Origin of the sequence: Streptomyces sp. 11x1 (assembly GCF_032598905.1) — a bacterium.
Taxonomy (GTDB): Bacteria; Actinomycetota; Actinomycetes; order Streptomycetales; family Streptomycetaceae; genus Streptomyces.
In genome coordinates this window covers 9121592-9236934 of the sequence record NZ_CP122458.1, presented here as the reverse complement: position 1 = coordinate 9236934, position 115343 = coordinate 9121592, and the positions used below count along the sequence as shown (strand labels likewise).

The 115343-nt window shown below is 71.1% G+C and carries 96 protein-coding genes and 10 pseudogenes (2 of these 106 running past the window's edge); 48 read left to right on the top strand and 58 right to left on the bottom strand.

Features of this window, described 5'->3' with window-relative positions:
* Nucleotides 1-1013: the 5' portion of a PLP-dependent transferase gene (locus P8T65_RS40660; protein ID WP_184896786.1), read on the bottom strand. It extends 214 nt beyond the left edge of the window; 1013 of the gene's 1227 nt are visible here — the first part of the coding sequence; its start codon is at nt 1011-1013; its stop codon lies beyond the left edge, outside the window.
* Nucleotides 1014-1073: 60 nt separating this feature from the next.
* Between P8T65_RS40660 and P8T65_RS40655 the strand changes: the two genes are divergently transcribed.
* Nucleotides 1074-1565, top strand: a complete 492-nt coding sequence (locus P8T65_RS40655) for an Lrp/AsnC family transcriptional regulator (protein WP_184896784.1) — start codon at nt 1074-1076, stop codon at nt 1563-1565.
* 141 nt (nt 1566-1706) lie between these two features.
* Complete coding sequence (locus P8T65_RS40650; RefSeq protein WP_316730406.1) at nt 1707-3398, top strand: DUF885 domain-containing protein; 1692 nt, start codon at nt 1707-1709, stop codon at nt 3396-3398.
* A gap of 62 nt (nt 3399-3460) precedes the next feature.
* On the opposite strand, the gene P8T65_RS40645 is transcribed toward P8T65_RS40650, so the two are convergent.
* Both P8T65_RS40645 and P8T65_RS40640 read right to left on the bottom strand, forming a co-directional pair.
* On the bottom strand, nt 3461-3991 hold the full coding sequence (locus P8T65_RS40645; RefSeq protein WP_316730404.1) for an immunity 21 family protein: 531 nt from the start codon (nt 3989-3991) through the stop codon (nt 3461-3463).
* Nucleotides 3992-4140: 149 nt separating this feature from the next.
* Nucleotides 4141-4626 carry a rhodanese-like domain-containing protein gene (locus P8T65_RS40640; protein ID WP_316730403.1) on the bottom strand — a complete coding sequence of 162 codons (486 nt, stop codon included), beginning with the start codon at nt 4624-4626 and terminating at the stop codon, nt 4141-4143.
* 131 nt (nt 4627-4757) lie between these two features.
* On the opposite strand from P8T65_RS40640, the gene P8T65_RS40635 reads away from it, so the two are divergent.
* Nucleotides 4758-5213 carry an Lrp/AsnC family transcriptional regulator gene (locus tag P8T65_RS40635; protein WP_316730401.1) on the top strand — a complete coding sequence of 152 codons (456 nt, stop codon included), beginning with the start codon at nt 4758-4760 and terminating at the stop codon, nt 5211-5213.
* 135 nt (nt 5214-5348) lie between these two features.
* On the opposite strand, the gene P8T65_RS40630 is transcribed toward P8T65_RS40635, so the two are convergent.
* The 6 genes from P8T65_RS40630 to P8T65_RS40605 all read right to left on the bottom strand — a co-directional run bounded on the left by P8T65_RS40630 (nt 5349) and on the right by P8T65_RS40605 (nt 13848).
* Nucleotides 5349-8339, bottom strand: coding sequence for an SMC family ATPase (locus tag P8T65_RS40630; RefSeq protein WP_316730400.1), 2991 nt, complete (start codon nt 8337-8339; stop codon nt 5349-5351).
* Nucleotides 8336-9499 (bottom strand): exonuclease SbcCD subunit D, encoded by a 1164-nt coding sequence (locus P8T65_RS40625; RefSeq protein WP_316730399.1) that lies wholly within the window; start codon nt 9497-9499, stop codon nt 8336-8338. The genes P8T65_RS40630 and P8T65_RS40625 overlap by 4 nt, the downstream gene beginning before the upstream one ends.
* 225 nt (nt 9500-9724) lie before the next feature.
* Nucleotides 9725-11590: an ABC transporter ATP-binding protein gene (locus tag P8T65_RS40620; RefSeq protein WP_316730398.1), complete on the bottom strand. Its 1866-nt coding sequence runs from the start codon at nt 11588-11590 to the stop codon at nt 9725-9727.
* A gap of 245 nt (nt 11591-11835) precedes the next feature.
* Nucleotides 11836-12462: a YigZ family protein gene (locus P8T65_RS40615; RefSeq protein WP_184896768.1), complete on the bottom strand. Its 627-nt coding sequence runs from the start codon at nt 12460-12462 to the stop codon at nt 11836-11838.
* Between the two features lie 73 nt (nt 12463-12535).
* On the bottom strand, nt 12536-13096 hold the full coding sequence (locus P8T65_RS40610) for a histidine phosphatase family protein (protein ID WP_316730396.1): 561 nt from the start codon (nt 13094-13096) through the stop codon (nt 12536-12538).
* Complete coding sequence (locus tag P8T65_RS40605; RefSeq protein WP_316730395.1) at nt 13093-13848, bottom strand: hypothetical protein; 756 nt, start codon at nt 13846-13848, stop codon at nt 13093-13095. Before P8T65_RS40605 ends, P8T65_RS40610 begins: the two co-directional genes overlap by 4 nt.
* 209 nt (nt 13849-14057) lie before the next feature.
* On the opposite strand from P8T65_RS40605, the gene P8T65_RS40600 reads away from it, so the two are divergent.
* Entirely contained in the window at nt 14058-14465 is a 408-nt protein-coding gene (locus tag P8T65_RS40600) for a CoA-binding protein (protein WP_184896752.1), read from the top strand.
* Between the two features lie 127 nt (nt 14466-14592).
* Nucleotides 14593-15285: an ABC transporter ATP-binding protein gene (locus P8T65_RS40595; RefSeq protein WP_316730391.1), complete on the top strand. Its 693-nt coding sequence runs from the start codon at nt 14593-14595 to the stop codon at nt 15283-15285.
* 12 nt (nt 15286-15297) lie between these two features.
* Here the strand turns inward: P8T65_RS40595 and P8T65_RS40590 are convergent, their stop codons facing one another.
* From P8T65_RS40590 to P8T65_RS40575, 4 genes and pseudogenes are all read right to left on the bottom strand, one after another.
* A complete protein-coding gene (locus P8T65_RS40590; protein WP_316730390.1) occupies nt 15298-16293 on the bottom strand; it encodes an ABC transporter ATP-binding protein in 996 nt (331 codons plus the stop codon).
* An 83-nt stretch (nt 16294-16376) separates the two neighbouring features.
* A complete protein-coding gene (locus P8T65_RS40585) occupies nt 16377-19106 on the bottom strand; it encodes an ABC transporter permease (RefSeq protein WP_316730389.1) in 2730 nt (909 codons plus the stop codon).
* A gap of 221 nt (nt 19107-19327) precedes the next feature.
* Nucleotides 19328-22504: an ABC transporter permease gene (locus tag P8T65_RS40580; RefSeq protein WP_316731874.1), complete on the bottom strand. Its 3177-nt coding sequence runs from the start codon at nt 22502-22504 to the stop codon at nt 19328-19330.
* A gap of 241 nt (nt 22505-22745) precedes the next feature.
* Nucleotides 22746-23695, bottom strand: a pseudogene (locus P8T65_RS40575) (universal stress protein).
* 77 nt (nt 23696-23772) lie between these two features.
* Between P8T65_RS40575 and P8T65_RS40570 the strand changes: the two are divergent.
* Nucleotides 23773-24141 carry a VOC family protein gene (locus P8T65_RS40570; protein WP_316730387.1) on the top strand — a complete coding sequence of 123 codons (369 nt, stop codon included), beginning with the start codon at nt 23773-23775 and terminating at the stop codon, nt 24139-24141.
* Between the two features lie 4 nt (nt 24142-24145).
* On the opposite strand, the gene P8T65_RS40565 is transcribed toward P8T65_RS40570, so the two are convergent.
* From P8T65_RS40565 to P8T65_RS40555, 3 genes are all read right to left on the bottom strand, one after another.
* Nucleotides 24146-25666, bottom strand: coding sequence for a VWA domain-containing protein (locus P8T65_RS40565; RefSeq protein ID WP_316730386.1), 1521 nt, complete (start codon nt 25664-25666; stop codon nt 24146-24148).
* Nucleotides 25663-26619 carry a MoxR family ATPase gene (locus tag P8T65_RS40560; RefSeq protein ID WP_316730384.1) on the bottom strand — a complete coding sequence of 319 codons (957 nt, stop codon included), beginning with the start codon at nt 26617-26619 and terminating at the stop codon, nt 25663-25665. The genes P8T65_RS40565 and P8T65_RS40560 overlap by 4 nt, the downstream gene beginning before the upstream one ends.
* Before the next feature lie 82 nt (nt 26620-26701).
* Entirely contained in the window at nt 26702-27358 is a 657-nt protein-coding gene (locus P8T65_RS40555; protein WP_316730383.1) for a TetR/AcrR family transcriptional regulator, read from the bottom strand.
* A 160-nt stretch (nt 27359-27518) separates the two neighbouring features.
* On the opposite strand from P8T65_RS40555, the gene P8T65_RS40550 reads away from it, so the two are divergent.
* Nucleotides 27519-28079 (top strand): NAD(P)H-dependent oxidoreductase, encoded by a 561-nt coding sequence (locus P8T65_RS40550; protein WP_316730382.1) that lies wholly within the window; start codon nt 27519-27521, stop codon nt 28077-28079.
* A gap of 79 nt (nt 28080-28158) precedes the next feature.
* On the opposite strand, the gene P8T65_RS40545 is transcribed toward P8T65_RS40550, so the two are convergent.
* From P8T65_RS40545 to P8T65_RS40535, 3 genes are all read right to left on the bottom strand, one after another.
* Entirely contained in the window at nt 28159-28719 is a 561-nt protein-coding gene (locus P8T65_RS40545; protein WP_316730380.1) for a YbaK/EbsC family protein, read from the bottom strand.
* 43 nt (nt 28720-28762) lie between these two features.
* Entirely contained in the window at nt 28763-29335 is a 573-nt protein-coding gene (locus tag P8T65_RS40540; protein ID WP_184896732.1) for a helix-turn-helix domain-containing protein, read from the bottom strand.
* A 165-nt stretch (nt 29336-29500) separates the two neighbouring features.
* Nucleotides 29501-30244 (bottom strand): acyltransferase, encoded by a 744-nt coding sequence (locus P8T65_RS40535; protein ID WP_316730378.1) that lies wholly within the window; start codon nt 30242-30244, stop codon nt 29501-29503.
* Between the two features lie 130 nt (nt 30245-30374).
* Between P8T65_RS40535 and P8T65_RS40530 the strand changes: the two genes are divergently transcribed.
* A complete protein-coding gene (locus P8T65_RS40530; protein WP_316730377.1) occupies nt 30375-30917 on the top strand; it encodes a gamma carbonic anhydrase family protein in 543 nt (180 codons plus the stop codon).
* A 102-nt stretch (nt 30918-31019) separates the two neighbouring features.
* Here the strand turns inward: P8T65_RS40530 and P8T65_RS40525 are convergent, their stop codons facing one another.
* A complete protein-coding gene (locus P8T65_RS40525) occupies nt 31020-31679 on the bottom strand; it encodes a DedA family protein (RefSeq protein WP_316730376.1) in 660 nt (219 codons plus the stop codon).
* Between the two features lie 261 nt (nt 31680-31940).
* A complete protein-coding gene (locus P8T65_RS40520; protein ID WP_184898743.1) occupies nt 31941-32378 on the bottom strand; it encodes a DUF4442 domain-containing protein in 438 nt (145 codons plus the stop codon).
* A gap of 250 nt (nt 32379-32628) precedes the next feature.
* Between P8T65_RS40520 and P8T65_RS40515 the strand changes: the two genes are divergently transcribed.
* On the top strand, nt 32629-33684 hold the full coding sequence (locus P8T65_RS40515; RefSeq protein ID WP_316730375.1) for a hypothetical protein: 1056 nt from the start codon (nt 32629-32631) through the stop codon (nt 33682-33684).
* Nucleotides 33685-33840: 156 nt separating this feature from the next.
* A complete protein-coding gene (locus P8T65_RS40510) occupies nt 33841-35220 on the top strand; it encodes an MFS transporter (protein WP_316730373.1) in 1380 nt (459 codons plus the stop codon).
* Here the strand turns inward: P8T65_RS40510 and P8T65_RS40505 are convergent.
* Together P8T65_RS40505 and tuf are read right to left on the bottom strand one after the other, a co-directional pair.
* Nucleotides 35182-36027 carry a fused MFS/spermidine synthase gene (locus P8T65_RS40505; RefSeq protein WP_316730371.1) on the bottom strand — a complete coding sequence of 282 codons (846 nt, stop codon included), beginning with the start codon at nt 36025-36027 and terminating at the stop codon, nt 35182-35184. The two genes, P8T65_RS40510 and P8T65_RS40505, sit on opposite strands and share 39 nt — an antisense overlap.
* 98 nt (nt 36028-36125) lie before the next feature.
* Nucleotides 36126-37295 (bottom strand): elongation factor Tu, encoded by a 1170-nt coding sequence (tuf, locus tag P8T65_RS40500; RefSeq protein WP_184896718.1) that lies wholly within the window; start codon nt 37293-37295, stop codon nt 36126-36128.
* 512 nt (nt 37296-37807) lie between these two features.
* Here tuf and P8T65_RS40495 point away from each other — a divergent pair.
* Nucleotides 37808-38590 (top strand): VTT domain-containing protein, encoded by a 783-nt coding sequence (locus P8T65_RS40495; RefSeq protein ID WP_316730370.1) that lies wholly within the window; start codon nt 37808-37810, stop codon nt 38588-38590.
* 81 nt (nt 38591-38671) lie between these two features.
* Here P8T65_RS40495 and P8T65_RS40490 read toward each other — a convergent pair whose 3' ends face one another.
* Nucleotides 38672-39841, bottom strand: coding sequence for a thiolase family protein (locus tag P8T65_RS40490; protein WP_316730369.1), 1170 nt, complete (start codon nt 39839-39841; stop codon nt 38672-38674).
* A gap of 106 nt (nt 39842-39947) precedes the next feature.
* On the opposite strand from P8T65_RS40490, the gene P8T65_RS40485 reads away from it, so the two are divergent.
* Complete coding sequence (locus tag P8T65_RS40485; protein ID WP_316730367.1) at nt 39948-40418, top strand: helix-turn-helix domain-containing protein; 471 nt, start codon at nt 39948-39950, stop codon at nt 40416-40418.
* 108 nt (nt 40419-40526) lie between these two features.
* Here P8T65_RS40485 and P8T65_RS40480 read toward each other — a convergent pair whose 3' ends face one another.
* From P8T65_RS40480 to P8T65_RS40470, 3 genes are read right to left on the bottom strand one after another with little or no spacing between them, the layout of a single operon-like run.
* Nucleotides 40527-41240, bottom strand: coding sequence for a cupin (locus P8T65_RS40480; RefSeq protein ID WP_316730366.1), 714 nt, complete (start codon nt 41238-41240; stop codon nt 40527-40529).
* Nucleotides 41234-42169, bottom strand: coding sequence for a PmoA family protein (locus P8T65_RS40475; RefSeq protein ID WP_316730365.1), 936 nt, complete (start codon nt 42167-42169; stop codon nt 41234-41236). Before P8T65_RS40475 ends, P8T65_RS40480 begins: the two co-directional genes overlap by 7 nt.
* Complete coding sequence (locus P8T65_RS40470) at nt 42166-43458, bottom strand: Gfo/Idh/MocA family oxidoreductase (RefSeq protein WP_316730364.1); 1293 nt, start codon at nt 43456-43458, stop codon at nt 42166-42168. Before P8T65_RS40470 ends, P8T65_RS40475 begins: the two co-directional genes overlap by 4 nt.
* 357 nt (nt 43459-43815) lie before the next feature.
* On the opposite strand from P8T65_RS40470, the gene P8T65_RS40465 reads away from it, so the two are divergent.
* A complete protein-coding gene (locus P8T65_RS40465; protein ID WP_316730363.1) occupies nt 43816-44691 on the top strand; it encodes an undecaprenyl-diphosphate phosphatase in 876 nt (291 codons plus the stop codon).
* Nucleotides 44692-44741: 50 nt separating this feature from the next.
* Here P8T65_RS40465 and P8T65_RS40460 read toward each other — a convergent pair whose 3' ends face one another.
* The 5 genes and pseudogenes from P8T65_RS40460 to P8T65_RS40440 all read right to left on the bottom strand — a co-directional run bounded on the left by P8T65_RS40460 (nt 44742) and on the right by P8T65_RS40440 (nt 47275).
* Nucleotides 44742-45056, bottom strand: a complete 315-nt coding sequence (locus tag P8T65_RS40460) for a hypothetical protein (RefSeq protein ID WP_316730362.1) — start codon at nt 45054-45056, stop codon at nt 44742-44744.
* Between the two features lie 51 nt (nt 45057-45107).
* Nucleotides 45108-45368 carry a Na+/H+ antiporter NhaA gene (locus P8T65_RS40455; protein ID WP_316730361.1) on the bottom strand — a complete coding sequence of 87 codons (261 nt, stop codon included), beginning with the start codon at nt 45366-45368 and terminating at the stop codon, nt 45108-45110.
* A gap of 123 nt (nt 45369-45491) precedes the next feature.
* Entirely contained in the window at nt 45492-45827 is a 336-nt protein-coding gene (locus P8T65_RS40450) for a DUF3040 domain-containing protein (protein ID WP_230224334.1), read from the bottom strand.
* Between the two features lie 200 nt (nt 45828-46027).
* Nucleotides 46028-46917 (bottom strand): annotated as a pseudogene (locus tag P8T65_RS40445) (slipin family protein).
* 115 nt (nt 46918-47032) lie between these two features.
* Complete coding sequence (locus tag P8T65_RS40440) at nt 47033-47275, bottom strand: hypothetical protein (protein ID WP_316730358.1); 243 nt, start codon at nt 47273-47275, stop codon at nt 47033-47035.
* Nucleotides 47276-47485: 210 nt separating this feature from the next.
* Between P8T65_RS40440 and P8T65_RS40435 the strand changes: the two genes are divergently transcribed.
* The 3 genes from P8T65_RS40435 to P8T65_RS47510 are packed head-to-tail and all read left to right on the top strand — an operon-like array spanning nt 47486 to nt 48629.
* Nucleotides 47486-47635, top strand: coding sequence for a hypothetical protein (locus tag P8T65_RS40435; RefSeq protein ID WP_316730357.1), 150 nt, complete (start codon nt 47486-47488; stop codon nt 47633-47635).
* Entirely contained in the window at nt 47632-48195 is a 564-nt protein-coding gene (locus P8T65_RS40430) for a PRC-barrel domain-containing protein (protein ID WP_230224331.1), read from the top strand. Before P8T65_RS40435 ends, P8T65_RS40430 begins: the two co-directional genes overlap by 4 nt.
* A 2-nt stretch (nt 48196-48197) precedes the next feature.
* Nucleotides 48198-48629, top strand: coding sequence for a PRC-barrel domain-containing protein (locus P8T65_RS47510; protein WP_230224329.1), 432 nt, complete (start codon nt 48198-48200; stop codon nt 48627-48629).
* A 48-nt stretch (nt 48630-48677) separates the two neighbouring features.
* Here P8T65_RS47510 and P8T65_RS40425 read toward each other — a convergent pair.
* Nucleotides 48678-49121, bottom strand: a pseudogene (locus P8T65_RS40425) (transposase); the annotation flags it as partial.
* Nucleotides 49122-49844: 723 nt separating this feature from the next.
* Here P8T65_RS40425 and P8T65_RS40420 point away from each other — a divergent pair.
* The 6 genes and pseudogenes from P8T65_RS40420 to P8T65_RS40395 all read left to right on the top strand — a co-directional run bounded on the left by P8T65_RS40420 (nt 49845) and on the right by P8T65_RS40395 (nt 57438).
* Nucleotides 49845-51719, top strand: coding sequence for an AMP-binding protein (locus P8T65_RS40420; protein ID WP_316730353.1), 1875 nt, complete (start codon nt 49845-49847; stop codon nt 51717-51719).
* Between the two features lie 209 nt (nt 51720-51928).
* Nucleotides 51929-52381, top strand: a complete 453-nt coding sequence (locus P8T65_RS40415) for a hypothetical protein (RefSeq protein ID WP_316730351.1) — start codon at nt 51929-51931, stop codon at nt 52379-52381.
* 65 nt (nt 52382-52446) lie between these two features.
* Nucleotides 52447-53013: a transposase family protein gene (locus P8T65_RS40410; RefSeq protein WP_399102194.1), complete on the top strand. Its 567-nt coding sequence runs from the start codon at nt 52447-52449 to the stop codon at nt 53011-53013.
* Between the two features lie 265 nt (nt 53014-53278).
* A complete protein-coding gene (locus P8T65_RS40405) occupies nt 53279-54280 on the top strand; it encodes a TIGR00341 family protein (RefSeq protein ID WP_316730350.1) in 1002 nt (333 codons plus the stop codon).
* 379 nt (nt 54281-54659) lie between these two features.
* The gene (locus P8T65_RS40400) at nt 54660-56669 is read left to right on the top strand and encodes a hypothetical protein (RefSeq protein ID WP_316730348.1); all 2010 of its coding nucleotides are present in this window, start codon (nt 54660-54662) and stop codon (nt 56667-56669) included.
* A 280-nt stretch (nt 56670-56949) separates the two neighbouring features.
* Nucleotides 56950-57438: pseudogene (locus P8T65_RS40395) on the top strand (lamin tail domain-containing protein).
* Nucleotides 57439-58242: 804 nt separating this feature from the next.
* On the opposite strand, the gene P8T65_RS40390 reads toward P8T65_RS40395, so the two are convergent.
* A complete protein-coding gene (locus P8T65_RS40390; RefSeq protein WP_316730347.1) occupies nt 58243-58809 on the bottom strand; it encodes a Uma2 family endonuclease in 567 nt (188 codons plus the stop codon).
* A gap of 206 nt (nt 58810-59015) precedes the next feature.
* Between P8T65_RS40390 and P8T65_RS40385 the strand changes: the two genes are divergently transcribed.
* The 4 genes and pseudogenes from P8T65_RS40385 to P8T65_RS40370 all read left to right on the top strand — a co-directional run bounded on the left by P8T65_RS40385 (nt 59016) and on the right by P8T65_RS40370 (nt 60456).
* Entirely contained in the window at nt 59016-59213 is a 198-nt protein-coding gene (locus tag P8T65_RS40385; protein WP_316730346.1) for a hypothetical protein, read from the top strand.
* A 208-nt stretch (nt 59214-59421) separates the two neighbouring features.
* Nucleotides 59422-59571: pseudogene (locus P8T65_RS40380) on the top strand (undecaprenyl-diphosphatase); the annotation flags it as partial.
* 115 nt (nt 59572-59686) lie between these two features.
* Nucleotides 59687-59866 carry a hypothetical protein gene (locus P8T65_RS40375; RefSeq protein ID WP_184896702.1) on the top strand — a complete coding sequence of 60 codons (180 nt, stop codon included), beginning with the start codon at nt 59687-59689 and terminating at the stop codon, nt 59864-59866.
* A complete protein-coding gene (locus P8T65_RS40370) occupies nt 59863-60456 on the top strand; it encodes a phosphotransferase-like protein (RefSeq protein ID WP_316730344.1) in 594 nt (197 codons plus the stop codon). Before P8T65_RS40375 ends, P8T65_RS40370 begins: the two co-directional genes overlap by 4 nt.
* A gap of 81 nt (nt 60457-60537) precedes the next feature.
* On the opposite strand, the gene P8T65_RS40365 is transcribed toward P8T65_RS40370, so the two are convergent.
* On the bottom strand, nt 60538-61278 hold the full coding sequence (locus P8T65_RS40365; protein ID WP_316730343.1) for a glucose 1-dehydrogenase: 741 nt from the start codon (nt 61276-61278) through the stop codon (nt 60538-60540).
* Nucleotides 61279-61471: 193 nt separating this feature from the next.
* Between P8T65_RS40365 and P8T65_RS40360 the strand changes: the two genes are divergently transcribed.
* Together P8T65_RS40360 and P8T65_RS40355 are read left to right on the top strand one after the other, a co-directional pair.
* Complete coding sequence (locus P8T65_RS40360) at nt 61472-62440, top strand: expansin EXLX1 family cellulose-binding protein (RefSeq protein WP_316730342.1); 969 nt, start codon at nt 61472-61474, stop codon at nt 62438-62440.
* 212 nt (nt 62441-62652) lie between these two features.
* Nucleotides 62653-63933, top strand: a complete 1281-nt coding sequence (locus tag P8T65_RS40355; RefSeq protein ID WP_316730341.1) for a serine hydrolase domain-containing protein — start codon at nt 62653-62655, stop codon at nt 63931-63933.
* Nucleotides 63934-63937: 4 nt separating this feature from the next.
* Here the strand turns inward: P8T65_RS40355 and P8T65_RS40350 are convergent, their stop codons facing one another.
* The 3 genes from P8T65_RS40350 to P8T65_RS40340 form a co-directional block, all read right to left on the bottom strand.
* A complete protein-coding gene (locus P8T65_RS40350; RefSeq protein ID WP_399103360.1) occupies nt 63938-64516 on the bottom strand; it encodes a DUF4291 domain-containing protein in 579 nt (192 codons plus the stop codon).
* Nucleotides 64517-66083: 1567 nt separating this feature from the next.
* A complete protein-coding gene (locus tag P8T65_RS40345; protein WP_316730339.1) occupies nt 66084-67805 on the bottom strand; it encodes an IS1634 family transposase in 1722 nt (573 codons plus the stop codon).
* A 383-nt stretch (nt 67806-68188) separates the two neighbouring features.
* Nucleotides 68189-69424 (bottom strand): NADH:flavin oxidoreductase/NADH oxidase family protein, encoded by a 1236-nt coding sequence (locus tag P8T65_RS40340; RefSeq protein WP_316730338.1) that lies wholly within the window; start codon nt 69422-69424, stop codon nt 68189-68191.
* A gap of 140 nt (nt 69425-69564) precedes the next feature.
* On the opposite strand from P8T65_RS40340, the gene P8T65_RS40335 reads away from it, so the two are divergent.
* Together P8T65_RS40335 and P8T65_RS40330 are read left to right on the top strand one after the other, a co-directional pair.
* Entirely contained in the window at nt 69565-69996 is a 432-nt protein-coding gene (locus P8T65_RS40335) for a winged helix DNA-binding protein (RefSeq protein WP_316730337.1), read from the top strand.
* 599 nt (nt 69997-70595) lie between these two features.
* A complete protein-coding gene (locus tag P8T65_RS40330) occupies nt 70596-71396 on the top strand; it encodes an IS630 family transposase (RefSeq protein ID WP_316730336.1) in 801 nt (266 codons plus the stop codon).
* A gap of 38 nt (nt 71397-71434) precedes the next feature.
* Here the strand turns inward: P8T65_RS40330 and P8T65_RS40325 are convergent.
* A protein-coding gene (locus P8T65_RS40325) for an IS5 family transposase (RefSeq protein WP_316725904.1) occupies nt 71435-72309 on the bottom strand; the annotation gives its coding sequence in 2 pieces (ribosomal slippage) (nt 71435-71956 and nt 71959-72309; 873 coding nt in all).
* Nucleotides 72310-72426: 117 nt separating this feature from the next.
* Here P8T65_RS40325 and P8T65_RS40320 point away from each other — a divergent pair.
* Nucleotides 72427-73689 carry an IS701 family transposase gene (locus tag P8T65_RS40320; protein WP_198655123.1) on the top strand — a complete coding sequence of 421 codons (1263 nt, stop codon included), beginning with the start codon at nt 72427-72429 and terminating at the stop codon, nt 73687-73689.
* A gap of 178 nt (nt 73690-73867) precedes the next feature.
* A complete protein-coding gene (locus P8T65_RS40315; RefSeq protein WP_316730335.1) occupies nt 73868-74461 on the top strand; it encodes a DUF4291 domain-containing protein in 594 nt (197 codons plus the stop codon).
* A gap of 82 nt (nt 74462-74543) precedes the next feature.
* Here the strand turns inward: P8T65_RS40315 and P8T65_RS40310 are convergent, their stop codons facing one another.
* The gene (locus P8T65_RS40310) at nt 74544-75476 is read right to left on the bottom strand and encodes an alpha/beta hydrolase (RefSeq protein ID WP_316730334.1); all 933 of its coding nucleotides are present in this window, start codon (nt 75474-75476) and stop codon (nt 74544-74546) included.
* A gap of 394 nt (nt 75477-75870) precedes the next feature.
* Here P8T65_RS40310 and P8T65_RS40305 point away from each other — a divergent pair.
* Nucleotides 75871-76685 (top strand): annotated as a pseudogene (locus P8T65_RS40305) (IS5 family transposase).
* Nucleotides 76682-77104 carry a hypothetical protein gene (locus tag P8T65_RS40300; protein WP_316730333.1) on the top strand — a complete coding sequence of 141 codons (423 nt, stop codon included), beginning with the start codon at nt 76682-76684 and terminating at the stop codon, nt 77102-77104. The pseudogene P8T65_RS40305 and the gene P8T65_RS40300 overlap by 4 nt, the downstream one beginning before the upstream one ends.
* A gap of 142 nt (nt 77105-77246) precedes the next feature.
* Here P8T65_RS40300 and P8T65_RS40295 read toward each other — a convergent pair whose 3' ends face one another.
* Nucleotides 77247-77762: a DUF1772 domain-containing protein gene (locus tag P8T65_RS40295; protein WP_316730332.1), complete on the bottom strand. Its 516-nt coding sequence runs from the start codon at nt 77760-77762 to the stop codon at nt 77247-77249.
* A gap of 5 nt (nt 77763-77767) precedes the next feature.
* Nucleotides 77768-78178 (bottom strand): nuclear transport factor 2 family protein, encoded by a 411-nt coding sequence (locus P8T65_RS40290; protein WP_283301943.1) that lies wholly within the window; start codon nt 78176-78178, stop codon nt 77768-77770.
* 96 nt (nt 78179-78274) lie between these two features.
* On the opposite strand from P8T65_RS40290, the gene P8T65_RS40285 reads away from it, so the two are divergent.
* The 3 genes from P8T65_RS40285 (at nt 78275) to P8T65_RS40275 (ending at nt 81370) form a co-directional block, all read left to right on the top strand.
* A complete protein-coding gene (locus P8T65_RS40285; RefSeq protein ID WP_283301941.1) occupies nt 78275-78901 on the top strand; it encodes a TetR/AcrR family transcriptional regulator in 627 nt (208 codons plus the stop codon).
* A gap of 375 nt (nt 78902-79276) precedes the next feature.
* Complete coding sequence (locus P8T65_RS40280) at nt 79277-80116, top strand: IS5 family transposase (RefSeq protein ID WP_316725715.1); 840 nt, start codon at nt 79277-79279, stop codon at nt 80114-80116.
* Between the two features lie 276 nt (nt 80117-80392).
* Entirely contained in the window at nt 80393-81370 is a 978-nt protein-coding gene (locus P8T65_RS40275; protein ID WP_316730331.1) for a hypothetical protein, read from the top strand.
* A 201-nt stretch (nt 81371-81571) separates the two neighbouring features.
* Here P8T65_RS40275 and P8T65_RS40270 read toward each other — a convergent pair.
* Nucleotides 81572-81760 (bottom strand): annotated as a pseudogene (locus P8T65_RS40270) (DUF4291 family protein); the annotation flags it as partial.
* Nucleotides 81761-81902: 142 nt separating this feature from the next.
* Here P8T65_RS40270 and P8T65_RS40265 point away from each other — a divergent pair.
* Entirely contained in the window at nt 81903-82397 is a 495-nt protein-coding gene (locus P8T65_RS40265; protein WP_316730330.1) for a nuclear transport factor 2 family protein, read from the top strand.
* 200 nt (nt 82398-82597) lie between these two features.
* Complete coding sequence (lnt, locus tag P8T65_RS40260) at nt 82598-84166, top strand: apolipoprotein N-acyltransferase (protein WP_316730329.1); 1569 nt, start codon at nt 82598-82600, stop codon at nt 84164-84166.
* Here lnt and P8T65_RS40255 read toward each other — a convergent pair.
* On the bottom strand, nt 84087-84995 hold the full coding sequence (locus tag P8T65_RS40255; RefSeq protein ID WP_316730328.1) for a Gfo/Idh/MocA family oxidoreductase: 909 nt from the start codon (nt 84993-84995) through the stop codon (nt 84087-84089). The two genes, lnt and P8T65_RS40255, sit on opposite strands and share 80 nt — an antisense overlap.
* A 73-nt stretch (nt 84996-85068) precedes the next feature.
* On the opposite strand from P8T65_RS40255, the gene P8T65_RS40250 reads away from it, so the two are divergent.
* The gene (locus P8T65_RS40250) at nt 85069-85581 is read left to right on the top strand and encodes a DinB family protein (protein ID WP_316730327.1); all 513 of its coding nucleotides are present in this window, start codon (nt 85069-85071) and stop codon (nt 85579-85581) included.
* Between the two features lie 233 nt (nt 85582-85814).
* Complete coding sequence (locus tag P8T65_RS40245) at nt 85815-86324, top strand: hypothetical protein (RefSeq protein WP_316730325.1); 510 nt, start codon at nt 85815-85817, stop codon at nt 86322-86324.
* A gap of 72 nt (nt 86325-86396) precedes the next feature.
* Here P8T65_RS40245 and P8T65_RS40240 read toward each other — a convergent pair whose 3' ends face one another.
* The 7 genes from P8T65_RS40240 to P8T65_RS40210 form a co-directional block, all read right to left on the bottom strand.
* Entirely contained in the window at nt 86397-86918 is a 522-nt protein-coding gene (locus P8T65_RS40240) for a hypothetical protein (RefSeq protein WP_316730324.1), read from the bottom strand.
* Nucleotides 86919-87147: 229 nt separating this feature from the next.
* Entirely contained in the window at nt 87148-87831 is a 684-nt protein-coding gene (locus tag P8T65_RS40235) for a uracil-DNA glycosylase (RefSeq protein WP_316730323.1), read from the bottom strand.
* A gap of 132 nt (nt 87832-87963) precedes the next feature.
* A complete protein-coding gene (locus tag P8T65_RS40230; protein ID WP_316730322.1) occupies nt 87964-89544 on the bottom strand; it encodes an ABC transporter substrate-binding protein in 1581 nt (526 codons plus the stop codon).
* A gap of 185 nt (nt 89545-89729) precedes the next feature.
* Entirely contained in the window at nt 89730-90497 is a 768-nt protein-coding gene (locus tag P8T65_RS40225; RefSeq protein ID WP_215451096.1) for an SDR family oxidoreductase, read from the bottom strand.
* 12 nt (nt 90498-90509) lie between these two features.
* Entirely contained in the window at nt 90510-91271 is a 762-nt protein-coding gene (gene fabG / locus P8T65_RS40220; RefSeq protein WP_215451095.1) for a 3-oxoacyl-ACP reductase FabG, read from the bottom strand.
* 147 nt (nt 91272-91418) lie between these two features.
* On the bottom strand, nt 91419-91829 hold the full coding sequence (locus P8T65_RS40215; RefSeq protein WP_184896663.1) for a DUF3037 domain-containing protein: 411 nt from the start codon (nt 91827-91829) through the stop codon (nt 91419-91421).
* Nucleotides 91826-92581, bottom strand: a complete 756-nt coding sequence (locus P8T65_RS40210; RefSeq protein ID WP_316730321.1) for a HipA family kinase — start codon at nt 92579-92581, stop codon at nt 91826-91828. The genes P8T65_RS40215 and P8T65_RS40210 overlap by 4 nt, the downstream gene beginning before the upstream one ends.
* Nucleotides 92582-93222: 641 nt before the next feature.
* Between P8T65_RS40210 and P8T65_RS40205 the strand changes: the two genes are divergently transcribed.
* A complete protein-coding gene (locus tag P8T65_RS40205) occupies nt 93223-93462 on the top strand; it encodes a hypothetical protein (protein WP_316730320.1) in 240 nt (79 codons plus the stop codon).
* A gap of 13 nt (nt 93463-93475) precedes the next feature.
* On the opposite strand, the gene P8T65_RS40200 is transcribed toward P8T65_RS40205, so the two are convergent.
* Complete coding sequence (locus P8T65_RS40200; RefSeq protein WP_316730319.1) at nt 93476-94897, bottom strand: MBL fold metallo-hydrolase; 1422 nt, start codon at nt 94895-94897, stop codon at nt 93476-93478.
* Nucleotides 94898-95684: 787 nt separating this feature from the next.
* On the opposite strand from P8T65_RS40200, the gene P8T65_RS40195 reads away from it, so the two are divergent.
* Nucleotides 95685-96785, top strand: a complete 1101-nt coding sequence (locus P8T65_RS40195; protein WP_316730318.1) for a sn-glycerol-3-phosphate ABC transporter ATP-binding protein UgpC — start codon at nt 95685-95687, stop codon at nt 96783-96785.
* Between the two features lie 520 nt (nt 96786-97305).
* Here the strand turns inward: P8T65_RS40195 and P8T65_RS40190 are convergent.
* Together P8T65_RS40190 and P8T65_RS40185 are read right to left on the bottom strand one after the other, a co-directional pair.
* Entirely contained in the window at nt 97306-98316 is a 1011-nt protein-coding gene (locus P8T65_RS40190) for a GerMN domain-containing protein (RefSeq protein ID WP_316730317.1), read from the bottom strand.
* 239 nt (nt 98317-98555) lie between these two features.
* Nucleotides 98556-100139: pseudogene (locus P8T65_RS40185) on the bottom strand (oleate hydratase); the annotation flags it as partial.
* Nucleotides 100140-100502: 363 nt separating this feature from the next.
* Here P8T65_RS40185 and P8T65_RS40180 point away from each other — a divergent pair.
* Genes P8T65_RS40180 through cydD form a run of 3 tightly spaced genes read left to right on the top strand, consistent with a single transcriptional unit; the run spans nt 100503 to nt 106627 of the window.
* Nucleotides 100503-102047 (top strand): cytochrome ubiquinol oxidase subunit I, encoded by a 1545-nt coding sequence (locus P8T65_RS40180; RefSeq protein WP_316730316.1) that lies wholly within the window; start codon nt 100503-100505, stop codon nt 102045-102047.
* A 35-nt stretch (nt 102048-102082) separates the two neighbouring features.
* Nucleotides 102083-103078, top strand: coding sequence for a cytochrome d ubiquinol oxidase subunit II (cydB, locus tag P8T65_RS40175; protein ID WP_316730314.1), 996 nt, complete (start codon nt 102083-102085; stop codon nt 103076-103078).
* 42 nt (nt 103079-103120) lie between these two features.
* Entirely contained in the window at nt 103121-106627 is a 3507-nt protein-coding gene (gene cydD / locus P8T65_RS40170; RefSeq protein WP_316730312.1) for a thiol reductant ABC exporter subunit CydD, read from the top strand.
* Nucleotides 106628-107321: 694 nt separating this feature from the next.
* Here the strand turns inward: cydD and P8T65_RS40165 are convergent.
* Nucleotides 107322-109046, bottom strand: coding sequence for a GAF domain-containing sensor histidine kinase (locus P8T65_RS40165; protein ID WP_316730311.1), 1725 nt, complete (start codon nt 109044-109046; stop codon nt 107322-107324).
* Nucleotides 109047-109219: 173 nt separating this feature from the next.
* Nucleotides 109220-109573 (bottom strand): annotated as a pseudogene (locus P8T65_RS40160) (universal stress protein); the annotation flags it as partial.
* Nucleotides 109574-109702: 129 nt separating this feature from the next.
* On the opposite strand from P8T65_RS40160, the gene P8T65_RS40155 reads away from it, so the two are divergent.
* Nucleotides 109703-110287, top strand: coding sequence for a hypothetical protein (locus P8T65_RS40155; RefSeq protein ID WP_316730309.1), 585 nt, complete (start codon nt 109703-109705; stop codon nt 110285-110287).
* A 782-nt stretch (nt 110288-111069) separates the two neighbouring features.
* Nucleotides 111070-113757, top strand: coding sequence for a pyruvate, phosphate dikinase (ppdK, locus tag P8T65_RS40145; RefSeq protein ID WP_316730308.1), 2688 nt, complete (start codon nt 111070-111072; stop codon nt 113755-113757).
* Between the two features lie 470 nt (nt 113758-114227).
* On the opposite strand, the pseudogene P8T65_RS40140 reads toward ppdK, so the two are convergent.
* Nucleotides 114228-114665: pseudogene (locus P8T65_RS40140) on the bottom strand (pyridoxamine 5'-phosphate oxidase family protein).
* A gap of 145 nt (nt 114666-114810) precedes the next feature.
* Nucleotides 114811-115343, bottom strand: partial view of a carbamate kinase gene (locus P8T65_RS40135; protein WP_316730306.1) — the 3' portion only. 391 nt of this gene lie beyond the right edge of the window; 533 of the gene's 924 nt are visible here — the last part of the coding sequence; the start codon falls outside the window, past its right edge; it ends in the stop codon at nt 114811-114813.

Below are 115343 nucleotides of genomic sequence, written 5' to 3'. Positions count from 1 at the left end.
ATGAGCGTGTCCACACTGCCGAGGCTCACCGCCGGGGTGATGAGGCGGACGGCGGCGATGACCTCGTGCGGGTCGCCATGGACCTCGAAGGCGATCATGGCGCCGCCGATGCTCGGGTAGTGGACCCGGGCGACGCGCGGGTCGGCGGCGAGGCGGCGGACGAGTTCGGCGGCGGTCGCGGACGCCGCACGGACGCGGACCGGGAGCGTGGACAGGCCCCGCAGCAGGAGGTAGCCGGCGAGCGGGTGCAGGACGCCGCCGGTGGCGAAGCGGACCTGACGGAGCCGTCCGGCGAACTCCTCGTCGCAGGCCACGACCCCGGCCATCACGTCCCCGTGCCCGCCGAGGTACTTGGTCGCGCTGTGCAGGACGAGCCGGGCGCCCTGTTCGACGGGGCGTTGCAGGACGGGCGTGGCGAAGGTGTTGTCCGCGAGGAGCGGGACCGAGCCGCAGGCGTGCGCGAGGGCCCGCAGGTCGATCTCGGCGAGCGTCGGGTTGGCCGGGGACTCGACCATGACCAGGCCCGTGTCGGGGCGCAGCGCGTCCGCGACGCCGGCCGGGTCGACCCAGGTGACCTCGGTGCCCAGCAGCCCGGCGGTGAGGAGATGGTCGCTGCAGCCGTACAGGGGGCGTACGGCGACGACGTGGCGCAGGCCCATTGACGCGCGGACGAGGAGGACGGCGCTGAGGGCGGCCATGCCGCTGGCGAAGGCGACCGCACTCTCGGTGCCTTCGAGGCGGGCGAGGGCGGTCTCGAAGCGGGCGACCGTCGGGTTGCCGAGCCGTCCGTAGATCGGCGGGCCCTCCGGCTGGGCGCCGTCACCGGCGAAGGCGTCGATGCGGGCGGCCTCACCGCGGCTGTCGTACGAGGGGTAGGTGGTCGACAGGTCGATCGGCGGGGCGTGCAGGCCCTGGCGCGCGAGGTCGTCGCGGCCGGCGTGCACGGCCTCGGTGGCCAGTGCTCTCGGCGTGGTGCGTGCGGGGTCGTACGCGTGCGTGCTCGCAGAGTTCATGGAGGTCAGAGTGAACATCGGCCGGGTCCCGGGGTGCGAGCACCGTGCTACGTTCGAACAATGGCCGATTCCGTCGTACTCGATCCGGTGGACCTCCATCTGCTGCGGCTGTTGCAGAACGACGCCCGGACGACGTACCGGGACCTCGCGGCGCAGGTCGGGGTGGCGCCGTCCACCTGTCTGGACCGGGTGACACGGCTGCGCCGTGCGGGCGTGATCCTCGGCCATCAGCTGCGACTGGATCCGGCCAAGCTGGGGCGGGGGCTGGAGGCATTGCTGTCGGTGCAGGTCAGGCCGCACCGGCGGGAGTTGGTGGGACCGTTCGTGGAGCGGATCCGGGCGTTGCCGGAGTCTCGGACCGTGTATCACCTCACCGGGCCGGACGACTATCTCGTGCACGTCGCGGTCGCGGACATGGCGGATCTGCAGCGCCTGGTCCTCGACGAGTTCACGTCGCAGCGCGAGGTGGCGCGGGTGGAGACCCGGTTGATCTTCCAGCAGTGGGAGTGCGGACCCCTGCTGCCTCCGGACACGGACCGGCCCACACCCTGAACCGGCGAACACCGTCCGCCCCCGGAGCACCTCACACACGCGTCACCCGCATCACGCCCTGAGCGGAATCCAGCCGACGTAAGGCTCAAGCGCGGGTTAAGCAGCTGACGCCGGTCCCGTGGCCATACCAAGATTGTCGGCATGTCTGACACCAAGAGCCCCCTGCCCCGTGAGGTCGCCGACGTGTACGTCGACGACCTCATCGCCCTCGACCCCGTGACCGGTACGTATCTGGGTGTGAAGGAGAGTTCCGGCAAGTTGCCGGACACCTCGCCGGCCGGTCAGGAGGCCCGCGCGGAGCTGATCCGGACGACGCTCGCGCGCCTCGACGAGGCGGAGCGGCGACCGGGCGCGGACAGTGACGTCGAGCGCCGGTGCGCGCGCCTGCTGCGCGAGCGGCTGACGGCGGAGCTGGCCGTGCACGAGGCCGAGGAGGGGCTGCGCGCCGTCGGCAACATGGTCACGCCGCCGCACGAGGTGCGTGAGGTGTTCACGATCACCCCGGCGGAGACCGAGGAGGACTGGGCGGCGATCGCGGAGCGGCTGCGCGCGGTGCCGACGGCCTACGCCGGTTACCGCCAGTCCCTGGCGCTCGGCCTGGAGCGGAAGCTGTACGCGGGTCCCCGCCCGACCGCGACCTTCATCGGCCAGCTCACCGAGTGGGCGGACACGGACGGTTCGGGGCGCGGCTGGTTCGGGGACTTCGCGGCGGCCGGGCCCGAGTCGCTGCGTGCCGAGCTGGACGAGGCCGCGCGCGGGGCGACCCGGGCCGTGGTGGAGCTGCGCGACTGGATGCGCGACGTGTACGCCCCTGCGGTGGAGGGGGCGCCGGACACGGTCGGCCGGGAGCGCTACGGCAGGCTGGTCCGCTACTTCACGGGTTCGGACCTGGACCTCGACGAGGCGTACGCGTACGGCTGGGCCGAGTTCCACCGTCTCCTCGGCGAGATGAAGGAGGAGGCCGCGAAGATCCTGCCCGGCGCCGAGACGCCCTGGGTGGCGCTCGCGCACCTGGACGAGCACGGGCGGCACATCGAGGGCGTCGACGAGGTGCGCACCTGGCTGCAGTCGTTGATGGACGAGGCGATCGAGGCGCTGGACGGCACCCACTTCGACCTCGCCGAGCCGGTGCGCAAGGTCGAGTCCTGCATCGCCCCGCCCGGTGGCGCCGCGGCCCCCTACTACTCGGCCCCGACCGAGGACTTCTCCCGCCCGGGCCGCACCTGGCTGCCGACGATGGGGGCGACCCGCTTCCCGGTGTACGACCTGGTCTCCACCTGGTACCACGAGGGCGTTCCCGGTCACCACCTCCAGCTCGCGCAGTGGGTGTACGTCAAGGACGACCTGTCCCGCTACCAGGCCACGATCGGTGGGGTGAGCGCCAACGCCGAGGGCTGGGCCCTGTACGCGGAGCGGCTCATGGACGAACTGGGGTTCCTCAAGGACGCGGAGGAGCGGCTCGGCTATCTGGACGCGCAGATGATGCGCGCGGCCCGGGTGATCGTCGACATCGGTATGCACCTGGAGCTGGAGATCCCGGCGGACTCACCCTTCCACCCGGGCGAGCGCTGGACCGTGGATCTGGCCCAGGAGTTCTTCGGCGCCCACAGCAGCCGGCCGGCGGACTTCGTGGAGAGCGAGCTGACGCGCTATCTGACGATGCCGGGGCAGGCCATCGGCTACAAGCTCGGCGAGCGGGCCTGGCTGCTGGGCCGGGAGAACGCCAGGCGGCGCCACGGCGAGGCCTTCGACGCCAAGTCCTGGCACATGGCCGCGCTGTCCCAGGGTTCGCTGGGCCTGGACGACCTGGTGGACGAGCTGTCCCGGCTGTGATCCGGTCCGGCCGGGCCCACCGCCGCCCACCACGGCGGGGCCCGGCCGTCACGCCGGTTCCCTCAGATGTCGGACTGGGATCTCACCCTGACCAGGCCCAGCCAGGTCTCCGGGCCCGTCGAGACCCGGGCGGCGCTGACCCCGTAGTGGCCAGGAGCCAGTTCCACCCGTGCGTGGTCGGTCTCCGGCAGCGACCTGCCGGGCCAGACGGCGTCCAGGAGGACGACCGGACCCGGCACCCGCCAGCTCAGCTCCGGCCCCCAGACCGCGTTGTCGAGGGCCGCCGGAACGCCCGAGAGGAGTTCGGTCTCGGAGTCGGCCGCGTACCAGCGGACGAAGACGCCGTGCTCGGGCAGATACGCGGTGGACGCGGGTTCGTCGCCGAGGACCAGGACGCGGGTGTCGCCGACGGGGAGCAGGCCGACGTCTCCGTCGACCTCGCAGGCCCGGTCGTAGTCCGAGGACGTCTCGTCACCGTCGGCGCCCGCCCAGAACGGCAGCACCGCCTCAGGTATCGCGATGAGCGGTCCTCCGCTCGACTCCACCCACCGCACCACATCGGGTACCACCGCCGCGTCCGCGTATCCAGCCATGCCCAGAAGCTACACGGCGGCCGTCGATGCGAGATCCCCACCCCTGACCGCTTCTTGACAAACTGTCAGCAACGGGTCGCGGTCACGGTCGGCGAGGGCGTGCCGGTGAGCGTGAAGAACCTGTCGACCGACCGGACGGCAGCCCCGGGTCAGCAGCCGCAGTCCTCGGCGTCCACGGGCGCGGTGAGCGGGTCCGCCGTGCGTCGCCCCTCGCCCTCCCAGGTCTCGAACGCGAAGCCCTCGCGCGCCCAGTACTCGAACCCGCCGAGCATCTCCTTGACCTGGAAGCCGAGTTCGGCGAGGGCGAGGGCGGCGCGGGTCGCGCCGTTGCAGCCGGGGCCCCAGCAGTAGGTGACGACGGGCACGGACTTGTCGAGCAGTCGCTCGGCCTGTTCGGGGATGAGAGCGGTGGGGAGGTGGACCGCGCCCGGGACGTGGCCCTGGTCCCAGGACGCGGTGGAGCGGGAGTCGAGGACCACGAAGCCGGGGTCGCCGTCGGCGGCGAGCGCGGCGGCCACATCGGAGACGTCGGCGTGGAAGACGAGACTGGCCCGGAAGTACGCGGCGGCCTCGGCCGGGGCGGCGGGGGCGACCCGCAGGACGGCGTTGGCGGCGGACGCGGTGGCGATGGTCATGAGCTGGCCTTCCCTCGGGGAAGCCCTTGTTCCCCGCACCGGAAATCTACGGCGGACGATCACTGTCCCTGAAGGGGCGATCCACGGCTCTGACCTTGTTCGGCCGGGGATTCCCCTGCTATTCATCGGGGATGCCCGCGAATTCCCCGTATCTGCCCGATGCCACCGACTGGCGCATCCTGGAGGTCCTCCAGCGCGAGGGCCGGGCCAGCTTCGCCGAGCTCGCCCGTGCCGTGTCGATGTCGGCGAGCGCCGTGACCGAGCGGGTGCGACGCCTGGAGGAGGCGGGCGTGATCCAGGGCTACGCGGCCGTCGTGGACCCGGAGCGGCTGGGGCTGCCGATCCTGGCGTTCGTCCGCCTGCGCTACCCGACGGGGAACTACAAGCCGTTCCACGATCTGGTGGCCGTCACGCCCGAGATCCTGGAGGCGCACCACGTCACGGGCGACGACTGCTTCGTGATCAAGGTCGCGGCCCGTTCGATGCGACACCTGGAGGAGGTGTCGGGCAAGATCGGCGCACTCGGGTCGGTGACGACGAGCGTCGTCTACTCCTCACCGCTGCCCCGCCGCCCGCTGGGTCGGTGACCTCGCTTCGCGGCGCCACCGGCCTCGCTGCCGCACGGCCCGTCGCGCCCGCCGGTCACTGACCCCGCTGCCGCACGGCTCGTCCCGGCCGCCGGTCACCGACCTCGCTGCCGCACGGCTCGTCCCGGCCGCCGGTCACCGACCTCGCTGCCGCACGACCGATCCCGTCCGTTCCTTCACGACCTCCAGCTGGGCATGGATCCGCCTGCGCAGATCGGCGACGTGGCTGACGATGCCGACACTGCGGTCGCGTTCGCGCAACGCGTCGAGGACGTCGAGGACCTCGTCGAGGGTCTGGTCGTCGAGGCTGCCGAACCCCTCGTCGATGAAGAGAGTGTCGAGCCGTACGCCGCCCGCCTCGTCGGTGACGACGTCGGCCAGACCGAGGGCGAGCGCGAGGGAGGCGAAGAACGTCTCGCCACCGGAGAGCGTGGCCGTGTCCCGCTCCCGCCCCGTCCAGGCGTCGACGACGTGCAGCCCGAGCCCGCTGCGCCCGCGTCCGGCCCGGTCGTCGGAGTGGACGAGGGTGTAGCGGCCGGAGGACATCCGCTGGAGCCGTACGGTCGCGGCGGCCGCGACCTGTTCCAGCCGGGCGGCGAGGACGTACGCCTCCAGCCGCATCCGGCGCTCGTTGTCGGCGGAGGTGCCGGCCGCGAGCCCCGCCATCCGCGCGACCCGGTCGTACTCCTCGCGCAGCGGTGCCAGCCGGCGTACGGAGGCGGTGGCCCGCGCGGACAGCTCGTCGAGCTGGACGCTGCTGCGCTCGGCGGCGTCCCATGCCGAGACGGTGTGTTGGAGCCGTCGGGCGGCGGCTTCGGCGTCCCGCTCGGCGGTCCCGAGATCGACGGGCGGCTGCTGGGCCGCGGCAGCCGTCTCCGCCTCCGCGAGCACGGCCCGCACGGCCGCCTCCTCCGACTGCCAGGCGTCGAGGCGGTGTTGGAGATCCCGGTGGGCGGCGTCGTCGAGCACGGCGGCGGCTGCCTCCCGCGGGGTGTCGAACCCGGCGCGGAACGCCGCGTCCGCCAGGCGCGCGTCGGCGTCCTTCAGCCGCTGCGCGGTGTCATCGGCCGCCCGGGCGGCCTCGGCGGCCCCGTCGAGCTTCGCGGCCCGCACCTCCAGCCGGCCGGCCAGCTCGGCCACGCTCTCGGCGTCACCCCGGGCCTCGGCCAACTCGGCCTCCAGGGCCGCGCGTTCCCGCTCCAGGGTGTCGCGCCGGGTGTCGCGGGACGCGGCCCTGACCGCCGCCTCCTGTCGTGCGGCGGCCCGGCGATCGCGTTCCTGTTCGGCGTGGAGCAGCGCCTCCTGCGCGGGGTGCAGGTCGAGGGCGAGCCGCCGGGCCTGCGTGTGCTCCCGCTCCAGCTCCGCCGCCGTCACGGCGAGCCGCTCGGTCGGCGCGTCGCCCGCCTCGGCGCTCGCGGCGGCCAACACCCTTTGCGCTAGCCCCAGTTGCCGTTCCGCGCCGACCCTCTCCTCATCGGCCCGCTGGAAGGCGGCGAGCGCCTTCTCCTCCGCCTCGCGGTCCACATGGCCCGCGACCTTCCGGGCGGGCGCGGGGTGCTCCGTGCCGCCGCAGACGGCGCACGGCCGCCCCTCGACGAGCTCGGCGGCCAGCTCCGCCGCGATCCCCGACAGCCGCTGTTCCTTCAGGTCCAGCCAGTGGGTGCGGGCCTGCCCCGCCCGCTCCGTGAGCCGGAGCACCTCCGCCTGGGCGGCGTCGGTGTCGCGGCCGAGCCGGTCGCGCTGACGGGCGGCGGCGAGCCGTCGCTCGGCGGGTTCGCGCCGCACGGCGAGCTGTTCGGCGCGGGCGGCGGCCTCCTGCGCGGACTCGATTCGGCCGCGCAGCCCGGCCCGGGTGGTCTCCCACTCGGCGAGCCAGCCCTCGGCGTCCTGCAGGACGCCCTCGTCCGCCCGCTCCTCGCTGTCCAACTCGGCCTGTTCGGTGCGGAGTACGGCCAGTCGCCGCTCCGCACGGCGGGCCGACTCCAGCGCCCCCAGCTCCTCGGAGGCCCTGCGGGCGGCGGCGGCGAGTCCGGCGGCACCGGCGTCGGCGTACTCCCCCGACAGGCGCGCTCTCGCGGCCTCCTCCTCCCCTCGCGCCCTGCGGTGCTCGGCCTCGGCCACGTCGCGCAGCTCCAGTGCCGGGGCCACGGCCTCCGCCTTGCGGGCGCGCTCCATCCGCGCCCGGTCCTCCCGGTGGGCGTCCGCCCGCTCCTCCAACCGCGCGGCGCGCTCCCGGGCCTCCGCGAACCGTCTTTGCAGCCGCGCCACTTCGCGTACGTCGTCCAGGACGCGGTCGGCCGCGGCCCGGGCCGACTCCGCCGCCGCCCGCGCGCAGTGGGCGATGGTGAGCCGTTCCCGGGCGGTGCTGCGGGCCACGGCGGCCCAGGCGAGGACCGCGTCGGCGAGACCGGGGTCCCCGGGGGACAGCTCGGGCAGATCCGGGGCGTGCCCCGCCGCCTGCTGCATCCGGTGGGCGTCGGCGAGCAGTGCCGCGTCGCCCTCGCGCACCCGGGCCTCGGTCTCCCGGCGGCGGTCGGCGAGCCGCTTCTCGACGGCGGCGAAGTGGTGGGTGTCGAAGAGACGGCCGAGGAGCCGCCCGCGCGCCTCGGCGTCGGCGCGCAGGAACCGCGCGAAGTCGCCCTGCGGCAACAGCACGACCTGGCAGAACTGTTCCCGGCTCATCCCCAGGAGCTGGGTGATCTCCTCGCCGATCTCCTGGTGGGAGCGGCTGAGGTCCTTCCAGGCGCCGGCGGCCGCGTCGTACTCGCGCAGCCAGCTCTGCGCCTTCTCGACGGTGGTGCCCGTGCCGCGTTTCTTGGGGCGCTCCCACGGGGGCTGCCGCGTGACCTCCAACCGGCGTCCCGCGACGGTGAGTTCGAGGCGGACCTCGGTGCGGTCCGCGGGTGCCGCGTGGTCGCTGCGCAGGTTCATGCCCTGGCTGCTCTGCCGGGCCCCCGGCACCGAGCCGTACAGCGCGTAGCAGACGGCGTCCAGGACCGAGGTCTTGCCGGCGCCGGTCGGACCGTGCAGCAGGAACAGTCCGGCGGCCGAGAGCTCGTCGAAGTCGACGGACTCGGTGCCGCCGAAGGGGCCGAAGGCGGTGATGTCGAGCCGATGGAGCCTCATCGGGCGACCTCCCGGACCGTCTCGTCGGCCCGTACGGCGTCGAACGCGTCCCTGAGCACGGTCCGTTCGTGTGCGTCGGGGCCGGTACCGCGGACATGGGCCACGAAGTCCTCGGCGATCTGCTGGTCGTCCCGGCCGGCCAGGCGCCGGGCGTAGGAGACGTCCGGGTCGCCGGGGGCGCGTTCGGGGGCGAAGACGAGGCTGAGGGTGTGCGGGAAGCGTTCGCAGAGCCTTGCCATGGGCTCGGCGGGCCGGACGGGGTCGGTGAGGGTGGCCTCGACCCACGCCTCCTCGTGCCGGGCCAGGTCCGGGGCGGCGAGCAGGTCGTCCAGTCGCCCCCGGAGCCGGGCGAGGGGGCGCGGCACGGGGCAGTCGATCCGCCCGGCGTCGATCGAACCGTCGGCGCCGAGGTCCACCAGCCACATGCTCTTGCGGTGGTCGGCCTCGGAGAAGGAGTACGGCAGCGGGGAACCGGAGTAGCGCACGCGCTCGGTGAGGGTCTGGCTGCCGTGCAGATGACCCAGCGCCACGTAGTCGACGCCGTCGAAGACACCGGCGGGCACGGCGGAGACGCCGCCGACGGAGATGTCGCGCTCGCTGTCGCTGGGCTCGCCGCCGGTGACGAAGGCGTGGGCCAGGACGACGGAACGGGTGCCCGCCGGCCGGGTGGCCAGGTCGGCCCTGACCCGGTCCATGGCGGCGGCGAGCACCGCTTCGTGGCCGGCCTTCTCGACCCCGAACTCGTCCTTCACGAGCGCGGGTTCGAGGTAGGGCAGCCCGTAGAACGCGACGTCGCCGTGGGCGTCCGACAGCGTCACGGGGGTTCCGGCGGCCGAGGCCGACGTCCGCAGATGGATGCCGGCCCGGCCGATGAGGCCAGCCGCGACGCCGAGCCGTCGCGCCGAGTCGTGGTTGCCGGAGATCATCACGGTGGGCACGTCCAGCTCGGCCAGGCGGTGCAGGGCGTCGTCGAAGAGCTCGACCGCGGCCAGCGGCGGCACCGCCCGGTCGTACACGTCCCCCGCCACGACCACCGCGTCGACCTCGCGCTCCCGCACGGTCGCGACCAGACGGCCGATGAACTCGGCCTGCGCGCCGAGCATGTTCACCCGGTGGAACGACCGACCGAGATGCCAGTCGGATGTGTGCAGAATTCTCAAGAAACTGCTCCGACCTGCATACGTCCCCCTCTTTCACCCATGGCCCCGGCACCGGACCAGCCGGTCCCGGCTCTCGCACCGACCACGCTAACGCCTGTCGGCACCTGGTCCCGCACGGGCCTCGATCCGAGCTCGCGCGATCCCGCGGCCGCACGGTGCCGCGACCGCACCGTGCAGCGGAGCCCCGCCGGGGGCGGGCGGGGCTCCCTCTCGGCGTTACCTCGGTCACGTCGCCGGCGCCGGCGCCGGCAGTCCGTCGAGGCCGGCTTCCGGGACCGGTCCGGTGAGGTCCGGCTCGGCGTTCTCGCCCAGGAAGCCGCCCGACTGGTGCTGCCACAGCTTGGCGTAGGCACCATTCGCCGCGAGCAGTTCCTCGTGGGAGCCCTGCTCGACGACACTCCCGCGGTCGAGGACCACGAGACGGTCCATGCCGGCGACGGTACTCAGCCGGTGGGCGACCACGAGGGCCGTCCGGCCGTCCATCAACCGCCACAGGGCGTCCTGGACGAGGATCTCGCTCTCCGAGTCCAGCGCGCTGGTCGCCTCGTCGAGCAGCAGGACAGGGGCGTCGCGCAGGATGGCCCGCGCGAGGGCGACGCGCTGGCGCTGGCCGCCGGAGAGCTTCACCCCCCGCTCCCCCACCAGGGTGGCGAAGCCGTCGGGAAGTTGGCCGACGAACTCCGTGACGTGGGCGGCCTCGGCCGCGGCGTGGATCTCCTCGTCGCTCGCGCCGGGCCGGGCGAAGGCGATGTTGTCCCGCAGACTGCGGTGGAACATGGCGGGTTCCTGCGGGACGTAGGCGATCAGTGAGCGCAGATCGGTCTGGCGCAGCCGGCTGATGTCCTGCCCACCGATGAGGATGCGTCCGTCGTCGATGTCCGACATCCGCAGCAGGAGCCGGGTCAGTGTGGTCTTGCCACCGCCGGACCTGCCGACCAGTCCGATGCGCGCGCCCGCGGGCACGTCCAGGTCGAGCCCCTGGAAGATCGGCTTCGCGCCCGCGTGGGCGAAGCGCACCTTCTCGAAGCGGACGCCGGTGTCGCGGGGTGCGAGCGGTTCGGGGTCCGTCGGGTCGAGCACGGTGGGCGGATCCAGCAGCAGCTCGGTGAACTGCGCGGCCTCGGTCATCGAGTTCTCCAGACGCCGGTAGATCTGGTTGAACTCGAACATGATCTGGGTGGCGTTGGAAAAGTAGGTGAAGGCGACGACGACCTCCTCCACTCCCCTGCCCGAGCCCCCGAGGGCGATGGCGACCACCAGACCCAGCACGTTGGTCAGGACGGACATGGGCGCGATCAGGGTGTCGACGCGCAGATTGGCGTAGTCCCACGACCGCAGGGTCAGGCGCCGGGAGTCCGCGACACGGTCGCGGTGTTCCTCGGCCTCCCGTGTCTCGGCCGCGAACGCCCTGATGGTCTCCATGTTCACGAGGCTGTCGGCGACATGACCGGAGACCCGGGCGACCGCCGCCTCACGGTCGTGGACGAGCCGCTGCCGGCGCCGGATCAGCGGTGTCGCCGCCACCACGGTCACCGCGATCATCGCCAGCAGGACGACGACGAGCATCGGTTCGTAGGTCCACAGCACCACGGCCCCGAACAGCAGGGGGACCACACTGCCCACGATCCGGAAGGTCAGCGTGTCGACGAAGTCCTCGAAGCGCTTGCCGAAGCTCAGCACCCGCTTGGTCAGGGAGCCGGCGAAGTTGTCGTGGAAGAACGCCGCGTCCTTGGCGAGGAGTTCGTCCATTCCGTTCACGTAGAGGTGTTCCATGCCGAGCGCGTCCACCCGGTTCAGGCAGTGCTGCCCGACCCGCCACACGGCCTCGGCGAGCAGCAGCGTCACCCCGAACGCCACCACGTACGGCAGCGCCGAACCGAGGGTGAGACCCCCTTCGTCGGCTGCCTGCCCCGCCAGCTTGGCGATCAGCAGGGGGGCGACGTAGCGGATGCCGATGTTGCCCAGGGCCGGCAGCAGCAGTGCCGGCAGGGCCAGTCGTCGTAGGCGCAGCAGTTCCAGACCGTAGCGGCGCAGCGCCAGAACGACCGCGCTCCTGCCCGGCGTCGACCCTCGCGTATCTGATGTCCCCATCACACTCCCGGAAGTTGAGAAGTCGGAAGTGTCCCGTCGGCGGAGGCTCGCAGTCCACGCATTTAACGCGGACCGGCGACAACCGGACATCGTGGCTGGGCCGACGTGTTGGGCGTCCGTGCTGGTGAGACTGCGACGGCGGACGCGGCGGCGACCCCGCTCGGGCTCCGCCACACGACAGGCTCAGAACTCCAGTCCGATAAGTACGGCGACCGGCGGGGCGAGGAACGGATACGGGGCGGCGGTCACGCGTCCCCGTACGCCTCCCCGCCGAGTTCGAACCCGGCGGTGCCCGCGGTGGTGTCGGCGAGCCAGGCGCGGAAGGCGTCCACGTCGGCGTCGGGCAGTCCGATCTCGATGGTGACGGCCTCGCCGTAGCGCACGTCACGGACCTGGCGCCCGGTGGACCGCAGGTCGTTCTGCACCTTGCCGGCGCGCTGGTGGTCGACGGTCACCGTGGCCAGCCGGAAGCGCCGGCGCGTGAGGGTGCCGAGCGCGTCGAGCGCCTCGCCGACGGCGCCGCCGTACGCCCTGATGAGTCCGCCCGCGCCCAGCTTGACCCCGCCGTAGTACCGGGTGACGACGGCGACGACGTACCGCATGTCCCGTCGCAGCAGCATCTGGAGCATCGGGACGCCGGCGGTGCCGCCGGGCTCGCCGTCGTCGCTCGCCTTCTGGACGGCCGCGTCGGCGCCCACGACGTACGCGAAGCAGTTGTGCGAGGCGTCGGCATGCTCCCTGCGGACGGCCGCGACGAACTCCTGCGCCTCCTGCTCGGTGGCCGCCGGGGCGAGCGCGCACAGGAAACGGGACCGGTTGACCTCGGTCTCGTGCACTCCCGCGCGGGCGACGGTGCGGTACTCGTCCTGCATCCGGCCAGCCTATGCGCAGCCCGAAGCGGGGCGGCACGGGGTGCGGGCCTGGGCGCGAGCGCCCGTCACACCCTCACCCCTTGCCCCCCTTGGTCTGCTTTCTGCCCCTGGCCACGATCAGGTCGGTCAGCAGGGCCGTGCCCGGGCCGAGTGCGGACCAGGTCGGGCCGTGCCAGGAGAGGAAGGCGATCGCCGAGGTGGGGAACTTGGTGCGCACCTCGTCCAGCGCGTCGTCGAGGGCGTCGCCGGCAAGGTCGAGGACGAGCTCCTCCAGACCCGGGTTGTGGCCGACGAGCAGCAGGGTCCGCACCCGGTCGGGGGTCTCGCGCACCACTTCCAGCAGCTCGGGCACCTCGGCCGCGTACACCCGCGCGTCGTGCCGTACGGGCGGTGGCGTGCCCCACTCCGCGGCGGCCAGCTCCCAGGTCTGCCGTGCCCGTACGGCCGTGGAGCACACCGCCAGGTCGGGCAGACAGTCAGCGTCGGCGAGGGCCCGCCCGGCGGCGGGGGCGTCGCGGCGGCCCCGTGGTGCCAGGGGCCGCTCGTGGTCGGGGACGCCCACCGGCCAGGCGGACTTGGCGTGCCGCAGGACGATCAGTCTGCGCAGTGGGCCCGCTCCGGCGCGCGCCTTCATGCCGATGCTCCGATCTGACGAGTGAGCTCCAGCCCGAGGAGCCGGTCCGCGTAGGCGTACGTCTCGAACCGCGCCCCGTCCGATACGTCCGGGGCGCCCTCCACGTCCCGCAGTACGTCGAGCACCGCGCGGACGTCCAGGTCGTCCTCCCAGGCGGCGCGCAGGGCCTGCCGTACGGGCTCGGGAACCGGCCGTGACGGTCGCGTCGCCCACGCCGCCACCGCCGTGCGCCAGTGGTCGAGCGTGTCGGCGGCCTCGGTGAGCGCGGTGGCGTCGAGGGTCGCGGGCGTCCGGCGGGGGTGGGTGAGCAGGGCGAGCCGGAGGGCGGTGCCCGACGCCGACGGCGCCTCGGTGCCCCGCACCGGGGCCACCTCGACCGTGACGTCGGTGTCCGCGCGCTCGGCGCCGACGGCGCTCACTCCATGGTCACCTGCGCCGTCACCGTGGTCATCGCGCCCCTGCCCCCACTCCCCCGAGCCGGTCACGCGCAGCACCCGCTGTCCACCCCTCGTCGCGGTGGTCTCGTTCGGCCGGACGCCGAGGTCGTCGGCGCGGCGCCGCAGTTCGGCGGGCGGGTCGGCGACGAGGAGAACGGGGCTTCCGTCCAGCTCCAGGGCACGGGCGAGGACGTCGGCGACCAGCAGGACCCGCAGGGCCGAGGTGTCCTCCCCCGGCACATGGGCATGGACCCGGGTGAGCGCCCTGCGGATCTCGGCGGGTTCGCCGGTCCGGGCGTCGGTGATACGCAGCACGGGGTGAGCGTAGGCGCGGAAGCGGCCGGACGCAGTGCGGAGGACGGCCTTCCGGTCCACGGGCCGCCGTGAGCGCACCGTGAACGCGCTCACGGACGCACCCGTGAAGGGGCCCGGCGCCGGGAATCGCCGGACACCGCACGCTGTTGGCGCAGGCAGGCCCCGCCACCGGGCGCCTCGCAAGGACGGACGGACAGAGGAGACGGCACATGTACGGCGACCCCGCCACGATCCGCAAGATCCTGACGGAACTCGGCGACACCTGGGCGGTCGTCGGCCTGTCCACCAACCGCGACCGGGCGGCGTACGGCGTCGCGCAGGTCCTCCAGCGCTACGGCAAGCGCGTCGTCCCGGTGCACCCCAAGGCCGAGCCGGTCCACGGCGAGCAGGGTTACGCCTCCCTCTCCGACATCCCCTTCCGCGTGGACGTCGTCGACGTCTTCGTCAACAGCGCCCTCGCCGGTCCCGTCGCCGACGAGGCGGCCCGCATCGGTGCCGAGGCGGTCTGGTTCCAGCTGGGTGTGATCGACGAGGAGGCCTACCGCCGCACCCGCGAGGCGGGCCTGGACATGGTGATGGACCGCTGCCCGGCGATCGAGATCCCCCGTCTGGGCTGACGCCGCCGGACCCGTGCGGACGCGGTCTCCGCGCGGCGGTGCCGCCCCAACACAGGGGGCTTTTCCGGGCGTTGCACCGGGTGCGACACTGGTGCGCTGCGGAATCGGCGGAGCATACGGGGGCGCGATGGGCCAGGCGGTGACCGCGGCCATGCTGCGGGTGACGGATGTACACAAGTCCTACGGCCGAGGCGCCGGCGCCGTGCACGCGCTGCGCGGCGTCTCCTTCGAGGTCCCCCGGGGGGAACTCGTCGCCCTGAAGGGACGGTCGGGCTCGGGCAAGACCACACTGCTCAACATCGTCGGCGGTCTGGACGAACCGGACGGCGGGCGGGTGACCGTCGACGGTCTGCACCTCGGCGACCAGGGCGAGGACGCCCTCCTCGCCCTGCGCCGGGAGCGCATCGGCTTCGTCTTCCAGTCGTTCGGGCTCATCCCGATCCTCACGGCCGCCGAGAACGTCGGCGTGCCCCTGCGGTTGCGCGAGGCGGACCCGCGCGAGCGGCGGGAGCGCGTCGAGCTGCTGCTGTCCCTGGTGGGGCTCGCGGACCACGCGGCGCAGCGGCCGGGCGAGTTGTCGGGCGGGCAGCGCCAGCGGGTCGCCATCGCCCGCGCCCTGGCCAACAGTCCCTCCGTCCTCATCGCCGACGAGCCGACCGGTCAGCTGGACGCGGAGACCGGGCACTCCGTGATGGAACTGCTGCGCGCCGTCGTCCGCAGCGAACGGATCACGGCGCTCGTGGCCACCCATGACACGACGCTCCTCGACCTCGCCGATCGTGTGCTGGAGCTGAAGGACGGCGAGATCACCGAGTCCTGACCCGGTCCCGCCTCAGCCCTCCGGCCGCTCCCCGGCCGAGCCCCGGTCGTCACTGCCGTTCCGGGCGTCGTCCGGGCGGACGGCGATGTGGTCGGGTTCCAGTTCCAGGGCGACCCGGTCACGCATCCCCAGGGCCCGGGTGTACTCGGCGGGGAGCTGGAGGCGGCCGGCCCGGTCGAGCATGGCGTACTCGCGGGCTACCAGGTTCTCCTGCCCGGTGGCGGAGTCGACCTCGCTGTGGCGCAGGACCTCCGTCGCCGTGCGGCCGTCCCGGATGGCGACCGTACGGCGGACCTCGCCGGCGACGGACTGGTCGTGGGTGACGATCACGATGGTCGTCCCCAGCTCCTCGTTGGCGGTGCGGAACGCGGCGAAGACCTGTTCGGCCGTGTGGGAGTCCAGTTCGCCGGTGGGCTCGTCCGCGAGCAGGACCGCGGGATCGTTGGCGAGGGCGACGGCGAGGGCGACGCGCTGCTGCTGGCCGCCGGACATCTCGTGCGGCCGGCGGTCGCGGCAGTCGACGACGTCCAGCAGGTCGAGGAGTTCCAGGGAGCGCTCGGCCCGGGCCCGGCGTCCGCCCCGGGCACGGGCCAGCTGCAGGGGCAGGGCGACGTTCTGCGCGGCGGTGAGATAGGGCAGGAGATTGGCGGAGGTCTGCTGCCGGACGAAGCCGACGGTCCTGCGGCGATAGGCGAGCCGTTCCTTGGCGGACATCGTGACCAGGTCGTGGTCCGCGACCCTGGTCGCTCCGGCGGTCGGTCTGTCCAGTCCCGCGAGGATGTTCATGAGGGTGGATTTGCCGCTGCCGGAGGCGCCGACCAGGGCCAGCAGCTCCCCCTCGCGCACGAGGAGGTCGAGGCCCTGCAGGGCCTGCACCTCCACGCCGTCGGCGGTGAAGATGCGCACCAGGCGGTCGCAGCTGATCAGGGCGTCCTGGCCGTAGGCGGCGGCGTCACGCGCGGCGAGCGCACGGTCGGCGAGTTCGTGGAAGGTCGGGCTGCTGGTCATCGGCTGCTCCTGGGAGGTCGGAGGGGCACGGGCCGGTGCCGGAGGGGGCTCGGTCGGAGGGGGCGGTCGCGGAGGGCTGGACCCTAGGTGTCACCCAGCCTCAGTTCGCGCACCGAGCCACGTCGGCTGGTCCACCAGGCCTGGCCGGCGGGCACCCCGACGGCCAGGAGCAGCACGGCGAGCGCCGGAACCGCCAGCGAGAGCGGATCGGTGCGCAGCACGGCCCCTTCCGGAGCGGACGGGGAGGCCAGGGCGATCGCCGTGAGGTCGACGCCGGGCGCCAGCAGGTGGATGGCGACCCAGCCGGTCAGTACGCCGCCCGCCGCGGCCAGGAAGGCCTGCGGGAGGGCCGTGAGGATCAGCAGTCGGCGGCCCTGGGACCGGGTCATGCCCATCGTGCGCAACCGGGCGAGCAGGGCGCCGCGTTCGGGCACGGTGCGCAGCACGGTCAGCACCAGCGCGAGGATCGCGTACCCGGCGCCCGCGGCGACCGCGACGCCGTACAGGCGTTCCGCGCCCGCCTGGAGCGGTGAGTCGACGTGCCGGTTGCGTTCCTCGGCGCGCAGCCGGACGGTCGCCGCCGTGCCGTCGGCCGCCGAGCGCAGCGCCCGGCCGTCGAGGGCGTCACCGGTCAGCAGCAGGGTCGTCGCACGCGCCTCGCCGCGGGGAAGGCCCGCTCGGTCCACGATCAGGAACTCCTCACCGGACACGGCCGGGGTGCGTTCCCGGACCTGGGCGATCCGGACGGTGACGGAGGTGCCGTCCGGGAGCAGGACGGCGTAGGGGCCGGTGCCGTACTCGTCGGCCACGCGGGGCGAGGCCAGCGCGGGCAGGGGCCGGTCGGCGCCGCCCGCCGTCCCGTCGTCCGCCTGCCGGAGGCTCGCCGCGTCGAACGGTCCCGTGCCCGTACGCTGCGAGAGCCGGGCGTAGCCCTCGGGGTCCACGGCGGCCAGGGGTACCAGCCGACTGCCTTGTTCGGGCTTGGCGTCGTAGGTGACGTGCGCTTGCGTCATGTCCTGTACGCCGGGGAGTCGGCGGACGCGGTCGGGCAGGCTTCGGGGCAGTTCACCGGTGGTGGTCTCGATCCGGCCGTCCGCGCCCACCTCGTGGAGGGCGGCCTGGTCGCGGGCCGCCGTGACGCCCGCCAGGACCGAACCGCCGAACGCGGCCGTGGTCAGGGCGCTGAGCAGGGCGAGCAGCGGCAGCACGGCGAAACCGGGGGCGCGGGCCACATGGGCCAGCGACAGCGGGATCACCAGGCCGCGCAGGCGCGCGGCCGCCCTGCTCAGCGCACGGAGCGGCAGGGGGTGCAGGCGGGCCAGCAGCAGAGCCGCGACGACGCCCGTCAGCAGCGGGGCGGCGGCCACCAGGCCGGTGCTGCCGGCTCCCTGGCGGCGCAGTGCGGCGACCGCCCCCACGGCGATCACCAGGACGGTCAGTTCCGCCACCGTGCAACGCCGTGAGGGCCGGGCGGCGGTGAGGTCCTCGCGCCCGTCGTGCGTCCGTACCGTGCGGTGCGCCACCACGGCGCGCACGGGGAGCACTAGGCAGGCGAAGAGGGTGACGGCGACGGCGGTGAGGACCGCGGGCGCGGTGCGGGCACCGGGCAGGACGAGCAGCGCGGCGGCGAGTCCGAGGGCGCCGGCGGGTACCGCCACCACCGCCGTCTCCGCCAGCAGGCGCGCGGCGAGGCCGGGCAGTGAGGCTCCGCGGGCACGCAGCAGGGCCAGCTCAGCGCGCCGACGATCGGCCGCCACGCCGCCCGCCATGGCGAGGACGATCACGGCGAGGCTGCCGGTGCCGACGGCGGCGAGGAGCAGCAGCGGGTCGATCCCCGACCGGAGCCGTGCGTGGTCCGCGAGAACCTCGTCGAGGTTGGTCTGGGCCTCCAGGCCGTCGTCCACGACCGTCCGCAGTCGTTGTGCTCCCGGCCCCGATTCCAGGGCGGCCACGGCGGACGCCAGCCGGTCGAGGTCGTGGCCGCGCAGGGTGGCGACGTCGGGGGCCACGTGCCAGTACCGCTCGGGTCGCCCGGGGGTGCCCAGGAGGGCCGGGCCCGCGTCGGGGGCGAGGAGCAGGCCGGCGAGCCAGTGGACCTCCGACGGCGGGAGGTCCGGCCGGCGGCTCAGCGCGGGGGTGCGCAGCACCGGCAGGGCCGACCAGTAGGCGCCCTCGGGGGCGCGGGGGACGACGATGCCGGTGATCCGGACGGCGAGCGGGGCGCGGCCCGAGCCCGGTACGTGGATGACCGAGCCCACGCGGATCTTGAGGGTGCGGGCGGTCTCCACGGTGACGGCGGCCTCGACCTGCTCGGTCGCCGCGGTCACCGGCGCGCCCCTGGTGCGCGGCAACCGACCCGCGCTGAGCCGGGCGTGGGAGCCCAGATCCTGCTGGGCGGCGAGCACCATCTGGGCGGGCTGGCCGGCGGGCTGGGGGAGCCAGGAGTCGGACGCCTCCAGGCCGACGGTGGTGCGCACGCCGTACGACGACTGCGCGACGTCGGGGACCAGCGGCGCCTCGGCGGTGGCGAGGATCTCGGCGCGCGCCTCGGTCAGCGGTGCGGCGCGCAGGGCGGCCTCTATCTCCTCGACCGAGTCCATCCAGGGCAGCGGGACCTGCGTCTGCACGGTCGTCTGGTCGGGCAGGGCCTGCTCGACCGCCCGACGCAGCCCGGCGTCCCCGTACCGGTCGACGGCACGCGGGTACGCGGCGGCCAGCGCGGCGGTCACGGCCACCAGGAGCGCGAGGGCCACGGACGTACCGGCGAAGGCCCTGAGCCGGGTCCGCAGTCCGGCCCGTACGGACCGTGGCACGGCCCTGGTCCCCCCGTCGCGAGCGGGCGCCGGGTTCGTGTCACCAGCCCGAGCGGGCGCCGCGTTCGCCTCACCGGCCTGTGGGGGCACGGCCTTCGCATCACCGTCCCGAGCGGGCACTCCGTTCGTCTCTCCGTCCCGAGCGGGCACTCCGTTCGTCTCTCCGTCCCGAGCGGGCACTCCGTTCGTCTCTCCGTCCCGAGGGGGCACCGGACGCGCGTTCACTGTGTCACCTCGTCTCGAAGAGCCGTCACGGGTTTCGCCCGCCGGAGGGCGAGGGCCACGGTCACGAGGGCGGGGCCCGCCGCGAGGGCCGCCAGCAGGGCGGTCAGCCGCAGGAGCGGGAGTTCCACCAGCACGGGCGGGAGCGGTCGGGTGGCCTGCCCGGTCAGGACGACCAGGGGCACCAGCGCGTGCGTCAGCACCGTGCCCAGGGCCGTGCCGACCAGCAGCGCGAGGGTCACCAGGACGCCGTGTTCCACGACGACCAGCCGGGCCAGCCGACGGCGCGGTGTCCCGAGGGCGCGCAGCACGGCGAACTCGCCGTCCCGGGAGCGCATGGCCCCTGCCGCGCTCACCGCGAAGCCGAGGGAGGCGAAGAGGACCGTCACCACCGCCGCCGCGATCAGCGCCGCTTCCGGGGCCGCCCCGAACGGGTCGTCGCGCAGCTTCGCCGCCAGCTCGTCGCGCACCGTCACCTGCTCGGGATCGACGTCGGTCAGGGCGCGCGCGGCCGCCGCGGTGGCCCCGGGCGCGTCCGTGCCCAGCCACCACTCGGTGGGCTTCAGGCTGGTGCCGTAGCGGGCCTGCAGCACCTGGTTGACGGCCCGGAGGTCGACGAACAGGGCCCCGCCGTCCTGTGCGGTGGCTTCCGTGGTGGGCAGGGCGCTCGCGGTGCGGACGATGCGTACGGGCACGGTACGGCCGTCGAACGTGACGTCCACGCGCTGCCCCTCGCGGGCGCCGGACGCGGCGAGGAACCGGTCGGTGGCGACCGCGACGATCTCGGGCGCCGCGGGCTGGACGACCTTGAGCCGGACCTCCAGCGGCAGGGCGGGCGGCATCATGTCGGGCAGCTGGTACCCGGTGTCGTAGGTGAGGGTGAGGGGTGCCGTCGACGTGAGCCGGGGCAGGGTCGGCCGGGCCTCGTCCTCGGGTGGGGCGGCGCCGGAATCGGCCTCGACGGCGGTCGTCCACTTCGTCGGCAGGGTCATCTCTCGGACGTCGCCGTCGCCCGCTGTGGCCGTGAGCCCACCGATGACCAGGCGGTGCCGGTCGGGGCGCTCGGTCGGCTGCGAGGTGCCCAGCCGGAGCGCGATCAGCGCCAGGGGGCCCCGGGCGCCGTCGAGATCCGGGGTCAGCCGGTGCTCACGACCGTCGGCGGGAAGATGGCCGGACGGCAGGTCGTAGGAGGTTCCGTGGCGGTCCCGCACCGTGAGCGTGACGTCCGCCTCCGTCCCCGGCGCGGTGCTGTGCAGGGCGGCGGTCAGGGTGAGCCGGATGGTGCCCCCGGGTATCGCGATGCCCGCGGGGGCGCCGCGTGGCGCGAGCCCGGCGAGCAGCGGGCCGTCCGACAGGTCACGACGCGCCAGCACCGTCCCGGCGGCCTCCGTCGTGTTCAGCGCCACGACGGTCGCCCTGCGGCTGCCGGACAGCGACATCGTGCCCCGGGCCGCGGGGGCGACCGCGTCCACGTGCGGGAGGCCCGCGTAGACGTCCGTCCGGCCGACGACACCGCCTCCGGAGGCCACGACGCGCACCTCGGCGCCCGCGCGGAAGTCGGCCTGGTCGGCCTGGGAGCGGAGCCAGGACGCGTGCTGCCCGATCGCCACCACGCCCAGCGCCACGGAGATGACCAGGAGCAGGACCGGACCGGCCCCGCGCATCGGCCGGCGGCTGAACTGCCAGCCGACCATGGCCGCGGTCAGCCCGTGCCCACGGGTCAGCAGCCGCTCGCCGGCCCGCGCCAGCAGCGGCAGCAGCCGCAGCACCAGAACCGTTCCGGCGAACAGCACCAGCGCGGGCGCCACCACCAGCAGAGGGTCGACACCGAGGACCCCGTCGCGGTCGGCGGTGACGGCACCGGAGTCCTGGCTGCCGAGCAGCCAGAAGGCGACACCGGCCACGGCCAGCAGCCCGACGTCCGCCCCGGCGCGCAGCGGTGCGGACAGCGCTCCCGCCCGCACCGCGACGGTGCCCTCGAGGGTCGCCCGCCACGCCGGGACGGCCACCGCCAGCGCGCACAGCCCGGCCACGGCCGCGGCGACCGCCCACACCTCGGGTCGGCCCCCGGCGGGCACATCGACGCGCACCCCGGTCCGGCCCAGCGCGCCCTGCGCGGCCAGCAGCCGCGTCAACGGGCCCGACAGCAACGGCGCCAGCACCACCGCCGGCGCGGCGATCAGCAGGGCCTCCAGCGCGGCCAGGCCCGCCAGCCGTGCCCGGGTGGCACCGCGCGCACGCAGCAACCGGGTCTCGCCCGTGCGGTCGGAGTCGAGCAGCCGTGCGACCAGCAACAGGGCGCAGGCGGCGAGCAGGGCGAGCTGCCCGGCGACGATCAGCATGCCGGCCCGTGTGACGAGCAGGGAGCGTTCGACGCGGTCCAGCACCTCGGGCAGCGCGGTGGCCGCCGTCGTGGCGCTGCTGAGCGCGGGGTGTTCGCGCAGTTGCGCGTTGCCCGAGCGGGCGGCCTCGCGCAGCGGGCCGATCCGGTCCGTCGTCAGCGAGGAGTAGTCGGCCGAGACCAGCCAGCCCGACGCGCCGACGCTCACCCGGCCCGACGTCGGCACGCCCGCGGCGGTGAGCAGGGGCCCGTACGTCGTGTAGCTCGACGCCTTCGCCCCGCGCCCGCCCAGGTCGTCAAGCTGCCAGTAGGGGGCCCGGACGTCCGTCGGCCGGTACACGCCGGTGATCACCACGGGCACCGCCGGGCCGTCCAGCTGGTCGTCGACGGTCAGCCGGGTGCCGGGGGCCACCCCGAGCCGCCGGGCGGCGCTCTGCGGCAGGGCGACCTCGACGGGCCCGGAGGCGACCGTCTCGCGGGGGAGCCGTCCGGCCACGGTCCGCACCTGGCCGCGGTCCAGGGCCGCGAAGTACGTGAGGTCCGGGTTCCCGCCCCGCTCGGCGGGCTGCCGCAGCTCCCCGGGCAGGGCGTACGGCCCGGACCGCAGCAGCGTACGCACCTCGACGGGCAGCCCGTCGAAGACGGTGCGGGCCCCCGCCCGTACGGCGTCGTCGGCCGCCTGCCGCTCGTCGGCCGGCACGTCGGCCTTGAGCACCAGAGCGGCCTCGGCGGCGGTGCGCTGCTCCGCGAGCGACCGCCGCAGCGCCGCGTCGCCTATCGCACCCGAGTAGGCGGTGAGCGCGGCCAGCACCGCCGTGGTCAGCAGCACGGTCATCAGCACCGCGCCGAGAAGGGCGCGATAGGCCCACGCTCGCAGCACGATGAACCGCAATAAGCCCGCAGGCACAGCTCTTTCCCCCACCGGACCCCCCGTTGCCCCCGTAACCCCCCGTTTTCAACCACACGCACCGGAACGCGCTGCCACGTCGGTAGCGTGCGACTGCGAGAGGGCATTTTAGGACTGACTTTGGTCGTCTTGTGATCGATATCGGTGCTTCTTGAGAGGATCGATGTCTTCAGTCGTACGGAACGACCGCCACCGGTGCACCGACGTGGTGCAGCACCACATGGGTCACCGGACCGATGTGCGCCCCAGCGGCGAACGGCGGACGCGGCGCCCGACGGCGAGCAGGGAGGCGTCCCGGGACGCCTCCAGCAGATGCTCGGCGGCCTTCCCGCGCAGCGACTCCTCCACCACCTCGACGGACGGATACTCCAGCCGCCAGGGACGCAGCGCCGCACTCAGCCCGGCGGCGTCCATACCGCCCAGGTCGGCATCGAGATCCTCGCCCGGGCCCGGCCTCTCCCGCAGTCCGGACCGCGGCGGAGGACTCCAGTCGTGCAGGACGCGCAGCGCGGTGCCCCGCGCGGCGGCCGCCTCGCACGCGAACCGGATCAGCGTGGGATCCGGGTGCGCGAGGTCCACGCCGAGCACGACGGGCCGGAACGGCGTCGCGGCGGCCGGAGCCCCGGCCGGGCCGGGCGCGTGCTCCTCCGCCGCCCGCTCCCCGGCCCGCACGAGGACGACGGGCCGCTCGGTGTGTGCGACCACGTGCAGCCCCACGGAACCGAGCAGGAAGCCGGCGATCCCGCTGAGCCCCCGGGAGCCGAGGACCACCAGCTCGGCCTCCGCTGCCGCATTCACCAGTTCCTCGGACGCCCGCCCCGTCAACTGGTCGACGCAGACGTCCACAGCGGGGTGGCGCCGCCGAATCCCGTCGGCGGTCTCCCTCAGGATCTTCCCGACCCCCGCGCCGTGCTGCCCCTCACGGTTCCGGCCCTCCTCCACCCCCGACTCACCTTCCGCCCCCATCGCTGACGGCCGCCCCATCGGCTCGGAAACCGGCTCCCAGACGTTGAGCAGCCTCAGCGGCAGGGCCCGCAGCCCTGCCTCCCGGGCCGCCTACTCGGCGGCGGCGAGGCTCTCGCGCGAACCGTCGATGCCCACGGTGACGGTGCGGGACATGGACGCACCTCCTGAGGTCGAGGCCTGATCCCAGCGTCGCCGCACGGCGGCGGATCCGCAGGGGCGAGAATCGGACCGTGCTGAGAATCGGATCCGTGGTGCTGGGCGCGTCCGACGTGCGGCGGGCGGCGGCGTTCTGGATGGGTGCCCTCGGGTACGTCCCCCGCGAGGAGCCGGAGGACGACTGGGTGGTCCTGGTGGATCCGCGGGGCGTCGGCGCGCAGATCTCCGTGGGTCTCAGCGAGACACCCGTGCAGGATCGGCCCCGGGTGCACCTGGACCTTTACGCGGGCGACGCGCGGGACCAGGCCGCCGAGGTCGAGCGACTGGTCGGTCTCGGCGCGCACCGCGTCGACTGGGACGACTACCCGGAGGACGCCGACTTCGTCGTCCTCACCGACCCGGAGGGCAACCGCTTCTGTGTGATCGACACCGGCCGGGAGTGATCCCTCACACCGGCAGCAACCGCGTCACCAGTTCCCCGAGCCGCCGCGCGTTCCGGCAGGTGTGCATGTCGACGATCCCGGCGTAGACCGGGGCGGCGGAGTCGCCCACCCCCCAGGTGCTCGGCGTCTCGGGGTTCAGCCAGTGCACGCGGCGGGCCCGGGCCGCGATGCGCCGCAGGGCCTCCTCGTTGGGGTCGAACCCGTTGGTGCGGGCGTCCCCGAGCACGATCACCGACGTACGGGGGCCCACGGCGTCGAGATGGCGCTCGACGAACTCACCGAGCGCGGCCCCGTAGTCGCTGCTGCCGTGCCAACCGGTGAGGGTGGCCTCGGTGGCGATCCGGCGGCCGAGTTCGGCCGGGTCGGCCTGACCGGTGGTGACGAGGCGGGTGACCTCGTCGACGCGATTGACGAAGGCGTAGACCCGCACCTTGCTGAACTGGTCCCGCATCGCCTGCACCAGGAGCATCGTGAAGTTGGCGAACCCGGCGACCGACCCGGAGACGTCACAGAGCAGCACGATCTCCGGACGGGCCGGCCGCTGCCGTCGATGGGCGGGACGCAGCGGTACGCCCCCGGTGGACAGCGAGCGCCGTAGCGTGCGCCGGATGTCGATCTGACCGCGCGCGGCCCGGCGCCGCCTGGCGGCCAGTCGGGTCGCGAGCTTACGCGCCAACGGCTGGACGGTACGGCGCAGTTCGACGAGTTGCTCACGGTTCGCGACGAGGAAGTCGACCTGGTCGGCGCTCCGCGCGACACCCCGCTCGGCGATCATGTCCGCGCCCCGGCGCTCGGCGACCCGCCGCCGCGCCTCCGTCCGTACCCGGTCGCGGAAGTCCTCGATACGGCGCCGGACCTCGTCGGCGTCCAGCCGCTCGGTGAACCCTGCCGAACCGAGCCCAGACGCGGTGCTTCCTCCCGGGCCGAGGGTGAGCCCTCCACCGAACCCCATACGGAACGCGCCACCGGCCCCACCTCCCCCACCGGCACCGGTGAGCCCGGGCTCCGCGCCCGCCCCCTGTTCCCTCGCACTCGCCAGGATCCGTGCCAGCAGCGTCTGCGGGCGGAGGCGGTCCAGCGTCTGGTGGGCGGACCAGCCGTCGGAGCCGGGGGAGCCGTAGCGGCCGAGCAGTTCCACGGCCTCGGCGGCGAGTCGGGTGAGCGCGGCCGTGTCGTGCGCGGCCAGCGCCTCGGCGAGCCGCTCCCGCAACTCGTCCCGGTCCCCGGCCGACGCGCCCCGCGCCCCCGTCAACTCCCCCACGCCGAGCGGGAAGTACAGCTCGAAGGTCGCGTCGAAGACGGGTCGCTGCCGGTCGGCACGGAGCAGTGCCGCCGCCAGCCCCTCCCGGATCCGCTCCCGGTCGGCGAGACCCAGCACCTCCAGCACGGCCGCCGCGTCCACGGTCTCACCGGGTCCGATCCGTATCCCGTGGCCACGCAACGCCCGGACCAGCGCGGTCAGCCGCTCGGCCAGCGGAGAGACGGAGGACGCCGAGGAGGCGGGAGAGCCGGGCGAACCGCTCATACCAGCGTCAGCTTCCGCGCGGCCTTCTCGATGTCGTCCTGGTGCTTGAGGATCACGCCGAGACTGTCCCGGACGACCGTCTCGTCGAGGGTGTCGGCGCCGAGGGCGAGCAGGGTGCGCGCCCAGTCGATCGTCTCGGCGACGGAGGGTGCCTTGCGCAGCTCCATCTCGCGCAGCGCACCGACCACCCGGACCAGCGAGTCGGCGAGCGCGGCGTCCAGGCCGGGGACCCTGAGCCGTACGATCCGCTGCTCCAACTCGGCGTCGGGGAAGTCGAGGTGGAGGAAGAGGCAGCGGCGGCGGAGCGCCTCGGAGAGCTCCCGCGTGGCGTTCGAGGTGAGGACGGTGAAGGGGCGCCTGGTCGCGGCGATCGTGCCCAGCTCGGGAACGGTGACCTGGAAGTCGCTCAGCACTTCCAGCAGCAGCCCCTCGACCTCGACGTCCGCCTTGTCGGTCTCGTCGATGAGGAGCACGGTCGGCTCGTCGCCCCGGATCGCAGTCAGCAGGGGGCGGGTGAGGAGGAACTCCTCGCTGAAGATGTCGGAGCGCGTCTCGTCCCAGGCCTCGTCGCGCCCGGCCGTGATGCGCAGCAGCTGCTTGGCGTGGTTCCACTCGTACAGGGCGCGGGACTCGTCGATGCCCTCGTAGCACTGGAGCCGGACCAGGCGGGCGGCGCCCACCTGGGCGACGGCCTTGGCCAGCTCGGTCTTGCCGACGCCTGCGGGGCCCTCCACCAGCAGCGGCTTGCCTAGCCGGTCGGCCAGGAAGACCGTGGTGGCGACGGCGGTGGAGGCCAGATAGCCGGCTTCCGCGAGCTGTGCGGAGACGTCGTCCACGGACGAGAAGAAGCCGGTGCCGACGAAGTCCTCCCCCGCGCGCCCGCCGCTCGGGCCGCGCGTGCCGTTTTCGTCCCGCGCGCCGCCGACGCCGTTCACCACGTTCGTGTCGGTCATGTGGCCCCTCCCGCTCCGCCCGGCGTACGAGGCACCTCCCCGACACCCTCACCAAAGTTACCAAGCGGTCGCTTGGGCTGCGCTAAGCCGTCACGACCAGCCGCGTGATCAGGTCCCCCCACCCGAGCTCCAGCCGGTCGAGGGACATCCCGCGCCGCTCCACCAGGTGGTCGACGAGGTTGATGTCCAGGTAGCCCAGCAGGGTCTGCGCCAGCAGTTCGATGTCGCCCTGCGTCCCGGCGCGGCGCAGCAGCATGCACAGGTGGGCGAGGCGGAGCTGGGCGGCCGGGTGGGCATGCCTGCGGGTGGCGGCCGCGCGGGCGGCGAGGTAGAGGTCGCGGTGGGCGTACTCGTGGCGGATGACGGCGGCGCCGAAGGCCCGGAGCCGCTCGACGGGAGGCGCGTCGGGGCCGAGCGGCGGCGGGCCGGTCAGGAAGGAGGCCTGGAACTCCCGCTCGTGGTGGTCCAGGAGCGCGACCAGGAGCCCGAACCGGTCGCCGAACCGCCGGAAGACGGTGCCCTTGCCCACCTCGGCGGCGGTCGCCACGCCCTCCATCGTCAGGTTGGCGGCTCCGCACTCCGCCGCGAGCCGGGCGGCGACCTCCAGCAGGCGCGTACGGTTGCGGGCCGCGTCCGCGCGCAGCCGTGGCTGGTCGGAGGCAGTGGGGGTGAGGTCCAGCAGTCCGTCGAGGGGGTCGGGGGCCTGAGGCGCCGGGAAGGGCGGCAGCGACTCTTTCATGAAAAGAGCGTAACGCTCACCACACACAAGTGGACCCCGGTCCGGATAGCTGCTACAAATTTCAACGGACCCCGGTCCGTTTAGTTTTTCCCGCGGGCCTCGGCCCGTCGGCTTTTCCTGACGTGTTCCTTACGTGCACATCCTTGCTAGGAGTCAGCTCATGTCCGTACGCATCCTCGCGCTCGTCGGCAGCCTTCGCGCCGGTTCGCACAACCGCCAGCTCGCCGAGGCGGCCGTGAAGCACGCCCCCGAGGGCGTCGAGATCGAGCTGTACGAGGGTCTGGCCGACGTCCCGTTCTACAACGAGGACATCGACAACGAGGCCGCCCTCCCGGCCACCGCTGCCCGGCTGCGTGAGGCCGCCGGCCAGGCCGACGGCTTCCTGCTCTTCTCCCCCGAGTACAACGGCACCATCCCCGCCGTCCTGAAGAACGCCATCGACTGGCTGTCGCGCCCGTACGGCGCCGGCGCCTTCACCGGCAAGCCCGTCGCCGTGGTCGGCACCGCGTTCGGCCAGTTCGGCGGCGTGTGGGCGCAGGACGAGACCCGCAAGGCCGTCGGCATCGCCGGCGCCACGGTCCTGGAGGAGGCCAAGCTCTCCATCCCCGGCTCGGTCGTCCGCTTCGCCGAGACCCACCCGGCCGACGACGCCGAGGTCGTCACCGGCCTCACCGAGGTCCTGGCCCAGCTCAGCACCAAGGCCGACACCGCCGCCGCCTGAGGTTAGTCCTCAGCCACACCTCGTCGGGTTCCGGGCCGCCACCCGGGGCTCGACGTCGGCGTTGCGGGGCTGATGCCCTTCAGACGGTGACGCCCAGCCCCTCCAGCACCACCGCGTTCGGCAGCTCCGCGAACGCCTTCCCCGGTACCAGCAGCTTGCCGCGCCGCCGTCCGCTGCCGACCAGGACGTAGGGCAGGTCGACCACGGCCGCGTCGACCAGGACCGGCCACGACGCCGGCAGCCCGACCGGCGTGATGCCGCCGTACTCCATCCCGGTCTCCCCGGTGGCGGTGTCCATCGACGCGAACGAGGCCTTGCGGGCGCCCAGTTGACGGCGGACCACGCCGTTGACGTCGACGCGGGTGGTGGAGAGCACGACACAGGCGGCCAGGCTCGACTCGCCGCCCCGCTTGCCCGCGACGACCACGCAGTTGGCGGATCGTTCGAGCAGGTCCTGCCCGTAGTGCTGGACGAACACCGCGGTGTCGGCCCACTCGGGGTCCGTCTCGACGTACAGGAACCGGTCGGCAGGCACGCTGCCGGACCAGCCGCGTACGGCGTCGGCGACCGGGCGGACGAGATCGTCCAGGCAGTCGGGGGCGGGGGTGGCGTGGTCGAAGTCTCCGATGGGTGCGCGCATGGGCCGCACGGTAACAAAGCCCGTGGGCCCCTGATCCGCCGTCTCAGTGCACGCCGGGCACCGAGACCGTCAGCACCATCTCGGTCGGCACCTCGCCCCGATTGGCGTACTCGTGGGGCGCGTTGGCCTCGAAGGTGACGCTCGCGCCGGCCGGGACCCGGTACTCGGCACCCTCCACGGTGAGGGTCAGCTCGCCCGCCGTGACATGCGCGATCTCGACCGTGCCCCCGGGGTGCGGGTCCGACCGGCTGCCCTCCCCCGGCATCAGCCGCCAGTTCCACATCTCCAGCGGACCGGGCGCCTCCGTACCGGCCAGCAGCCGGCTGTAGCTGCCCGCCTCGGTGTGCCACAGCCGCACCACCTGCTCGGCCGGAACGACCCTGACCTTGGGCCCCTGCGCGTAGTCGAGCAGGGTGGTGATGCTGACACCGAGGGCGTCGCCGATCTTGACGACGGTGCCGAGACTGGGGTTGGTGCGGGCCTGTTCGATCTGGATGAGCATCCCGCGGCTGACTCCGGCGCGAGCCGCCAGGGTGTCCAGGGTGAACCCCCGCTCGGTGCGCCAGCGCTTGACGTTCCGCGCCAGGGACTGGGTCAGCAGGTCGAGGTCCGACACATTCCGTCCAAAGTCTCAGTCGTCTCGGTTGTCTCAGTTGTCTCGGTGACAGAGTCCAACACGTTGAACGAGGTGAGGTGCACCCGACGTTCACCGAACTGTACTGCGAGGGCGGCGCCCCTCCAGGGCCGTGGGGCGTGGTCATGTGCGGCTGCCCCCGCGTGCCTAGGCGGACTCCTCCGCCCCCTCCGCGTCCCACTCGGCGAGCGCCAGCAACTGCTCCGGTGTGACCCCGTCGGGGATCGGGACCGGCGCGGGTGTCCGGATCGGCGGCTGCCACCCCGCCACCGGGTCCCACCGGCGCACGACCCGCGCGGGCGCCCCGGCCACCACCGAGTGGTCCGGCACCGTCCCGCGCACCACCGCCCCCGCCGCGACCACCACGTTGCGCCCGACCCGCGCCCCCGGCAGGATCACCGCGCCGGTGCCGATCCAGCAGCCGCGTCCGATCGACACCGGGTCCATACGGGGCCACTGCTTGCCGATCGGCTGGTGCGGGTCGTCGTAGGAGTGGTTGGTGGAGGTCACGTACACGTACGGCCCGAAGTAGCAGTCGCTGCCGATCGTGACGGTGGTGTCGGCGATGACATGGCTGCCGCGCCCGAGCACGACGCCGTCCCCGATGCGCAGGATCGGTTCCGCGCCGAGGTCCAGGTCGGGCATCAGTCCGGCGGTCAGGGTGACCTGCTCGCCGATGATGCAGTGGGAGCCCAGGTGGATCCACGGCTCGCCGAAGACCGTGCCGAGCGGAAAGGCCAGCCTGGTACCCGTTCCCATCGCGCCGAAGCGGAAGCGGCCGGGCCGCTCGGCCGTCACCGACCCCGTGCGCTGCAGCCACGCCCAGCCCGCGTGGACGGCGCGCTGCGCGAGGCGGCCCGCCCAGGACGAGAACGTGTTCTTCTTCGGCACCCGCTCACCGTACTCACCGGGCGGCACCGGCAGGACGTCGTACGGCTGTGATCTTCACCCCACGCGACGCGCACCCCATGGCTTACGGTGCGGGTGAGGACTGATCTTCACCCAGCATCTGGAGGCGGCGATGAACCGGCAGCGGGCCCTCATCACGACGTTCGACGGCAAGAAGCCGGAGGTGGAGGAGGCCGCGTTCGTCTCCCCCACGTCGACGGTGATCGGCGACGTGACCCTGCGGCCGGGGTCGAGCGTCTGGTACGGGGCGGTGCTGCGGGCCGAGTTCGAGCCGATCGTCATCGGCGCGGACACCAACGTCCAGGACAACTGCACGCTCCACGTCGACCTCGGCTTTCCCATCTCGATCGGCGAGCGTGTGTCGATCGGGCACAACGCGGTGGTGCACGGGGCGACCGTCGAGGACGACTGTCTGATCGGGATGGGCGCGACGGTGCTGAACGGCGCGGTGATCGGCGCGGGGTCCCTGGTCGCCGCGCAGGCCCTGGTCCCGCAGGGGATGCGGGTGCCGCCCGGATCACTGGTGGCGGGGGTGCCCGCGAAGGTGAAGCGACCGCTCACCGACGAGGAGCGGCAGCTGGTGACGCTGAACGGCACGCACTACACGGAGCTGGCCAAGGCGCACCGGAAGGCGCAGGAGGAGTACGGGGCGTAGGACCGGCGCGCGGGCGCGGGAGGGGCACGGGGCGCGGACCGCCCGCGGGTGGTGGGCCCGGCGGGCCGGCACTCGGCGGCCGCGCGCCTCCCGTCGCACGTCTCACTCCGCGGCGGTGACCAGTTCCCCCTCGGCCGTCTCGGCCGTCTCCGCCTTCTCCGCGGCCTTCTTCGCCTTGCGCTTGATCACCAGCATCGAGGTGACGCCGATCAGGACCGCCAGGACCAGGCCCAGCCAGGAGAAGCGCTTGAGCCAGGCCTCGGCGACGATGCCGACGTAGTAGATGACGGCGGTGGTACCGCCGGCCCAGAGGATGCCGCCAAGGACGTTGGCGACGAGGAAGCGCCAGTAGGGCATCTGGAGGACGCCGGCGAGGGGGCCCGCGAAGATGCGGAGCAGGGCGATGAAACGGCCGAAGAAGACGGCCCACATGCCCCACCGGTCGAAGGAGCGCTCGGCGACGGCGATGTTGCTCTCGCTGAAGTGCTTGGGGAACCGTCGGTTGAGCTTGGCCAGCAGGGGACGTCCGCCCCTGCGGCCGATGGCGTAACCGATGGAGTCGCCGATGATCGCGCCGGCGGTGGCGCAGGCCCCGAGGACGAAGGGGTCGATCTCTCCGTGCTGGGACGCGAGCAGCGCAGAGGAGACCAGGATGATCTCGCCCGGCAGCGGGATGCCCAGGCTCTCCAGGCCGATGACCAGCCCCACCAGCAGGTAGATGCTGAGCGGAGGCACTGTTTCGAGCCACTCCTGGACGTGCAAAGCCGGTTCCTCCCGTGCGAGCGGATCAAGTGGATCAAGTGGGTGAGGCGGTACTCATGACCCCCGGCGCCCGCTCTCGACGGAGCGCGCGCCGGGGCAGCCTACCCGCTTACTCGGACGGCGACGGGGTCCCGCGGGTTGCCCCACGGGTCACACCGGTGCTCACCGTGCACGGCCGCGCCCAGTGCGTCACCGCCCTGTGGGGGCGGGGCGCCGGAGCACGCCGGTGCCCGGCGTCGGGCCCACCGGGGCACCACCGGATCACGCGTTGGGGCGAAGCGTCCAGACGACCGTCATCTCGCCCGTCACGGCTCCGTCGGCACGTCGGATCGCGATGGTGACGGGGAACTCCGGGCGCTGTCCGGCGTCGAGTTCGGCCACGACCTCGGCGGCGGGGCGGCCGAGGGTCGCGGTGGCCGTGACCTGCCCCATCGCGAGCTTCTTGTACGCGATCTCCGCGCGGACCGCGAGCGGCACGGCGCGCGAGAGCTGGTCCCCGAACGCGGCGAGGACGATCGCCCCGCTCGCCGTCTCCCCCAGCGTGAACATGGCACCGGCGTGCGGTCCGCCGACATGGTTGTGGAACTCACCCTGGTCCGGCAGCGCCACCACGGCCTTCTCCGGGGTGGCCTCCAGGAACTCCAGCTTCAGGGTCCTGGCCATCGGCACCGTGGCGGCGAGCATCTCGCCGATCGACATCTGGTCTGCGCTCATGGCGCGATGTTACCCGCCAGTAGGCAGCCATGACCAGGGGCTCTCGCCGGGCGGAGGCGTTCGCGTCCGAGAACCCGGCATCTCCGTGATCGGCCGAGCACCTCCCGGCGGCGCGGGGGACGTCGGGCCAAAGGCCGCCGCCTCGGGGTGATTTGGAGCCGTTCGTCCCGACTGCAAAGCAGCTTCGTGGACTCCCGTGGCACCCCGCCCCCCGGCGCATCTATGGTTACGAGCCATGTGGCCAGGACAGCAGCAGCCGCCCGGGGGCGAGCACCAACCGCAGCAGCCGAACCCGTACCAGCAGCCGGGGTACGACCAGTCCGGACAGCCGGTACAGCCGGGATACCAACAGCAGGGGTACCAGCAGCCGAACCCCTACCAGCAGCCCGGATACCAGTCGACGGGTCAGCAGGCCCAGTACGGGCAGCAACCGCAGTGGGGCGCGCAGGCCCCCGCGGGCCCGCCGGTGCCGCCGGGCGGAGGCGGCGGCAACCGGACGAAGCTGATCGCGATCGTCGCGGCCACGGCCGTGGTCGTGGCTGCCGGTGTGACGGGGTTCCTGGTGCTCGGCGCCGACAGCGACAAGGACAAGTCGCAGACCCAGTCCGCTCCTTCGGGCTCCCCGTCGCCGACCGCGTCCGAGAGCGAGGACAACCCGCGCGGCGAGGACGCCGGCGCGAAGCCGACCGTCGAGGGCTGGAAGGTCGTCGTCAACCCCAAGTGGGGTACGGCCTTCGACGTGCCCGCCGACTGGGAGGTGCAGTCGCCCGACACCTTCATCGGCTTCGAGGACTCCGAGAAGGGCGACGGCTCGGTCCTCATCGGGATGTCGGCGCCCGCCGTCCTCAAGGAGAAGTACTGCACCTCCGACGACGACAAGGACGGCCGCAAGGAGTCGAGTTCCCTCGCCGCCGCGGGCACCAAGGGCCAGCAGGGCGCCAAGGGCACCGAGGACATCGCCCGCAACGACTCGGCGTGGTGGGTCTTCGGCGGGTACACCGACCAGAAGCCCGCCTCGAAGAAGAAGTTGACCATCGGCAAGCCCAAGGCGTACACCACGACGTCGGGCGTCGAGGGCAGTGTCGCGACCACGTACTCGACGGGCGTCGCCAAGAAGGGCAAGTGCGACACCGACGGCAAGGCGACGACGTTCGCCTTCAAGAACTCGGCCGGTGACTACGTCTCCTGGACCTTCCACGGTGACAAGGACGTGCAGGAGGAGGTCCCGGACGCGACGGTGCAGAAGATCCTGAGCACGGTACGCCTCTACGGCGACCCGACAGGCGGCTGAGCGGCCACACGGCCGGCCCTCGCCGGCGAACTCCGGTGAAGCCGACGCCCACCGCACAGGGCCCGCCGCCAAGGGGCGGCCTCGCCTGGCCCGATCCCGCCGCATCAGATGAGGAAACGGTTTGGCAGAAGGTGTCGGGGCGGCGATAGTCGGCGGGTGACCACTCCCGCCGCTCCCCGTCGCCGCCCCGCATGGGCCGGCCGCAACTACACCCTGCTGACGACGGCCGCGGTCGTCACCAACCTGGGCAGCAACGGCGCCCTGATCGCGGCCGCGTTCGCGGTCCTGGAGGCGGGCGGCGACGGCGGGGACGTCGGGCTGGTCGCGGCCGCGCGCACCCTGCCCCTGGTGCTGTTCCTGCTGGTCGGCGGTGCGATCGCCGACCGGTTGCCCCGGCACCGGGTGATGGTCGCGGCGAACGTCCTCAACTGTCTCTCCCAGGCCGCCTTCGCCGCCCTGGTCCTCACCGGCGAGGCACGGCTGTGGCAGATGATGCTGCTCTCCGCGCTCGGCGGCGTCGGCCACGCGTTCTTCGGCCCGGCCGCCGAGGGCATGCTGCTGTCCTCCGTCACCGCCGAGCAGGCGGGCCGGGCCTTCGCACTGTTCCGCTTCGCCTCGCAGGGCGCGACCATGAGCGGCGCGGCCCTCGGCGGCGCCCTGATCGCGGTGATCGGCCCCGGCTGGGTGCTCGCGGTGGACGCGGCGGCGTTCGCCCTGGCCGGCGCCCTGCGCGCCTTCCTGGACGTGAGCCACATACCGGAGCGCGGGGCGGGCGGCGGACTGCTCGCGGATCTCCGGGACGGCTGGCGGGAGTTCACCGGCCGTACCTGGCTGTGGGCGATCGTCGTCCAGTTCTCCCTGGTGAACGCGGTGATCGTCGCCGCCGACGCGGTCTACGGCCCGCAGGTCGCCCGGGACAGCCTGGGCGGGCCGGGCCCCTGGGGCCTGGCCCTGGGTTTCTTCGGGGCCGGCAACGCCGCCGGAGCGCTGCTCATGGCCCGCTGGAAACCACGCCGTCTCCTCCTCGTAGGCGTCCTGTGCGTCTTCCCCTTCGCCCTGCCGTCCGCCGCGCTGGCCGTGCCGGTGCCGATCGCCGTGCTGTGCCTGACCATGTTCGTCAGCGGTCTGTCGATCGAGGTGTTCGGGGTCTCCTGGATGACCGCGCTGCACCAGGAGATCCCCGAGGACAAGCTGTCCCGGGTCTCCGCGTACGACTGGTTCGGCTCGGTGGCGATGGTGCCGCTCGCCGCCGCGCTGGCGGGCCCGGCGGAGAGCGCCTTCGGACGGACGACCGCCCTGTGGGGCTGTGCCGGGCTGTGCGTGGCCGCGACGGCCGCCGTGCTGTGCGTACGGGACGTGCGCAACCTGACCCGGCACAGCACGCCGGTTGCCCTGGCCAAACCCGGCGCCGGCCCCGAACCCGCTGCCGGGGACGGGACCGGGTCCGCCGCCGCCCCGCGGCCCGAGCCGGGTCGTACGACCGACGGCGAGCCCGGTTCAGCCGATGCCGAAGGCCCCGTCGGGCGGCTCGGGTGACGGTACGGCGTTCTCCTCGCGCACGGGCGCGGCGCCGCCGATGAACGCGCGCAGCGCCGTGCCGTGCTCGACCCGCGCGGGGAAGGCGTCGGCGGCGGCCCGCCGGGCCAGGACGGCTATGTCGAGCGGTCGATGGGCGGCGACCAGCACGGCGTTGCCGAACCTCCGGCCGCGCAGCACCGCCGGTTCGGCGATCAGCGACAGCTCCTCGAACACCGTTGCCAGCGTGGCCAGTTGGGAGCGCAGGAAGGTGAACGGCGCGGCATCGGCCAGGTTCGCCAGGTACACACCGTCCGCGCGCAGCACCCGTTCGACGGCCCGCGCGTACCCCACGGTCGACAGATGCGCCGGGACCCGTGAACCGCCGAACACATCGCCCACGAGGACGTCGGCGGAGTCGGCGGGGGCCGCTTCGAGCCATTGCCTCGCGTCCGCCCCGTGCAGCGCGATGTCCGCGTCGGCGGGCGGCGGCAGCTGCTCGACGACCAGGTCCAGCAGGCCCCGGTCGTACTCGACGACCCGCTGCCGGGACCCGGGCCGGGTGGCAGCCACGTAGCGGGGCAGGGTGAGCGCGCCCCCGCCGACGTGCACCACGTCGAGTGGCAACCCCGGCTCCGCGACCGTGTCCAGCACGTGCCCGAGCCGCCGCGCGTACTCGAACTCCAGATGGGTGGGCTCGTCCAGATCGACGTACGACTGCGGCGCCCCGTCCACGGTCAACAGCCAGGCCCGTTCCCGGTCGACGTCGGGCATGAGCTTGGCGGTGCCCCGGTCGATGGCACGGGAGACGGGTATGGCTTCGTTCACGCTCCCCATTCTGGTGCAGGGAGCGGCCCGCGGGACGCGCGGGGAACCGCGCGACCGGCCGTGCGCCGGCCCGCGGTCCCCCGCCCGTGGCGAGCCGTCTACCGCACCGCCGTCACGGTCCCCGCCCCCACGGTCCGGCCGCCCTCGCGGATGGCGAACCCGAGCCCCGGCTCCAACGGAACCTCCCGGCCCAGCTCCACACTCATCGTGACCCGCTCCCCCGGCCTGGCGACGGCGACCTCGCCGAGGTCGATGTCGCCCACCACGTCGGCCGTGCGGATGTAGAACTGGGGCCGGTACCCGCTGGACACCGGGGTCGTGCGACCCCCCTCCCGCGCCGAGAGCACGTACACCTGCGCGGTGAAGTGCCGCCGGGGCTCGACGCTGCCGGGCGCGGCGACGACGTGCCCACGTCGGACGGCGTCGCGTCCCACCCCGCGCAGCAGCAGCGCCACGTTGTCCCCGGCCTGCGCCTCCTCCATGGGCTTGCCGAAGGTCTCGACGCCGGTGACGACGGTCTCGATCCCCGCGCCGAGCACCTCGACGCGGTCGCCCACCCGGATCGTGCCCCGCTCGACGGCCCCGGTGACGACGGTCCCCCGCCCGGTGATCGTCAGCACGTTCTCCACGGACAACAGGAACGGCGCGTCCAGGTACCGCTCCGGCATCGGGACATAGGTGTCCACGGCGTCCAGCAGCGCGTCGATCGACGCCGTCCACCGTGGGTCCCCTTCGAGGGCCCGAAGCCCGGAGACCCGGACGACGGGTACGGAGTCACCGCCGTACCCGTGCGCGGTGAGCAGCTCGCGGACCTCCAGCTCCACGAGGTCGGTGAGCTCCTCGTCCCCGGCGTCGGCCTTGTTGAGGGCGACGACGACGTGGTCGACGCCCACCTGCCGGGCGAGCAGCACGTGCTCGGCGGTCTGCGGCATGATCCCGTCGAGCGCGGAGACGACGAGGATCGCCCCGTCGAGCTGCGCGGCGCCGGTGACCATGTTCTTGACGTAGTCGGCGTGGCCGGGCATGTCGACGTGCGCGTAGTGCCGGGTGTCGGTCTCGTACTCGACGTGCGCGATGTTGATGGTGATGCCGCGCGCCGCCTCCTCGGGGGCGCGGTCGATACGGTCGAACGGGACGAACGTACCGGCCCCGCGCTCGGCGAGGACCTTGGTGATGGCGGCGGTCAGGGTGGTCTTGCCGTGGTCGACGTGACCCATCGTGCCGATGTTGAGATGCGGTTTCGTGCGGACGTAAGCAGTCTTGGACATGGCGGTACCTCGAAGCCTCTTCAGCGGTACTGAGTGATGGCCCCGGCGGCACGCAGTGGCGGCCGGGACGGGGACCCCGAGGTCTTGCCGACCCTCCCCCTGCGGGGTCCGCCGGAATGTCCGGGAAGGGTCAGCTTCGGGCGCCGTCCGCGGCGGCCACGACGATCAGAAGGGCAGCCTTCGGGGCATCCGCGACTGTCGCGGATGCGTCGAGAGCGAAGGCGTGCCGGAACATGACGTCGATCATCGTCGACAAGTCGGGGCGCGTCGAATGGTTTTCGGTCCGCGGGAGTTCCGGGAGGGAGCGGAAGAGAGATGCTTCACAGGACGACGCACGGGATGAACGGTGTGCGGCCGGGGTCCGTGCTCCGGAAGGCGCAGGCGGCATGGTGTGCGGTGCCTCGCGCAGGCCCGGCCGCACCGTGCCTGACGAGCCTGTTGTTCCGCTTGCTGTGACGCCCGTGAGACGTTCCGTACGGCATACACGGACACGGGTCGGTTACCGTCGTCGAATGCTCGATGCCACCACCCGCTCTGGGGGCACCGCCACGGTCCTTCCCCGGACCGCCGCCACGGAGTTCGCCGTCGCCGCACCTGTCACGGTCCCGGCCGTGCCCCCGGGCCGTGCCGCCCGTTGGGGCAGAGTGCTGTTCTCGCCGTGGGCGCGGTTCTCGCTGCTCGTCGCGCTGCTCCTGTCCGCCGTGTCCACGGTGCTGCTGTTCGAGCCGCAGCGACTGCTGGCCGACGGCTGGCCGCCCCAGTTGAGCGGTGCCGCCGCGGCCGTGGTGTTCGCGGTGGCGTACGGGCTGTGCACGGTCGCCTTCGTGCCCCGGCCGATCCTCAACATCGCGGCGGGCGCCCTCTTCGGCTCCCAGCTCGGTCTGGCGTCGGCGCTCGCGGGCACGGTCCTGGGGGCGGGCCTCGCCTTCGGCCTGGGGCGGGTCCTCGGTCAGGACGCCCTGCGGCCGCTGCTGCGCCACCGCTGGCTGAAGTCGGCGGACGGCCAGCTCAGCCGGCACGGCTTCCGCTCGATGCTGGCGGCCCGCCTCTTCCCCGGAGTGCCCTTCTGGGCGGCCAACTACTGCGCCTCGGTCTCCCGCATGGGCTATCTGCCCTTCCTCCTGGCCACCGCGCTCGGCTCGATCCCGAACACCGCCGCCTACGCGGTGGCCGGCGCCCGTGCCTCGTCCCCGACCTCCCCGGCGTTCCTGATCGCCATGGCCTGCATCGCGATCCCGGCCCTGATCGGCGCGACGGTGGCCTGGCGCAAGCGCCACCACCTACGGGCCCGCTGAGGGCCCCTTCAGGGGCGCGGGGAACTGCGCGACCAGCCCCCACCCACCCGCACTCGCCCCCCGACCCGATCGACCCCCACCTCAAACCGCCTCCAGCACCATCGCGTTGGCCAGCCCACCCGCCTCGCACATGGTCTGCAACGCATGGCGAGCGCCGCGCTCCCGCATCGCGTGCACCAGCGTCGTCGTCAGCCGGGTGCCGCTGGCCCCCAGCGGATGCCCCAGCGCGACGGCACCGCCGTGGACGTTGACCTTGTCCAGGTCGGCCCCCGTCTCCTGCTGCCAGGCGAGCACCACACTGGCGAACGCCTCGTTGACCTCGAAGAGATCGATGTCGTCGAGGCCCAGCCCCGCGCGGCGCAGCACCTTCTCGGTGGCGGGGACGACCCCCGTGAGCATCAGCAGCGGATCGGAGCCGGTGACGGCGAAGGAGTGCAGCCGGGCGAGGGGGCGCAGCCCCAGCCGCGCCGCCGTCTCACCGGAGGTGACGAGGACGGCCGACGCCCCGTCGTTGACGGGGCTGGCGTTCCCCGCGGTGATGTTCCACTCGATCTGCGGGAACCGCTCGGCGAAGGCGGGGTCGTGGTAGGCGGGCCTGAGTCCGGCCAGGATCTCGGTCGTGCTGCCGGGCCGGACGCACTCGTCGCGGGTCACCCCGTCCAGCGGCGCGACCTCGGCGTCGAAGAGGCCGCCCTCCCAGGCTGCCGCGGCCCGGAGATGGGACGACACCGCGAACTCGTCCATCCGCTCCCGCCCGATCGACCACTTCGCGGCGATCAGCTCGGCGCTGATGCCCTGGGGCACGAGCCCCTCGGGGTAGCGCGCGGCGACCCCCGGCCCGAAGGGGTCCGTGCCGGGCGGCACGTTGGTCCACATCGGCACCCGGCTCATCGACTCGACCCCGCAGGCGACCACCAGGTCGTACGCCCCCGACATGACACCCTGGGCCGCGAAGTGCACGGCCTGCTGGGAGGAGCCGCACTGCCGGTCGACCGTGGTCGCGGGGACCGTCTCCGGGAAGCCGGCCGCGAGGACGGCGTAGCGGGTGGTGTTCATGGCCTGCTCGCCCACTTGGCCGACGGTGCCGCCGATGACGTCGTCGATCAGCGCCGGATCGACGCCGGAGCGGTCGACGAGGGCGCGCAGGGTGTGGGCGAGGAGTTGGACGGGGTGGACATGGGCGAGGGCGCCGTTCGGCTTCCCTCTGCCCAGGGGCGTGCGTACGGCTTCGACGATCACGGCGTCACGCATGGGTCGAACCTCCACGGCCATCAGGGAGAACCACCGGTGAGTAGGAATTCCAAACTCACCATAGTCCTGGAAGTTGGAAAATCAAACCCTCCCCTAGACTGGGCGCATGCCCGCCTCCGGAGATCCGCGCCCCTGCTCCATCGCCGACACCCTGGCGATCGTCGGCGAGAAGTACTCCCTGCTGGTCCTGCGCGAGGTCTGCCTCGGCAACGGCCGCTTCGACCAACTGGTCCGCAACATCGGGGCGCCACGCGACGTGCTGGCGACCCGGCTGAGGCGCCTGGTGGACGCGGGCGTCCTGGCCAAGCACGTCTACAACGAGCGCCCCCAGCGCTTCGAGTACCGGCCCACCCGGGCGGGACTCGAACTGGAGCCGGTCCTGATGACCCTCATGGCGTGGGGCGACCGCCACCTCCGCACGGCCGACGACCGCCCCATGGTGATCGAGCACGCCTGCGGCAAGACCCTGGTCCCGGCGGTCACCTGCACGGCCTGCGGCACAGAGGTCCACCACGAGGACCTCAGGGCCCACCCCCAGACCCCGGGCTGGTCGGTGAAGGGCCCGACGGCACCGTGACGCCCCGGCTCACACAAGCGCCCTGAAGGGGCGCGGGGAACTGCGCGACAAGCCACGAACAACCCGCAGCCGCCACACCTCAGTTCCCCCCGAGCTCCGAGGCGCCCCTCAGTCCCCCGTGTAGACGTCCAACCGCCCACACATCCCGAACTTCCCACGCACCGCAGGCTCTTCGGCCCACACCCCGGCCTCGGCCAGATGCGACACGTCCCCCCGCTCCAGCCGGCCCAGCTGATCCCCGGTCGCCGCGGCAGCGGCCCGCGCCCCCCGCTCCCACCTCGCCCGCCAATCCGCCAGCCGGGGCCGCACGAGCGCGGCGGCGGCCCGGTGGAACGCGGCGAGCGGCTCGGGCCCGGACGCGTCGCGCAGCGCCCGGTAGCCCTCCAGGGCCAGGTCGCGCCGGGCCCGCGCGCCCCGCTCCCGCTCCTCCTCCGGCGCGTCCGGCGGGATACGGGTGGCCGCGGCGTACGTCTCCGGATCGGTCAGGTACTCCGGGGGCAGCGTGAGGACCGCGTCGCCCGCCTCCGGGAGCCCGTTGTTCTGCATGAGGACGGTGATGCGCAGCTCGTCCTCGTTGACCAGCCGGTGGATGGTGCCCGGCGTGAACCAGGCGACCGTCCCCGGCGCCAGCGGCGTGACCTCGTACCCCGAGGTCGTCAACGTCTGCACGGCGCCGCGCCCGCCGGTGACGACGTACGCCTCCGAGCAGGTCAGATGCATATGGGGGGTGCCGCCGCAGACCCCGTCCGCCGCGGGCCAGTCGTACACGGACAGGTGCGACAGGGCGACCCCGCCCGGCAGTCCCTCGTAGCCGCTCACCACGGGTGCGCCTCCAGGTACTTGGCGATCTCCTCCCGCTCCCAGGAACCGTCCGCCACGACTACGCGGTAACGGCGGGTGAGCGTCTCGCCGGGAGCCAGCTCCAGCTCCTCGAAGAACGCCCAGGAGGGGGCGACGGCGGCGAACGGCTCGTTGCGGACGAACCAGTGCGCCGGATGGGCGCCCTCGGCACCCGTGTGGTCGTTCTCGGGGGCGTGCGCGAAGACGAGCGTGGCGTGGCCGTCGGTGCCGTCGTGCTCGCCCGAGTACGCCAGCCAGGGCGCCTGCTCGCCCATCAGTCCGGGCCCCTCCGCGTCGGGCCCGATGATCCGCCCGTCGCGGAAGGCACGCGGGCCGCGCCAGAACAGACCGGTGTAGCCGGCCATCTCGCGCCCCGCGGTGGTCGGGCTCCCGAACACCAGTGGCTCGTCCCGTCGGTTGGTGATCGCGCTCGTCCAGGTCAGGGCCCACGATCCGGACTCGGTGTCCACGTCGTGGATCTCGATCCGGCGCTCCTCTTCCGCCCACAGCTCCCCGGTGTACGGGTGCCAGGTCAGCCGCTCGGCGATCACGACCCGCTCGCCGTCCGACTCGACGACGTCGAAGCCGACGTGCGCCATCGAGCCGACCCGCTCCGGGATCGGCAGATACCCCTCCCCGTGGACGTACGAGTTGCCGCCCCACAGGTTCTGGCCCGACAGGTGCGAGGCCGTCAGCTGCAGACCCTTGTGCCAGCGGTGGTCGTTGGGCCGGAAGTCGGTGACGACGTCCCCGGCCAGCGTCCGGATCGGGTGCAGATACGGCTTCGGGGCCTCCCAGTCCGCCTCCGGCCGGTAGACGTAGCTCAACAACTCGACGCCCGTGGCGGGTTCGGTGACCGTGATCCGGTCGCCGTGTGCGTGGACCACGCGCAGCCCGTCGTGGAAGGTCATGCGGTGATCTCCTCACTCGTGCCGGCGGCGCTGGTGCCGACGGTGCTCGTACCGGCAGGGCTCGTACCGGCAGGGCTCGTAGCTGCGGGGCTCGCGTCGGCGGGCCCCCGGACGGTTCCGGGTGCCCAGCCGGGGGCGCCTCCGTGCATGGCCGTGTAGTACGGGTCCCCGGGGCCGATCTCGCCACGCCGTACGGTCGCGTCCGTGAAGGCCGACTTGTAGAGGGCGGCGATCAGCTCCAGGCTCGTCCGTCCGTCGGCGCCGCTGCTGCGCGGCCGTTCGCCCGCGCGCATGCTCGCCACGAGTTCGCGCAGCTGGGCGAGGTGTGAGCTGGGCACGTCCGCGCCGAAGTCCCGCCAGGCCGCCGCGTCCGCCTCGGAGGTGCCGGGGGCGGGGGTGACGGACCAGTCGGCGTTGGAGTGGCCGTACAGATGGGTCAGCTCGACGGTGGCGCGCTCGCAGTCGATGCGGATGCGGCTGACCTCGTCGGGGCTGAGGACGCTGTTGACGACGGTGGCCAGGGCGCCGCTCTCGAAGCGGACGAGGGCCGTGGAGACGTCCTCGGTCTCCACGTCGTGGACCAGCCGGCCGGCCATGGCCCGGACCTCGCTCCACGGGCCGAGCAGGTCGAGCAGCAGGTCCATCTGGTGGATGCCGTGGCCCATGGCGGGCCCGCCGCCCTCGGTGGCCCAGCGGCCGCGCCAGGGGACGGCGTAGTAGGCGGTGTCGCGATACCAGGTGGTCTGGCAGTGCGCGACCAGCGGACGTCCGAGGCCCCCCTCGGCGAGCAGCTCGCGGACGTGCCGCGCGCCGGAACCGAAGCGGTGCTGGAAGACGATCGAGGCGTACGGTCCGCCGGTCTCCGCGCCCTCCTCGGCCTCGACCGCGTCGAAGTCGGCGAGCGTCGGTACCGGTGGCTTCTCGCACCACACCCAGGCGCCGGCCCGCAGCGCGGCGATCGTCTGGTCGCGGTGCAGGGTCGGCGGGGTGCAGATGCTGACCAGGTCGGGCCGCTGCTCCGCCAGCATGCGGGCCAGATCGGTGTAGCCGTGCGGGATGCCGTGCTCGGCGCAGAACTTGGCCACGGCCTCGGCATCGATGTCGACGGCGGCGACGACCTCGGTCTCGCCCTCCTCGGCGAGGCGCTCCAGCGCGGGCAGATGGGAGCCGCCGCCGATGGCGCCGATGCCGACGATCGCGGCCCGGACGCGGCGGCCGGTCAGCGGGGCCGGGGGACGGTCGGGTCGCTGGTCCGGAGTCGGGCTCGGGTCGTTGCTGGGTGTGGGCATGGACGTGATCAGCACTCCATCGAACGTGACAGCGGACGGCGGCGGGCGCCTGGTGGCGGGGGTTCCGGCGGAACGGCGACCCTCACACGGCAAGCGCTTTCCCTCGTCAGCAAAGTATGTGCGGACATAGTGACTGGTCAACACCGCGGATCCGGCCGTTCCACGCCTCGGAACGCCCGCGCTCCACCCGTCCCCCGCACACCCTCCGCCCGGGCCCCGCCCGGCCCTGCCAAACCCCTGTGGCAGCCCCGTCACCACGGGGCGCTAGGCTGCCCCCAGCACCTGTGATCACCCGCCCCGCGGCGCGGCACGTCTTCCGTCGGCCCTCCACGATCAGCGCTTGGACCACGTAACTTCATGTCTTGGTTTGAATCCCTCATCCTCGGACTCGTCCAGGGGCTGACCGAATTCCTCCCCATCTCCTCCAGCGCGCACCTGCGCCTGACGGCAGCCTTCTCCGGCTGGGAGGACCCGGGAGCGGCCTTCACCGCGATCACCCAGATCGGCACCGAGGCGGCGGTGCTCATCTACTTCCGCAAGGACATCGTCAACATCATCTCGGCGTGGTCCCGCTCCCTGTTCAACAAGGAGATGCGCAGTGACCACGACGCCCAGATGGGCTGGCTGGTGATCGTGGGCTCCATCCCGATCGGTGTCCTCGGGTTGACCCTCAAGGACCAGATCGAGGGCCCGTTCCGCGATCTGCGGCTCACGGCGACGATGCTGATCGTGATGGGCATCGTCCTGGGCGTCGCGGACCGGCTCGCCGCGCGCGACGAGACCGGCGGAAAGCACCGGGCCGCGAAGGAGCGCAAGACCCTCCAGCAGCTCAACGTCAAGGACGGCCTGATCTTCGGCATCTGCCAGGCCATGGCCCTGATCCCCGGCGTCTCCCGCTCCGGCGCCACCATCAGCGGTGGCCTCCTCATGGGCTACAAGCGCGAGGCCGCGGCCCGCTACTCCTTCCTCCTCGCCATCCCGGCCGTGATCGCCTCGGGCGGCTACGAGCTCAAGGACGCGATGGAGGGCGGTCATGTCTCCTGGGGCCCGACGATCTTCGCCACGGTCATCGCCTTCTTCGTCGGCTACGCGGTCATCGCCTGGTTCATGAAGTTCATCTCCACCAAGAGCTTCATGCCGTTCGTCTACTACCGCATCGCGCTCGGCATCCTCATCATTGTGCTGGTCAGCATGGGCGTACTGAGCCCTCACGCGGGCGAGTCCGGGGGCTGAGGCAGTGCACACATGCAGCACCATCTAGCATTTCCCAGTGCCTGACTGCATCACCACGCCATGATCATCTCCCACTCGTCTCCCACCTGGGAGGCGGGACGCACTACCCCTAGGGCGTGTGCGTCCGCAAAGCCGGGATGACACGGAAGGGCCCGCACGGCCAGCCGTGCGGGCCCTTCCGTACAGAGGGTGGAGCGGGTCAGCTGAGGTTCATGTCCGGCCAAGGCCGCGACCCTCGCCACAAGGAATCGCAGCCGCTCATCCACCGTGTCCCAGGCATCGCCGGTGAGGTCGTCCAGCGCGGCGGCGGCCGTGAGGGTGAGCCGGCCGAGGCGCGCTTCCACGTGCTCCCACGTGTGCGTCACCTCGACTGCCTCACCGTGCGGACCCGTGCCCGGTTGCGCCTGCCGACTACCTCATCCATACAGTTCAGGCGGTATGTCGGTACTCGTGGATGACTCCGCCGAGGCGCTCTCTGCGGCGTATGCCCAGGCGGGTGATTCGTAGCTGTCGGCGAGCGGGCTGTTCGCCCACACCAGCGCGATGAGGGCCGCCGCCAGCAGGACGAGCCCGCCGAACGTCTCCGCGCGCAGGATCTCGGCGAGGGAGCGGCGCTCGGATCCCGGCAGCAGCGCAAGAAACGGCGGCGGCGCGGCACCCTGCCCCTTACTGGTCATGACGCAGCGCCTTCCGACTGCCCGCCCGCTGGCGCCGCCGCGGCGGGCGCTCTGACGGGCTCCTTGCGCGTGGGCCACCGTTGACTCGCCGAGCACAGCGGCGCCGTACCGGCAGGCGTGCCGCTACCGCCGATCGGGAGGCGTGCCGCCCTCACGTGTTCTCCGGTTGCGGTACCAGCCCCGCAGGAACAGCGCCGCGGCGGCGAGCAGTGACACCCAGGCGAGGGCGAAACACCAGATCAGCACGGGGGACGACGTCGCCGCAGCGGCCAGCAGCAGACCGAGGCAGAGCACGGCCGGGGTGCACAGGATTCCCGCCGCGAGGGGACGCCGCGCGATGGCGTGCAGCCGGGACCGTGTGCGCAGCGTGCGCTGGAGTTCGACGTCGGAGTCCAGGCTCTGCTCGATGTCCGCCAGGATCTTGCGTTCGTGAGGTGACAGCGCGGGTCCCTCATCCATTCCAACCCACCTCCCTGTGTGCGAGGTGCCGGGCATGCTCCCAGTTTCGCCCTTCGCGACAGGTTCGTCCGCACGAACACCGGCCAGCCAGGGCCGTGCCGTGGGTGCCGAGTGCACGTCGGCCATCGCCACAGGTGGCGGTGGCCGACCGGAGCGGGCTTGTCCCGCGCGTCGGTGCCGCTCGCGGCGATGCCAGCCGGTCAGCTCGCCACCGCCTCAGACGCTCCCGCGAGAGACGGCTGGGCAGAGACCACGGACTCGCCGCCCGCCGGACTGCCCGTGCCCCGCGTCGTTGCCGGACGGGACGGCTGTGGGATCTGGTTCTGGTGGTGTTCCCCGGCGCGTTCGAGGAAGCGCAGGAGTTCGACGGGGAAGGGCTGGATCAGGGTGGAGTCCTTCTCGGCGGCCACGGCCACGACGGTCTGCAGGAGCCGCAGATGGAGGGCGACGGGCTGTTCGGACATGGCCGTAGCGGCCTGGACGAGCTTCCTGGACGCCTGCAGCTCGGCATCCGCGTTGATCAGGCGGGAACGCCGTTCCCCGTCGGCCTCCGCCTGCCGCCATGGAACGCTTCATGCCCTCGGGCAGGGAAACGTCCTTGATCTCGACCCGGTCGATGGTCACGCCCCACTCGACGGCCGGACTGTCCATCATCAGTTCCAGGCCCTGGTTGAGCTTCTCCCGGTTGGACAGCAGTTCGTCGAGATTGGACTTGCCCAGGATCGAGCGCAGCGAGGTCTGCGCCATCTGCGAGACGGCGAACCGGTAGTCCTCCACGCGGATGATCGCGTCCACCGGGCCGACGACCTTGAAGTAGATCACCGCGTCCACCCGCTCGGTCACGTTGTCCCGGCTGATGCCGTCCTGTGCTGGCACCGGCATCGTGACGATCTGCATGTTCACCTTGCGCAGCCGGTCGATCCCGGGGACGACCATGGTGAACCCCCGCCCACGGACCGAGCCCATCAAGCGGCCGAAACGCAGTACGACCCCCCGGCTCGTACTGCCTGATCACCCTCGCTGCGTCCGCCAGATACAGCACCCCGCCGATGCCCGCCGCGACCAGAGCGGTAAGCAGTCCTTGCGACATGACAATCACAGACAACCGCGGAACTTTCCTTCTGGACTCGCCGTCCGCGGTCAGGTCCGGGCGGCGGTCGGCTCGCGTCGGCCGAGAGCTTCGCCCCTCACGGCCGACAGCCGACTCACACAGGATCCGGCCGACAGGCCGTGAGCGACAGAGCACGCTCCCGGGTGCTCAAGCGTACGAGCACGGTGCCATAGCCAGTGAGCGCCAGCAGGCGCGCGACTTCCCACCACACCGGGAGCTCACCAGGGCTATTGGAGTTGATCCAGTTGCTCAGCGCGTGGAGCAGCGCCAGGGGCCAGATGGAGACGGTGTGCAGCCGCAGCGCGGCCAGCAGGAAACCGAAGACGGTCGCGTGCACCACCTGGAAGGCGCGCAGCTCTTCCCGTCACCGACCAGGCCGTGGTCGGCGATCGGCAGGTAGCCCTGATGCCGCCGCACGTCAATACCCCATGATCGCCCTTCGGGCCGCACGCGTCTTCCCCAGTACTCGGTGGTGTCTGGCGGGTGCAGCGCTGTCCGTGGCGGCGGATACTGGGATCAGGGGCGCGGGTACGGGAGGTCGGCGCAGATGGAGTGGTGGATCTGGCTCGTCATCGCCCTGGCGGTCGTGGCGGTGTGCGCCGTCTCGGCGCTGGGAATCCAGGCGCGGCGGCGCGGCGGCGGGGTCATCGCGGGCAAGCGCCCGCCCCGGGGCGGCGGCGACAGGACTGGGTCATGACCGGATACATGCGGGCAAGTGAGATCGCCAAGCTGCCGGTGGTGACCCTCGGCGGCGAGGACGTGGCCCAGGTCAAGGACATCGTCTTCGACACCGCCCGCGGCAGCGTGCGCTGTTTCACCCTCAGCGGGCGCGGTCTGCTGTCGGGTCCCCTCAAGCGGGACCTGCCGTGGAACAAGGTGCACGCGCTCGGCCCGGACGCGGTGATGATCCGGAACGAGGACGCGCTCGCCGAGGACGACCAGACGTCCAAGGACCTCACCGCTGCCGGCGGCGGCAACGTCCTCGGTGCCCGGGCCATGACCGACGGCGGCACCGACCTCGGCAAGATCGTCGACGTCATCATCGAGACCGGACGCACGCCCGCCGTGGCCGGCTACGAGCTCGAGGCTGCCGGCCGCGGCCACCAGCGGGTCCTGCTGCCCGTGGTCAAGCCCGTCGCCGTCTCCGGTGAGATGGTCCTCGTCCCCGACGCCACCGGCGAATTCACCGCCGGAGACCTGGCCGGGTTCCCTGAAGCAGCCCGCGGACTGCGCACCCGCCTCGAAGGGGAGGCGTGACGATGCCGCTCTTCAGCCAGGCCAAGGGCCGCGACATCGTCGGCCTGTCCACCGCCGAGACCCTCGCCACCGTCACCGGGCTCGCCATCACCGTCTCACCCGCCCGCATCGCCGCCCTCCGCGTGAAGACCAAAAACCCCGGCACCCTCGTCACCTGGAACCATGTCCAGGCATTCGGGCCGGACGCCATCACCGTCCGCTCAGCCGACGACATCCAGACCGAGGACGACACCAAGACCCCTGCGGACAAGAAGCACGACCCGCTCGGCAAACGCGTCCTGACCGAAACCGGGCACGACCTCGGCACGCTGCAGGACATCGAGTTCGACGAAACCACCGGCCACATCCAACGCCTCATCCTCGCCGGTCAGGACGTCGAAGGCGAACGCCTCCTCGGCGCCGGCAGCTACGCCGTCATCGTCGCCACCCCCTGACCCGCCGGCACCCCGGGCAGCAACCGAGTGCGCGCCAGCCCTACGGGCTATCCGTTCGTCAAGGTGCTTGGCCATCGCGCTGACCTGGGACTTCGACAGCTGGGTGACGCCGAGGGACTCGGCGAGCTTCTCGACCCGGCGGGTGGAGACCCCGAGCAGGTAGGCGGTGGCGACCACGGAGATGAGGGCCTGCTCGGCCCGGCGGCGCCGTTCGAGGAGCCAGTGCGGGAAGTAGTTGCCCTGCCGCAGCTTGGGGACGGCGAGTTCGACGGTGCCGGCCCTGGTGTCCCGCTCGCGCGGGCGGTAGCCGTTGCGGTGGTTGACGCGTTCGTCGCTGACCTGCCCGTACTCGGCTCCGCAGAGGGCGTCGGCCTCAGCGGACATGAGTGCGTCGGCGAACGTCTTGATCATCGCGCGGAGCAGATCGGGACTCGCCGCGGCAAGGTTGTCCTCCGCGAGGGCGGGCAGGGGCAGGCTGTCGGGTGCGGTCATCGTGCTGATCTCCTTCGAGGCTTCGACACTTCGAAGATCAGCCGGTGGCCGTTCGTCTATGCGGGCATCAGCCCGATGCCGGAGCAAACCCCCGGATCAGGTCCGACCCGTACACCACTTCCCAGGACGCAACCCGTACTCACGCATCAAGGCCCGGTACGACATCCCTGCCCGGGCGTCACGGCGGATCGCCGCGTACAAGTCGACCTTGGACTTCGGTGGCGCCATCGCAGCCTCATCCCGCAGAGCACGTCCATGCTCCCACCGCAGCCCCTCAAGCGTTGCCAGAACTCACAGACATCGCCCTCCGGCGAAACAAGGCGTTCTCGACCCTGAGCGACAAGTGGTGTCGGATCCCGTCGACAAAACCACGCTGTCTGCGCACGCGGAGCGGGAGGCAGCCGGGCGGGACTCGGCCGAGTCGTCTGGAGACGCACGTGGGTTGATCTGAACGGGCTGTGACAGTGCCCGGCCAGCTTGCCCAACGCGGACAACCGTCTGGTCGCTGCCGGCCTCCTTCGCCGACGTGATCCCACCGGCCGGTCCCCCCTCAGCTCTTGCCGAGGAAACCCTCAGAGTTCCACCAAGCGGTGGGCCGACGGCATGACCGACGATCGAACAGGTCCTGCCCGAGGAGCCGGTGTCTGGGTTTCCATCCAGGGCCGATCCAGTTGTGCCAGGCACGTGCATGATGTCGCAACCGCACTACGAGAGAGCCGAGAAATGCAGTTCGAGGACATACGGAGCGGATGGTCGGCCGACCCCGAGGGCTTCTGGGAATCCCAGGCGGCCCGGCTCACCTGGGCGCAGACCCCGGACAAGGCCCTGGACGCCACTGGTGCCGCGTTCTACCGCTGGTTCCCCGGTGGAATGATCAACGCGGCCGAGAACTGCCTGGACGTCCATCTCGCCGAGGGCCGGGGCGAGGCCACCGCGCTCATATTCGACAGCCCGCAGACCGGCACCAAGGACGCCTACTCCTACCGTCGCTTGCACGACGAGGTGGTCGCGTTCGCCGGGGCCCTCGATGGCCTCGGACTGGCCGCTGACGATACCGTCCTGATCTTCATGCCGGCCGCGCCGCAGACCGTCGTGGCCATGCTTGCCTGCGCCCGGCTCGGCCTCACTCACTCGGTTGTCGTCACCTCGGTACCCGTCGCCGTGCTGCGCGACCGCATCGACGACGCCCGCCCGGCGGCCATCCTCACCGCGTCCGGCGGTTTCGACGGCCCGGACGCCATCGTCTACCAGCCGCTGCTCGAGGCCGCCCTCGCCCAGGCCGACCACCGGCCGCGGCACTGCGTGGTGCTTCAGCGCCCTCAAGCCGGCCGGTGGACGCCGGTGCCCGGCCGAGACCTCGACTGGCACGACCTGATCGCCACCTCTACCGCGACCGGGCCGCGGCCCGTCCCCGTGCCATCGGCGCACCCTCTCTATCTGCTGTACACCTCCGGATCGACGTCCCGCCCGAAGGCCGTCACGCGGGACACCGGCGGTTACCTGACCGCGCTGCGCTGGGCCGTCGAGAACGTCTTCGGCGTCCGGGCGGGCGACGTGTTCTGGACCGACTCCCACCCCGGCTGGGTGATGGGCCACTCGTTCACCGTGTACGGGGCGCTCGTCACCGGGGCCACGACCGTCGTCTACGAAGGGTCTCCGGTCGACACGCCCGACCCGTCGGCGTTCCCGCGGATCATCGCCGAGTACGGCGTCAGCGTGCTGTTCTCAACGCCCATGACACTCCGCCGCATCCGCACGGCGTCCCTGGAGGACCGGCCGTTCGGGTCCGGTGGCTCACCGCTGCGCGCGGTGTTCCTGGCCAGCGAACGGGTCGAGCCGGAGCTGATGGACTGGATCGGCGCGTTCTTCGGCTGCCCCGTCGTCGACAACTGGTGGCAGACCGAGACCGGCTGGCCGATCGCGTCCAACTGCCTGGGCCTCGGCCTGCTGCCGGTCAAGCCCGGCTCCGTGGCCCGGCCGCTGCCCGGTTACCAGGTCGAGATCCTCGACGAGGACGGATGCCCGCTCCCGGCTGGGGAGCAGGGCCACGTCACCGTCCGGCTGCCGCTGCCGCCCGGCTGCCTGACCACGCTGTGGAACGACGACGAGCGGTTCGCCGACACCTACCTCAGGAACTTCCCCGGCCATTACGACACCTCCGACGCCGGCCACCTCGACGAGGACGGCTACCTGTGGATCGCGGGCCGCACTGACGACATCATCAACGTCGGCGGCGACAGCCTGTCCGGCCTCGATGTCGAGCACGTCATCGGTGCGCACCCGTCCGTCAAGCGCTGCGCGGTCGTCGCCGCCCCGGACGGCTTCTACACCCAAGTCCCGGTCGCCTTCGTCGTCCAGCGCGACGGCACCGACCTCGCCCCGCACCACCTGGCCCGAGAACTGCGCGCTCTGGTCGACGAGCGGATCGGCGCATGGGCCCAGCTGACCCGCTTGGTCTTCGTACGCGCCCTCACCTACACCCCGTCCAAGAAGATCAAGCGTTCCGACCCGCGTGCCTGGCTGTCCACCGGCACCGGTCTTGACGTCCTCGCAGACATCCGTCTGACTGCCGACGCCACTGCAAAAGTGGATGAGTGAGACCCATGCATCGTGAAACGTGCAGGTGAGGTGGGTTGGTGTGCGGGCGAGTCGCCGTGCTCGTGCTGGTCGGTAGCGGGTGTCCACGGTGAAGATCGTCTGCCCTGTCGGCTGAGGCGGTTCCCGGGTTCCGCTGCGCTCGTCGCGGGACCGCTCCTACGATCCGTGACCGGGGCGGTACGCGGTGAGGTCGCCGGAGGGTGCGGGGTATGGGAGACCTGGAACGGATCATCGCTCGCCGGAGCGAACCGGACGTGCTCGCCGAGGAGTTGGCCAAGCAGCTGCGGGAGGTTCAGGTCGAGCGGGAGGAACTGCTGGTCGCCGAGCGGGTGCTGAACCTGCTGGCCGAACAGGACCGGGCCGATACCGAGGTTACTGAGGTGGCTCCGGCGAAAGCACAGGTGGCGGGGCGTGCGGTGCTGCTGATCCCGCACCGCGGTGAGACCGGCGACGACGGCGCGCTGCCCGCCGACTACCGCCGGATCCTGGCGATCGTGCGGGCCGCCGGAGGGGCGGTGCAGGTCAAGTTGGTAGGTGAGGAACTGGGGCTTGAGGTGGGGGTACGCGGGAAGCTGGAACCGCTGCGGGCGAAGATGACCAAGCTCGCCGATCGCGGCTGGCTGCACAAACGGCCTGACGGGAAGTTCACCGCACGCCTGTAGCAGCACCGGATTGGGGGTGGTGGGAGAGCGTAACCGGCGAGCCCCCGACGGCAGTTGAGTTTGGTGTGAAGAAAAACAACCATCCCGTCGAGGGCCCTGGCGGCCTTGTCTACACCGCCCGCCTGCCGCTGTCGAGTGCCACCCTTAACTGGCTCGCCGACCTGTTACGCGGCCACTTCAAGAAGATCGGCTCCCGGTGGCGGGCCCTGCCCGCGGGGAAGATCGCCGGTATCGTGCTGGCGGTGCTGCGCTGTGACCAGCGGCCAGGCGACCTGGCAGGCGGCAACGGGATACACCGCACCACCGTCACCCGGTGGGTGCGGGAGATCGTAGGTCTGCTGGCCGCCCGCGCCCCGCGCCTGGATCGCGCGCTGCAGAAGATCGCCCGAAAGGGTGGCGGGTTGGTGCTGCTGGACGGCTGGGTGATACGTACCCGGCGGCGCACCCGGGCCGAGAACCGCAAGAACTACTCGGGCAAGAACAAATGCCACGGCCTGCTCGTGATCGCGCTCACCGACGACCGGGGCCGACTGCTGTGGGTCTCCGCGGCCCGGCCCGGGCGGACCTCGGAGATCACCGCCTGCCGACACGACAAACTCACCGCCCATCTCCTCTGCACGCGCGTCGGCTGAGGTCGGCGACGGTCGAGTTCGTCCGAACTTCCCGTGCACTCGACTGCGAACACGCTGGTCACCCGTGCAGACGACTTCGGACATTGACACCCGGCCCCGAAGGGCACTGCGAGCGCTCGTAGGGAACTGGCCGGCATGGCAGAAGACGCGGATCCGCAGCAGAATGTTGCCTACCGAGCGCCGGTCGGATCTGTGGGCGGACTTGCACAGGCGCATTCCTGTGTCCTGCCCGCCGGAACCGTGCTGATCGTGGTTGTTTGGAGACATGATCGGCAAAGTCCGTGCCCGTGTCCTGCCGGCCACCCAGCGCCGCTCGCTGGATGAACTGACCGAGGATCTGGACCTGTCATCCGGGGACACCACGTCCAAGCGTTCGGCGTTCTGGACGATGCTGACGCTGTCGTCGGTCATCGCGTCCGGCGGCGTGCTCACGGACTCGACGGCCACTGTGATCGGCGCGATGATCATCGCGCCGCTGTCCACGCCCATCATGGGCATCGCCCTGGGGTCGGTGCAGCGCCGCCGCACCGGATCGGCCAGGGTCGTCCTCTTCGCGTGCCTGCTGGTGACCGCGGTCGGGATGGCCATGTCGGTGGCCCTTCCCGGTGACTACGACTTGCTGTCCAACAGCCAGATCTCGTCGCGGACGTCGCCGGGCCTGATGGACCTGATCGCCGCTCTGGCGACCGGCTTCGCCGGCGCGGTGGCACTGGCCCGTCGGGACGTCGCCGCCGTGCTGCCCGGAGTCGCGATCGCTATCTCCCTCGTCCCGCCCCTGGTGGTGGCGGGGGTGTGTCTGGGGAAGCTGTCGGGATGGCTGGCGCTGGGCGCGCTGGTGCTGTTCGTGTCGAACCTCTTCGCCCTGGTCTTCGGGGGCATGGTGGTCTTCGCCTCGCTCGGCTACGGCGTGGAGGCCGACCAGGCGGCCGGGCGGCCCGCCCGCAGGGCATATGCGGCCATGATCTTGCTGTTCGTCGTCGTGTTCGTTCCGCTGGCGGCCAACACCGTGGTCACGCTCCTGCTCAACACGTGGACCGGCCGGACGAAGGACGCGGCACAGCAGTGGCTTGCCGACGTGCCGGGCGCGTCCGTCACGAGTGTGGATGCGACGTCCCGGACGATGTACGTCCATGTCCGCAGCCCCGGAGACCTCCCGCCTGTGGAGTTTCTGCTTGACCAGCTCGAGGGACGGATCCCGGACGGTATCCCCGTCGTGGTGGACACGTCGCGTGGCCGGCGCATCGACGCAGGAGTGGTCGGCGGCTGAGCACCACCCGGGCCGGGCCGTCCCACATTGTCTGCCAGGGCACGACGGTTGTGTCCCGCCCGGCGCTCCGGCTCACGCGGTGGGGCCGCCACCGCCGGTCGGCCCACCCGCTGTCACGGCTCCCCGGAACGGTGATCGGGAGATTGCCGGTCTCGGCCGTGCCGTCCTGAACGTTGCCGGCTGCCACCGCGTGTGGCCGCCTGGGCCGTCCGGTCCCGCTCCGGTCACCTGAAGGGGTGGCAACGACGCCGTGTGATGGTGGCATGGGCCGTTTCCGTGCCGATTCACTGAAACCGTGAACCCTCCAGCCAAGGCACCGAGACTCTGCCGACGGAACGCCCGGCGGCACCGTGTTCCCCGCCCGAGATATGGAGTTCTTGTGCGTCGTCGCAGCGCCGCCCTGGTCACCGCCCTTCTGGCCTCCCTCGTGGTGGGGGCCTCGTATCCGGAGACCACCGGTGGATCGTCGCCCGGACACGGCACGCTGATTCAGCACGGTGTCGTGCGCAGCGGCAGCCGGCCCATCGCCGCAGCCGAGGTGACACTGCTTCAGGCCGGGGACCACCCCGGTGCAGGCGCCCGGCCGCTGGCCCGCACACGCAGTGACGCCCACGGCCGCTTCAGCCTCTCCTACCGTGCTCGGCACAACCCGGACGCCGTGCTGTACCTGACCGCGGACGCGGGACCGGCCGGCCACGGGCACTCCCGGGCCGCCCGCCGCGTGCGGCCGGTCCGGCTGGTCGCGATGCTCGGCACCGGCCGCCGCACCGGCAAGGTGGTGCTCAACGAGCGCACCACCGTCGCGGCGGGCTTCGCGATGGCGCAGTTCACCCGCCAAGGGGAGGTGGCGGGCCGCAGCCCCGGGCTGCAGAACGCCGCGGCCGTCTCCCACAACCTGGCCGACATCACCAACGGCGCGGCAGCCAGGACGCTCACCACCGCCCCCAACGGCAGCCAGACATCCACCCTGCGCGCCTTCAACACCCTGGCGGACATCCTGTCCGGCTGCACCGCGGGACAGACCTGCGGCACGCTCTTCGACCTGGCCGGACATCCCGGGGCGCCCGCGCCCCGGGAGACTTTCCAGGCCGTCGCGGACATCGCCCGGCTGCCCGGCAACCACGCCGGCGAACTCTTCGCGCTGGCCGACGGCCGCGACATCTACCGGCCCAGGCTGACGGCGGCCCCCGACGCCTGGACCCTCGCCCTGCGCTATGTGGGCAACGGCCACGAGTTGGACGGACCGGGCAACGTCGCCTTCGACGCGCAGGGCACCGCCTGGATCGTCAACAACTACGTGTTCAACCCCGATCCCCGGCAGTCCGTCTGCGGTTCGCGCATCCTGTCCCGGCTCACTCCGACCGGCCGGGACGTTCCCGGCGCCCCGTACCGCGGTGGCGGACTCTACGGCGTGGGATTCGGCACCGCCATCGACCCCAAGGGCCACGTCTGGGCGGCCAACTTCGGCTTCCAGGGCACCGGCTGCCCCCTGGACGCCGGCCGCCTGTACCGCAGCGTCTCGGAGTTCACCGCCGACGGCCGGCCCCTCTCACCGCCCCAGGGCTGGCGACAGGGCGACATCCTCCAGCCGCAGGGCATCATGTCGGACCGGCAGGGCAACATCTGGGTCGCCAACTGCGGCGGCAGAAGCGTGACCCGGATCCCCGAGGGGAACCCGCGCCGGGCCCGGAACATCGCCCCCCGGGGCGACAGTCTGATCAAGCCGTTCGGCGTCACCGTGGACACCCGGGGACGCGCCTGGGTGACCGGCAACGGAAGCAACAGCGTCACGCTGCTGTCCCCGCAGGGCACACCCCTGCGCTCGGTCACCGGCGGCGGGATCAAACGCCCCATGGGCATCGCCTCCGACAGCCTGGGCAACGTCTGGGTCGCCAACGGCGGCGCGGTGGTCGCACCCTGTGAGGGCACCACGCCCACCATGGTCGCCGAGGCGATCAAGGACATCGTCACCCGGCACGTCGACGCCTCCGTCACCATGGTCCGTCCCGACGGCACCACCCCCGCGAAACCGTTCGTCAACGACGGACTGTTCCTTCCCTGGGGAATCGCCGTCGACGGCAACGACACCGTCTGGGTGGCGAACTTCGGCGGCCACCGTCTGGCCAACCTGTGCGGCGCCCGCCACTCCGCCTGCCCGCCCGGACTCCACACGGGCGACCCGATCTCACCGGCCGACACCGGCTACCCCAGCGACGGACTGCAACGCAACACCGCCGTCCAGATCGACCCCTCCGGCAACGTCTGGCTGACCAACAACTGGCGGACCGTGCCGCTGCAGACCAACCCCGGCGGCCACGAGATGGTCATGTTCATCGGGCTCGCCGCCCCGGTGCGCACCCCACTGCTCGGACCGCCGCAACACCTCTGACACCCGGGGCCCGGGAGCTGAACTGCCCAACGCCCGGTCGGCGTCCGCTCCCGGCCCCGTTCCGGACTGCTCCCGGTACGACGACGATCACCACCGGACGCTTCGGAGCCGCGTTGATCGTCATCGTGAGCAGGTGAAGCGGTGTTGGACGGCCCGTCGACCAGCCTCAACCACATCCCTCTTTACGGTGCAGACGCATCAAGCACACCCAGTGATTACATCCGGTACGCTCCAGGCGCCCCAATCACACCGATGAGGGGGCTTCCTCGTGCTCACGCACATGCGTCACGTTCTGGCCGCGGTTGCTGCAGCGGCCGCGGTCACCGTGCTGGCTGCCGGTCCGGCCCAGGCCACCGAGTACTCGTCCGCGCTGAAGGTCAAGGGCGTCCAGTTCGACGCGCCGGGCCGTGACGCCAACCGGTACTCCGGCGGGAACACGAAGGACGAATACCTGACGATCAAGAACTACTCCCGAACGAAGTCCGTCAACCTCAAGGGTTACGTCGTCAAGGACGCCGCGGGCAACAGGTTCACCTTCCCCGCCAGCCACAAGCTTCAGCCCGGCGACTGCGTGAAGCTGCGCGGCGGCCGCGGCACCGACTCCGACGCCCGCAACGTCGTCTACCGCCAGAACTGCAACTTCGTCTGGAACAACGACAAGGACACCATCTAACTGATCAAGCCCACCGCGGCCCGCGCCGATGTCCACTCCTCCACCAAGCGCGCCAACGACCCGGATGGCAACGGTCACATCAACTACCACGGCTGACCACCCGGTCCTGCCGGGCAGCACAGCGCCCGCTGCCCCGGCCCAGCCGTACAGACTCGGGAAGACATCTGGCGGGGGTCGGCCCGGCCGTCAGTTGCGGGGTCCCCGCACCAGGAGTCCACTGGAAGGCGAGGGTCCGGGGCTGCAGTGATCCGGGCCCGCAGGCCCGTCCAGCTGGCAGGTCGGCGGCAATGTCGCGAAGCCGCTCGGGCAGGCTGTCGTCGATCAGTGTGACGCCGGCGAAGGTGGCAGCCAACGTCAGGTAGGGCGACTGGTCGAGCCCCCCGCAGCGGCGGGGCCAATCTGGCCCATCGCACCATGGCCTGAGAGAACTGACCCGAGACGGCTGGCGTGGCCGCGCGGGTACGACGGGTAGAAGTGCTGCGCCGTGGTTGTGCACCTGATTCGGCCGCATCATCAGGCGCGTCCTGCCGCTGGGTGTCGGTTTGCGCGGGCCGCCCGGCTTTCTCCTCCAGCCGTTCCAGGTGGTCACGCATCTCGCCCTTGGCGAACCAGTCGAGCAGCAGCTTGAACGGACCGCACCCACATCATCGAAGTCATACTCAGCGCCACCGCACACGACCAGCGAGATCGAGATACGAGCAGTGGCTGGGGGCGGGGGCAGCTTGCTGCGGGTTCCCAGGTATGCGATCGGACAGCGCGAGTGGACGCTGCGGAAACCGCCCGGTCCGCCGAACGGAGGAGCGTGGGATACGTGACACCGGCGCGGTGCCGGGGCCGGCGGCCCCGGCCACCCAGCAGGGCCGGGGAACCGCACCGGAATAAGGCCGGGAAGAAACGGCTTCAGCGGATCTTCTTGAAGTCGGTGCGCACTGTCACCGCAACTCCCGCGAGGGAAAAATCGATCTCCTCACCGAACCGGTAGGGCACCGCCGAGGTGTACTCGTCGCCCTTCGGCGCCTGGTAGAGCACACACTCCCCGGTCAACACATCGACGATCAGATACGTGGGAATCCCGCGCGCCGCATACTGGTTGAGCTTGCGCCCATAGTCCTGCCCGACCGTCGAGCGGGACACGCTCTCGGCCACGAAGTGAACATGCTTCTGGTCGACGAAGGCATCACCCGGACCAAGCGCACCTGCGTCGACCACCAGCACATCGGGCTCGGGCATGTAACCGTCCCTCTCCGGCAGTACGCCCTTGTCCCGCGTGACGTGCAGACCGGACTCCCCTCCCAACTGCTCCGCCAGCTGCAACCGGATCGAATCCTCCGCCTCGCTGTGCGCCTCCGTCATCGGCGACATATACAGGCGCCCCTGGTCGAACAGCAGCTTGACCGCCTTGGGCAGCTTCATCGAGCTGCGCACCTGGCGCAGCCACTGCGCATACTCCGGATACATCGCGGTCATCGCGCCTCCCTGCTCATCGCGAGATACCGCCATCGTACGGGCCGGGCACCACCAACCAAGCGGATGTTGACATAGGGCTCCGGGACACGCTGGGAGTCGCGGCCAATCGGTCGTCGCCCCAAACGCCCATCTCCCCGACCAGCTTCTCGCCGTATGCGTCCACGCCGACACTTCTTGGAAACGCACCAGGTCACAGCTACCTGGTTGTGTTCACCTACTGGCACCAGGTGAAGCCCGAGGACATCGACCGACTCAACCGGCTGCACCACGTCAAGATGACGATGCTGTTCACGTACTCAGGCATCGACAACAAGGACATCGAGCCGTACCCGTCAGACGCGGCGGCGGAGTCGCTGAAGCTCATGAGTGCACCGCGGGAGCGTCAGTACCGCACTGCTCTCTGATGGCGTGGCCGGGAAGCACCAGCCACGTCGACGGCTCCCCTGTCTTTCGTCCGGTCGTCGGTGGCAAGGTCGTTTTTGCCGATTCGCTGCAAACCAGGTGGCTGCGCTTCATGGCCAGCGAGGGGAGAGTACTGGAAACGTGCCGTCTCCCACTGCTCTTCCATCCGATCTTGAAAAGTGGTGGAAAACAGCAGGTCAAAGCCGCTCAGGACAAGTCGTCATAGGTTCGTTCATGAAGTTCATCTCCACCAAGAGCTTCATGCCGTTCGTCTGGTACCGCATCGCCCTCGGCATCGTCATCGTCGTCCTGGTCTCCATGGGCGTGCTGAGCCCGCACGCGGGCGAGTCGGGCCACTGACCGGGGCTGCCCCGAACAGCCCGTCCCTCCCCAACTCCCTTTAGTGACCAAGCACATACGGCATCCGTAGCCGCCCAGTAGCGCACTGTCAGTCCGGGCGCCTACTCTTGTCCGCATGTCCCCCGATTCCCCCACCCGTGGTTCCGTGCGGTCCGCCGACGACCTGAACGACCGGATCAGAGCCCTGTGGCGCCACGCGGGCGCGTCACTGTCGGCGCAGGAGCGGGCGGAGTACGAACTGCTGGTCGTGGAATGGGCGGCGGCGACCCGGGGAGACGTGATCGAGGCCGCGTGACCGGGACACCCGAGGACGGCCCGCCCAACGGATCGATCATCTTCCTGAACGGCACGTCCAGTTCGGGCAAGTCGACCATCGCCAGGGAGCTGCTCCGCATCCTCGACGAGCCGTACTTCCACATGCCGGTCGACGCGTTCCACGCCATGCGGACCCGCCGGGAGATGCCGCCCGACCGGCTCACCACCGTCCTGCACCGCACCTGGCGGGGCTACCACCGCGCGGTCGCCGGCATGGCCGCCGCGGGCAACAACGTCGTCATGGACCACGTCCTGAGCGCGGAATGGCGGTTGCGGGACTGCCTCGACCTGTTCGTGCCCCGCGACGTCGTCTTCGTCGGTGTGCACTGCGCCCCGGACGAGCTCCAACGGCGCGAGCGGGAGCGAGGTGACCGACCGCCGGGGCTCGCGGCGCGGCAGTTGGAGCAGGTGCACACCCACGGCGTCTACGACGTCGAGTGCGACACGAGCCGGTCGGACCCGCTCCAATGCGCCGCCCTCATCAGGGAGTTCCTGGCCGACCGACCTATGCCGACCGCGTTCCAGATGCTGATCGACAACGGGTTCGGCCCTCACTCACCGGCCGACTGAGCGCCCCTCCAGAGGCGCGGGGAACTGCGCGAGCAACCACAGACAACCCGCACCCGGCCGCCGACAACGCCCCCACTCACCTCACCGGCCCCCGGACACCCGCAGCACCGCCCCCGTCGTGTACGAGGCCTCCGGCGACATCAGCCAGGCGATCGCCGAGGCGATCTCGTCGGCGCGACCGGGGCGGCGCAGTGGCACGGACGCGGCGATCCGGTCGGGACGCTCGGGGTCGCCCATCCGCGCATGGATCTCCGTGTCGATCACCCCGGGCGCGACCGCGTTGACCCGGATGCCGTCCGGCCCGAGCTCCTTCGCCAGCCCCATGGTCAGCGTGTCGACCGCCGCCTTGGTCGCCGCGTAGTGGACGTACTCACCGGGACTGCCCAGCGTGGCCGCCGCAGAGGACACGTTGACGATGGCTCCGCTCCCCCAGGCCGCCATCACCTTCGCCGCCCGCCGCGAACACAGCAGCACACCGAGGAGGTTGACCTCCACCACCCGCCGCAGCACCTCCGTGTCCGTGTCCGCCAGCCTCCCGAACGGCCCCGTCACCCCGGCGTTGTTGACCAGCCCGGTCACCGGCCCGAGCCGGTCCGCCGCCGCCTCGAACAGCCGGTCCACATCGGCCTCCACCGAGGTGTCCGCCTTCACCGTGACACAGCGCGCCCCGTTGGCCCGCACGCCCGTCGCGATCCACTCGGCCGCAGCACCGTCGTTCACATAGCCGACCACCACGTCGTGCCCGTCCGCGGCGAGCCGCAGGCAGGTCGCGGCACCGATCCCCCGGCTCCCACCCGTGACCACCGTGACCGGACGTGACATCCCAACCTCCCCGACACACCAAACGATCGATCATCCTACGATCGCAGCTTCGCCCCCGCCTCGCATCGGGGGCAACCATTCCGGCCCCGGCGGCAACAGATCAGTGGCAGGCTCCTTTCACGCGAGCCCCACACGCACCACCTTTCTCCTGGACTCTTCTCCCGAACCAGGCACGGAACCGAAGGACTTGAACGTGGCTGCCCGTTCCCACCGCTCCGCCCGCCGACCCCGGCGCCGCACCACCGTCATATCCGCCGCCGCCGCCGTGGCGGCCGTCGGGCTCGCGGCGTCGCTCGTGATCGCCTTCGGCCCCGACCGGGACACCGGCACCGAGGCCGCCGGGAAGTCCGGGGCCACCCCCGTCACGGACACCACCCGGACGTCCGCCCCGCCCACCGGCACCCCGGAACGGAAGAAGCCGTCGCCCACGCCGTCCAAGTCCCCGTCCCCGTCGGCCTCGAAGACCACCCCGTCGGCGACCCCGACCACCGAGCCGCCCCGGCCGACGACCGCCGTGACCGGCCGGTCCGGTTCCGCCTCGGGACAGCTGGCGGGACGGATCCGCCCCGGCGTCGACTACAAGGGGGTCGCCACGTTCTACGACGCCGGGAACGGTGACGGCGCCTGCTCGTTCGGCGCGAGTGGCGACGTCATGACGGCGGCCATGAACACCACCGACTACGAGGTGTCCAAGGCCTGCGGGGCGTACGTGCGCGTCCGCGCGGGCGGCGCCGCCGTCACGGTCCGGATCACCAACGAGTGCCCGTCACCGTGCAGGCCCGGCCAACTCGACCTCAGCGCCGAGGCCTTCGCCAAGCTCGCCGAACCCTCGCGCGGCGAGATCCCGATCACCTGGAGCCTGCTGAGCCCCGCCATCTCCGACCCGCTGTCGATCCGCTACAAGACCGGCTCCAGCCAGTACTGGTGCGGCATCCAGGTGCTCGGCCACCGCAACCCGGTGGCCCGGCTGGAGGTCCGCTCCGGCGGCTCCTGGACCCCGCTGCCGCGTACCGGGTACAACTACTTCCTCTCCGAGCAGGGCGGCGGGTGCGGCGGCGCGCTCCGGATCACCGACATCTACGGTGAGCGGTTGACCGTCGAGGGCCTCACGGTTCGACCGGACGTCGTACAGCGGACGAGCGTGCAGTTCACGGCACGCTGACGGCAGCCGACCCTGCCCCCGCAGCGCGCGGATCACAGCGAACGGATCAGAGGGTGTGGTCTCAGGGCGCGGATCATGGGGGCTCACGGGGGGCGGCTGGGGGCGGCTCGCGCGCCCGATCCGCCGGATAGCGCAAGCTCGCGCGCGCGTCGTCGAGGTCCCGGCCGATGCTGAGGGTGCCCCCTGCCCACCGCTCTTCCCTCGGGACCCTCATGCCACTCACGCCCGCTCCCCGCCCGCGCCCCGATGCCGGTCCGCGTGCCGGCCGCTTCCGTCTTCGCCCTGGCCTTCGCCCCGGTCTTCGTCTCCGTATCCGGCCCCGTCTGCGGCGCCCCTCCCTCGTCGCCCTGCTCGGCGCCTCCTGCCTGGGCGGGCTGCTCCTCGCCCCGACCGCGGGCGCCTCCGCCGACGGCGGTGCCGACGGCCGAGGCGAGCGCGCCCTGCAACGGCAGCTCGAAGAGCTGGTCGCCACCCCCGGAGGTCCGCCCGGCGTGATCGTCGTACTGCAACGGGACGGCAGCCCACGCGTCCTGCGGGCCGGAGTCGCCGACCTGGAGAGCGGCCGTCCGATCGAGCTCACCGACCACACGCGCATCGGAAGCACGGCGAAGGCGTTCAGCGGCGCGGTGGCGCTCCGCCTCGTGCAACAGGGTGAGCTCAGCCTCGACAGCACCATCGGCGACACATTGCCCCGACTGCCGCAAGCCTGGTGGCCGGTCACCCTGCGGCAGTTGCTCAACCACACCAGCGGACTGCCCGACTACAGCGAGGACCAGGAGTTCCTGGACCTGCTCCTCGCCGACCCCCGCCGCGCCTTCGACCCCCGCCGGCTCCTGGACTTCGTGGCGGACCAAGAACTGCGGTTCCCTGCGGGCTCCCGGTACCAGTACTCCAACTCCGACAACATCGCCGTCGCCCTGATGGCGGAGGCCGCGACCCACAAGACGTACGAGGACCTCCTGCGCCGGATCGTCTACCGGCCGCTCGGGCTGACCGACACCAGCCTTCCCCTGGGATACGAGATGCCGGAGCCGTACATGCACGGGTACGCCGTCGCGCCGCCCGCGCCGCCGGAGGACGTCAGCGAGGCGCTCAGCGCGTCCGGTGTGTGGGCCTCGGGCGGGATCATCTCCACCCCACGAGACATGACGCGGTTCATCCGGGGCTACGCCGCCGGGGAGCTGACGTCGAGAGAGATCCTGCACGAACAGCGGCGTTGGATCCGGGGGGCCTCCGAACCGGCCGGCCCGGGCCGCAACAGGGCGGGGCTGGCCATCTTCCGCTACGACACACGCTGCGGGGTGGTCCTGGGCCACACCGGGAACTTCCCCGGGTACACCCAGTTGATCGCCGCGACCCCCGACGGCCGCAGGTCCCTCACCTTCTCGCTCACCACCCAGGTGAACGCGCGGCTGACCCCCGACCTCGTGGAACGGCTCCGCACGATCGAGGAGAACGCGGTCTGCGCACTGCTCGGCCCTCGCCGCGGCTGAGCGCTCAGCTCCGCAGATGGGCCAGGACATCGGCGGCGACGGGATACGGCGGCTCATCCGGCAGCAGTGCCGTGGCCGCCTCCAGGTCACGTGCCCGGACGAGGCCGTGGATCTGCCTGGCGAGCGGCGTCACGTCCTCGATGCCGACGATCCACTCGTCGGCGTACCTCGCAGCCGCCTCACCCGACAGGCCCAGCTGCAACGAGCGATAGGGCAGCGGGGCGAGCCGCAGGTCGCGTTCGGGGTCCCACTGGACGCGGGCGGGCGACCGACGGACCTCCCGCTGCCAGGCGCCCCGGCTCTCGTGCAGCTCGGGAACGTAGTGCGAGAGGCACGAGCGACGCAGCGCCCACTCGAAGCCCTCCCGGCTGATCTCCACGGCCAGAACGGTCTCCTGGCCCTCCTTCGTGCCCCAGCCGCAGCGGTACATCATCCACAGGAAGGACGGCTTGATCCAGGTCAAGCCTCGTTCACAATCCTTTCCCGCGCGGCTACGGTCGACGAGTGAATCCCGACCACGATGAACACATGCGGGGAGCGGGTGATGATGACGTGCAAGCGCGTGGGGGCGATTTGTTCGGATCCGCCCCCACGTTGCGCTAACTGCTCTGCTTCTTGATGTAAGTGACGGCCGTCAAACAGAGACCGAAAACGCCGACGAAGACTGCGGCTCCAGTACCGACCGCCGACACCGCCGACATACCAAGAGCAGCCCAAAGGAGGCCGCCGCCCATCAAGCCCGCGACCACGGAGACCAAGAAGACAATGACGACTTCCTAGACCCGGCGATTAGACACCGGCACCTGAGTGGACAACGACGACCCTTCCGAGTTCTGTCAGAACATCGGCGTCCGGATCTTGCAGGGTTCAACACACATGCCGGCCGGACGACCAATGCCTACGTGCTGAGGTCGTAGCCAGTACGCATCGCCCGTGTAGCGAGCGTCTGGCAACCACGGGGACGAGCCCGCGTGGCCTAAGCACTGCATGTGCATCCCCCTGGTCTTGTCCTCAATCGTCAGCAGTCGCCGATCGGTCAGAAGATTTTACCGTCCCAGCACACAACGACTGTTGATGGCAAGGGAGTTGATGTCCCGATAACAACCCCGCGGGGGTGGCGCGCCGGTCGCAGCAACCACTTGCCGGTACGCCGCCGGCCCTGCTACCGGCCCTCTTGCCCTCGTCGCGGACCGCCACGGTCACCGGTTCAGGCGATCAAACGATCAAACGATATGGCTGGATCCAAGTCCGATGCCGGGACAGCGGCCTGTTGAGGCAGCGGCGCCCACCCGACCGTTCTGAGCGCAGGAGTCCTGACTGTCTGGTCAATCTCACGAACCGACCCGAGCTCAGGACACTAACTGGACCCGCAGATGGAGACCTCCACGCCGCCTGCCAGATCCTGCATGCCCCATGCTGAGCAGCCTCAGGTACGAGTCGGACAGGACACCAGGTGGCACGTGCACCGTCACGTGTGCCTGGCAGCGGCCACGGGTTCCTTGTCCGTAGCATGACCTACATTTTCGATCCCCGACAGACCCGTCTCCAGCACAGGCGGAGCACGGACGACAATGCGCACGACGCCGCCCGGGCAGCTATGCCCCTGTCCGAGTGCAGTTTCAACAAGGCATGCAACTCGTCATCGAGTTGCACGCTATTGAGCCCGGCCCTCATCCGCCGCGAGAGAGGAGAGTTACGGTGTTAGTACCACTTGGGCGTACGCAACCGTAGGGCTCGCCTCGGCCAGGCCCTGGGTCACGCTCGTGAGGTGGTTGGGAGTGCGGCGCCGCGGCACCCGCATCTGCAGCAGACGCTCGGCGGCGATGTCGGCGAGGACAGGCGGGAAGCCAACCGTGGGCGACCGGACGTAGGGTGGGCAACTCGCGCAGTACGGCGTCCAGCGGCGGTCGACGGTGGGGCTCCTTGGTGCGGCCGCCGCTGTGACACGGCTGCGGGACGCGGTGTTCGCGCTGTCAGCAGAGATGCCAGACCTCTTGCCGTCCCGACGGGCTGCGGCTCTTCCGCACCGCCCACAGACCTGCGTTCCGCGTAATTCAGCGTCCTAGAGTCACGAATCTGGGGTCTGACCTGCGCGGACATGGGTGAGGGCGCCTGAGAGGCGTTTCTCTAGGCGCTGGTGTTCGTGCTGGTCAGCGGGGTGCGGGTTCGAGCGCGATGATCTGCTTCGGTGCGGGGATGTCGAGCTTGGCCAGCAGGTCCCTCTGGGGCTTGGTGAGGGCGGTGACCTGGCGGAACAGGCCGGTCGGGCCGGTGAACGTACCGAGGTGGAGCCGGTCGAGCTCGCGGCGGACGGTCGTCCAGGTCGCGTCGGCGGTGGTCTCGATGATGCGGATCAACAGGAGAGCGAGCCAGCAGAGGACGACGTGTGCGCGTATGCGTTCCTCGAGCCGGTGGTAGACGGGCCGCAGGTCGATGATCTGCTTCATGTCCCGCCAGCCCCGCTCGACTTCGAGGAGCTGCTTGTATCCGAGTGCGATGTCCTCGGCGGACAGGTCCGGGTCGGAGCATCGCAGCAGGTACTTGCCGTCGAGGTTCTCCTCGGTCTTGATCTTCGCGGTGTCGATGCGGAGCTTGCCGGACGGGGTGGTGCGGAGGTAACGGTTGAGGCCGGGCTTGCCGGCGATCTTGCCGCGGAGTTCGCCACGCTTGAAGTCGCTGAGCTTGTCGGTGTCTTCGATCAGGGTCGTGAGCTGGGAGACGAGCTGTTCGCGTATGTGCTGGTCACGGGTGGCGGCTTCGGGGTTGTGGCAGATCACGAACCGTTCGGTGTCGGAGATCCGCACCTCCTTGACCCGCATGTTCTGGGCGATCTCGCCATAGCGGCCCTGGCGGGACAGGGCGGCCTTCACCTCCGGGCTGCCTGAGCGGAGTTTCTCGCCGACGATGTAGGCGTTGTCGCCCTGGCGGAGGTAGCGGCGGTTGCGTTCGCTGGAGAATCCCCGGTCGGTGACCCACACGATCTTGCTGAGGATCCAGTCCCGCATGTCGTCCTTGACCTGCCGGATCAGCTTGCTGTCACCGGTGTTGCCGGGCCAGGACCAGACGCGGACCGGGATCCCGTCCCTCGTGACGGCCATCCCGATCACGATCTGCGGCAGGTCGTCGCGGGAGTCCTTCGACTTGCCGAAGGCACGGAATCCGGCCTGATCCGCGCTCTCGCCGTCCTCTTCAGCGGGTGGGCGGCCGTCCCTCAGGAGGCGGCCCTTGTCGTCGCGGGCGACGGGTCCGTCGGCTTCCTCCAGTTCGAAGTAGGTGCTGGTGGCGTCGAAGAACAGCAGGTCGACCTCGAGGTTGAGGAGGTTCGCGACCTCGTCGAACACCCGCTTCTCCAGGTCGTCGGTCACCTCGTGGAGCCAGTCCATCGCCCGGTAGCAGGCGTCGTCGTCGATGGCCGGCAGGCCCTCGACATGCACGTCGTGCGTGACCCAGTCCGCGGCGGCCAGCTTGGACGACGGAGCCAGGGCCCGGTTCGCAACCAGGGAGAACAGCACCCGCTCGGTCATCGACATGTCCCGGCGCCGGCCCCGTTTGGGCTGCCCGACCTGCCCGACGATCCTGTCGATCCTCAGCCGCCGCCAGAGATGATCGAGGACATAGGTGCCGCCGAACGGGACCGACGAGACGAACTCCAGGTCACCCGCCGCCGTCGACGCCAGTGCCTCACCCGGCTCCAGCAGCCTCGATAGAGACGCGACCAGGCGCCTCACCGCGTCCCGGTCGAGGTCGTCCTCACGGCCGAACGTGAACAGCACCTTCGGGACCGCCCGGCCCTTTACCGGATCCCACTCGTTGTGGGCCAGGTGCAGGTACCGGACCGTGCCGGACTTGTTCTCCCGCTTCGTCGTCTTCACATACACGACTCCAGACCCTACGGAGCAACTCCAGGTCAGCGCAGGCGAATCCGCAGAATCGCGTCTCTAGGCGAATCTGCCCGCGTCACCAGCCTCCAGCCCACTGACCTGCACCTCCAGCCCGGCAGGGACTCCAGAACCCCCGAATTACGCGGAACGCAGGACAGACGCAGCGCTCGGCCCGGTTCTTCGACCGGCAGAGCCGGCATCAGGGCCCTTGCTCGTCCCGGAAGGCCGCAGGCTCCTGACGCCCGCACTGGCAGCAGATCTCTGCGCGAGTAGTTCTCCCGACCCTCACGCCAGACCCGTGACCAGCAACTTCAGGATGCACGCCATTCATAGGACGGCATGTGCCCGAGGGGCCGGTACGAACCGGTCCGGCTTCAGGCGGCCGTACGCCATTTCCGATAGCCGCGTCGGCGCCGGGCACGGACGAGCGTTTCATGGAGCAGGGCGGCGGCCGGAGAGTAGGGGGTCTCCGACGACTTGCCCGCGGCGAGGCGGGCAAGTCGCCGCGATGTGACGGCTTGGACAGCTGCGGCTGCCAGCATCTTGTTGCGCAGACGGCTGCGGGCCGGGTGGGTCTGTGCATCACTCCCGGCGAGCCACTGCTCGGGCAGTGTGGGATTGATGGCCAGCGCAGTGGCTACACCGGCCATGGCGAACCCGGAGTCGATCACATGTTGGGCGACGGCGCGTCGGCGGATTCCTCCGGTCAGCAGCAGTGGTAGCGGCGAGGTGGCGACAAGCTCCTTGGCGAGTTCGAGGAAGTAGGCCTCGCGGGCAAGGGTACGACCGTCCGCCGCGAAGCCTGGGCCCGCGGTGGCCAGGCTTTCGATACTGCCACCGGACAGCTCTACCAGGTCAGCTCCCTCGTCGGCGAGCATCTTGATCACATCTCGCGCGTCACCAGTGTCGAATCCACCGCGCTGAAAGTCTGCCGAGTTCAGTTTCACTCCCACGGCGAAGTCCGTGCCGACCCGTTCCCGTACTGCGCTCACGACGTCGAGCAGCAGGCGGGCACGGTTGCGCAGATTGCCGCCCCAGCGGTCATCGCGCCGGTTCACGAGAGGGGAGAGGAACTGGGAGAGAAGGTAGCCGTGGGCGGCGTGGATCTCGACTCCGTCGAAGCCGGCTTGCTGGGCTCGCCGCGCGGTCACGGCGAAGCGTTCCACCGTCTCGGCGATCTCCTGGGCGCTCATCGGCTGGGGCGTCGGGTACATGCTGGAGAAGCGACCGGCGCCGATGGACACCGCGGACGGGGCCCAGGTGGTGTCGGCTAAGTCCTTGGGGACGACGCGCCCGGGATGGTTGATCTGCATCCACATTCGTCCACCCGCCGACTTGCCGGCCGCCGCCCAGCGCTGGAACGGCTCCAGCGGAGTGTCCTGTTCCAGGACTACATCAGCAGGCTGGGCGACCGCTCTGCCGTCGATCATCACATGCCCGGTGATCAGGAGTCCCGCTCCTCCGGCGGCCCAACGCCGATAGAGTGTGAAGAGTTTGTCACCGGGCAACTGCCCCGGCGCGGCGAGCAACTCTTCCATTGCGGCCTTCGCGATCCTGTTGAGCAGTGGAGCGCCATGGCTCAGGTGCAGCGGCTCATTCAGCGCGGTCATTTCTTCTCTCTTGTCGTCGGCCTTGACAGATGCAGGCACCTCGACTCGGCGCTCTTGGATACCGAGCGCAGCGAGTCGATACTTCGAGTCTCGAATAAGTTAGCACTTCGAGTCTCGAAGTAAAACGGTAGGATGAAGTCATGACACGGAGCATCCTTGAGGCGGCAGTGGCGGCGAACCAGGAGATCTTCCTGCGGACGAGCGACCGGATCACAAGCATCCTGGCCGAACACGGTCTGACGCACGCCACCGCTCAGGCACTCTGGTCGATCGATCCGGCCGAGGCGCCGCCCTCGATGAAGGACCTGGCCGACCGACTGCACTGCAACGCGCCCAACCTCAGTTTCGTCATGAACCAGCTCACCAGCCGCGGTCTCGTTGAACGCTCCACCGACCCCGCCGACCGTCGTTCCCGCGTCGTGACGCTTACGGACGACGGCCGACGAGTGCGGTCTGTGGTGATCGAGGCGACCCTGCCCCTGAGCCCCTTGGCCCGACTGGACGCGGACGACCTGCTTCACCTGGTGAGTCTTTTGGGGAAGGCCCTTGAACCGGCATCTGACCCAGCGTGAGGGCGCACCGCTGCGGATCGCCCGTACGAAGGGCGAAGCCGTCGGCCTGGCACGTTCCGGGCTGGGAAGCGCGCGCCGTATCTCCCTTGCGATCTGGGAGTGGAACAGCTGGCTGCTCACGCGCGAGGAGTTCGGCGACGTCGATCCCTCCGCCGAGCCCGAGGCTGTCGCGGATGCCCCGCCGCCGGTGCAGACGATCGTGATCTACGACGAGCCGGACACGCATCTCGACTACGGTCACCAGCACAAGACCATGCAGCTCATCCGTGACCGGAGCGCGCTGCCCCACGTGAACGTCATCGTCACCACCCACTCCATGAACCCGATCGATGGTGTAGACATCGCCGATGTCGTACACCTGCGGTTGGAGGACGGCCGGACGCCGGTCGAGCGGTTGGGGGTCGACACGCACGACGAGATCGACGGTCACCTGGGACGGATCGCCGCGGCGGTGGGCCTGCGTAACTCTGTGCTCCTGCACGAGCGTTCTTTCCTGGCCGTCGAGGGTGACACCGAACAGCGGGTGATTCCCACGCTGTTCCGGTTGTCCGAGCGGCAGTCCCTGCAGTCGGCCGGCATCGCCCTGTGGGCGTGCTTCCATGCTCACAGCCACGCCCGGTGGTCGCTGCGGCTGCTGGAGAAGCACGTCGCACTGGTCGAGGACATCCCCGACCTGGACCACTCCACCATCGGGCGGATCCGAAAAAACGGAACTGCGTCCTCACCTGAAGAAGTGCTGGACCATCCCGCCACGGGCGAACGCGGAGTTCGCGGCCCGGATGGAAGACGTACTGGCCGTCTACGCCCGGCCCTTCGACCCGGCACGTCCCGTGGTGTGCATGGACGAGAAGCCCTACCAGCTCCTCGACCATGCCCGCGCCCCGCTCCCGGCCCGCCCCGGCCGGGACGCCCGCGAGGGCAACGAGTACATCCGCTGCGGCACGTGCTCCGTCTTCGTATGGGTCGAACCCGTGCGCGGGTGGCGTCGGATCCAGGCACTGCCCCGGCGGACCCGGACCGACTGGGCCGGCCAGGTGAGGCAGCTGCTGAGCGTGGACTACCCCGACGCCGACACCGTGGTGCTGGTGATGGACAACCTCAACACCCACAACATCACCTCACTGTACGAGGCATTCGAACCGCAAGAGGCCTTCGCCCTGGCCCAGCGCCTCGAGATCCACCACACGCCCAGACACGGGTCATGGCTCAACATCGCCGAGATCGAACTCTCCGCGCTGACCCGGCAATGCCTCGACCGCAGGATCAGCGACCTCGACACCCTCAATACCGAACTCTCCGCCTGGCAGAGCGCCACCAACACCGGCCAGCGTCAGGTCAACTGGCAGTTCACCACCCACGACGCACGCATCAAACTGCGCCACCTCTATCCCGGAAATTAGCTGCGACAGTCTACTAGGGCGTGTATCGAAAGTGCTGGTCACAGCCACTCGTTGATAGCCGCTACGAGGACGGTCGCCTCGTAGCGGACCGCGAGTTTGTCGTATCTCGTGGCCACGGCCCGGTGTCTTTTGAGGCGGTTGATGCCGCACTCGACCGCGTGCCGAGCCTTGTAGTCCTGCGGGTCGAACTTCGGCGGACGGCCGCCGCGCGACCCTCGTTTCTTGCGGTTCCGGGCCTGGTCGGCCTTGTCCGGGATGGTGCAGCGGATCCCGCGCCGCCGCAGGTAAGCGCGGTTCTTCCGGGAGGCGTACGCCTTGTCGGCGCGCACGCGATTGGGTCGGGTGCGCGGCCTGCCCGGCCCAGGACGCGGGACGCGGACCTTGTTCAGGACAGGCTCGAACTGCGGGGAGTCGCCCCGCTGGCCGGCCGTGATCACGATCGACAAGGGCTTCTGGCCCTGTTCGACGGCCAGGTGCAGCTTGGTGGTCAGACCGCCGCGCGAGCGCCCGAGCCCGTGGTCGTCCGGCTCGACGCTGACGCCGCCGGGCGGCTCCTTCTGCAGCTCCCCTTTTTCCTCGCCCCGGCGGCGTGCTGGTGGGCCCGGCACACCGTGGAGTCGACGTTGATGTCCCAGGTGATCAGCTCTTTCGCGTCGGCCCGGGCCTGCAGCGCGGTGAAGATCCGATGCCAGGTACCGTCCCTCTGCCACCGGCGGAACAGGTCGTACGCCCGGCCCCACGGCCCGTACTCGGCGGGCAGGTCCCGCCAAGGGATGCCGGTGCGGACCCGGAACCGTATGCCGTCGATCAGCTGCCGCCTGGCCCACGTCGGCGGCCGTCCGGGCTTCACGCCCTTCGGCAACAGCGGTTCCAGCACCGCCCATTGCGCGTCCGTCAGATCTCCACGTGCCACGAATCAAGATCATCTCATGCTCAAGATCCACTTTCGACACACGCCCTAGTAGTGCTTGGTCAGGTTCACTCGCCGGTGGCGTGTCCGTTTGATCGCTTGTTCCGTTGACCTGTTGTGATGGGTGGGGAGCTTGCCGCGGTCCGGTGTGATCTGGAGGACTTCGCGGCAGAGATGTTCGAGCCGTTCGCGCGGGCGGATCAACGCCGGTGGGGAACGGTCTATCTGCGGGGCCTGCTGCTGGACGGGCGGCGCAAGTCGGTGGAACCGATGGCCGCCCGCCTGGGCGAGGACGGCAACCGGCAGGCCCTGGCGAACTTCATCACCACCAGCCCGTGGGACGCGGCGCATGTCCGCGCCCGCCTGGCCTGGCGGATGCAGCAGGTGGTCAAGCCGACCGCGCTGATCGTGGATGACACAGGCTTCCTCAAGGACGGGGACGCCTCGGCGTGTGTGGCCCGGCAGTACACCGGCACCGCGGGCAAGGTCACCAACTGTCAGGCCGGGGTGTCCCTGCACCTGGCCTCCGACGACGCGTCGGCTGCTGTCGACTGGCGTCTGTTCCTGCCCGAGAGCTGGGATCCCGCCTCGTCCAAGGCCGATCCGGGCAAGGTGGCCCGCCGCACCACGTGCGGCATCCCCACCGACGTCGGACACGTCGAGAAGTGGCAGCTGGCCCTGGACATGATCGACGAGACCAGGTCGTGGGGCATCGACGTCCCGATCGTCGTCGCCGACGGCGGTTACGGCGATACCGCAGCCTTCCGGCTGGGCCTGGAAGAACGCGGGCTCGGCTACGCGGTCGGCATCTCCACCACGACCACCGCCCACCCGGAAACGGCACGGCCGCATACCCCGCCCTACGGCGGTCGCGGCCCTCGGCCCCAGCCGGTTTATCCCGAGGCGGCCAGGACGGTGAAGAAGCTGGTCATCGAGGCCGGCAAGCAGACAGCCCGGCCGGTGCAGTGGCGGGAAGGCTCCCGCCCGGGCAGCGGCCGCAGCGGCGTCAAGCGCATGTACTCCCGCTTCGTGGCCCTGCGCGTGCGGCCCGCCGGACGCGAGATCCGCAAAGCCTGCGACGGCCCGGAACTGCCCGTCTGCTGGCTGCTGGCCGAATGGCCCGCCGACCAGCCCGAACCCGTCCAGTTCTGGCTGTCCAACCTTCCCGCCGACACGGCGCTGGCCACCCTCGTGCGCACCGCGAAACTACGCTGGCGCATCGAGCACGACTACCGCGAGATGAAGCAGACCCTGGGCCTGGCCCACTTCGAAGGCCGCACCTGGCGAGGCTGGCACCACCACGTCACCCTCGTCTCCGTCGCACACGCCTTTTGCACCCTTCAGCGCATCACCCGGTCCCCAAAAGAGACGGCGCCGGCCTGAGCCTCTACCAGGTCGCCCGCGAACTGCAGCTACTCCTCGCGGTCTGGACCGGCGCCTGCCCCACCTGTCACCGCAACATGCCAGAACCGATACCGACCTGACCAAGCACTACTAGGCGCTGCCACCCAGACGAAAAAATCGGTAGTCACATGAACTGACCGAGTCCACGCTGTGCGCCATGGAAGAACCGCTCCGCAGAATCCGCGCGCTCCACACGGCCTCCACGATCACCGTCTACCAGGCGTACTCCCCTGAGATCGGACTGCCTGCCGTCCGAGACGGCCGCTTTCCGGTCGCGTGGAAGCCTGATCGTATGACGTGGATCAAGCCCAGTTTCATGTGGATGATGTACCGCTCCTGCTGGGGCATGAAGGACGGTCAGGAGACCGTTCTCGCCGTCGAGATCACACGTGACGGCTTCGACTGGGCGCTGCGCCATGCCTGCCTGTCGCATTACGTCCGCGGCCTGCATCCCGATCGCGACACCTGGCAGCGCGGCCTCAAGCGCGCACCGGCCCGTGTCCAGTGGGATCCCGAACGCGATCTGCACCTGCATCCCCTGCCGTACCGCTCGCTGCAACTGGGGCTCTCGGGTGAGGCGTCGTCGCGTTACGCCGACGAGTGGATCGTGTCCATCAGCGACGTCACCCCGCTCGCCCACGAGATCCACGCACTCGTCAGGGACGGCGAACTGGACTCAGCTGCCCGACTGCTCCCCCAGGAACAGGAGTACCCCGCCAGTGCAGAACTCCTGGCCCACCTGTGTCCCTGACCGACACTCCGGGCACAGCCGCCGACATCACCCACGGGTCACATGGCGGCAGAGGGCTGTGAACGCGGCTTGATGACCCATGTCAAGCCTCGTTCGCAGACCTTTCCTCCGCCCCCGCCGCATCGCTGTGTCTCCGCCGGACGGATGCCTGGTGCCCGTCGGCGTCGACCGGCGTTTCGAGGAAGGCCCGGATCTCCCGGTTGAAGGCGACGGGGTTCTCCCAGAACGCGAAGTGGCTGGAGCGCTCACCGAGAATCCGAACCGAGGCCCCGGGAATAGCCGAGGCCACCGACCGCGCGGCGGCTGAGGGGATCACGCTGTCGTTCCCTCCTATGACCAACGTCGGAACCGTGATCCTGGGCAAGACGTCACGCCAGTCCTGCATGACATTGTCCAGCAGTAGTCTGCCCGCGTACTCCCTGGGCAGGAGAAGGTTCTGGGCGAGAACCCACTGGCGGTCCCCCTCGTCGGCGGCCGGGGTCCACATGGCGTCCAGGAATCCGGCGCTGAGGATCTCGGCGTCCGAGCGCGGATCGCGAAGTCCCGCGACAACCTCGGCGATCTGCCCGAGGCCGTACAACGCACCAAAATATTCGGCCAGACCGTCCGGCCAGTACGGCTGCCGGACCAGAACAGCGGGTTCGTCGAACAGCACCAGGCGCGCCAACCGGTCCCCGCCGAACAGATCCCAGTAGGACCACGCCAGCGCGCAGCCCATGGAGTGGGCCACCCAGACAACCTCGGTGAGGTCCAGGAGATGAATGAGCTGATGGAGATCCGTCGACAGACGAGCGACCCGGTATCCGTGATCCGGCTTGCCGGATCCACCGTGGCCGCGGTGGTCGACCGCGACCACGTGATGGGTACGGGCGAAGTCGGTGATCTGATGACGCCATTGCGCGGCGGTCTGCGACCAACCGGGAACGAAAAGCAAGTCCGGACCACTGCCGGCTTCCAGATAGTGGAGCCGTACACCGTCGTTCATCGTGGCGAAGCCACTGCGCACGTCGTGCATCTCGTTCTCCTCCGGCGCAGCCGCACCGCCTCGCCGTACCGCCTGCGAAGAGGAGCGGCGAGACCCGTCCGGTTCATCACTTCCGCAAGTCGGGAAACCATCCTTCCGGGAGATGTCACCCCCGGGCAATCTCCCACGCCGCTCGATCAGCCCTCCGGAGGACCTTCGCAGGGGGGCGGCTGCCCGCTGCTTCCTGTCGGCCTTCACCAAGGAAAGGGGCTGTCGAAACGGCTTGATGACCCATGTCAAGCCGTGTTCACAGACCATTCAGAGGGCGTCGACTCCGGTATCAGAGGGCGGTATGTGAGTGTTTAGGTAACTTGTCGTCACTTGAATGTGTGGCAGGACGGTATCCCGGCCGGTCGGGGGCCGTGGGCGTGCTGGGCTGGTCGCCGTGAGCGAGCGCAAGCCCTACAGGACCGACCTGACCGACGAGCAGTGGTCGCTGGTCGAGCCGGTGATCACCACGTGGAAGGCCGGTCACCCCTCGGTCAGCGGCCATCAGGGCCGGTACGCGATGCGGGAGATCGTCAACGCGCTGCTCTACCAGGGCCGCACCGGCTGCCAGTGGGAGCTGCTCCCGCACGACTTCCCGCCGCCCGGCGCGGTGAAGTACTACTTCTACACCTGGCGTGACGACGGCACCGACCAGACCATCCACGACCTGCTGCGCTGGCAGGTGCGGGAGAAGGCGGGCCGGAAGGCGGACCCGAGCCTGGTGGTGCTCGACACCCAGAGTGCGCACGCCGCGGCCGGGGTGCCCGTGCAGTCGACGGGGCGTGATGCGGCCGCAAGCGCGGCCTGGCTGTTGACGTCCTGGGGCTGGTGATCGCGGTGGTCGTGGTGGCCGCGTCGGCGCACGAGAACGCCGTCGGTATCACTCTGCTGGACAAGGTCGCCGCCGACGCCGACACCGTCGAGAAGGCCCTGGTCGACCGGGGCTTCAAGAATGCCGTCGTCACGCACGGGGAGAAGGTGGGCATCGAGGTGGAGGTCGTGGAGCGCAACCCCGCGCAGACCGGGTTCGTTCCGATCCCCAAGCGGTGGATCGTGGAGCGCGCCTACGGGATCTTGATGCTGCACCGCAGGTTGGTGCGCGACTATGAGCACCAGCCCCGCACCTCCGAGTCGCGGGTGTACTGGGCAATGACCGCGGTGATATTGCGCCGGCTGACCGGGGCCACCGCCGCGGCCTGGCGTACCACATGACCGGCGATCAGCTCACCCTCGGCGCGGTGCTGGCACGGCTGGAGGAGCGGGAGCGGGAGATCGCCGCGCAGGCCGAGGCGGTCAAGGAGCGGATCGCGGAGCTTTCCGCGCAGCTGGAGGAGTTTCACCGTACTGCCGAAGAGATCCGGATCACTCGCAAGACGCTGCTGGAGCTGCCCGAGCCGGTCCCGCCCGTGCCGCCGCCCCCGAAGCTGCCGGACCATCCGGCCTACCAGCAGATCATGGCGGTGTTCGCTGCCGCCGACGCCCCGCTGCGGGCGCGGCAGGTGTGCGAGGCGATGGACCTGGAGATCGCGCCCAACACCATCAACAACACCCGCTTGAAGCTCAAGCGGCTCGTCGAACGCGGGATCCTGGCCGAGACCGAGCAGGGCTTGTTCACCCATCCGCGGCCGTAAGCCGCCCTGCGTCGCCGCGACTGTAGGGTCCACGGCTTCATGCGCACTGGTCCCTGCGGGAACGCCGGAATCCGGGCTTCGGGAGCACTGACCGCGTCGGTTCGTTGTGAGCAATCTGGACCCCGATGGTCGGCGAGGGCCATTACTTTCCGTGGTGCCACCGGGGCTTCGTCTGGGGCCTGTCTTTCGGATCGCGCCCCGTGCGGTGCTGACGCAGGGCAAGAAGGATCAGCAGGACGAAGGCGGCGAACGCGGCACCTGTGCGGGCGTAGTTAAAGGCTTCCCAGCGAGCGAGAATCTCTGCATGGTCGGGGGGAGCCGAGGTGGCGGCCCACTTCTTGATCTGACCGTTGATGGGGACGTTGCCGAGCCGGGTGATCAGGAAGGACGTCAGCGCCAGGAGTGCCGCTCCGCCGGCGAGCCGCCGTGTGGTGCCGCGGGTCATGATGGCGAGCGTCATGGAGCTAAGCGCCGACATCCCCATGGCCGCCTGCATGGTGATGCCGTTCATCTGCATCAACTCCGTGTGGAAGGACAGCCTCATCTCGAGCGGTACGGCGTTGAACGTGGGAACCAGGTTGGCCGCTCCGTAGCCGAATGCGCCCGCGAGAGCGCCGGTGGACAACAGGGCAACTGCCTGGGCGAGTCGGATACGCATCTTTGCTACCCCCCGTGCTGTGGTTCGGTTCGATCGAGGCTCCGCGTGAGCTGCTCGGCCCGTCGCAGCAGGCCCTCGGTGGTGAAATCCGCGAACATGTGCACCTGCGTGGTGACCGGCCCGGTCTTACGCATCCGGGCGTGGATCGTGAACCGGGCCGCGATCCGGTTACCGTCCGCCAGCGCCTCGTGCACCTCGAACCGGAACTCGGTCAGGTTCCTGCGCACGGGGCGCAGGTGGGCGGCGAGCCGGTCCCAGTCGAGTCGTACGCCGTCGGCGATCTGTACGACGTCCCGGGTGTAGAACCTCGCCATGAGGTCGGCGGGGTCCTCCGAGCCGTGGACGACAGCCTCGGTAAAGGAGGTGAAGAAGTCGGCGACGAACTGCTCGGGGGTCTTGGTTTCCAGAGGTTGCATGTCGCTCCGGCCAGGCAGGCAGGGTCGCACCCCGCTACTATCTCTTACATCTCTGTAAGATATGCCCGCCAATTAACTTTGACAAGGCTGTAAGAATTGTCTGCTTCAGAAGTCCCCGATGACACCTCGGCCGTTCGGCGTCGCCGTCGGGCCGACGCCGAACGGAGCAGGGAGGCCGTACTCGACGCCGCGGTCCGACTGCTCGCCGAGCGGCCCGATGCGGGCATGGCCGCCATCGCCGCAGCAGCCGGCGTCACCCGCCAAACCATCTACGCCCACTTCGGCACCCGCGACGCACTGCTGGAAGCTGTGGCCGACCGCGTCACGGAAGAGGCCATGGCAGTGATGGACGCGGCGGAAGTCGAGGACGGGCCCGCCCTCGACGCACTCCTGCGACTGCAGGACATCGGGTGGCTGCTGTTCAAGCGGCATCCCGTGCTGCTCCAGCTCGGCACCGCCCCCGCACATGCCGAAGCCGACCGAGCGCGGCACGAGCCCGTCGCAGCCCGACTGACGCGGTTGATCGAGAAGGGGCAAGCTGCAGGAGAGTTCGACCCCGACCCGCCCGCCGCCTGGCTGGTCGGGGCGGTGACCGCCCTGGGACACGCCGCCGGCAACGAGGTCGGGGCCGGCCGCATGACAGTGGCCGAGGCGGCGGCCTGTCTTCGCACCGCCACGCTTCGCGTGCTGAAGGTGCAGCCCCACAGGGCTCACAACCCCTAGGCAGTCCCGTCTTGGATCAGTGGGCGGGCCAAACAAAGATCGAAAGAGCCCTCGATGGGGATCGCTACTGAAGTCGCGGATCCTGCAGCGACCTGCCGCTCACCCTCAACGAAGCGGCAAAATCAGCCATCAACTCTCATATCGCCCTCTCAGAGGGCGTTTATGCAGGTCAAGCCCTATATGCGGCTCTCGCCACTGCCCTGCTTTGAGGGTCTTCATCCCATAGGCGACGAATGGTGCTCCCCAGGTCGAATGCTCGGCCATCCATCTCGTTCGCTTCTGTACCTGGAAGTCCGTCTGGTTTGAAGTTGCCGCGGAATCGCCCAATGAACAGCGGAACCAAGCCCTCCGCCTCGCCCGTGATCACGCTACGCCGTGAGCGAGCGCAAGCCGTACCCCAGCGACCTGTCCGACGCCCGATGGGCCCTGATCGAGCCGACGTTGACGGCCTGGAGAAAGGCCCGACTCGACCGCAGGCCAACCGGACAGCCGGCCAAGGTCGATTTACGGGACGTCTTCAACGCGATCCTCTACGTGAACCGCACCGGAATCCCCTGGAAATATCTCCCGCACGACTTCCCGAACCACGGCACCGTTTACGCCTACTACGCCGCCTGGCGCGACGAAGGAATCTTCGCCCAGCTCAACTACGACCTGACCGGACTGGCGCGAGTAAAAGAGGGGCGCAAGCCCGAGCCGACCGCATCCGTGATCGACACCCAGAGCGTGAAGACTTCCACCAACGTGCCCGTGACCAGCCAGGGAACGGACGCCGCGAAGAAAATTGTCGGCCGGAAGCGCGGCATCCTCACGGACACGATCGGACTCATCCTCGCTGTGACCGTCGCCGCCGCGGGCCTGTCGGAGAACGCCCTGGGAATCCGCCTGCTCGACCAGGCGAAGGAGATGTACCCGACCATCTCGAAGAGCTGGGTCGACACCGGCTTCAAGAATGCCGTCGTCGAGCACGGCGCCACCCTCGGAATCGACGTCGAAGTCGTCAACCGGAATCCGGAGAGCCGCGGCTTTCAGGTCGTGAAACGGCGCTGGGTGGTGGAGCGGAGTATCGGCTGGATCATGATGCACCGCCGCCTCGCCCGCGACTACGAGACCCTCACCGCCAGCTCCGAGGCCATGATCCACATCGCCTCGATCGACAACCTCGCCAGGCGCATAACGGACGAGACGACACCCACCTGGCGAGGAACGTACTAGGGCGTAAACGGCAATCTGCCCACTTCAAACGCCCTCTCAGGACACACTGGCGCGGTCGGCGATCGAGGATCCCGAATCCCGCGAATTCCGGGAAGCCATGAACGCGATCATCTCCCTTCACGGAGGTTCACCGCCAGACCGGTGATATTCCGGCGGCGCCTGGTGGGAACCGAACGGCCTCTGCCCTAGCGTCCCGAGCGGGCCGGGACCCGTGGCAGTGCTCGCAGCGCAACGGAAGGACACATGATGGGACGTCGGTTTCTGACACGTAGCCTGTTGTCGGCTGTCGTCGGACTGAACCTCCTCGTGCTGGCCGCGTGCGGCGTCGAGAGGTCCACCGGCGTCTCGTCCCCCGGCGGGAGCCGGGTCAGGGCACCACGTGAGTTCAGCGGCATCGCCTGGCTCGCCACCGAGCGCAGGTTCACCGCCCCGGGGCGCGACGCGGAGTCACGAGAGGTCTTCCTGGTCTGCCACGACGCGAGGGACAACGACGCCGAACGCGACCTGCCGCGCCTGGCGATCGTGCGGACGCCCGTCGACCCCGACGGGATCGCCGTCGAGGAGCTTCACGTGGACTTCCCCAGCGTGCCGAACGACCTGGAGAGCATTGCCCGGCTGCCAGGCCGAGACAAGGCGCTGCTGGTGGAGAGCAACGCCGACGGCGATGACCCCGACCCCACCATCTACCTCGCGCGGTGGGACAAGAACCTCGATGTCGAGATCGTGGGCTCGGTGCCGTGGCCGAAGACGCCCGAGCCGCTCACCAACGTCGAGGCCACCGCCGTCGCGACGGTCGGGGGGCGGGACTACTTCGTGTACGCCGAGCGAGCGCAGGGGAGCGACACCACCCGCATCAACATGACGCGCCTGACGGTCGGCAGGAGCGGTGCGATCACGTTCGGCAGGAAGTGGACGTCGATCTCGTTCACCGCGCCCGAGCCGCCGGGTGCGCGCCCCGCCTCGGGCCTCGACATCGACGCGAAGGGCAGTCTCTACGTCTCGTCCGCGTACGACCCCGGTGACCTCGGGCCCTTCGACAGCGCCGTGTACCGCGCGGCCATGGTTCAGCGGGGCGGGCCACTCGGCGCGCGACTGGCTCCCGTCAAGCCGCCGCAGATGCTCGCCCGGAGCTCGGGCCTCAAGGTCGAAGGCGTTGCGTTGGTCTCCGGCTCTTTTCCGATCTTCATCAGTGACGACGACGAGGACTACGGCGGCCTGTTGCGACAGCTGCGAGTGACGGAGCCGGATCGCTGACCGACCCGGCATCGGACGGTTTGTCGGGGCGATCCCCGGAGCGGAGGACCGGCCCACGCAGGCAGGAACGCCGAGGTGCTCAGCCGTGTCCGGTCGCGGCACAGGGCGGGGCCTGGCGTTGCACCCTGTGCGGCTCGGTCGGCACCCGCGAGTTCAGCCTGACTACTGCTCGGCGACGCGCCACGGATCCGGTTGTGAACGCGGCTTGATGACCCAGGTCATCCGGTCCCGCTTCCACGCGGCCGGGAAACGACCGTGCCGCGCGGCCGGGCCGCCCATCTCCGGGCGGTACGCCTGGTAGACGGTGACCGTGTCGGTGGTGTGGCGGGCACGGACACGGAACTTGGGCTCGGTCGCTGAGGGGCGTTCACTTTCAGTCACGGGCACCAGGTTCGGCCACGGCGGTGCCGCCGAGCCACCGAATATCCACGGGCAGACCTGCGGCCGGCCGCAGGTCTGAACACCCGGAAATATCCCCCATCCGACCGCACGCCCCTTGGCGTGGCGCGGGTCCTGCCCCAAGACTGAGCCGATGACGCAGCGTGTGGAGCTCGCGACCGTGATGGACCGACTCGCCGTCGACGGCCTGATCACCGAGTACGCGGTGGCGGTGGACGACGGTGACTGGGCGGCGTACCGGGACCTGTTCGTACCGCGCGGCCGCGCGGACTACCGCTCGGCTGGCGGCATCGAGGGGGACGCCGGGCAGGTCGCCGGGTGGCTGGCGCGGAGCATGGAGCTCTTCCCCATGCGCCAGCACCTCATCGTCAACAGACAGGTGCGCTTCGAACTCCTGGAGCAGGACACCGGCGACACCGCCCGGGTCCAGGCGGACTACATCAACCCGATGCGCTTCGCCGGCCACGACGGGGGATCCACCGCCCCCGACTTCGTCTGCGGCGGCCGCTACGCCTTCGCCCTGGTCCGCACGCCGGACGGCTGGCGCCTGCGTGAAGTCGTGGTCCAGGAGAAGTGGCGCAGCACCCCCGAGGGCCTCACCCCCGCACAGCACCCCTCACCCGCCTGACCGGGCCACCCCCTCGCACCTCCGCCACGCCCCCGCGCCTCCGCGCCCAAGGGCCTCCGCCAAGCCACCAGCTGCCACCACACCCCCGGCTGGCACACACCCGTAACCCGCCCCGCGTGCCACCCCACCCAGGCCCTCTGTCGGAGATCGTCTCCGGCGCGCACACTGGAAGGACTCACCCGTGGGGAGGGAGGCGCTGGATGCGAGCGGCGGCGGACTGGGGGGCATCCCCATGGCGGCGGCGAGCGGCCCTCGTCGTGGCCGGAGCCCTGCCCGTGCTCGCGTTCCCCGCGCCGGGCCTGTGGTGGTTCGCGTACGGGGCGCTGGTGCCGTGGATGCTCATCGTCCGCACCGCCCCGACCGCCCGCCGGGCGCTGTACGACGGCTGGCTGGGCGGATGCGCGTTCATGCTGGCCATGCACCACTGGCTGCTGCCGAACCTCCATGTGTTCACCTTCGTCATCGCCGGCCTGCTGGGCGCGCTGTGGGCGCCCTGGGCCTGGCTGGTGCGCCGGTTCCTGGCCGGGACGCCGTCACCGGGCCGGGTCGCCGCCGCGCTGCTGGTCGTGCCGTCGGGCTGGCTGGCGATCGAACTCGTCCGCTCCTGGCAGGGCCTCGGCGGGCCGTGGGGTCTGCTGGGCTCCAGCCAGTGGCAGGTGGAGCCCGCGCTGCGGCTGGCCTCGGTCGGCGGAGTCTGGCTGATCAGCTTCCTGCTGGTGGCCGTCAACGTGGCGGTCACCGTACTGGTCGCCGTACGCCGGTCGCGGGCGCCGGCGCTCGCCGGTCTGGTTGCGACGGCCACCGCGACCTCGGCGGTCTGGCTGTGGTCGCCGCGACCCGACGTCCGGGGCGAGGTGCGGATCGCCGTCGTGCAGCCCGGCGTGACCGACGGGCCCGACAACCGGTTCGACCGTGAGGAGGCACTCACCCGAAGCCTCGCCGGGCGGGACCTCGACCTGATCGTGTGGGGCGAGAGCAGCGTCGGTCACGACCTCGCCGACCGTCCCGATCTCTCCGACCGGATAGCCGCGCTGGCCGGCGAGACGGACACGAACATCCTGGTGAACGTGGACGCCCGCCGCTCCGACCGTCCCGGCATCTACAAGAGCTCCGTGCTCGTCGGTCCCGAGGGCCCCACCGGCGACCGCTACGACAAGATGCGTCTGGTCCCCTTCGGCGAGTACATCCCGATGCGCTCGCTGCTCGGCTGGGCCACCTCCGTCGGCGAGGCGGCCGGCGAGGACCGCAGGCGCGGCACAGAGCAGGCCGTGTTCGACTCCGGGAAGGGGCTGCGGATCGGCCCCATGGTCTGCTTCGAGTCCGCGTTCCCCGACATGAGCCGTCACCTCGCCCGGGACGGCGCCGAGTTGCTGCTCGCCCAGTCGGCGACCTCGACGTTCCAGCAGAGCTGGGCCCCCGAGCAGCACGCCTCGCTGGCGGCGCTGCGGGCCGCCGAGACCGGCCGCCCGATGGCCCACGCGACCCTGACCGGCGTCTCGGCGGTGTACGGCCCGGACGGCGGGCCGGTCGGCCCCCGGCTCGGCACGGACGAGAGCACGACGGCGGTGTACGTCGTGCCGATGGCGAGCGGTACGACGCCCTATGTCCGCTTCGGCGACTGGCCGGTGGACGCGGCGCTGCTGACCCTGCTCGCGTGGGGCGCCTTCGAGGGCGTACGGACCCTGCGGCTCAGGCGGCGGAGCGGTCCTCCACCGCCCGCACCACCCGCTCGCACAGCTCATGGGTCGCCAGCGCGTCCCGCGCGCTGAGCACCCTGCCCGCGCGCACCGCGTCGAGGAAGGCGAGCACCGCCTGCTCGATGCCGCGCTGCCGGGCCACCGGCACCCAGTCGCCCCGCCGCCGCAGGGACGGCTGTCCCTTGTGGTCGATCACCTCGGCGAGGTTCACCACCTGCCGCTTGGTGTCCTGTCCGGAGACCTCCAGGATCTCCTCCGCAGAGCCGCTGAGCCGGTTCATGACACCGAGCGCGGTGAATCCGGCCCCGGAGAGCTGGAGCACGACGTGGTGCAGCAGGCCGTCCTCGGTCCGGGCCCGTACGGTCACGTCCTCGATCTCGCCCGGGACCAGGAACCGCAGGGTGTCCACGACGTGGATGAAGTCGTCCAGGACCATCGTGCGCGGCACCTCGGGCAGACCGATGCGGTTCTTCTGCATCAGGATCAGCTCGCGCGGATGGTCGGCGCACTGCGTGTACCCGGGCGCGAACCGCCGGTTGAACCCCACGGCGAGCCCGACGCCGCGCTCCTCCGCGAGCCGTACGAGCCGTTCGGAGTCGGCGAGTTCGTACGCGAGAGGCTTGTCGACGTACGTCGGCACACCCGCCCTCAGCAGGCGTTCCACGATCTCGGGGTGGACCTGGGTGGGCGCGTGCACGAAGGCCGCGTCGAGGTCCTGGGCCAGCAGCGAATCGAGGTCGGTGTGCCGTCGGCCGGGCGGGAGGTGGAGGCTGTCGGCGACGCGGGTGAGGGTGGCGGGCGTGCGTGTCTGCAGATGGAGTTCGAGCCCCGGTTGGGTGCCGAGCACCGGCAGGTACGCCTTCCGCGCGATGTCGCCGAGCCCGACGCAGCCGACCTTCACTGGGGTCTCCCGTCCACGGTGTGCCGTCGAAATGCCTCGTCGGCAGCATACGGGGGCTGCGAGGATGGCCCGCATGACCGACCTGCGCACCGAACCCTCCGTCACCGCCGGCGAACGGGCCATGCTGGAGGGCTGGCTCGACTACCACCGGGAGACCCTCGCGCTGAAGTGCGAGGGTCTGGACGACGCCCAGTTGCGGACCGCCTCGGTGCCGCCCTCGCAGCTCTCCCTCCTCGGGCTCGTACGGCACATGGCGGAGGTCGAGCGCATCTGGTTCCGCAAGGTGCTCGTGGACGACGACCGGGGCCCGATCTACTTCAGCGACGCGGACCCGGACGGGGAGTTCCACCTCACCGAGGCCGACACCTGGGAGGAAGCGTACGGCACCTGGCAGGCGGAGATCGCGATCGCCCGCCGCAACGCCGAGGGCTTCGCCCTGGACGACGTCGCCAAGGCCGTGCACCGACGGTCGGGCGAGGCACCGAGCCTGCGGTGGCTCTACACCCACATGATCGAGGAGTACGCCCGGCACAACGGCCACGCGGACCTGCTCCGGGAGCGCATCGACGGGGCCACCGGATACTGACCGGGGCCGGGGGCGGCCGACCGGAGCCGGGGCGAGCGACCGGAGCCGGAGCGGCCGACCGCAGCCAGGGCGAGCGGCCGGTGCGGCGAGGGCCAGGGGGCCAGGGCCGGCGGCCGCGTTCTTCCCGAAGTAGGGCGCGTGGCGTCGTCCGGGGGCCGCGGGCGTCACCCATGTGGGGGCATCATCCGTCCGCCCCCTCCCCAAAGCGGCCCGGACACAGCAGAGTTGCGCGCGTGCATCGACCGACCACCACCGCAACGCTCCTGGTCACCGTAGCCGTCTCGGCTCTCACCGGCTGCGTGACCCCGCACCACCCGCCCCCGCGGCAGCCGTCGCCCCTCCCGTCCCGCCCGTCCGAGCCCCGCCCGGAGGGCACCACCGAGACCCAGATCGTGGAAGCCCCGGCGCGCGAGGCGCTGCGGCTGGTCGGCCCGCCCCGGGAACCCACCCCGAGCGCGCCCCCGGAGCGGAAGCCCACGTCCGGGCCGCCCCCCGTCACCGGCACCGACGCCGCCCCGACCCCCGCCGCACCCCCGCCACCCCGCGACGAGCGGCCGGCCCCCCGCGAGCGGCAGGGCACGCCACCGGGCTCCCGCACCCACGTCGAGATCCCGCCCCTCCCCAAAACGGTCCCGACGACGCCGGCGAAGAACTCCGACGTCTGCGCACTCGGCCACCGATACGGCGGCTGGGGCAAGGACACCCCCCAGGCGGTCATCTGCAAGGACGTCTACGGCCGCTGACCCCCTGGCGGGCACACGAACCGGCACGCCCCGGCCTGCGCCGCCCCGGCCGACCCCTTCGCCGCTGGGACCCTAGGGCCGCTGTCGTGGCGGCCCCGGTGTCTCCCCACCCGTAGGGCCCGTCTCGTCGAGCCGGGCCTCCAGCCGGGCCAGGGCGGTGCGGACACCGTCGCCGTGGCCGTCGTCCGCCAGCGAGGCCAGCGCTCCCCGGGCCAGCCGCAGATGGCTGCGGGCCGCGTCGGGCCGGCCCAGTCTGGCGTAATCGGCGGCGAGATTGAGGTGGAGCGAGGGATAGAAGGCCCGCACCGCGAGCTCGTCCCGGTCCTGCGCCGACCGGCCGTCGCCGAGCTCGTCGGCCGCCGACAACGCCCTGAGGTCCCAGGCCAGTTCGGTGTCCGGGTCGTCCTGCGTGTCGGCCATGTAGTGCGCCAGGGTGCAGCGGTGGAGCGGTGTGCCGTCCTCCCCGATCTCCGCCCACAGCCGCAGCAGACGGTCCCGGGCCTCCTCGCGGTCACCCCCGTGGTGCAGCATGACCGCCTGCCCGATCCGGGTCAGCACGGCGTCCGGCGCCACCCGCTCCTGTCGCTCCACCACCGCGTCCTCCGCACTCCTCGCCCCCTGCCCCGTCTGTCCCTCCCGACGCTAACGGCAGGCACGGGCAATCCGGGTCAGGCCGCTCCGTACGGCCCCGGGGGAGCCTCGGCGGCCGTACGGCGAGCAGCCGGTCGGACGGACCTACACGTGCGGAGGGACGAGCGGCCGGTCGGTGTCGACCGAAACCGGGGCTGGGGGCCGAAACCGGGGCCGGGGCCGAGCAGGCCCGTCAGCCGAGGTTCGGGATCGTCCAGTCGATCGCCTCGTGCCCCTGCCGGGCGATGGCCTCGTTGATCTGCGTGAACGGCTGGGAGCCGAAGAACTTCTTGGCCGACAGCGGCGAGGGGTGCGCGCCCTTGACCACGATGTGGCGCTCCTCGTCGATCAGCGGGAGCTTCTTCTGCGCGTAGTTGCCCCACAGTACGAAGACCGCCGGGTCGGGCCGGTCGGCCACCGCGCGGATCACGGCGTCGGTGAACTTCTCCCAGCCCTTGCCCTTGTGCGAGTTGGCCTCGCCGGAGCGGACCGTGAGGACAGCGTTGAGCAGCAGCACGCCCTGCTGGGCCCACGGCATCAGATAACCGTTGTCCGGGATCGGGGTGCCCAGCTCGGCCTGCATCTCCTTGTAGATGTTCCGCAGCGAGGGCGGGGTCTTCACCCCGGGCCGCACGGAGAAGCACAGCCCGTGGCCCTGGCCTTCGCCGTGGTACGGGTCCTGGCCGAGGATCAGCACCTTCACGCTCTCGTACGGGGTGGCGTCGAGCGCGGCGAAGACCTGCTCACGGGGAGGGTAGACGGGCCCCTTGGCACGCTCCTCCTCGACGAACTCGGTGAGTTCCTTGAAGTAGGGCTGCTGCAGCTCGTCCCCCAGGACCCCGCGCCAGGACTCGGGCAGCATCGCGATGTCGGTCACGTCAACTTCCTCCGGTGTGCGCTCACTTCACGGCCACGGAACACGCGGCCATGGGCGGCCGCGCGAAGCGCGGCCGCCGTCAGAGCACAGAACCTACAGGCGCCCACTGACAACGGGACCGGGCACCCGGAATTACCAGCTGGTCTTCCACGACAGCTGCCACATGATCATCATCGTCGCGGGGTCGATGACGTTCTCGAGGCCGGCGATCTCCTCGTTGGCGGCCGTGTACGCCTTGCCCTGCCACAGCGGGATCAGCCGGGCGTCGTCCACGAGGATCTGCTGGGCTTCCTCGAACTCCTCGCCCACGGCGCCGCGGTCGCTCTCGGCGCGCGACTCCGGGATCAGCTTGTCCGTGATCTCGGGGGCGTCGTACGGCGTGCCGAGCGCGTTCTGCTTGCCCACGAAGGGGGCGATGAAGTTGTCGGCGTCGTTGAAGTCGGGGTTCCAGCCGCGCCCGAAGACCGGGTACTCGCCCTTCTGGTAGCCCTCGGAGTAGGTCTTCCACGGGCGGCTCTTCAGCGTGACCTCGAACAGTCCGGACGCCTCCAGCTGCCGCTTCAGCTCCTCGAAGGCCGGCTTGGTCTGGGAGCCGTACCGGTCGGTGGTGTACCAGAGCTGGAGGGGAACCGTTTCGGTGATGCCGGCCTCGGTGAGGATGGACTTCGCCTTGGTCGCGCTGGGGTTGCCGTAGTCGTCGAAGAAGCCCGTCGTGTGGCCGACCAGACCCCGGGGGATCATGGAGTAGAGCGGCTCGACGGTGTCCTTGTAGATGTTGTGGGCGAGCGCCGGCCGGTCGAGGACCTGGGCGACCGCCTTGCGGACCGCGGGATTCTTCGCCCAGGGGTCCTTGGGGTTGAACACCAGATAGCTGATCTCGGTGGTGGGGTTCTCCACGATCTCGAGCCCCTCCTCGTCGTGGTTGGCCTGGATGTCCACGATGTCCGAGGCGCCGAGACCCCGGTAGATGACCGAGATGTCCTTGCTCTTGAGGGCCTTGACCATCTCGTCCGACTGCGTGAAGTACTTGATGGTGACAGCGGAGTTCTTGTGGTCCGCGATGCCCTTGTAGTTGTCGTTGCGGACCAGCTCGGCCGTCTTGCCCTCGTCGTAGGAGGCGAGGTTGTAGGGCCCGGAGGCCGCGATGTCCCCGCCCTCGCGGAGCTTGTCCGCGGGGTACTCCTCGGGGTCCACGATCGACATCGCGGGCGTGGTGAGCACCAGCGGGAAGGTCGCGTCGGGCTGGCTGAGGTGGAAGACGACCTCGCGGTCACCCTTGGTCTGCACCCGGGAGAGGGTGGTCAGCAGACCGGCGGGGCCACCGTTGACGTTGATCTTCTTGATCCGGTCGAACGAGTACTTGACGGCCTTGGCGTCCAGCGTGTGCCCGTTGGAGAACTTCAGGCCCTCACGCAGCGTGCAGCTGTACACCGTGCTGGAGCTGTCCGTGAACTCGCAGCTCTCGGCGGCGTCCGGCTCGGGCTCGGACCCGCCGGGCGAGTAGCCGAGGAGGGGCTGGAAGACGTTGCGCATCAGCTCCCAGGAGCTGTCCCAGGCCGCGGCCGGGTCCAGCGTGCTCGGCATGCTGGTGGTCCCCACGACGATGGGGTCCGCTTCGTCGGAGGCGTCCGAGGAGAACACACCACACCCGGTCACCATGGATATGGACGCGATCACCGCGAGTGGCGGCAAGTATCGGTTCCGGTTGAACACGTGCATGCTCCTCGAAATGCCGTACAGAGTGGCCGAACGATACCGCAGGCCCCCCGAGCCGATCCCGCTAGGTCGGCAAGCCCTTGGCCAGTCCGCGTGTGACGGCGTTGTCGAGGCCCCGTGAGGGGTGCGGACGGGCGCCGGAGAGGTTCGGTGAATCGCGCACCGGCGCCCGCCTCACTCTGTCAGCCCACCCCGGCGTTGAGGAAGATGCCGCCGTCGACCACGAGGGTCTGTCCGGTGATCCAGTCGGACTGGTCGGAGGTGAGGAAGGCCGCGGCGCCCCCGATGTCGGAGGGCACGCCGAGCCGTCCGAGCGGGTAGGACGCGGCCGCCTCGGCCTCCCGGCCCTCGTAGAGGGCCTGGGCGAACTTGGTCTTCACCACGGCGGGCGCGATCGCGTTGGCCCGGACCTTGGGTGCGTACTCGTGCGCCAGCTGGACGGTCAGGTTGATCATGGCGGCCTTGCTGATGCCGTACGCGCCGATGAACGGCGACGCGGAGACACCGGCGACGGAGGCGATGTTCACGATCGCGCCGCCATTGTCCTTCTGCCAGGCGTGCCAGGTCCGCTGGGCGAAGCCGAGCGCGGAGACGACATTGGTCTCGAACACCTTGCGGGCCACGTTCAGGTCGAGGTCGGCGATCGGGCCGAACACCGGGTTCGTACCGGCGTTGTTGACCAGGTAGTCGACGCGGCCGAAGGCCTCCATCGTGCGTTCCACGGCGAGGGCCTGGTGGGCCTCGTCGTGGGCCTTGCCGGCGACGCCGATGACGCGGTCGGCGCCGAGCTGCTCGACGGCCTCCTTGAGCGCGTCCTCGTTGCGGCCGGTGATGCAGACCCGGTCGCCGCGTGCGACGAGGGCCTCGGCGATGCCGTAGCCGATGCCGCGGCTGGCGCCGGTGATGAGCGCGACCTTGCCCGAAAGCTCGGGGAGTTCCACCGAAGTCATGTTCTGGATCCCTTAGTTGAGCGGTCCGCCGGCGACGTACAGCACCTGGCCGGAGACGAAACCGGCGTCCTCGCCCGTGAAGTAGGCGATGGCTCCGGCGATGTCCTCCGGGCGGCCCACGCGCTGGACGGGGATCTGGGTGGCCGCGGCGGCCTGGAAGTCCTCGAAGCCCATGCCGACGCGGGCGGCGGTGGCGGCGGTCATGTCGGTGACGATGAAGCCGGGGGCGACCGCGTTGGCGGTGACGCCGAACTTGCCGAGCTCGATGGCCAGGGTCTTGGTGAAGCCCTGCAGACCGGCCTTGGCGGCCGAGTAGTTGACCTGGCCCCGGTTGCCGAGCGCGGACGACGAGGACAGGTTCACGATCCGGCCGAACTTGGCCTCGACCATGTACTTCTGCACTGCCTTCGCCATCAGGAAGGCGCCGCGCAGGTGCACGTTCATGACCGTGTCCCAGTCGGACGCGCTCATCTTGAACAGCAGGTTGTCGCGGAGCACGCCCGCGTTGTTCACCAGGATCGTCGGGGCGCCCAACTCCTCGGCGATCCGGGTGACGGCGGCCTCGACCTGGGCCTCGTCGGAGACGTCGCAGCCGACCGCGAGCGCCCTGCCGCCGGCGGCGGTGATCTTCTCCACGGTGTCCTTGCACGCGGCCTCGTCGAGGTCGATCACCGCGACGGCCCGCCCTTCGGCGGCCAGTCGTACGGCGGTCGCGGCGCCGATGCCGCGCGCGCCACCCGTGACCACGGCGACACGCTGCTCAGTGGTGGACATTGCTGGTTCTCCTCGCCCTTGGGATGCGGCTCCTGCGGCGCCCCCATCTGGTGAGCGACCGCTTAGTACCTTCAGCACACGTGACGCTAGAAGTCCTGGCACCCGGTGTCAACGTTCCACCAGGTGTGATCCCTTACCTCGGCCCGGTCACTTCACCAGCAGGGCGAGCAGCCGCTCGGCCTCCGCCGCCGGATCCGCGGTGAGCCCAGTGTGCACGGGGCCCGCCTGGACGACCGTCGACCGGGGCGCGACAAGCCAGCGGAACCGCCGTCCGGCGTCGTCGCCGGCGGCCTGCCCGGCCGCCTCTCCCCCGGCGCACACGCCCTCCACGGCGCGCAGCGCGGCGCGTACGCCGGCGACGTCCGCCCCGGGGTCGAGGGCGAGCAGCTTGGCCTCGTCGAGGTGCGTACGGGCCGCCACCAGGGCCCGGGAACGGCTGTACACGAGGACGCCCGCGTTGAAGCACTCGCCGCGCTCGATCCGGGGCACGATCCGCAGCAGCGCGTACTCGTAGACGTCCTGCCCGGTCGCGCCGGTCCCCAGGAAGCGGTCGCTCACTTGATCCCCTCGATGCGTTCGTGCACGTCGGCGGCGCGGACGAGCAGGGGTTCCGCGTACGCCCGCCGCAGCGCGTCCGGTGTCTCGAAGCCGGGCTCGTCCGTCAGCCAGACGTCGGGGATCTCGGCGGTCACCTCGGCGAGCAGTTCCTCGGTGACCAGGGGTGCGAGCTCGGCGGCGGCCGCCGCGACGTCGGGGCCGAAGCGGGCCAGGGCGTGGTCGCCGGCGGCGTACGGCTTGGCGGCGGAGGCGCGGGCGCCGGGCCAGTTGTGGTGCCAGATCATGGTGGCGCCGTGGTCGATGAGCCACAGCTCGCCGTGCCACATCAGCAAATTGGGGTTGCGCCAGGATCGGTCGACGTTGTTGATCAGTGCGTCGAACCAGACGATCCGCCCGGCCTCCTCGGGGCTGACCTCGAAGGCCAGCGGATCGAAGCCGATGGCCCGGGCCAGGAAGTTCATGCCCAGGTTGGTGCCGCCGCTTCCCTTGATCAGCTCCTGCACCCGCTCGTCGGGTTCACCGAGGCCCAGGACGGGATCGAGGTCGACGGTGACGAGGCCGGGCACCCGCAGCCCGAGCCGCCGGGCCAGCTCCCCGCAGACCACCTCCGCAACGAGCGTCTTGCGGCCCTGCCCCGCGCCGGTGAACTTCAGGACGTACGTGCCGAGGTCCTCGCCCTCGACGAGCCCCGGCAGGGACCCACCCTCCCGCAGAGGCGTGATGTAGCGGGTCGCAGTGACATTTCTCAGCATTCCCACAGGCCGCTCACGCCATTTCCCTTACAATCCATGGTTGCCCTGCAGGCACGGAACGGCGCAAGGTGCCCGCCATCAGTCCTGGGGAGAATCTGGGGAGTTTCGACCGGCATGCAGATCCCCCTGCCTCCCCAGCAGTCCGTCAATGGTGGCCCGCCCTTTGCTTCCGGCCTCCGGCATGAAGTGAGCATAGTAACCGAGGGTGATCGACGGCGTCGAAGCGTAGGTGTGCCGCAGCACGTGGAAGCCGTCCTTCGGGGCCGCCGCCCATTGCCAGGGTTTCGCACCCTCAGTGCCTGGCGGATGACGCCAGGCTCGGCCAACGCGGGTTTCCAGGTGTAGGTATTCCAGCGAGACCTCTCCATGGCCACTGTGGAAGGCATGTCGACGGTTCGAGTCCTCTTCCCCTTCGGCAGGGCGAGGTACAACCGCCCACGGATCGCCTGAATTTGGCGTCGGACGTGGAGAACGCCCCCGTGCGTGGTCGATGTCCTGCGGACTCAGCCCGACCACCTCGCCCTGACGGAGTCCGCACCCCGGACCGACAACCGACCGGTCCCCACGCAGTCGTGCACGCCCGGATCGCCCACCCGGCCGGCTCAGCTCGCCGGCACCGCCCTCGTACGTGCGCCGTCACCTTGCTCAACACGCCGACCTCGGCCGTGTTCTGGGCGACGACCTGCGGTGCGGTGCCCGCGCCGGCGGCCGGTGTGCTGCCTGCCTTCGTTCGACGGGAACCAGGCATCGACGAGCGGCACTCCGACGGCGAACGCGGTGCCGCCGATACCGAGGAAGAATCCGCCGATCAGCAGGGCGGCGAGGGACCCTTGCGCGGGTCCGGGTGCCTGGTCCGATCGGCGCAAGGGTTGTCTGGCTGACGGGCACACCCCCTCACCGGACGAGGACCCGCTCCCCGGGACGCGGCACGACGGCGGTCCAGCCCAGGGTCCGGTCGATACGGTCGCGCAGCGCCTCGGCCGCGTCGGGCTCTCCGTGCACCAGGTACGTCGTCTGCGGGGCCTCGGCACCGCGCAGCCAGTCGATGATCTGAGCGGCGTCGGCGTGGGCCGAGAAGTGCGGTACGTCGGCGACGGTGGCGCGCACCGGGACGTACTCGCCGAACATCTTCAGCGCCTTGGCACCGTCGACCAGGTCACGGGCGCGGGTGCCCTGTGCCGCGAAGCCCACCACGACGACGGCGTTGCGCGGGTCGGGCAGCAGGCGCCGCAGGTGGTGCAGAACGCGTCCGCCGGTGGCCATGCCGGACGCCGAGACGATGACGGCCGGTCCGCCGGCCCGGCTGATGTCGACGGAGTCCTGGATCGACCGTGCGGCGAGGAACGGCTCGGGGCTGAACGCGGCCGTGCCCGCCTCCGTGACCTCGGGGCGCAGCTCCGCTGCCCGGGTGAGGGCGGCGTCCCGGTAGACGTCCAGGGCGGCCAGGGCCATGGGGCTGTCGACGTACACCGGCACATCGGCCGGGAGCCGGCCCTCGCGGCGGAGCTCGGCGAGTTCGTGCAGGACGACCTCGGTGCGGTCGAGGGCGAAGGCCGGGATGACGACGGTGCCACCGCGGGCGAGGGTGCGCGTCAGTACACTCGCGAAGTGGTCTCGTGCGGTGTCCTCCTCGTGCCGCCGCTTGCCGTACGTCGACTCCATCAGCAGTACATCCGCCCCGGAGAACGGCTCGGGAGGGAGAAGCAGGGGATGGCCCGGCCGGCCGAGGTCGCCGCTGACTGCCAGGGTGTGCCCGTCCTCCAGGGTGAGCCGGGCCCAGGCCGAGCCGAGGATGTGCCCGGCGGGGTGCAGTGTCAGCCGGGTGCCCGCGGCGATGTCGGTCGGCGTGCAGGTGGGCACAGGGTCGAGGAGCTTCAGGGTGCGGTCCACGTCCGAGTCGTCGTACAGCGGCCGGGCGGGCCGGTGTTTGGACCAGCCGTGCTCGTTGGCGTGCTGGGCCGTCTCCATCTGCAGCTTCGCGCTGTCCCGCAGCACGATCTCCATGAGCCGGGCGGTGAACTCCGTGGTCACGATCCGTCCCCTGAAGCCGTGCCGCACCAGTCGGGGCAGGTATCCGCAGTGGTCCAGGTGAGCGTGGGTGACCACCACCGCCTCGATGTCCTCGGCGTCGCAGGGCAGGCCGCGCCAGTTGCGCCTGCGCAGATCGGCGAGGCCCTGGAAGAGCCCGCAGTCGATCAGGACGCGTGCGTGGTCGCTCTCCACGAGGAACTTGCTGCCGGTGACCGTCCCGACACCGCCCACGAACGTCAGCAGCGCGGGCCGGGAAGGCAAGGGATGCAGTGCCTCAGCGGTCATGACGCGGGTCTCCTCCGGGATGCGGTTGATCGGCCCTGGCGGCTTCGTGGCAGAAGCGGTGGGAAGAACTTGAGGGGGCGCGGCAAAGCGGTTCCGGGCGCGCACCGGACCATCGTGATCCGCGAGTTGCAGATGGGGCCCACCCGCCCTGCCATGCCCTCGCCTTGTCGATGACGTCGTACGCCACTGCGCCCGCGGTACCGGACTCCTCAACTGTGGACTGACGTACGTCGGTCGGTCGGCTCAGGTCGGTGCGGTGCGCAGGTCGACGGCGGCCTGTGCGCACGACCGCGCAGCAGGCGGACGGCGAGCGCATCAAGGCTCGCCGTGAGAACCATCGTCACGGCTGTCGCCGCGACCAACAGAACCGCGAACTGCTCCCAGAACTCCGGCGTGAGAGTCGTACGCACTGCCCTCACTCCCCCTTCGTGTCGGCGTCCTTCTCCTTACTTCCAGCCAACTCCGATACAGGTGAGGGCGCATGAGCCGTCCGGTCCGAAACAGAGGCCTGGAACGGCCCTTGCGCGGACTGGCACGGCCTGGTCCGACCTGCCGACGGTGTGAAGGAACGGCTCAGGGCTGCTTTCCCTCCCTCCCCTGGCCGTGTCTCCAGCCGGCGGGGACACGGCAGCCGGCCAGGCCATGGGTCAAAAGGCCCCGCTACGGGTCCGCGCGGTCTGCGCCGCGGGGGCCCTCGACCTGTGCGGCAAGGGCCTGGAGGACCTGTCACCCGCCCTGTGCCCGCGCGCAGTCTGGGCATGCAAGAGGATCAGGGAGGGGAGAGATCATGGCGACCGTCGTCTTCGAGAAGGCCACACGGAGATTCCCGGGGATGGACCACCCGGCCGTCGACGCGTTTGATCTGGAGATCGCCGACGGCGAGTTCATGGTGCTGGTGGGGCCCTCCGGCTGCGGGAAGTCCACAGCGTTGCGCATGCTCGCCGGGCTGGAGGACGTCGACTCCGGTGCCATCCGCATCGGCGACCGGGACGTGACCCACCTGCCGCCCAAGGACCGCGACATCGCGATGGTGTTCCAGAACTACGCTCTCTACCCGCACATGACGACGGCTGACAACATGGGCTTCGCTCTGAAGATCGCCAAGAAGCACAAGGACGACATCCGTCGCCGTGTCACGGAGGCTGCCGGTGTCCTCGGCCTCGGCGACTACCTGGACCGCAAGCCCAAGTCGCTCTCCGGCGGCCAGCGCCAGAGGGTTGCGATGGGGCGGGCCATCGTCCGCGAGCCACAGGTGTTCCTCATGGACGAGCCGCTGTCCAACCTGGACGCCAAGCTGCGCGTACAGACCCGGACGCAGATCGCCTCGCTGCAACGGCGACTCGGCACGACGACGGTGTACGTCACTCACGACCAGGTGGAGGCCCTGACCATGGGCGACCGCGTGGCGGTGATGAAGGCCGGCGTGCTGCAGCAGGTGGGGACGCCGAAGGAGGTCTTCCAGCGCCCCGCCAACGCCTTCGTGGGCGGTTTCATCGGCTCGCCCGCGATGAACCTCTTCCGCCTCCCCCTCACCACGGACGGTACCGAGCTGGGCGGCCTGATCGTGCCCGTGCCGCGGACCGCCCGCGAGCCGGACGCCACGGAGATCCTGCTGGGTGTACGGCCCGAGCAGTTCGAGATCCTTTCGTCCGAGGACCTGGAGACTCCGGCACTGGATCTCGTGGTCGACGCGGTCGAGGACACCGGTGCCGTCGCCTACGTCCACGCGACCGCCAAGGCCGGGCCGGAAGCCGTCCCCGTAGTGGTCCGTCTCCCCGGGCGGCCGGTTCACGGCAAGGGGGAGCAGCTGCGCGTCACCGTTCGTCCGGAGGCCGTCCAGCTCTTCTCGGCCCGGACAGAGCTGCGGCTGCCGGCCGACGGGAGCTGAGGCACCACTGCCCACCGGTGCGGCCGGATGCGCCCTGTCAGGCCTGGGCGGACCGTGGTGATCCCGCGCCCGCGCGGGCACAGGCTGCGTTGAGAAGGAGCATGACCGCCGTGCTCGACAGGAACGGGAACAGTGTCGACGCCCACCAAGGCCGGTGCGTGACACCGCGGTTCTGGTCGGCAGCCCGGCCAGTGGTGGACATGCCTGCGAGGGGCCACAACTCCCACTGAACTGCTCACCATTGAGTGCGATCCACCGGGCAGAGAGGTGAGGTGCGCGGCCGGCTCTGCCTCCGGCCGCGCATCTGTGGTGCGGCTTCAGCGCGCAATGGCGCTCAGATGTGCCGCACGGGGATGGTCCTGGTGCGCGCCTTCGCCTCCTGCACCGGGACCAGGGTGGTCGGGACTCCTTCCTCGTACTCCGCCGTCGCCTCGTCTCGCCCCTGGCCGGCGCATACCTGAACGGCCGTCGGCGCAAAGCCGGCTTGCCGACCGGGCGCACCGCACCCGTTGGCCCGCCGTCACCGGCGGACGGTCAGTGGCACCGTGTCCTCGATCACCGCCCGGCCGTCCTCCGGTGACTCCCAGTACGCCGTGAGCGTGCCGACGCCCGAGCGGGCCGCCTTGTAGGGGATCGTCACGTCGAACGTGCCGCGGGTCCCGGTACCGGAGGTGGCTGTGACGTAGACGTCGGCCGCGGTGCGCCCGGTGACGTCGGTGATCTTCAGTTTGAGCGTCGCCTCGAACGTGTTGGCGCTGCCCCAGACCCGTACCGGGGTGCGGATGCTGTCGCCGATCAGCGGCGACTCCACGAGGACGAGTGGTGCCAGATCCTCGAAGTCGGCGCGGGTCACGGGCTCGTTGAGGACGATGCCCTCACCGCCGAAGGACGTCACCGGCTTGCCGTCCAGCTCGAACTGAACCTTGTGGATGGACGGGAAGCGGGTCGCGGTGAAGACGACCTGTGCGAGCCGGGCCTGCATCGACAGGCTTCCGCCACCGTCGTCGTACCGTCCGGACAGGTCGATCGTCGCCACGTGGTGGCGGACCACGACCGAGCGGAGCGTCGTTCCCGAGGGAATGGCCGTGGTACGGCCGTGGCGGCGTTCGTACCGGTTGGGGCCCGCCAGCAGGGCGCGCAGGGCTCCGGCCGCGGTGGTGGGCGCGGTCACGGTGCGCGGGGCGGGCGAGACCTTCTCCCCGTGCAGGAAGTACACCGACGTACGCACTTTGGACGCGCCGCCGGACGACACCGGAGGCGCCGGTGTGTCGGGCTCGGTCGGCCTGCCGGAGGTGGTGGGCGTGGTGGACGCGCCCTGACCGGGGGTGGCGCTCTCGTTCCCGGTCGTCCCTCCGGTGGTGCCTCCGGCGGTCGGTGTGCTCGGCCGGTCACTTCCGGCGGACGTGCCCGGGGAGCCGGCGTCGCTGCCGCATGCCGTCGCCAGGGACGAGACCAGTACGACAGCCGTGGCCAGCACGATCGGCCGGCTCAGCCGGTGGTGCGTGCACCTGGTGGGAACTTCGGTGTTCATGGCAGCCTCCTCCACACCTTCCAGCCAACGCCTCCGGTGGAGCCGCCCCAAGTGCCGTACGGGTCCGCGTAGGTGGGTCTTCCGGTACTCGTCCCGGGCCGTTCGGCGGCATATGAGACCGCATCGGACAGGCAGCCGACCGCACCGACGGACGCGGCCGCGGCTGCCACCCGTGGATGCGCCCGTGGCTACCCCGTCAGCTCCGGCCCGGGGCGGCGTCGAGAAACGGCCCGATCCGTCTAGTGACGGTGCATGGTCTCCAAGGCCTCTTTCAGCACGTGCGGGTCGTGGTGCCCCGGGTAGACCTCGGGCGGCCGCCGGTCGAGGCCGAGCAGTTCGGCGACCGCCGTCCACGCGGTGCGCACGGAGTACTCGACGGTGAACACCACGTCGTCCGGCACCTCGGCGAACTGCCCGACGAAGGCGAGGTTCACCGACCCCCGGGGCACCACCCGGGGCCGGTCCCCGTGCCGGCGGGCCAGGAACTGGCTGGTGATGTAGGGCATCAGGCACGGTACGACGGTCGAGCCCGCCAGGACACGTTGCGTCAGGTCCTCGTCGAAGTGCAGGTGGTGCAGTACCTCTTCGAGGATCTCGCGACCGGAGCACTCGGTCATCGGCTTGCCGGTGTGGTTGCCGGGCCGGCCGGGGAAGAGCCCATAGCCCCACCACACCGACACACCCTCGGGCTGGTCCCGGTAGACGGGCTGGCGGTTGACGACGATGGTGAGCAGCCAGTTGGAGGCCGTGAAGGTCATCAGCCCGCCCCTGCCCGTCTCGCGCCCGCTGAACTTCTCCATCGCGTCGAGGAACGCCGGGTCCTGGGCGGTGACCGTGAAGGACTCCCACCTGGATTCCGGGATGTTCTTGTCGAAGACGTCGGGGTCGCCGAAGTCGTCCCTGCCCCGGGACAGGCGGTGCCACAGCAGCCAGGCGTCGGAGCGGCGTGCGCCACGGGGGTCGGGTGCCTCGGTGTGGGAGCCGAGGCAGGAGGCGTCCGTCATCGAGCCGTTGGTGACCAGGACGAGGTCCTCGGGGGTGACCTGGATCGCGTCGTCGTGCCCGTCTCGGAACAGCAGGATCCGCTCGACCGTCGTACGCGGCCCCGGCGCGAACACGAGGTCCCGTACCCGGCAGCCGGGGTGGATGGTCACACCCCGCTCGGCCAGCCAGGCCCGCAGCGGGCGGACGATGGAGTCGTACTGGTTGTAGCGGGTGCGATGGATCCCCGACATGGTGGCGAACTCGGGGAACAGGTGGACGAACCGCTTGAGGTAGCGGCGGAACTCGATCGCGCTGTGCCAGGGCTGGAAGGCGAATGTGGTGCACCACATGTACCAGAAGTTCGTGGTGAAGAAGTGGTCCGTGAAGCAGTCGGTGATGCGCTTGCCGTCCAACCGCCCCTCGGGTGTGGCCAGGCACCGCATCAGGTCCAGCCGGTCGCGCTCGGAGAACCCCATCGAGGTCACGTCGACGATCTTCCCGTCCCCGTCGACGAGGCGAGCGATGTCGTCCCAGGCGAAGGTCTCGTGCCCGGAGAGGATCTCCTGCGTGACCGACACCGACGGATCGTCGAGGGAGGGGATGGCGGACAGCAGGTCGTAGGTGCAGCGGAACTCGGGTTCGAACATCCGGCCGCCGCGCATGGAGTAGCCGGTCTCTGGGGTTCCGCCCGCGTCCAGACTGCCGCCGATCCGCTCCTGCTCCTCGAAGAGGTGGATGTCCGCCCCGTCGAAGTCGCCGTCACGGATCAGGAACGCCGCCGCGGCCAGCCCCGCGATGCCGCTGCCCACCAGATATGCCTTCGCCATCGCTGCTCCTCGTTCTCGGTACCGGCCGGCCCGCCCGTCGTACGGGAACCGGTGTGCTCACGGTTGCTCGCGGGGCCCGGTCGGCATCAGGGGCCTTTGGGTACCGGGGGCCGGTCCGGTCGGCCCCAGTCATGGGGCCGGTGACACCGGTTGCTGACGGCCAGGGCAGCCCGTGGAGTCGTTCGGCCCAGCTCGGGGCGTGGGCATGAGGGCCGTTCGGCCCCCTCACTCGGCCCGGTCGGCTGCTGTCCCGGCCACTCCCCCACACCCGAAGGTGTCCTCCATGGGCCGGGTCCTGTCCGGTCGGCCCCGCATGTCCCCCTGCCGACCCCCGGCCCTTCGGAGGTGCTCGGCCCGTACGCGAGGAGGCCTGCCGTGGAGCTGGCGCTGGCTCAAGAGACCGTGGCGCGATGGCAGTTCGGCATCACGACCGTCTACCACTTCCTGTTCGTCCCGATCACCATCAGCCTGGCCTTCCTGATCGCCGGACTGCAGACCGCCTGGGTGCGCACCGGGAAGGACAAGTACTTCAAGGCCACCCGGTTCTGGGGCAAGCTCTTCCTGATCAACATCGCGATGGGTGTGGCCACCGGCATCGTGCAGGAGTTCCAGTTCGGCATGAACTGGTCCGACTACTCGAAGTTCGTCGGTGACGTCTTCGGCGCTCCGCTGGCCATGGAGGCGCTGCTCGCCTTCTTCTTCGAGTCCACCTTCATCGGTCTGTGGATCTTCGGCTGGGACAAGCTGCCCCGGAAGATCCACCTGGCCTGTATCTGGCTGGTCGCGGTGGGCACGTTCCTGTCGGCGTACTTCATCCTGGCCGCCAACGCCTGGATGCAGCACCCGGTGGGGTACGAGATCAACGAGGCCACCGGGCGCGCCCAGCTCAACGACATAGCGGCGGTGCTGTTCCAGAAGACCACCCTGACCGTCGTCTTCCACACGCTCACCGCCTGCTTCCTCACCGGCGGAGCCTTCATGATCGGTATCGCCGCTTATCAGCTGCGCCGCGCGTCGAAGGCCAAGGCCGCGGACCGTACGCCGGGTCGGATCGCCGCGATGCGCACCTCGCTGCGGCTCGGCCTCGTCACCGTCGTCATCGCGGGCCTCGGCACGGCGGTCAGCGGCGACGCACTCGCCAAGGTGATGTACGAGCAGCAGCCGATGAAGATGGCCGCCGCAGAAGCCCTGTGGGAGAGCGAGGACTCCGCGCCGTTCTCGCTGTTCGCGTACGGCGACGTCTCCGAGGGCCGCAACACCGTGGAGATCGAGATCCCGGGCCTGCTCTCCTATCTGGCCAAGGGCGACCTCGACTCCGTCGTCCCCGGCATCAGCTCCGTCGAGGCGCTGGAGCAGGCCGAGTACGGCGATCTGGCCCCGGACTACAAGCCGTCCATCCCCACCACCTACTGGTCGTTCCGCCTGATGATCGGTTTCGGCATGACGTCCTTCGCGATCGGCCTCGCCGGACTCTGGCTGACCCGGAAGAAGCGGTGGCTGGCGGCGGAGAAGCAGCGCGGCGAGGACGAGGTGCCGCTGCTGATGCTCACCCCCACCCGTGAACTGGGTCCGGCCGCGGGCCGCTGGGCCTGGCAGCTGCCGCTCCTCACCGCCGGCTTCCCGCTCGTCGCCAACTCCTTCGGCTGGATCTTCACCGAGATGGGCCGTCAGCCCTGGACCGTCTACGGGCTCATGACCACCGCCGACGCCGTCTCGCCCGGGGTGACCGTGGCCGAGCAGATCACCTCGCTGAGCGTGTTCACCGCCCTGTACGCGGTGCTGGCCGTCGTCGAGGTGAAGCTGCTCGTCAAGTACGTCAAGGCCGGAGTCGTCGACGAGCAGCCACCGCCGGAAGTCCCCTCGCTGCGCGGCCCCGCCGCCGGTGAGGACACCGACCGCCCGATGACCTTCGCCTACTGAGGACCTACCGGGTCCTTTCGAAAAGAGACACGGCCATGCAGCTTCACGACGTCTGGTTCGCCCTCATCGCCGTCCTGTGGATCGGCTACTTCTTCCTCGAAGGCTTCGACTTCGGAGTCGGCGTCCTCAGCGGACTGCTCGCCCGCGACGAGTCCGAGCGCCGCGTCCTCATCAACACCGTCGGCCCGGTCTGGGACGGCAACGAGGTGTGGCTGCTCACCGCCGGCGGCGCCACCTTCGCCGCCTTCCCCGTCTGGTACGCGACCCTGTTCAGCGGCTTCTACCTCCCGCTGCTGGCCATCCTGGTCTGCCTCATCGTGCGGGTCGTCGCCTTCGAGTACCGCGGCAAGCGTGACGACGCCCGCTGGAAGCGCACCTGGGAACACGCGCTGTTCTGGACCTCACTGCTGCCCGCGTTCCTGTGGGGTGTGGCCTTCGCGAACATCGTCCGGGGCGTCAAGATCGATTCCGAGGGCGAGTACGTCGGCACGGTCCTGGACCTGCTGAACCCTTACGCGCTCCTGGGCGGCCTGGTCACGCTGGCCCTGTTCACCTTCCACGGCGCGGTGTTCGTGTCCCTCAAGACTCGGGGCGGCATTCGTGAGCGGGCCCGGGTGGCGGCCCGGTGGGCGGGTTCGGCCACCGCCGGTCTCGCGCTGGTCTTCCTGGTGTGGACCCAGAGCGAGGGCGGCAACGTGCGCAGCCTGGCGGCGCTCGCCGTCGCCGTGGTCGCGCTGCTCGGCGCCCTCGCGGCGAACCAGCGAGCGCGCGAGGGCTGGGCGTTCACCCTGTCCGGCGTGACGGTCGCCGCGGCCGTCGCGATGCTCTTCCTCACGCTGTACCCGGACGTCATGCCCTCCAGCCTGGACACGGCCTGGAACCTGACCGTCTCCAACGCCTCCTCCTCGGCGTACACGCTGAAGGTCATGACCTGGGTCGCCGCGATCATGACACCGCTCGTGCTGCTGTACCAGGGCTGGACGTACTGGGTGTTCCGCAAGCGCATCGGCGTCGAGCACATCCCCGCCTGATCCCGGCTCGAAAGCCACCGAGAAACTGAGAGGCGGTCACCGATGAAGCCCGTGGACCCGCGGCTGCTGCGCCATGCACGCGCCACCCGGCTCTTCCTGGCAGCATCCGTGGTTCTGGGCACGATCGGTGCCGCGCTGCTCGTCCTGCAGGCCGTCGCCGTCGCCGACGTGGTGGTGGGGGCGTTCCAGGAGGGGCGGGACCTCGCGTCCCTGCGCGATCCGCTGCTCCTGCTGGCCGGTGTCTCGGCCGGCCGGGCAGCGGTCGCCTGGCTCACCGAGACCGCAGCCCATCGGGCCTCCGCGGCGGTGAAGTCGCAACTGCGCGAGCGGCTGCTGGCGCACGCGACCGCACTCGGCCCGGACTACGTGGCCGCCCAGCGCAGCGGCGAACTGGCCACGCTGGCAACGCGGGGGGTGGACGCGCTCGACGACTACTTCGGGCGCTACGTGCCGCAGTTGGCGCTGTCGGTAGTGGTCCCGGTCGTCGTCCTGGCCCGGATCGTGACCGCCGACTGGCTCTCGGCGGCGATCATCGCGGCGACACTGCCGCTGATCCCGTTGTTCATGGTGCTGATCGGGCTCGCCACCCAGCACCGGATGGACCGTCAGTGGCGGTCTCTGTCCCGGCTCTCGCACCACTTCCTCGACGTGGTGGCGGGCCTGCCCACGCTGAAGATCTTCGGCCGGGCCCGGGCGCAGGCGACGGCGATCCGGCGGATCACCGACGAGTACCGCCGGGCCACCCTGCGCACCCTGCGGATCGCCTTCGTCTCCTCCTTCGCCCTGGAACTGCTGTCCACGCTGTCCGTGGCCCTGGTCGCGGTGAGCATCGGTCTGCGGCTGGTCGAGGGCGGGCTCGATCTGCACACCGGGCTGCTGGTACTCGTCCTCGCCCCGGAGGCGTACGCGCCGATCCGGGCCGTGGGCGTCCACTACCACGCGAGCGTCGAGGGCCTCACGGCGGCCGGGAAGATCTTCGACGTCCTGGAGACCCCCCTCCCCCGGCGCGGCACCGCAGACGTCCCCGACCTCTCCACGGCCCCCATCACGATCACCGGTCTCACCGTGACCCGCCCGGGCCGCTCCGCCCCCGCCGTGGACGACCTGTCCCTGACCATCCGGCCCGGCGAGACACTCGCCCTCACCGGCCCCTCCGGAGCGGGCAAGACCACTGTCCTGTCCGTCCTGCTCGGCTTCACCTCCGCCACCGCCGGAACGGTGACCATCGGCGACCGGAACCTGGCCGACATCGACCCGGGGCAATGGCACCGCCACATCGCCTGGGTCCCGCAGCACCCGCACCTCGTCGCCGGGACCGTGGCCGACAACGTCCGCCTCGCCCGCCCGGAGGCCACCGACGCCGAGGTACGGCGCGCCCTCGCCGACGCCCACGCCCTGGACCTCCCCACCGACCTTCCCCTCGGCGAGGGTGGAGCCGGCCTCTCCGCCGGCCAGCGCCAACGCCTCGCCCTCGCACGCGCCTTCGTCAGCGACCGTCCCCTCGTTCTCCTCGACGAGCCCACGGCCCACCTCGACGCCGAGAACGAGGGCGCCGTCGCCGACGCCGTCCGTCGCCTGTCCGCCACCCACACGGTGGTCCTCACGGCCCACCGCCCCGCCCTGGTGGCCCTGGCCGACCGACGGGTGCACCTGAGCGCCCCGGTCGCCGACGACCACGCGCAGCCGTCGCCGAGTCGCCCGATGGCCGAGCCTGCCGGGCCCGCGAACCGTACGCAGGGGATCGTCGACGGGCGGCGCGGCGTCGGGTGGCCCAAGGTCCGCACCGCAGGCGGACCGCTGCGGCGCCTGACCCGGATGGCCCTCACCGGCCGCACCAGAGGGCGACTTGCCCTGGCCGCGCTCCTCGGAGCGCTCGCCCTCGCCTGCGCCGTCGCGCTGATGGGAACGTCCGGCTGGCTGATCTCACGGGCCGCGCAGCAACCCCCGGTGCTTCACCTCATGGTCGCCGTCACCTGCGTACGCGCCTTCGGCATCGGCCGCAGCGTGCTGCGGTACGCCGAGCGGCTGGTCGCCCACGACGCCGTACTGCGCGGCCTCGGCACCTTGCGGACCGCCGTGTACGCCCGCCTGGAACAACTCGCGCCCGCCGGTCTGCGCCTGTACCGGAAGGGCGATCTGCTCTCACGCTTCGTCTCCGACATCGACTCCGTTCAGGACCATGTGCTGCGTTTCCGCCTCCCTGCCACCGCCGCCGCCCTGGTGGGGACGGCGGCCTCGGTTCTGCTCGGCGTACTGCTGCCCGCCGCGGGGATGGTCCTCGCCACCGGCTTGCTGCTCGCCGGCGTCGGCGTGCCGCTGCTGACGGCGGCCGTCTCACACCGCACGGAACGTCGACAGGCACCAGCGCGGGGCGTACTGGCCACCGCCGTCCTGGACGCGCTGTCGGGTACCGGTGAACTGACCGTCGCCGGAGCGCTCCCGGGCCGGCTGGCCGCCGTGCGGGCGGCGGACGGACATCTGACCCGCCTCGCCGCGCGCTCGTCCACCACCGCGGGCCTCGGGTCGGGACTGGTCACGCTGATCGCCGGGCTCACGACCACCGCCTGTGCGGCCGTCGGCGTACGAGCGGTGGCCGCGGGTCAGCTGGACGGCGTACTGCTGGCCGTCCTGGTCCTCACGCCGCTCGCCGCCTTCGAGGCGGTCGCCGGGCTCCCGGCCGCCGCCCAGGTCCGGCAGCGCAGCCGCCGGGCGGCCGAGCGCGTCCTCGACGTCATCGACGCCCCCGCCCCGGTGCGCGAACCCGAGCACCCGGCCGCACCCCCCACGTCGCCGCTGCCCCTGCGGTTGCGCGGGCTGACCGCCGTCTGGCCGGCACGCCGCGAACCGGCCCTGCGCGGCATCGATCTGGACCTCGCCCCTGGACGCCGGATCGCGGTCGTCGGGCCGAGCGGCTCCGGCAAGACCACCCTGGCCCAGGTACTGCTGAGGTTCCTCGACCCGGCAGCGGGCCACTACACACTCGTCGGCACCGACGTGACCACCATGTCCGGGGACGACGTACGACAGGCTGTCGGCCTGTGCGCCCAGGACGCCCACGTCTTCGACAGTTCCCTGCGCGAGAACCTCCGGCTCGCCCGCCCCGACAGCACCGAGCAGGAGCTGTGGGCGGCCCTGGCGGCGGCACGCCTCGACGCCTGGGTGCGCGCGCTGCCCGCCGGGCTCGACACCCCCGTCGGCGAGCACGGCGCCCGCCTCTCCGGTGGCCAGCGCCAACGCCTCGCCCTGGCCCGCGCGTTGCTCGCCGACTTCCCCGTCCTCGTCCTCGACGAACCCACCGAACACCTGGACCTGCCCACCGCCGACGCCCTCACAACCGACCTGCTCGCCGCCACACGCGGACGCGCCACCGTGCTGATCACCCATCGGCTCACCGGCCTGGACCAGGTCGACGAGATCCTGGTCCTCGACCACGGCCGCATCGTCCAGCGCGGCACCTGGGAGGAACTGACGACAGTACCCGGACCGCTGCTGCGCACGGTGGAGCGCGAGCGCGCGACCGCCCTCTCCCCGATCGCCGTGTCCGCCTGACGAGGCCGTGTCCGTGTGACGGGGGAGGACGGGTGGGGCCACCCGTTGCACGCCTCTTGCCCGTGGCTCGAGAAGCCTGCGTTCAGCGGCGGAGCACAGGCACGGTCCTTGTGGGCGTCCTCGTCGCCGGCACTGCAACCCTGATCGTCAGGACACTGTCCGAGGCGCTGATCCCGAGACCTCGTCCGTGTCGATGCCCGGGAGTTCGGCCGGCGGTACGAACGTCCCGTCCGCCAGTCGTTCTTCGGCATGGGTGCCTCGTGTACCCCGGGGTCGTCTCCAAGGCGGGGAGACCGCCCTCGGTCCATCGCAAGAGGTCGGACGGCGTCGGCTCGTCCCGCAGCCGCTCGATCACGACGCTCATGACCGCCTCCGCGTCCTCGCCATTCAAGCGGCATGCGCCGGCGCCGCACGTGCGGGGGCGGATCGGCCCCACCGCGAGACCAGTGGTCTCCCTCGGATGTGATCGAGCCAGACCCGGTGACCGTTCGCCATCCGTGGCCCGGCCGACGTCGGCCGGGTCGGTGTTCTCATCGGTACGTCTCGGTCCGCGGACTCGAAGCGGCCGCCGTCATGGGCCAGTTCCGCTCGACGGACCACGCGCTCGCCGAGACCGGTACGCAGCCTCGACGGCTGAGGAGACCGCCCCACCGGCGAGGGCAGGACCTCCGGGTTCACGCTCAGGCGGTGAGGGCTACCGGTCCGTCACCGGTACCCGCCAGCGCAGGAGGGTGCCGCCGGTGGCCGGGCTGGCCCACTCCAGGTCCCCACCCAACTGCTGCGCACGTTCCGCCATGTTGCTCAGGCCGCTGCGCCGGCCCTCGGCCGGGATACCCACGCCGTCGTCGGAGACCTCCAACCGCACTTCGCGCCCGTCGGTCTCCAGCACCACCTCGGCGCGGTTGGCCCGCGCGTGCCGGGCGATGTTGGTCAGGGACTCGGACAGGACGGCCACGACGTGGTCGGCGATCTCCTTGGGCACATGGGTGTCCAGCAGGCCCTCCATCCGCAGGCTTGGCGCGAATCCCATCACCGGCGCGGTCTCGCCGACCACGCGCACCGCCCGTGCCCTCAGGCCGGGCCCGGCTGCTTCGTCATGCGCCCTCAGACCGAAGATCGTGGACCTGATGATCTTGATGGTCTCGTCCAGGTCCTCCACCGCCCGCACCACGCGCTCCGAGGCCTCCGCGTGCTCGATGAAGCGGCCTGCGCTCTGCAGTGTCATGCCGGTGGCGAACAGTCTCTGGATCGCCAGGTCGTGCAGGTCCCGGGCGATCCGGTCGCGGTCCTCGAGCATCGCGATCTGCTCTGCGTCCCTGCGGCGTTCGGCCAGTTCCATCGCCACCGCGGCCTGTGCCGCGAAACCTTGCAGTGGTTCGGTTTCCTGGTCCGCGAACACCTTCCGGCCGGCCTCACGGACCAGCAGCACGACGCCTCGCAGCCCGTCGCCCGAGCCGATGGGGACGGCCACGGCCGGACCGAGGCCGGTGAAACGCTGGAAGTCCGTCGAAACGCGCTCGTCCTGGAGGATGTCAGGGCTGCAGACGGGAGTGGCGTCCGAGAAGGCCTGGCCGATCAGACTGCCCTTCACGGGCAGCACCAGTCCGCGGTGTGCCTCCGCCTCCTGGCCGATGGCCAACTCCACCGTGAGCGAGTCCGTGTCCGGCATCGGCAACGCGACCACGGCCAGGGCCGCGCCGGTGATCTCCCGGGCCCGTTCGGCGATGAGCGCGAGGACCTCGCCGCGCTCGCTTCCGGACATCAGGCTGTGTGTGATCTCCGCGCTGGCCTGCAGCCACCGCTCGCGCAGCCTGGACTCCTCGTACAGCCGGGCGTTGTCGATGGCCACACCGGCCGCCACGGCCAAGGTGGAGAGCACCGACTCGTCGTCCTCGTCGAACTGCGCCCCGCCCCGCTTCTCGGTCAGGTAGAGGTTGCCGAAGACCTGGTCGCGCACCCGGATCGGAACGCCCAGGAAGGTGTTCATCGGCGGATGGCGGGGCGGGAAGCCGTACGAAGCGGGATGCCCGGAGAGCTTCGTCAGCCGCAGCGGCTCCGGGTGGCGGATGAGTTCACCGAGGATGCCGTGGCCCTCCGGGTAGTTGCCGATCTGTACGACCTGCGCGTCGCTGACGCCGACCGTGAGGAAGTCCGACAGCCGCTTGCCGTCCGGACCGATCACACCCAGGGCGGCGTACTCGGCGTCCACCAGCACGGCCGCGGCCTCCACGATGCTCCGCAGCGCCTGTTCCAGGTCCAGCTCCCGGCCGACCGAGAGCACCGCCTCCAGCAGACTGTGCACGCGGTCTCGGGTGCCGCGGGCCGCGTCCAGGCGAGCCTGCAGCTCCTCCAGCAACTCGTCCAGCCTCAGCTGGGGCAGCCGTACGCGGGCCTCCCGAGGCTCCTCGGAACTTCCCACCCCTGATCCTCCAGGTCCCCATCAACCGTGCCGACAACCGGCCGTGACTGTTCATGTGCCACGGTACGGCCCACCGCAGGGGACGGTACAGGATCAAGACAGGTCGCAACGGCTCCGCAGGTCGAGGCCCTCCTCGACGCCTGCCGCCGAGCCTCGGGCTGCCCGGCGCATGGTCATGCCGTGTGGGGTACGACGGCGACCGGGCAGGCTGAGTGGTGCAGCAGGGTGTGGGAGACGCGGCCGAGCTGGAGTCCGAAGGCGCCCTTGTCGCGTCGGGCGCCGACGACCAGCAGGTCGGCGGTGGCCGACGCGTCGAACAGGATCCTACGGGCGGGACCCTCGGCGGTGCGCCGGTGCAGTTGCACGGACGGGTGTTCCTCGGCCACCTCGTTCAGCGCGGCCTCCAGCGTCCCGGCTGCTCGCTGTTCGTGCAGGCGGGCGGGTTCGCCCGCCAGCAGGGGATGGTCGGTGGTCTCGTGCGTGGGGCACCGCCAGGCCCGTACGGCTTCGAGCGCGGCTCCGCTGCGTGCCGTGCCTCTCATGGGGCCGAACGGCCCTCAGTGCGACGGCCCATCGGTCTCTGTGCTCACGGTTCGCGGATCCGTCACCGTACCGGGCATGGAGTTCTTGCACGTCGCGCACGGAAGGATGCACGCATGCTGAAACGGTGCCGCGAGGTGTTGCTGTGGCGCTGGCGGCGCAATCCGCTCAAGCGCCGCTCGGACGTCGCCGAAGCCTGGGTCGGCCTGGCTACGGTGGCGGCGGTGCTGTTCACCGCGCCGACGGTGGGTGTGACCGCGGCTGCCGTCGCCGAGCGTTCCGCGCTCACGGAGTCCCAGGGACTGCGTCACGTCACCGCGAAACTCGTCGAGGACGCCCCCGCGGCGACCGTGGCGCGATTCTCGGGCGCGGCGGACGACCAACTCGTCCGTGCGACCGTGCGGTGGACGACGGATGGCTCCTCCACGACCGGGACGGCCCGGGTGGCAGCGGGCCGCGAGGCCGGCTCACGGACGACGGTGTGGCTCGACGCATCCGACCGCGTTCACCCCGCACCACCCACCGCCGCCCAAGCCAGGGCGCAAGGAGTGGTGACCGGTACGTCCGCCGCGGTGGGTGCGGCTCTCCTGGTACTGGGCCTCCGGTGGGCCGCCCGGGTACGGCTGGACCGGCGCCGATGGGCGCAGTGGGACCGGGACTGGGCCGCGTTCGAGGCGCACCGGGGCCAACGCCACGCATGACCGCCCGTCGGTGACGCGTGTTCGCCGCCCCCCGGACCTGTCCCGGCCGGGGCCGCCGCTCTGCTTCATGCTCCCCTTCCTTGGTGGCCGTGGGCGGCCAGGAACGCATCGGCCCATCCCCCCTCCACCCGGTATGCGTGTCCGAGCCGTCCGGGTGAAACCGCGATCGTCCGCCGGCCAGTGGAGCGGAAGCGGCATCGTGACCTGCTTGTCCGGGCCGTCACCTGACCGCCACCTGACCGATCCGCTGGACCGCCCGGCCGGGAGGGACCCACCCCCATGCGCTACGCCGTCCTCGGCACCGGCATCGTCGGCCGGACCGTCGCCACCAAGCTCTCCTCCCTCGGCCACGAGGTCGTCATCGGCGCCCGCGATCCCGCGGCAACCCCTCGCCCGTGCCGAACAGGACGCCATGGGCACCCCGCCCTTCGCCACCTGGAACGCGGCTCACCCCACCGTGGAGCTGCGGTCCTTCGCCGAAACCGCCACCCTCGGCGAGAGGGTCGTCAACGCCACCGCCATCGCATGCTCCTCGGCATACGTCGTGATCATGCACTGGGATCATGCGGGCGTGCGCCGATGTCAACCCGCCACGGGTTCTCGGCTCCCAGACGGGGATCCGTCCCGATTCCCCGCTGCCGGGCTGTACGGAAGTGGGTTCGGGGTGGCCGAGGGCCGACCGGCCCACCGGACGGGACATCCGGCACCTCCCTCCCGGCGGGTACCGGTTCGACGCTGGAACGGCCACAGAACTGCCCTATGAGGCTGAGGAGCGCGACACCATGGTCCGTTACGTGTACGACTTCCACCAGGGCGGCCGTGACATGGCCGACCTGCTCGGCGGCAAGGGAGCGAACCTGGCCGAGATGACCCGGCTCGGCCTGCCCGTGCCGCCCGGTTTCATCATCACCACCGAGGCCTGCCGGACCTTCCTGGCCACTGGTGCCGAGCCCGAGGGGCTGTCCCGGGAGGTCTCCGGTCACCTGGCCGCGCTGGAGGAGTCCGCCGGGCGCTGTGTGGGGCAGCCCGACGATCCGCTGCTGCTGTCCGTGCGCTCCGGGGCACGGTTCTCCATGCCCGGGATGATGGAGACGGTCCTGGACATCGGCCTGAACGACGACTCCGTGCTGGGGCTGGCCAAGATGTCCGGCAACGAGCGGTTCGCCTGGGACTCCTACCGCCGCCTGGTCCAGATGTTCGGCAGTACGGTCATGGGTGTCGACTCCGCGCTGTTCGAGAACGCCATCACGCTGCTGAAGGACTTCCGGGGCGCCGAGGACGATGTGCACCTGGGCGCCGGCGATCTCGCCCAGCTGGTGGAGACGTACAAGAACCTGATCCACGACGAGACCGGCGAGGACTTCCCACAGTCTCCCGCCGAGCAGCTGCGCCGGGCCATCCTCGCGGTCTTCCAGTCCTGGAACGGCGACCGCGCCCGCCTGTACCGCAGGCGCGAGCACATCCCGGACGACCTGGGCACCGCCGTCACCGTCCAGCGCATGGTGTACGGCAACCTCGGCCCCGACTCCGGCAGCGGCGTCGCCTTCACCCGCGACCCGGCCACCGGCCGCCCCGGCCTGTACGGCGACTACCTGCCCAACGCCCAGGGCGAGGACGTCGTCGCCGGCATCCGCAACACCGTGCCCCTGGCCGAACTGGAGCGCCTCGACACACGGTCGTACCGGCAGCTGCTCACCCACATGGGCATCCTGGAGAACCACTACCTGGACCTGTGCGACATCGAGTTCACCATCGAGCGCGGCACCCTGTGGATGCTGCAGACCCGAGTGGGAAAGCGCACCGCCGAAGCCGCGTTCACCATCGCGGCGGAGCTGGTCGACGAGCAGCTCATCAGCCCGGACGAGGGGCTGGCACGGGTGAGTGGGGAGGAACTGGCCCGGCTGATGTTCCCCCGCTTCGATGCCTCGGCCACGGGTGAGGCGCTCGCCCACGGCCTGCCCGCCTCGCCGGGCGCCGCGGTCGGCTCCGCCGTCTTCGACTCCGCCACAGCCGTACGGCGCGCCGCGGCCGGCGAGAAGGTGATCCTCGTACGCCATGAGACCACCCCCGACGACCTGCCGGGCATGGTCGCCGCCCAGGCTGTGCTGACCAGCCGGGGCGGCAAGACCAGCCACGCGGCTGTGGTCGCCCGTGGCATGGGCAAGGTCTGCGTGTGCGGCGCCGAGGAACTCACCGTCGACGTGGAGCAGCGGCACTTCACCACCCGCGATGGCACTGTCGTGGAAGAGGGAACGGTCATCTCGGTGGACGGCTCCGCCGGGGCCGTGTACCCGGGCGCGGCCCCGCTGGTCGACTCCGAAGTCATGCGGTACCTGGAGACCGGTGAGCGGTCGGAGGGCGTGGTGACCGCGGTCGCCCGTGCCCTGGAACAGGCCGACGGGGCACGGCGGTTGGAGGTGCGGGCCAACGCGGACACCCCCGAGGACGCCGCGCGCGCCCGGCGGTTCGGCGCGCAGGGCATCGGTCTGTGCCGTACCGAGCACATGTTCCTCGGCGAGCGTCGCAAGCTGGTCGAGGAGATGATCCTCGCCCGCGACGACCTCACGCGCGAGCGTGCGCTCGCCGCCCTGCTCCCCCTGCAACGGCAGGACTTCATCGGCATCCTGGAGGCGATGGACGGTCTGCCGGTCACCATCCGCCTCCTCGACCCGCCCCTGCACGAGTTCCTGCCCGACCGCACCGAACTCGCCGTGCGCATCGCCACCGCCGAGGCCCGTGGCGATCTTCCGGACCCGCACGATGCCGAGTTGCTCGACGCGGTGAGCCGCATGCACGAGGAGAACCCGATGCTCGGCCTGCGCGGTGTCCGCCTCGGCCTGGTGGTGCCGGGTCTGGTCGCCATGCAGGTGCGGGCCATCGCCGAAGCCGTGGTCGAACGCACGAGGGCCGGGGGCTCCCCCAAGGCCGAGATCATGGTGCCGCTCGTCGGTGCCGTCGAGGAACTGCGGATCGAGCGCGACGAGGTGAGACAGGTACTGGCCGAGGTCTCTGCGGAGACCGGTGTTTCCGTCACATGCCCGGTCGGCACCATGATCGAGCTGCCCCGCGCCGCGCTCACGGCGGACCGGATCGCCGAGCAGGCGGAGTTCTTCTCCTTCGGCACGAACGATCTCACCCAGACCACCTGGGGCTTCTCCCGCGACGACGTCGAGGCCGCGTTCTTCTCCGCCTACCTGGACAAAGGCATCTTCAACACCTCACCGTTCGAGACCCTCGACCGGGAAGGCGTGGGCCGACTGGTCCGGATCGCCGTCGCCGAGGGCCGCGCGACGCGGCCGGACCTGAAGATCGGCGTCTGCGGCGAACACGGCGGCGACCCCGACTCGGTCCACTTCTTCCACGGCGAGGGACTCGACTACGTCTCCTGCTCCCCGTTCCGCGTCCCGGTGGCCCGCCTGGAGGCCGGACGAGCCGCGCTGTCGGGGGCCCGGGGCAGCGACAGCCGGTGACACGCGTCCAGGCTCCGCCTCTTGGCCTCGGCGGCTCGGGGGCGGGGCCCGGCCGTGCCGCAGCTCTCAAGGGGCGTACGGGGGATGGAGTGCCGTATCGACGACAGCCCCACCCGAGAAGCACGCCTCAGTGAGATCGGGGCACGGATGGGCTCTGACAAGCCCGGTGACACGCGTCCAGGCTCCGCCTCTTGGCCTCGGCGGCTCGGGGGCGGGGCCCGGCCGTGCCGCAGCTCTCAAGGGGCGTACGAGGGATGGAGTGCCGTATCGACGACAGCCCCACCCGAGAAGCACGCCTCAGTGAGATCGGGGCACGGATGGGCTCCGACAAGCACTGAGAGGTCACTGCATCAACGGTTTCGACTGACGAGACACAGCCGCGCCCAGGCCTTGCCCGGACTCCAGCCGGAGCGACGGTGGCGGCAGGCGCTGTGCCCTCACGCTCCGGCTACGCCCTCCACGGCAAGCGGTCAGCGTCGTCGGGATGCTCGTGGCCCACAAACGTTCGGCGGTGCCGCCAGGAAGTGGAGATCCACTCCGTACAGGTGCGACCGCCGATCAGCTCGCGCCCGGTGACCAGTTGGGGTTCGATGCGGACGAAGACCGGATCGGGCCAGGCACCCAGAGACGCGGGCCGTTCGTGCTCGGCCGGGTCGGTCACCATCGTGACGGTGCCGGTGACGACGAACTCCGAGCCGAGTGAGCGGCCGCGCCGACGATCGCACGAACCAGTTCCGAAGCCTCTGAGGTGCACAGCAACACCGCGCCGTCGATGTCCAGCAAGAAGTTGACCGGCAGTGCCGCGGGCAAGTCCCGGCGGGTATGGACGATAGGCCGACGGGCGTCTTCGCCGGCGGGCGGAAGCACTCCTGCCGCTCCAGTTCACGGAAGCCGCCGTTCGGATACATCATCCACTCCGTCTTCCGCTTCCCATCAGCAAGCCCTTCAGCAGGAGTCCATTCCTGGCGGGACGGTGACGAACCGTGAGGGAACATCGGTCCCGCCCGTGCCGGACAACGGCCTTCTGCCGGGACCTCCCCGCTCCGCCAGACGTCAGCCGACGGTCAGATCGGGGCGGACGAGCGTGCCCGACCTGCCATGGACGATCTCGTACGCCGCATCGAGTGCACCGATCGCGGCCAGGCCACCCGTGCGTTCGACGAACCGGGCCGCGGCCTCCGCCTTGGGACCCATCGAACCGTCGGGAAACCTGCCACGGCGCAGGTCGTCGGGGGTGGCGTCGAGGAGGGGCTGCTGGTCCGGAGTGCCGTAGTCGGCGTAGACGTTCGGAACGTCGGTGAGGATGAGCAGGAAGTCCGCCTTGAGGTCCTCGGCGAGCAGGGCCGCGGTGAGGTCCTTGTCGATCACCGCGTCGGCTCCGTGCAGTGCGCCGGTGTCGAAGTCGGCGGTGACGGGGATGCCTCCGCCGCCGGCGCAGACGACCAGCGCTCCGCAAGCGAGCAGGTCATGGATGGTCTCGGTCTCCACGATCTCCTGGGGTGACGGGGAGGCGACGACCCGGCGCCAGCCGGTGGTGTCCTGGGCGATGTGCCAGCCGTGCTTCCGCGCGAGTGACCGGGCGATGT

Coding starts and splice junctions, on each gene's coding strand:
- P8T65_RS40450 (WP_230224334.1), bottom strand. CDS start 45,827: ATGGATGAGGGACCCGCGCTGTCACCTCACGAACGCAAGATCCTGGCG.
- P8T65_RS40520 (WP_184898743.1), bottom strand. CDS start 32,378: ATGTCGATCGGCGAGATGCTCGCCGCCACGGTGCCGATGGCCAGGACC.
- P8T65_RS40580 (WP_316731874.1), bottom strand. CDS start 22,504: ATGACCGTGCTGCTGACCACGGCGGTGCTGGCCGCGCTCACCGCCTAC.
- P8T65_RS40490 (WP_316730369.1), bottom strand. CDS start 39,841: ATGCGTGACGCCGTGATCGTCGAAGCCGTACGCACGCCCCTGGGCAGA.
- P8T65_RS40200 (WP_316730319.1), bottom strand. CDS start 94,897: ATGACCGCTGAGGCACTGCATCCCTTGCCTTCCCGGCCCGCGCTGCTG.
- ppdK (WP_316730308.1), top strand. CDS start 111,070: ATGGTCCGTTACGTGTACGACTTCCACCAGGGCGGCCGTGACATGGCC.
- P8T65_RS40655 (WP_184896784.1), top strand. CDS start 1,074: ATGGCCGATTCCGTCGTACTCGATCCGGTGGACCTCCATCTGCTGCGG.
- P8T65_RS40610 (WP_316730396.1), bottom strand. CDS start 13,096: ATGAAGGCGCGCGCCGGAGCGGGCCCACTGCGCAGACTGATCGTCCTG.
- P8T65_RS40435 (WP_316730357.1), top strand. CDS start 47,486: ATGGAGTGGTGGATCTGGCTCGTCATCGCCCTGGCGGTCGTGGCGGTG.
- P8T65_RS40320 (WP_198655123.1), top strand. CDS start 72,427: ATGGGTGGGGAGCTTGCCGCGGTCCGGTGTGATCTGGAGGACTTCGCG.
- P8T65_RS40225 (WP_215451096.1), bottom strand. CDS start 90,497: ATGACTTCGGTGGAACTCCCCGAGCTTTCGGGCAAGGTCGCGCTCATC.
- P8T65_RS40210 (WP_316730321.1), bottom strand. CDS start 92,581: ATGCTGAGAAATGTCACTGCGACCCGCTACATCACGCCTCTGCGGGAG.
- P8T65_RS40485 (WP_316730367.1), top strand. CDS start 39,948: ATGCCCGCCTCCGGAGATCCGCGCCCCTGCTCCATCGCCGACACCCTG.
- P8T65_RS40430 (WP_230224331.1), top strand. CDS start 47,632: ATGACCGGATACATGCGGGCAAGTGAGATCGCCAAGCTGCCGGTGGTG.
- P8T65_RS40600 (WP_184896752.1), top strand. CDS start 14,058: ATGTACGGCGACCCCGCCACGATCCGCAAGATCCTGACGGAACTCGGC.
- P8T65_RS40265 (WP_316730330.1), top strand. CDS start 81,903: ATGACGCAGCGTGTGGAGCTCGCGACCGTGATGGACCGACTCGCCGTC.
- P8T65_RS40550 (WP_316730382.1), top strand. CDS start 27,519: ATGTCCGTACGCATCCTCGCGCTCGTCGGCAGCCTTCGCGCCGGTTCG.
- cydB (WP_316730314.1), top strand. CDS start 102,083: ATGCAGCTTCACGACGTCTGGTTCGCCCTCATCGCCGTCCTGTGGATC.
- P8T65_RS40290 (WP_283301943.1), bottom strand. CDS start 78,178: ATGCAACCTCTGGAAACCAAGACCCCCGAGCAGTTCGTCGCCGACTTC.
- P8T65_RS40295 (WP_316730332.1), bottom strand. CDS start 77,762: ATGCGTATCCGACTCGCCCAGGCAGTTGCCCTGTTGTCCACCGGCGCT.
- P8T65_RS40645 (WP_316730404.1), bottom strand. CDS start 3,991: ATGGCTGGATACGCGGACGCGGCGGTGGTACCCGATGTGGTGCGGTGG.
- P8T65_RS40365 (WP_316730343.1), bottom strand. CDS start 61,278: ATGTCACGTCCGGTCACGGTGGTCACGGGTGGGAGCCGGGGGATCGGT.
- P8T65_RS40495 (WP_316730370.1), top strand. CDS start 37,808: ATGCTCGATGCCACCACCCGCTCTGGGGGCACCGCCACGGTCCTTCCC.
- P8T65_RS40420 (WP_316730353.1), top strand. CDS start 49,845: ATGCAGTTCGAGGACATACGGAGCGGATGGTCGGCCGACCCCGAGGGC.
- cydD (WP_316730312.1), top strand. CDS start 103,121: ATGAAGCCCGTGGACCCGCGGCTGCTGCGCCATGCACGCGCCACCCGG.
- P8T65_RS40635 (WP_316730401.1), top strand. CDS start 4,758: ATGCCCGCGAATTCCCCGTATCTGCCCGATGCCACCGACTGGCGCATC.
- P8T65_RS40195 (WP_316730318.1), top strand. CDS start 95,685: ATGGCGACCGTCGTCTTCGAGAAGGCCACACGGAGATTCCCGGGGATG.
- P8T65_RS40595 (WP_316730391.1), top strand. CDS start 14,593: ATGGGCCAGGCGGTGACCGCGGCCATGCTGCGGGTGACGGATGTACAC.
- P8T65_RS40465 (WP_316730363.1), top strand. CDS start 43,816: ATGTCTTGGTTTGAATCCCTCATCCTCGGACTCGTCCAGGGGCTGACC.
- P8T65_RS40415 (WP_316730351.1), top strand. CDS start 51,929: ATGGGAGACCTGGAACGGATCATCGCTCGCCGGAGCGAACCGGACGTG.
- P8T65_RS40335 (WP_316730337.1), top strand. CDS start 69,565: ATGACACGGAGCATCCTTGAGGCGGCAGTGGCGGCGAACCAGGAGATC.
- P8T65_RS40470 (WP_316730364.1), bottom strand. CDS start 43,458: ATGCCCACACCCAGCAACGACCCGAGCCCGACTCCGGACCAGCGACCC.
- P8T65_RS40615 (WP_184896768.1), bottom strand. CDS start 12,462: ATGCAGGACGAGTACCGCACCGTCGCCCGCGCGGGAGTGCACGAGACC.
- fabG (WP_215451095.1), bottom strand. CDS start 91,271: ATGTCCACCACTGAGCAGCGTGTCGCCGTGGTCACGGGTGGCGCGCGC.
- P8T65_RS40375 (WP_184896702.1), top strand. CDS start 59,687: ATGTCCCCCGATTCCCCCACCCGTGGTTCCGTGCGGTCCGCCGACGAC.
- P8T65_RS40315 (WP_316730335.1), top strand. CDS start 73,868: ATGGAAGAACCGCTCCGCAGAATCCGCGCGCTCCACACGGCCTCCACG.
- P8T65_RS40405 (WP_316730350.1), top strand. CDS start 53,279: ATGATCGGCAAAGTCCGTGCCCGTGTCCTGCCGGCCACCCAGCGCCGC.
- P8T65_RS40340 (WP_316730338.1), bottom strand. CDS start 69,424: ATGACCGCGCTGAATGAGCCGCTGCACCTGAGCCATGGCGCTCCACTG.
- P8T65_RS47510 (WP_230224329.1), top strand. CDS start 48,198: ATGCCGCTCTTCAGCCAGGCCAAGGGCCGCGACATCGTCGGCCTGTCC.
- P8T65_RS40250 (WP_316730327.1), top strand. CDS start 85,069: ATGACCGACCTGCGCACCGAACCCTCCGTCACCGCCGGCGAACGGGCC.
- P8T65_RS40530 (WP_316730377.1), top strand. CDS start 30,375: ATGAACCGGCAGCGGGCCCTCATCACGACGTTCGACGGCAAGAAGCCG.
- P8T65_RS40590 (WP_316730390.1), bottom strand. CDS start 16,293: ATGACCAGCAGCCCGACCTTCCACGAACTCGCCGACCGTGCGCTCGCC.
- P8T65_RS40330 (WP_316730336.1), top strand. CDS start 70,596: ATGCTCACAGCCACGCCCGGTGGTCGCTGCGGCTGCTGGAGAAGCACG.
- P8T65_RS40310 (WP_316730334.1), bottom strand. CDS start 75,476: ATGCACGACGTGCGCAGTGGCTTCGCCACGATGAACGACGGTGTACGG.
- P8T65_RS40390 (WP_316730347.1), bottom strand. CDS start 58,809: ATGACCGCGATGTATCCGGAGTATGCGCAGTGGCTGCGCCAGGTGCGC.
- P8T65_RS40565 (WP_316730386.1), bottom strand. CDS start 25,666: ATGAGCGGTTCGCCCGGCTCTCCCGCCTCCTCGGCGTCCTCCGTCTCT.
- P8T65_RS40560 (WP_316730384.1), bottom strand. CDS start 26,619: ATGACCGACACGAACGTGGTGAACGGCGTCGGCGGCGCGCGGGACGAA.
- P8T65_RS40640 (WP_316730403.1), bottom strand. CDS start 4,626: ATGACCATCGCCACCGCGTCCGCCGCCAACGCCGTCCTGCGGGTCGCC.
- tuf (WP_184896718.1), bottom strand. CDS start 37,295: ATGTCCAAGACTGCTTACGTCCGCACGAAACCGCATCTCAACATCGGC.
- P8T65_RS40555 (WP_316730383.1), bottom strand. CDS start 27,358: ATGAAAGAGTCGCTGCCGCCCTTCCCGGCGCCTCAGGCCCCCGACCCC.
- P8T65_RS40155 (WP_316730309.1), top strand. CDS start 109,703: ATGCTGAAACGGTGCCGCGAGGTGTTGCTGTGGCGCTGGCGGCGCAAT.
- lnt (WP_316730329.1), top strand. CDS start 82,598: ATGCGAGCGGCGGCGGACTGGGGGGCATCCCCATGGCGGCGGCGAGCG.
- P8T65_RS40190 (WP_316730317.1), bottom strand. CDS start 98,316: ATGAACACCGAAGTTCCCACCAGGTGCACGCACCACCGGCTGAGCCGG.
- P8T65_RS40475 (WP_316730365.1), bottom strand. CDS start 42,169: ATGACCTTCCACGACGGGCTGCGCGTGGTCCACGCACACGGCGACCGG.
- P8T65_RS40650 (WP_316730406.1), top strand. CDS start 1,707: ATGTCTGACACCAAGAGCCCCCTGCCCCGTGAGGTCGCCGACGTGTAC.
- P8T65_RS40620 (WP_316730398.1), bottom strand. CDS start 11,590: ATGGGGACATCAGATACGCGAGGGTCGACGCCGGGCAGGAGCGCGGTC.
- P8T65_RS40355 (WP_316730341.1), top strand. CDS start 62,653: ATGCCACTCACGCCCGCTCCCCGCCCGCGCCCCGATGCCGGTCCGCGT.
- P8T65_RS40515 (WP_316730375.1), top strand. CDS start 32,629: ATGTGGCCAGGACAGCAGCAGCCGCCCGGGGGCGAGCACCAACCGCAG.
- P8T65_RS40300 (WP_316730333.1), top strand. CDS start 76,682: ATGACCGGCGATCAGCTCACCCTCGGCGCGGTGCTGGCACGGCTGGAG.
- P8T65_RS40455 (WP_316730361.1), bottom strand. CDS start 45,368: ATGACCAGTAAGGGGCAGGGTGCCGCGCCGCCGCCGTTTCTTGCGCTG.
- P8T65_RS40630 (WP_316730400.1), bottom strand. CDS start 8,339: ATGAGGCTCCATCGGCTCGACATCACCGCCTTCGGCCCCTTCGGCGGC.
- P8T65_RS40545 (WP_316730380.1), bottom strand. CDS start 28,719: ATGCGCGCACCCATCGGAGACTTCGACCACGCCACCCCCGCCCCCGAC.